This is a genomic window from Cytobacillus sp., from assembly GCF_032154635.1.
In the GTDB taxonomy this organism is placed as follows: domain Bacteria; phylum Bacillota; class Bacilli; order Bacillales; family Cytobacillaceae; genus Cytobacillus.
On sequence record NZ_JALDXW010000015.1, the window covers coordinates 1 to 111,684 of the forward strand.

Sequence of the window (111,684 nt, forward strand, 5' to 3'; positions counted from 1 at the left end):
TAAACAGTTTGTAAATCTTCTTACTTCATATATAAATGGATAATTCTTGTCACTTTAATCTTCTGAAATGAAATATTTTGTTACATAAGCAGATCCAATTAATAAGTTTGCGGGATTGTTAAATGAGGTGACTTCTTTTTTGAATGCCGTATAGGATGCAGTGTTCTCCCAATCTGCATAAGACTTTTCATTTTGCCATAAAGAGAGAATGATGTACGCGTCACCTTTAAGTGGGCGAAGAAATCGGACGGCTGATAATCCACGGTGATTTTCTAAAAGAGTTCTCAAATGATGAAAACGGTGTTCCAATAAAGGTTTGTCTTCTTCAATTACGGGAATCGTATGCATAACGGCAATACCCTTATTTTCGAGCGTTCCAATAGATTCGATCACTTGAAAAGGACGCGGCGTCTTAAATATGGTTGATTGATTAGACTCATGCAATAATAGTGCATTTTCGTTATTTAGCATGAGAAACATAGACTCTCCAGGATGCTTTTCTTTTATCTTAGCTAAAAAATTGAAAGTACCGGTTGTCATGTAAAAATTCATGCGCTTCATCTCCTCACTTGTTTTTTATACTATACGTTTTCATAGCACATTTATTGCCAAAGGGTTAACACCTTATGACAAAATTTCGACATTTTTCTTCGTTGTCTATACAAGTATAGCTGAAAACGATACAGTTAGTATGGATGATTAGGTGTCAAAATTTCAAATATCCTTACGTATATATTAAAATGTTAACCAGACAGTCTTGAAAGGTGGATAATTTAAATGGTCAAAATGATAAATGATACTTTTTTACGAGCGGCTAGAGGGGAAAAGACGGAACATGTGCCTGTATGGTATATGCGTCAAGCAGGACGTTCTCAGCCAGAATATAGAGCAATAAAAGAAAAATACTCTTTATTTGAAATTACTCATCAGCCTGAGCTTTGTGCATATGTGACAAAATTACCTGTTGATCAATATAACAATGATGCGGCCATTCTATATAAAGATATTATGTCTCCACTTCCTGCACTAGGGGTTGAGGTTGAAATTAAATCTGGTGTCGGCCCAGTTATTTCTAATCCTATCCGATCCGTTTCCGATGTTGAAAAGCTTGGTGAAATCAACCCGGAAGAGGATGTACCATATGTACTTGATACGATAAAGCTTCTTACACAAGAGCAGTTGGAAGTGCCGTTAATCGGATTTGCAGGCGCACCATTTACAATTGCAAGCTATATGATCGAAGGCGGTCCTTCGAAGAACTACAATAAAACGAAAGCATTTATGCATGCAGAACCAAAAGCATGGTTTGCTTTAATGGACAAGTTAAGTGATATGACAATTACATATGTAAAATCGCAAATTAATGCGGGCGCAAAAGCTATTCAGATTTTCGATTCATGGGTTGGTGCGTTGAATGTGGAAGATTATCGGCTTTTTATTAAACCAACGATGAACAGAATTTTCTCGGCACTAAGGGAAGAAAATGTACCGTTAATCATGTTTGGCGTGGGTGCAAGCCATCTTGCAATGGAGTGGCATGATCTGCCGCTTGATGTTGTTGGCTTAGATTGGAGGCTGCCAATCAGGGAAGCAAGAGAAAGAGGCATTACAAAGGCAGTTCAAGGAAATCTTGATCCCGCTCTGCTTCTTGCACCATGGGAAGTGATTGAAGCGAAGGCAAAAGAAATTTTAGACCAAGGAATGGAGCGTCCTGGATATATCTTTAATCTTGGACATGGCGTATTCCCAGATGTAAATCCAGAAACATTAAAGCGTTTAACTGCATTTGTACATGAGTATTCAGCTTCAAAATTAAGCAAGTAGGCCTATCAATCATATTAGTTGGATATCTTACGTTTTTTACACAATTAAAGACTAGGACTAGAGATGAACAAGAGGTGGATTAATTATGACAAGAAAAAAGATGGGTTTACTTGTAATGGCGTATGGAACCCCATACAAAGAAGAAGACATTGAGCGCTACTATACGCATATCAGACACGGTAGAAAGCCTACTCCAGAAATGCTTGAAGACTTGCGCGGAAGATATGAAGCAATTGGCGGTATTTCTCCTCTTGCAAAAATCACAATGGATCAAGCGAAAGGCCTTGAATCCTATCTAAATGAAATACAGGATGAATATGAATTTGTTATGTATCTAGGTTTAAAGCATATTGAGCCATTTATCGAGGATGCGGTTAAACAAATGAATGAAGATGGAATTGAAGAGGCAGTGAGCCTTGTTCTAGCCCCTCATTTTTCCACATTTAGCGTGAAATCATATAATGGACGGGCAAAGGAAGAAGCTAAGAAGCTTGGGGGACCAGTCATTCATTCAGTGGAAAGCTGGTATAATGAGCCAAAATTCATTAACTATTGGGCAGATCGTGTAAAATCTACATTTGAAAGTATGACTGTTGAAGAAAGAGAAAAGGCAGTTCTCATCGTTTCGGCACATAGCTTGCCAGAAAAAATTTTACAAATGGGAGACCCGTATCCGCAACAGTTGAAGGAAACAGCAGATATGATTGCAAGTCAGGCCGGAGTACAACACTATGCAGTAGGCTGGCAAAGTGCAGGAAATACGCCAGAACCATGGCTTGGACCAGATGTACAGGATTTAACGAGAGAGCTTTTTGAAAAAAAGGGCTATAAAGCCTTTGTATATACACCAGTTGGTTTTATCTCCGATCACTTAGAAGTGCTGTATGATAATGATTATGAATGTAAAGTCGTTACAGAAGAAATTGGAGCTGCTTATTATCGTCCAGCAATGCCTAATGATCAACCGGAATTTATTGATGCCCTTGCAACGGTCATCCTTAATAAATTAGCCAATAAATGAAACTAATGTAAAGAAGGCGAAGAACTGTGTCGGAAGAACAGAAGAAGGTTATCATTATCGGTGGTGGAATTACAGGTTTAGCAACAGCTTATTATTTGCAAAAAGAAGCACGTGAAAAAGGACTGTCACTTGATGTGAAACTCGTTGAGGCAACACAGCGTCTAGGTGGCAAAATACAAACCGTCGTTAAGGATGGATTTGTTATCGAAAGAGGTCCTGATTCATTTCTTGCCAGAAAGCAAAGTGCCGCTCGTTTAGCGAAAGAGGTTGGGATGGAAAACGAGCTAATCCGAAATACTGCAGGGAAGTCGTTTGTTTTAGCGAGAGAGCGTCTTCATCCGATGCCTGGAGGGTCTATAATGGGGATTCCGACACAGATCGCCCCTTTTATTACAACCGGCTTATTTTCATTTCCAGGTAAAATACGCGCTGCAGCGGATTTTGTTCTCCCGCGGTCAAACGCTAGGAAAGATCAAGCACTTGGTGAGTTTTTCCGGAGGAGATTAGGGGATGAAGTGGTTGAAAACTTAATCGAACCATTGCTATCGGGAATATATGCCGGAGATATCGATCAGTTAAGCTTAATGTCTACATTCCCGCAGTTTTATCAAGTGGAACAAAAATATCGCAGCTTGATTTTGGGGATGAAAAAATCAACGCCATCACAGCCAAAAAGTACTGGCGAGAAAAAAGACAAAGGAATGTTTCTAACGTTTAAGACAGGTCTGCAGTCATTCATAGATGCGATTGAAGAGAAATTGGAGCCGAGCTCTGTTTTGAAAGGGGTTCGGGTTGTAGGGATTGACAAAAATGAGGACGAGTATGAGCTTGAGTTAGAGAATGGAGAGGTGTTAACGGCTGATAGTGTAGTCCTATCTGTCCCGCATCATATTACTCCGTCTCTGTTTAAACACCACCGCCTTTTCGATGCTTTTAAGGAAATGCCTTCCACATCTGTTGCTACAGTTGCTCTTGCCTTTCCTAAAGAGGCGATTGAAAAGGATATTGAAGGAACAGGATTTGTTGTCTCGCGAAATAGTGACTATACCATTACTGCTTGTACATGGACACATAAAAAATGGCCACATGCTGCACCAGATGGAAAGGTTTTGCTGCGCTGCTATGTAGGGAGACCAGGTGATGAAGCGGTAGTCGATGTTACAGATGATGAAATGGTGAACATCGTCTTAAATGATTTAAATAAAACGATGAATATCACGATGGCTCCTGACTTTGCTGTGGTATCTAGATGGAAGGATTCCATGCCGCAATATACAGTGGGTCATAAGGAGCGTATTGACAACGTGATGAACGAGCTGACTGCTGAACTATCTGGTGTTTATGTTGCAGGGAGCTCCTATGATGGCTTAGGGATGCCTGACTGTATTGATCAAGGGGAAAATGCCGTTCAGCAAGTATTATCATTTTTATATAGTAAAAATCCAAAAGCTATCCATGCGTGATAGCTTTTTTAGATTTATTTAAACTTTTTGTTGCATTTAATAAAAACGTATGTTAAATTAATCATTGTACAAAATGACCAAATTACTCATTTAGTCAATTGTTCTTATTTTCAACCTTCAGCGTGAAGACGCTAATGTATTTCTTAAAGAGGTGAGGGAATGGCAATCGATCGAAAGCAACTGATTATTGAGGCGGCTACTAAATCCTTTTCATTATTTGGTTTTAAAGCCACAACGATGGATCAGGTTGCAAAGATTGCGAACGTAGGGAAAGGAACAATATATACCTTTTTTAAAAATAAAGAAGAACTGTTTGATGAAATCATTAGCTCGCTTATCCACGAGATGAAAAGAGCAGCTGATGAAGCAATGGATTCTACCCTTTCTTTTCATGAAAAAGTTCATCGCGGACTATATCAAATCTTGGAATTCCGCTTAAAGCACCAGCTGACAATTAAGCTCTTCCAAGAAGAGAAAGAGATGGGGACTCCTGCTGTAATGGAAGTAATGGTTAAACTAGAGGATGCCATTCTTGGGTATTTGAAGGAGAAAATCATTGCTGCAATTGATAAAGGAGAAATACAAGAATGCAATCCTGAAGTAACAGCATTCATTATGTTGAAACTTTATGTTGCTCTCATTTTCGATTGGGAAAAGCGGAATGAACCATTAGAAAAGGAAGAAATTGCAAAGCTATTTGAACAGTATATCTTTAAAGGATTATCAAACAGATAGTCCTCATTTTTTGGAATATATTGACTAAATGAACAAAACAGTCAGTTTAACAAGGAGGCAACAACATTGAGAGAAAGTCTTTTCAAAAAGGAATTGCTGTCTGTTTTGCGGAATAAAAAGCTTCTTATTCCAATTATTGCAGTTCTATTTATTCCAGTATTATACAGCGGTATGTTCCTTTGGGCGTTTTGGGATCCTTATGATCATTTGGCAGATTTGCCTGTGGCAATTGTCAATGAGGATAAAGGAGCGGATTTTGACGGGAAACAGCTTCAGCTTGGGGATGAACTCGTTGATAAATTAAAGGAAAGCGGAGATTTTAATTTTAAGTTCGTCAACAAAGAGCAAGGATACAAGGATCTTAAAAACCAAAAATATTATATGCTGATTGAAATTCCATCAGAATTTTCATCTAATGCAACAACATTGCTTGATGATCATCCAGAAAAGCTAAAGCTTGTCTATGTTCCAAATGAAAGCTATAATTTTCTTTCTTCGCAAATAGGTGAAACAGCTATTGAAAAAATTAAATCATCTATTTCGGAAAAAATAACGGAAACATATGCAGAAACAATGTTTGATAAAGTGACTGAGCTTGCAGATGGCATGGGGCAAGCAAGTGATGGTGCTTCTAAAATAAATGAAGGAGCAGCCGAACTAAAGGATGGTTCATCACTTATTTATGATAAGCTTTCTTTATTAGCTGATAAATCCATTGAATTCAATAATGGGGTAGGAAAAATTAATAACGGCTCTAAAGAGTTAGTTGCTGGCTCGAAGGTTTTAGCAGATGGACTTGGTCAGCTGCAAGAAGGGCAGAATACATTAAAGTCAGCGTCTGATCAATTGAAAGCAGGTCATGAACAATTGGCAGCAGGAATTCATCAGACAAAAGAAGGCTTAGGAGCAGTTAATGAGAAGCTGCCAGCTGTCGTTACTGGTACTGAGCAGATTGGTGCTGGGGCAAAAACACTATCAACCTCGTTGCAACAATGGCAATCAGAAGCACAAAAAGTAAATGGCGGAATGGCTGTGCTTCAAGAGAAACTGCAAGGACTGATTGGCCAGCTTCCTGAAGATTCACCTCAACGTTTAGAGTTAGAGGGTGCATTGAATCAGCTTAAGACAGGGACAGCTGAACTTGCTGGTGCTGCCGGGCAGCTTGCTAATGGCGGAAATGAAATCGCCGCTAAAATTGGTGAACTGAACAAAGGACAGAAACAGCTTCAGCAAGGGGTAAATGAGCTTGCAAAAGGAAGCGTAAAGCTTGAAAGCGGTGCACAGGAAATTTCAAAAGGGCAAAATGAATTCCAAGCTGGAATGAATACATTTAGCCAAAAGTTCGCTGAAGCGAAAGCAGGGGCGGATAAATTAGCTAATGGTTCGACTGAATTAGCTGGAGGACTTGGACAATTACAAGATGGTTCTGCAGCAATAAAGGATGGTACAGCACAGCTTAAAGATGGTGCCGGAAAAATAGCAGATGGGAATGCAACGTTATATGATGGATCAGAGGAGCTTGCCAGCAAACTTGCTGACGGCGCTGATAAAGCATCATCTGTTAATGCAAATGATGAAACATTTAGCATGATGGCAGGACCAGTTAAAGTGGATAATGAAAAGATTAATAAAGTTCCTAACTATGGAACAGGCTTTGCTCCTTATTTCTTATCACTTGGACTATTTGTAGGCGCACTCTTGCTGTCTATTGTCTTTCCATTACGTGAACCAGCAGGAGTGCCTAAGAACGGATTTAACTGGTTTACAAGTAAATTCCTTATTCTAATGGGAATTGGAATTATTCAAGCATTAATTGCCGTATTGATTATGTTTGTAGGTTTAAAAATCGAAGTGCAAAGTGTACCATTATTTATTCTTTTTGCCATCATTACAAGCCTGACATTCATCACATTGATTCAATTCTTTGTTACAACATTCGGCGATCCAGGACGTTTCATTGCGATCCTCATCTTAATTTTACAATTAACAACAAGTGCAGGTACATTCCCACTTGAGTTAATTCCGAAATTCTTACAGCCAATTAGCACATTCTTGCCAATGACATACACTGTTTCAGGCTTTAAAGCAGTGATTTCAAGCGGTGACTTTAGCTTTATGTGGCATAATGTAGGAATACTAGCGATTTTCATTGTCTTATTTATTGCAGGAACAATCGCTTTCTTTACAGGTATGCACAAAAAACGTTTTGCTGCAGCAGCAGCTGCTGAATAAACGAAAAAACCAGCCGTTTTTGAAGCGGCTGGTTTTTATTTGTCAATATGTTCTAGCTCTAAACACTTTCTGTTTTTTCTTTGTCTAGCTGAAGGCGCCATCGGCTTGTGCAGTCGCCGATAAGCAGACGGCTTCCTCTTTTCATTCTATATATCCGAAACTCCCATACAATGATCACATTGGTTTCCATAGCATTCATGCTGTTCTTCGATAGCTTTCCCACAGTCAACACATTGTTTTGCCGGCAAATTTCTAAAGAAATCTAAAATGTTTTGGATCATTTTGAAAGCCTCCCATTGTTTGTTTTTATTCGAATAGTAAGATTTCTTCTATTGTATTATAACAGTTAGAGTGTGTCAATTGCTGTTTTGATACAAATGGTTGAAAATGAAAAAATAGGCTTATTGATGTATATTAGTAAAGACATCATGTTTTTCAACCCTATTTTTTGGTGAAAATAACGTGGAAGTGGATAGAAGGAGGAGTATGGATGAAGTTTACAGTTGTAGGCTGCTGGGGAGGATATCCGAAAGCAAATGAAGCGAGCTCGGGTTATTTACTTGAATACGAAGGGTTTCGCTTAATGATTGATTTTGGCAGCGGTGTTCTGGCAAAAATGCAAAAAAATATTCAGCCAGAGGAGATCCATGCGGTTATACTTTCTCATTATCATCCTGATCATATTGCAGATATTGGTGTGCTTCAGCATGCCCGCCTTATTCAAGGGTTTTTAGGCAAAAAGACGGAATGCCTCCCGATTTATGGACATAAGAAGGATGAATATGAGTTTTCAAAATTAACTTATAAAGAGATCACCAAGGGGACTGCTTACCAAGGAGATCAAACTTTAAAAATTGGTCCTTTTGCGATACAATTTTTAGAGACGGATCATCCAGTTCCGTGCTATGGAATGAGAATTGAGGCGGGCGGGAAAACCCTTGTCTATACTGCAGATACATCGTACAAAGAAGAATTCATTCCATTTAGCAGCGGAGCGGATTTATTAGTGTGCGAATGTAATTTTTATAAGCATCAGAATGGCAAAAATGCGGGTCATATGACGAGCTATGATGCAGGAACATTAGCACAGAAAGCAAATGTCAAAAAACTTCTGTTAACGCATCTCCCGCATTACGGGAATATTGAGCAATTAAAGGAAGAAGCTGCAGAGATGTATAGTGGGCCCATTGCGCTTGCTGCCTATCAATGGTCTGTTAAATTATAAGGAGTGAATCACCATGCTATTTATCGATAACAAAGGAATTACCGATCCAAGAATAAATTTAGCAATTGAAGAATACGCATTAAAAAATTTAGATATTAACGAGACGTATTTGCTTTTTTACATAAATGAGCCATCTATTATTATTGGAAAAAACCAAAATACAATAGAAGAAATTAATACAGAATATGTAGAAGGCAATGGTATTCACGTTGTCCGCCGTTTATCAGGCGGGGGAGCAGTTTATCATGATTTAGGAAACTTAAATTTTAGCTTCATTACAAAGGACGATGGAGAAAGCTTTCATAATTTCCGTAAGTTTACCGAACCTGTCGTTGATGCATTGAGAAAGCTAGGAGTGAATGCTGAATTAAGTGGCAGGAACGATCTCACTGTTGAAGGAAGAAAAGTCTCAGGGAATGCTCAATTTTCTACAAAGGGCAGAATGTTTAGCCATGGTACGCTTATGTTAGATTCAGAAATTGACAGTGTGGTTTCAGCTTTAAAGGTGAAAAAAGATAAAATTGAGTCGAAAGGGATTAAATCTATTCGTAGCCGTGTAGCGAATATTTCAGAGTTTTTAACTAAAAAAATTACAATCGAAGAATTTCGTTCATTACTGCTTGAAAGTATTTTTGGCGGCAAGGACCAAATTGAGGAGTATGTTCTTACAGACGAGGACTGGAAAAAGATCCACCAGTTATCTGAAGAAAGGTATCAGAATTGGGATTGGAATTACGGAAAATCTCCTAAATTTAATTTGCAGCATTCACACCGTTTCCCAGTGGGCGGCATTGATATTCGACTGGATGTGGATAAAGGCAAAGTGGAAAATTGCAAAATATACGGGGACTTTTTTGGTGTAGGCGATGTAAGTGAAATTGAAAATAAACTAATTGGTGTTCGCTATGAAAAAGCAGAATTAGAAAAAGCACTTGAAGAATTGGATATTAAACACTATTTCGGAAATATTACAAAAGAGGATTTTTTAAATTTAATATACTAAAATTTATGAGAGTGTTCCTTACAGGGAACGCTCTTTTTAATGAGTAAAAATATTGATGTTTTCAAATTAGTTATGTGTACAAACTGTTGCTAATAAAGTTAGTTGATTGGAACGTACCATAAGCGGAAATCAACTCTACCCAACTATATATTTAAATAGCAATAATCTACAATAAAAAGCTAAAACTTTTTACTACCGATGATGCGTCTTTAAAGTGTATACAAATTAATAGCAATAAAGGAGCCTTTTTGCGACATGGGAACGAAAAATAGATTTAATCATGAAGAATTATTTACCAGCTTTATTCGAGAAAACAAAGAAAACTTTTATCGGCTAGCCTATAGCTATGTGAAAAATTCTGAAGATGCTTTAGATATCGTACAAGACTCGATTCATAAAGCAATCGTTTCAATTGATTCCCTTCAGGACTTAAAAACACTAAAAAGCTGGTTTTACAGAATAGTGGTCAATACTTCCTTAGATTTTCTCAGGAAACATAAACGAGTTAGTATTGTGGATGCGGAAACAATGGAATTTATCAGTTCAGGCAGTGAAGACCATTATGAAAATATTGATTTAGAGAGGGCTATGGATCAATTATCCCCTGAATATAAAAGCATTATCGTTTTACGGTTTTTTGAGGATTTGAAAATTGAAGAGGTTGCTGACGTATTGAATGAAAATGTTAATACGATAAAAACACGATTGTATAAAGCATTGAAGCTATTGCGGATCGAATTGAACGATGAAATGATCAAGGGGGCAAACTAGGATGGATAAAAAATTAGAGCAGCTTAAAAAGGAGTATAAAAATATTGAAATACCAGATGAGCTCGATTTCATGGTCGAGAAAGCATTATTAAAAGGAAAGAAGGAAAAGAAAAACGGTTATAAGTGGATCGCCGGGACTGCTGCAGCTGCTGTCATTTTTATCGGAGGCTTGAATATTAGCCCTGCAATGGCAAGCACATTAGCAGAAATGCCGGTCGTTGGCAGTATTGTAAAAGTATTAACTTTCACAGAATATAAAGTAGATAAGGAAAAATACCAAGCAGATATAAAGGTGCCTGCAGTATCAGAGTTAGAGAATGAAGACTTGGCACAAAGTCTGAATGATAAATATTTAAAAGAAGGAAAACAACTATATGATGAATTCATGGCTGATATGAAGGAATTAGAAAATAATGGCGGAGGTCATCTAGGTGTTGACAGCGGCTATGAGGTGAAAACAGATAATGATCAGATCTTATCTATCGGCAGGTATGTTGTAAATACTGTTGGTTCCTCATCAACGATCATGAAATACGATACAATTGATAAAAAAAATCAAGTTTTATTAAGCTTGCCAATGCTATTCAAAGATGATAGCTATGTAAATACTGTTAGTGAAAATATTAAAAAACAAATGCGTGAACAAATGAATGCTGATGAAAATAATATCTACTGGGTATCTAATGCTGGGCTCGAAGATGAAGAACTTACTGAGCTTTTCGAAACCATTAGCAAAGAGCAAAACTTCTATATTAATAATGAAGGAAAGTTAGTAATCTCCTTTGATAAGTATGAAGTGGCTCCAGGATATATGGGAGTTGTTGAGTTTGTCATTCCAACCGAAGTAATTTCGGATATATTAGTAAGCGATGAATATATTCATTAATCATAAAACCGAACGGTGGCATCCGTTCGGTTTTATGATTTTATTCTAGTATAAAAATTTACGATTAAATAATTGTGAATAACTCGAATATTATCACTAAAAACATTTTTACTTGAATACATAACTTTCTTTCAATATAATATATTTAGAAAATTGTTTAAATAAAATGAATGATTATTCATTCATTTACAAGAAAGGGGAAAGGGATATGAATTTAACAAAACGGCTGCATGAAACGGCACGAACAATGGGGAGCAAACCGGCTTACTATTTTATGGACCAATCAAGTACATATGCAGAACTAGACGGAGCAGTGACGAAGTTTGCTTCTGGTCTAGAACAAATAGGGGTGAAAAAAGGGGATCATATTGCATTGTTGTTAGGAAATTCTCCACATTTTGTGATCGGTTTACATGGGGCGCTTCGTCTTGGAGCAACAGTTATACCGATCAACCCGATTTATACACCTGATGAAATTAGCTACATCATTAATAATGGCGATGTAAAGGCAGTCATTGCTCTCGATTTACTTGTACCGTTAGTTGAAAAAATGCATCCGGCTTTGCCGAAAGTCGAGAACTATATCATTTGTGAAACACCTCAGGGGAAGGAATCGGGCGTTGATCCTACCAGTCTCTCAGTATTTCCTAAAATGAAATCGTTTTCACAATTGTCGGCATCCGGCGAGTTAAGCTTTACAGGCCCAGAATTAGACGAAGATGAAGTGGCGCTTATTCTTTATACTTCCGGTACAACAGGAAAGCCAAAAGGTGCCATGCTGACACATAAGAATCTTTACAGCAATGCAAAGGATGTTAGCGATTATCTTCATATGAATGGAAATGATCGTGTCGTAACAACCTTGCCTATGTTCCATGTTTTTTGTTTAACGGTTGCCTTGAATGCCCCGCTAATGAATGGTGCAACGATCATTATCGATCCAAAATTCAGCCCAAAGGAAATGTTCAGGCTTGTCGAGACGTATAAGCCAACTGTATTTGCCGGTGTCCCAACGATGTATAATTTCCTCCTTCAACATGCGCAAAGCTACGGTGGGGACTTAAGCTCGCTCAGACTTTGTATTTCTGGGGGATCAGCGATGCCAATTGCACTGTTAAAAAGCTTTGAACAGACATTTAATGTGTTGATTTCGGAAGGATACGGTCTTTCTGAAGCATCACCTGTTACATGCTTTAACCCGCTGGACAGGCCAAGAAAGGCAGGTTCTATCGGTCAATCGATCGTAAATGTAGAGAATAAAATCGTTAATGAGCTCGGTGATGAAGTGCCTGTTGGCGAAGTCGGAGAATTGATTGTCCGCGGGCCGAATGTGATGAAGGGCTACTATAAAATGCCGGAAGAATCTGCTGCAACCATTAAGGATGGCTGGTTATATACGGGTGATTTAGCGCGAATGGATGAAGACGGCTATTTTTATATCGTTGACAGGAAAAAGGAGCTAATCATAGTTGGCGGATATAATGTGTATCCAAGGGAAGTAGAAGAGGTGCTATATGACCACCCAGATGTTGTTGAGGCGGCTGTAATCGGTGTCCCTGATCCAAATCTTGGTGAAGCTGTTCGATGTTATGTCGTTAAAAAGAATCCAAATTTAACTGAAGAGGAGCTAATAGAGTATTGTACACAGCATTTGGCGAAATATAAGCTTCCTTCTTCCATTGAATTTCTAGAAGAGCTTCCGAAAAATACAACGGGGAAAATTTTGCGAAGAGCATTAAAAACTCAAGTTTTACAATAGGTAGCTAGTCTAATGAAAAACAGGCATGAAATGATCTATGCCTGTTTTTTCTGAATTTTGAAGGAAATCACACTTATTTTCACGAATTGGAAGATGAAGCAAATAATAGGGAGTGGATCAATCTTGAGTTCAATCATTGTTGAATTGAAAAAGCATATTGCAGTTGTTACGATTAATCGCCCGGATGCATTGAATGCTTTTAATTATGAAACTTTATCAGAGCTTCAGGATTCAATCGAGAAATTACGTACGAATCCCGAGGTTCGCATTGTCATTTTTACAGGATCAGGTGAAAAGGCATTCAGTGTAGGCGCCGATTTGAAGGAGCGCAAAACTTTATCAGATGTGGAGGTACGGCGAAATATATACAAGATTGGCGAAGTGTTTTCTCTAATTGACCAGCTTCCTCAGCCAACGATAGCAGCGATAAACGGGTTCGCTTTCGGCGGGGGAATGGAATTAGCTTTATCTTGTGATTTCCGGATTGCTGTTTCAGGTGCGAAGATGGGCCTGACAGAAACAAGCTTAGCGATCATCCCTGGAGCAGGAGGAACCCAAAGACTGCCAAGATTAATTGGTCAAGCAAAAGCGCTTGAATTAATTTTAACAGCAAAACGTTTAAGTGCTGAAGAAGCATTGAATTACGGATTACTAACCAAGGTCGCAGATGAAGAAAACCTAATGGATACATGCTTGGAGCTTGCTGAACAGATGCTAGTGAATGGTCCTTTAGCTCTGCAACAGGCAAAATTTGCAGTCAAGCAAGGAATGAATGCAGACTTGCAGACAGGTTTACAAATTGAAAGAAAAGCATATGAAGTTATTATACCAACAGAGGATCGAATTGAGGCACTCCAAGCCTTTGCAGAAAAAAGAAAGCCGGAATTTAAAGGAAAATAAGTTGCATGAATGATAAAGAGCATGGCTGAATACGCCGTGTTCTTTTTTTGTAAGTTTTAAAAGTTTTTTGAAAATAGTAAAAAATACTTGAATTTCTATCTTCAGTAGTCTTATAATTTAGTCAATAAAAGCATAAAAGCGTTTAAGCATAAAAGGAGTGTTAATAATGATTAAAAAACTAAAAATATTAGCTGCAGCTAGTTTAGTAGGTGTTACGTTATTAAGTGGATGTGGCAATGAAAGTACAGATGGAAATGCTATGGACAGCGAAAAAGGGAAAACATACAAGATTGGCTTAACACAATTTGCAGAACATCCCTCTCTTGATGCGGCAACAGAAGGCTTTAAAAAAGCATTGGAAGATGAAGGGTTTAAAGAGGGAGAAAATGTTGAATACGATTTCCAAAATGCGCAAGGAGACATGAATAACACGCAGACGATTGCGAATAACTTTGTTGGTGATAAGGTTGATTTAATCTTTGCAAATGCAACTCCAAGTGCAGTCAGTGCTTTAAATGCAACAAAGGATATCCCCATTCTTTTCACTTCTGTAACGGATCCGATTGGTGCCGGATTAGTGGAATCCTTAGATAAACCAGGTGATAATATCACAGGGACAACAGACAACCATCCAGATGGGACAGCCAAAACGATTCACTTTATCGTGGAAGAAGCAGGAGCTAAAAATATCGGTGTGATTTCAAATGCAGGCGAGCAAAATTCTGAGGTACAGGTAGAACAGGTAAGATCCCTAGCTGAGGAAAAGGGTGCAACTGTTGTCGCAGCGTCAGTGTCCACTTCTGCAGAGGTGAAACAGGCTGCTGAGTCCTTAGTTGGTCGTGTTGATGCCATTTATGTTCCAACAGATAATACAGTTGTTTCAGCATTAGAATCTGTTATTTCAGTTGCGAATAGTGAGAAGATCCCATTGTTTGTAGGTGAATTGGATTCAATGGAACGTGGCGCCGTTGCTGCCAGTGGATTTAGCTATTATGATCTTGGCTACCAGACAGGAAAAATGGCTGCAGAAATTTTAAAAGGAAATAAAAAGGTATCTGACATTCCTGTTGAGCTTCCTGGAAGTTTGAAACTAGTAGTTAATAGAAATGCAGCTGAATCACAAGGTCTTAAGGTTAAAGAAGAATGGGCAAATACGGCTGAATTTTTTGAAGGTAAATAAATGTAATGATTCGTACACGATAGAAGTAACAAACCTCGCTTTATATATTGCGAATACCCATTTATTTTTGCGAAACAACAGAGAGGATGAGAACAATGCCAACAGCCATTTTTGGTTCGATAGAAGCAGGTGCCATCTATTCATTAATGGCATTAGGCGTCTATCTATCATTCAGAATACTTGATTTCCCTGATCTAACTGTAGATGGGAGCTTTGTTACGGGAGCGGCTGTTGCAGCAGTCCTAATCGTCGGAGGGACAGACCCATTTGTTGCGACGCTTATGGCCGTAATTGCCGGATTTGCAGCAGGCTGCATCACAGGTCTTCTCCATACGAAAGGAAAAATTAATCCGCTTTTATCAGGGATTCTGATGATGATTGCCTTGTATTCTATAAATTTACGGATAATGGGGAAATCCAATGTCCCTCTTCTTGCCGAAGAGACAGTCATAACAAAATTAACAGCATTTTGGAAAAGTCTCGGATTCGATGATGCGCTTCAAGCCATATTTTCAGCGGCTGGATTTCTCCCGAACACATGGGGCATTCTGATTCTAATGCTATTCCTAGCGTTTATCGTAAAAGTGATGATTGATCTATTTTTAAAAACAGAAATCGGTCTTGCGATTCGGGCAACTGGAAATAACGAGACGATGATACGTAGCTTTTCGGCGGATACAGATTTACTGAAGATTATGGGGCTTGGGCTATCCAATGCACTTGTTGCCTTTTCAGGCGCTTTAGTTGCGCAATATAACGGATTCAGTGATGTAGGGATGGGAATCGGTATAATTGTCATTGGTCTGGCTTCAGTTATTATTGGTGAAGCCATTTTCGGAGCAAAAACGATTGTCAGGGCAACATTAGCTGTTATTGGCGGCGCTATTTTGTATCGGATCATCGTTACAGCTGCCCTCCGGATTGAATTTCTAGAAGCGGGAGATATGAAGCTAATTACTGCATTAATTGTTGTGTTTGCCTTAATCATCCCTAAAATTATTGAAAAGCAGAGAGAAAAACAGCGGAAAAAGCGTCGGGCAGTTCAAAAGGCGTTTGAAGGTGGTGAACAGCTTGCTGCAATTAAAACAGATTCATAAAGTCTTTAATGAAGGCACACCAGATGAGAAAATCGCTTTAAAAAATATGGAACTGCACTTAAAGCCTGGTGATTTCATGACCGTAATCGGCAGTAATGGGGCAGGGAAGTCAACACTTATGAACCTGATTTCCGGAAAAATGACTCCAGATTTAGGGGAAGTTATCATTGATGGAAAAGACGTCACGATAGCAAAGGAGCATAAACGGTCTACATTCATTGGGCGCGTCTTTCAGGATCCAATGGCGGGTACCGCACCAGCAATGACAATTGAGGAAAACCTTGCAATTGCATACTCAAGAACAACCTCTCGGGGATTTAAAAAAGGCGTGACGAGATTAAGGAGAAGCTTCTTTCAGGAAAAGCTAGAAACCCTTCATCTCGGTTTGGAAAACCGCCTGCAGGCAAAGGTTGGTTTATTATCAGGCGGAGAAAGACAGGCGCTTTCCTTATTAATGGCAACGTTCACTGAACCGAAAATTCTTCTTCTAGATGAACATACTGCCGCCCTTGATCCTGCTCGTGCCGAACTGATTACTGCTCTAACGAAAGAAATTGTGACGACCTATCAGCTTACCACTCTAATGGTCACTCATAATATGCAGCAGGCATTAGATCTTGGCAACCGCTTAATTATGATGGATAAAGGACAGTTAATTTTCCATGCAAATGAAGAGCAAAAACAGAGTTTAACTGTTGAAAAGCTATTAGCGGAATTCCAACGGATTCGCGGAGAAAAGATGAGCAGTGATAAAGCGGTACTTATCTAACAATCGTTGATTTAACAAATAAGGCATATCACGCGATCTGTGATATGCCTTTATATTATGGATAATACATAACTACCTGAAGCCTGCTGACCTCTGTTCCACTATTTTTATACGTATGAGGCTTGTTTGCTAGGAAGCGAAGCGAGTTGCCTTGTTTGATTTGGATTTTCTGCTCACCGATATGCATGTCGAGTTTGCCGCTCATGACGGTTACGTACTCTTCCACGCCTTCATTATGCTTATCCGAAGTATGCTGACAGTCAGGTTCGATTTCTACGATATATATTTCGAACTTTTTTCGCGGGTCAAATGGGAAAGTGGGGTATACCCGATAATTTCCATTGCTTTCGATAATTGGTGAAATAGACTGTAAATCAACGTGAAGAACTTCTGAAGGCTTTTCACTAATTAAGGAAGAGAATGATACTTGAAGCCCTGTAGCAATTTTCCATAATGTTGTGACGGTCGGATTGGATTCCCCGCGTTCTATTTGGCCAAGCATGGCTTTACTGACTCCTGTAATATCAGCAGCAGTATCCAAACTGAATCCTCTTGTTTTACGAATACTCTTAAGATTGATTCCAATATTTTTTTGAATATTTTCCATTATTTCCTCCAAAAGGGTTGTTTATTATAACGCACGTATGTATAATATAATCATTCGTTCGTATTTTATACTATCCATTATATCTAGTATAGTATATTTTTAAAACGAATTATTAGAAATTTTAATTAAAAAGGCGGTGGCATCATTGGCAGAACTCGCAGTAAATAAGTCTGCATCCGAATTTAGGAAAGGGTTCCAAGCAGGGATTAGCATTGCAATTGGTTATGCTCCGATAGCATTAACGTTTGGGCTGTTAGCTAAAACGACTGGCCTTTCCATTGGAGAAACAGTGCTCATGAGCATGGTTGTTTTTGCCGGTGCTTCTCAATATATCTCATTAAGCTTACTTTCACTAGGAACAGGGATATTTGAAATCATTTTAACTACATTTATCGTAAATATTCGGCATTTTCTCATGTCAACTGCATTGAATGAAAGAAGTGAAGAAGATCATCTTGTTAATAAGGCTATTTATTCTTTCGGGATAACAGATGAAACATTTTCTGTTGCCGCAATGAAGGAAGGAACCGTTACCTCTGGTTATATGCTTGGGTTGAATCTCATTTCATATACGAGCTGGGTTGTTTGTTCAGGCATCGGCTTCTTAATTGGTGCAAGTTTGCCGCAAACCTTGCAGGAAAGTATGTCAGTTGCCCTTTTTGCGATGTTTATTGGCTTACTTGTACCGTCCATGAAAAAAAGCATGAAGGTCGTTTGCCTTGCTGCTCTTGCTGCTTGCTTTAACACGATTTTTACGTTATCAAATACTTTATCATCTGGATGGGCTATTGTTGCTGCTACATTGCTATCTGCCGTAATGGTTGAATTTATTGAAGGACTAAAAAAGAAGCAAAGGGGGAAGGGGTATGAGTAGCGAAATCGTCTGGATGATTCTTGGAATGGGCGCTGTTACCTATATCCCAAGAATGCTCCCTTTTGTCCTTTTTAAAGGGAAGGAGCTTCCTCCGTTTCTTCAAGGGGTATTAAAGAACGTTCCATCAGCTACTTTAGGTGCCTTAATTTTTCCTGGTGTATTGTTTATACAAGAAGATATTTGGTTTGGCATACTTGGCGCTGCTGCTGCATTCCTTGTTGCATATCTAGGAGCAAATGTTATTGTTGTCGTATTGGGAGCAATTGCTGTATTATCTGTATACTCATTTATTATGTAATGCAAAGACCGGTTTTCTATGAAAACCGGTTTTGCTGTGTGAAATTCGTACAAACTATAAGTAAGCGAGTGATTTCAGCAGACAAGTAGTTCTAAATATGTTTTTTTATACTAAACTAAATATTGAAAGGCTGTACAAATTGGGGGGAGTGGAATGGCAAGGAAAATTGGCTTTTACGGAATTCTAGCTTATGTCATATATGGGCTATTTTTTTATTGGTATTTATTTCACTTTGCAGACACAAGTCTGCAGTTTGAGTATGAAGGCACAAGGGCTGATCCTGCTACCTTTTTAAATGGAAGAGAGCTCATGCTAAGTGAGGAATATTCAAAAGTAAGGAATTTATTGTTTTTCCTAGCTACACCGTTTGAATGGCTGTTGTACTTATTTGTCCTGCTCCTTGGGCTAGGGAATGCTTTTAAAAAATGGGCAGGGCAGTCTTCAAAATTTAAGGTTGTCCAGTCCGCTATTTATCTTTTTTGGCTTTCGCTCTTTGCGTTCGCTGCGACAACACCGATCAGCTACATTAGTTATTCTCTTTCGAAAAGCTATAATATTTCAACGCAAAGCTTTAGCAGCTGGTTGAAGGATGAGCTTATCGATTTTTGGGTTAACTTTGGGATGATGCTCATTATTGTCGGTGTTCTTTACTGGCTCATTCATAAAAGCCGAAAAAGGTGGTGGCTTTATGCATGGCTGCTGTCTGTCCCGTTTACATTGTTTATGATGTTTCTTCAGCCCGTTGTTATCGACCCGCTTTACAATGATTTTTATCCATTGAAAAACAAAGAGCTTGAAGCAAAAATTTTAGATCTGGCTGCTAAAGCAAATATTCCTGCCGAGCATGTATTTGAAGTAAATATGGCGGAAAAAACGAATTCTCTTAACGCATATGTAAATGGAATTGGTTCTAATTCGAGAATTGTTCTTTGGGATACAACGTTAAATCGATTGAATGACGATCAAATTTTATTTATTATGGCGCATGAAATGGCCCATTATGTTGAAAAACATATTTACTTCGGCATTGCCGGTTATTTACTCCTATCGCTCATTGGCCTGTATTTAACAGCAAGGATTATGGAATATGTAGTTAGCAAATGGGGGAGGGCCCTTAAGATTCCAGCGGTAAATGACATCCGATCTCTTCCGTTGTTTCTAATGGTTCTTTCCATGCTATTATTTATTTCAAGCCCATTATCTAATTTTGTTTCTCGCTATCAGGAATCCCGTGCAGATAAATATGCGATCGAAATGACGAAGGATACAGATGCAGGGATTGGTACATTCCAAGAATTGACTCGCGCTGGTTTAAGTCAAGTGAACCCGCCGCTGCTCGTGAAAATTTTTCGGTATGGACACCCAACAATGCTCGAACGGATCTCGATGCTTGAAGAATATGAAATAAATCATAAAGCAAGAAAAGCGGAGACGCCTTGATCATCGCCGTACAAACTGAAAAAATAAAACCCCCGTCATCCATGACGGGGGTTTAACGTGATCTGCTAAGTTCCAAAGCGCTTAGTAAGTTCCTGATATTGTTTAGATAGTTGGATAAATGCTCGTTTATTTTCTGTATCAATGGCCTCATCAATTTTTTTCATCAGCTTCATTTTTTCTTTTTTGAGTAAAATTTCCGAAAGCAGCATGTCAATGTAAAGATCTAAGACGAAAGATTCCTTCAGTTTCTTCTTTTTCATGGCACTTTTTTTCATCAGCTCTGTGTATGATTTTTCATTCATGAAAATCACCTCAATGCTTTTTATTAGTATATGGAGTTACATTGATTTATTCAACTTAATTTCGAATTTTTTGAAAATATTTTTAAGGAGATTTTGAACAAATTATTAACATTTAGAAAAAAACGAATTTTTCTACTACAAACCTGATATGATGAAGGCGGAATATTATATAGGGGAGTTGAAGAAATGAATGGCCGAGAAATATCCTCTTTAATTGATGAATATGAAATTAATCCGAATACGATGGTTGTTATGCCACTGGCATACGGATCTAAGATTTATTCGCAAATTTGGGAGCTAGAGGATGAGTTTATTTCACCTTTCAAACCGATTGATATTATTAAAAAAAGCTGTACATTTTTTGGTTCTAGCTATGAAGGCCGCAAAGAAGGAACCCGTCAATTAACTGGAATTACCCACAAAGCACCAATAACTATTGACCCCACAAACTTCATTTATTTTTTTCCAACTACTTCAGCGAATAACTCAAAATGTATATGGATTTCATCCGAGCATATTCTGTCTTACCACCGTGTCGATAGGGGCAATACGGAGGTGAAATTCAAAAATAAACAGTCAAAAATTATTCCGGTCTCTTTCAATTCCTTCAATAATCAGGTTTTAAGAACAGCTCTATTAAGAACAACGCTAATCAGCAGAATTGAGGAATCAGAACGGAAAGCATTATACTTTTATAATGGGACAAGAGGTGCAGGTGCTTCTGAGCGGGCAAGCAACTATCGGATTAGAGGTTTTAAAGGCTAAAAAGGCATATCATCTTATTCGTCCTTTCCCTCGTTAGTCTTTCAGATTCTTTGTGTAGCTGCTCGTATGCCGCTTATATAAATAATAATCCATCAGCTCCTGCACTTTGTTGCGAATACGTGGGTTGAAGTAATTGTGCTGTTCTTCATAACCTTTATAAAGAAATAGGAACATCGTGAAAGCTTCATCCCGCTTCAGCTGCTGTACCTTAAGCTTGTTTTTGCTCATATAAAGTTTGACTGCTGCCAATTCTTTTTGAATAACATTCATTGTTTCCTCAACTAAATTTAAATAAGGCTGCGGGAGTTTAAAAGAGCTCTTATTGATAACAGTCAGATCACGGTTCAAAATCGTGAGCACCATTGGTAAATAAATAGCCTGCTCCAGTATGTTACGATCTTCCTCAGGGATTCTTGTCATTTCCCTTCCTCCTTCATTATTTCCAAAAGCAAAACAAGAACGTTTGTTCTAATTCTACAAATAAACTTTTTTAATTGCAAGAGGCATTCTTTGTCAGATTTTCCTGTATTTCTTCTGTTCAGATAGGCTGTGTTAAAGCAAAATGCTAATTATCCTGCATAGTAGTTATAGCAAAAAAGAACATGCCTGTGGCAAAATCAACTGAAAGGAAACACCTTTTTAGAAAAAGTCCAAAATTTTAAAATAAATAAAAATAAGGCAGGGAAATTAATTCTAGTGTCGAAATAAAAAAGATCATACATAAGGAGGATGACAAATAATGACACAAAAACGGACGATACAAGCGGAAGATCTTTACCAATTAAAATCAGTAGCAGATCCCCAGTTGGCTAGCAATGGAAGGGATTGTGTATTTGTTGAAACAGTGATGCTAGAAGAGGAGAATAAATATTCGTCACATTTATATTACATAAATGTAAATGAAAAATGTAAGCCTGTTCAATGGACATTTGGAGAAAATCGAAACCATTCACCTAGATGGTCTCCTGATGGACAGAAGGTAGCATTTGTATCGGACCGAAGCGGGAAGGGACAAATTTATGTTTTAGATGTAAAGGGCGGGGAAGCCCGACAATTAACAAAATGCCCAAATGGTGCATCAAACCCTGTATGGTCGCCTGATGGGAAAAAAATTGCCTTTAATGTGGCACTAAAAAACGGTGAATCTTTATCATCGTCTAATAAAAGCGAAGAAAAAAAGGATAAAAAGCCTGTTCCGCTTGAAGTGGATAAAATGAAATATAAATCAGATGCCTATGGATTTTGGGGAGGGAAGTACACGCAGGTCGCATTCGTTGATATCCGAACAGAGGAAGTGGGTCTGCTAACATCAGGCGAGTATGACTATCAGCTGCAATCATGGTCGCCTGATGGAAAATATGTGACAGTTACTGCTGATTTAAGTGAGGAAAAGGATCATTCGTTCTTAAATGATGTGTACCTCATTCATGCAGAAACAAAAGAAGCAAGAAAGCTGACCAAGAGTACAGGATCCTTCGGCAGTGCAACATGGTCCCCTAATAGCAAATACATTGGGATGCTAGGACATGAAAGGGACTATAAAAATGCAACACTCTCAAAAATTTGGATTTATGACATGGAAGCGGAAGAGCTTGAGTGCTTAACAAGGGATTCTGATTTATTAATTGGTGATTATGCGATTGGTGATTTCCAGCAGGGTGCAGTCACACCAGGCATTCTTTGGGGGGGGGATAATCACAGCTTTTATTTCTTAGCTACAGATCATGGCAATACCGTTGTATATTATGGAACATTAGAAGGAGAGCTATACCCGGCTTTACTTGATGCTCAGCATGTATATGGACTTTCTACTGGCGGAACAATTGATCGTGCGGTTGTAGCCATAAGCAAGCCATCACACCCAGGAGATTTATTTATCCTGCATGTAACATCTGGTGAATTAGAGCAGCTGACAAACGTTAATGAAGCATTTTTGCAAGAAACCATCCTTGCAGAGGCAGAGCCGATTGAATTTTCCTCTTCAGATCAATGGGACTTACACGGCTGGATGATGAAACCAATTCATTTTAAAGAGGGGGATAAGGTTCCGCTCATTCTTGAAATTCACGGTGGCCCACATGCGATGTACGCGAATACGTACTTTCACGAGTTTCAATGTCTAGCAGCACAGGGTTATGCCGTATTGTACATAAATCCTAGAGGAAGCCATGGGTACGGCCAGCACTTTGTTGATGCAGTGAGAGGTGATTATGGCGGAAAAGACTACGAAGATATTATGGATGCGGTGGATTATGCGATAGAAAACTTTGATTTTATTGATGAGAATCGTTTAGGTGTAACAGGCGGCAGCTATGGCGGCTTTATGACGAACTGGATTATCGGTCATACGAACCGCTTTAAAGCTGCTGTGACACAGCGATCCATTTCAAACTGGATTAGCTTTTACGGCGTAAGTGATATCGGCTATTATTTCACAGATTGGCAAATTAAGAGTAGTTTGAATGATATTGAAACACTCTGGAAGCATTCACCGCTCGCCTATGTGGATAAGATGGAAACACCGCTTCTCATCCTTCATAGTGAAAAGGATTACCGTTGCCCGATCGAACAGGCAGAACAATTATTTATTGCCCTAAAGGACCGTAAAAAAACAGCTAGATTTATCCGATTTCCAGAGGCCAATCATGAGCTTTCAAGAAGCGGAAAACCCAATCTGCGAATCAGCCGCTTAAACTACATTGCAGACTGGTTTAATGAATATTTGAAATAGAAATAATGAAGCTGTCCGATAAGTCCCTAAAGTAAGAAGCGTCATTTGCCTGTTATAATTTTAGTAGTAATCTTTGGATTGCCCATAAAAATCGTCCTTTCGTCCGTAAAATGTTGGTTTGGTCACTTACATTTTACAGGTTGGACGATTTTTTTGTTTTTTTAATGGCTGTGTTAAAGCTGGATGTTGATTATTTTACTTGTTGATTGCAGCGAAAATAAACAGCCGGGTTTAACGCGGCCTAAAAATAAATGAAAAGGTGCTCTCAAAGCCAGTTACTCTCGAAGGCACTTTCGCATATCTTTTCATTCTTCAATTGCAATTATTGGATATTTATGGAGATAATGAGGTATACAAGAAATACCAGTAAACAAAAAGAAACTTTTTTACTAAATAAGTAGTCATATATTGTTGAAGGTTATAAACCTAAAACAGCAGGAAGGAATTTTTAATATGAGAGCTGAAAAATATAAACATAAAAAACCGAAAAGAAAGAAATGGAAGACATTCGTCCTTATTCTTTTTCTATTATTTGCTGGAACACTCGCCTATTCCTATTATCAATTTAAACAAGGCGTTTCAGAATCAAAAAAGAAAGTAGATAGCCAAGCGGTAGAATATGAGTTTAATGGCGATAAAGATCCGTATGGAGGGACAAGCATCCTTCTCTTAGGGAGTGACGCCCGTGGAAAAGGAGGTTCAAGAGCGGATACAATTATGGTGGCACAATATCAACCGAAGAGAGGGACATACAAATTACTGTCTATTATGAGAGATACGTATGTAGATATTCCTGGCCACGGGAAACATAAAATTAATGCAGCCTTTGCCTTAGGTGGGCCAGAGCTAATGAGACAAACCATTAAAGAGAATTTTGATATTGACATTCAATATTACTCTATTATAGATTTTGAAGGTTTTGTACACTTAATCGATGAAGCTTTCCCAAGGGGCGTAGAAATTGAAGTTGAAAAGGCAATGTCAGCAAAAATTGGGGTTCAGCTTGAGCCAGGTTTGCAAAGGCTTGATGGCCAGCATTTGCTTGGATACGTCCGTTTTCGTCATGATGCCATTGGTGATTTTGGCCGGGTTGAACGCCAGCAAAAGACCATGAAAGCTTTGGCTGATCAATTGATAAGCTTTCAAACAGTGGCGAAGCTGCCTAAATTAGTAGGCGTGATGACGCCATTTGTCAATACGAACATGAATACAAAGGATATCCTATATATTGGAAAGGATTTCATTTCAGCGAAGAATCGTGACATTGAAACGATGCGGATTCCAGTAGATGGATCTTATCAAGATAAGAGAATAAGTGGCATCGGTTCTGTTTTATCAGTAGACTTTGAAAAAAATAAACAAGCAATACGTGAATTTTTTACTAAATAAAATTCTTTTTCGGAAAATAGGTGTACAATAAAAGGATAAGAGGCAAGCTGAGATACTAGAAATATAAACTTTACTTATCGTCTAGCTCTATTCAAGGAGATTCTACATGGATTACGAATTATTTAAAGATTGGTTTACACTAGAAAATATTATGGATTTGATAGAAAAATATCGTTCATTTGGTCCGCTGCCGGGGCTCTTGCTTCCAATGGTTGAAGCATTTTTGCCCTTTCTTCCACTCTTTGTATTTGTCATGGCAAATGCAAATGCGTTTGGACTATGGTTCGGATTTTTATTATCATGGATAGGTTCAACGGCAGGTGCCTTTTTAGTCTTTTTGCTCATTCGGAAATATGGGCAAAAAAGAATGCTGCGATTTCTCAAAAGGAGTCCAAAGGTGCAAAAACTGATGGCATGGGTAGAGAGACATGGCTTTGGTCCATTATTTATCCTCTTATGCTTTCCTTTCACTCCCTCTGCCGTTGTAAATATTGTAGCCGGCTTATCGAAAATAAGTATTGCCCAGTATATGCTAGCTGTATTAACGGGAAAAATGGTGATGATTTTTACGATGAGCTTTATCGGTTATGATATTAAGTCACTGATTACACAGCCCGTTCGGACGGCTATCGTAGGAGCAATCATCTTCATTCTTTGGTATGTTGGTAAAAGGATAGAAATAAAAATGAATATAAGTACAAAAAAACGGCGGAATTATGAGAAATAAGAAAGTTGGTGAATGTAAAATTGAAAGAGTCAGTAAAAAATGAAGGCATTGAATGGGTTAAGGCAGTTGGGATTGGATTAATAATACTTGTTTTTGTTCGTACATTTTTCATCTCCAATTATGTTGTAGAAGGGAAATCGATGGAGCCCACACTTGAAAACGGAAATAAGTTAATTGTTAATAAAATCAGCTATCAAATTGGAGAATTGAACCGCTTTGATGTAATTGTTTTTCATCATAATAAAGAAGAAGATTTTGTGAAGAGAATTATTGGGCTTCCTGGCGATAAAGTTGAGTACCGTAATGATGAACTATACATCAATGGGAAAAAGATAGATGAACCTTACCTTGAAAAGCAGCGGGAAAAAGCTTTAGGGAGCAAGTTAACGGGTGACTTTACATTGTCTGAGCTGTGGGGCGAGGAGACTGTACCTGAAGGAAAGCTATTTGTGCTCGGTGATAACCGGCTTGAAAGCTGGGATGGTCGTCACTTTGGCTTTATTTCAATCGACCAAGTAGTAGGAAAGGTCAATTTAAGATACTGGCCAATGGATGAAATGAATATTTCTTTCTAATAGAACAGACAAGGACTCGATTGGAGTCCTTTTTCTATTTTTTATGCTTTTCCATGAAGAGACAAAACACCCAAACAAAAAAGCCTTCGCTTCTATGATAAAATAGAAAATAAATGATATAGACGTAAAGTGGGAGGAAGAGAGGTTAAACTATGTCCGTTCGTGTATTAATTGGACGCTCAGGCAGCGGGAAAACAGAATTCTGCTTGAATGAAATTCGTGATGAATTGCGAACAGCACCTGAGGGCGATCCAATCATTTATTTAGTTCCTGAACAAATGACGTTCCAATCTGAATATAAATTAATTACAACGCCAGAATTAGGCGGAATGATTAGGAGCCAAGTATACTCTTTTACCCGTTTGGCCTGGAGAATTCTTCAAGACACCGGAGGCATGAATCGATACCACTTAAATAGTGTTGGGATCAGCATGCTTATCCGAAAAATAATAGAAGAGAAAAAAGACGAACTAAAGCTATTCCACCGAGCTGCCGATAAAAATGGCTTTGTTCAGCAGATGGAACAAATGATCACAGAGTTTAAGCGTTATTGTATTCAGCCAGAAGAGCTTGCCGAGAGACAGGTGCAATTGTCCTCTGGAGGAAACACAAACAAGGCACTTCAAGATAAATTACATGATCTTAAATTAATCTATCAGTCTTTCGAAGATTCTCTTTTTGGTAAATACGTAGATTCAGAGGATTATTTCCGTTTATTCATAGAGAAAGCAATTGAATCTGATTATTTGAAAAAGGCGGTCGTGTATATAGATGGCTTTCATAGCTTTACTCCGCAAGAATATTTGATCATCGAGCAATTAATGAAGCTTTGTAAAAAAGTAACAATATCGCTTACACTAGACCAGCCATTTACACATACACCTCCACATGATCTTCATTTATTTCGCATGTCAGGAGAAAATTGTCAGACTCTATATGAAATGGCGGTTCGAAATGGCTTAAACGTCAATGAGGTTGTTCTGACAGAGCCAAAGAGATGGACTGACTCCTCTTTGGTACATCTTGAAGCAAATTTTGATATACGCCCTGCAGTTAGTTATCAGGGAGAAACCGCTATTCATATTGGACAGGCAGTGAATCGAAGAGCAGAAATAGAGGGTGTGGCAAGACATATTAATCAGCTGGTTCGGATGAAAGGCTATCGGTATAGAGACGTAGCTATCCTTACAAGGAATGTCCAAGATTATAATGACATGATTGAAACGATCTTTACTGATTACGATATTCCTTTTTTTATAGACCAAAAGCGGACGATGCTAAATCATCCACTAGTAGAGTTTATCCGATCAAGCTTGGAGATTATTAATGGAAATTGGCGGTATGAGCCAATTTTTAGGGCGGTAAAGACGGAGTTATTATTTCCGGTTAAATTAGAAGCAAGTGTGTTACGAGAACAAATGGATCGCTTAGAAAATTATGTTCTTGCCTACGGCATCCAAGGGGACCGATGGACAAAGAAAAGTCGATGGGTCTATCGCAGGATTAGAGGGCTAGAATTTGAAGCAATCGCACAGACAGATAGCGAAAAGAAAGTTGAGCAGGAGCTCAATGATATTCGAGAAATGATTACTTCTCCTTTGTTGAGACTCTCAAAGCGTTTAAAGAAGGCGGAAACCGGTAGGCAATATTGTGAAGCGATCTACCTGCTGTTAGAGGAGTTAGATGTGCCAGCTAAATTAGAAGCATGGCAAGTATATGAGGAAGAGCACGGGAATCTCATTAAAGCCCGAGAACATGGACAGGCATGGAATGCGATCATGGAGCTCCTTGATCAATATGTCGAAATGATTGGAGAGGAAACGGTATCGACAAAAAGATTTGCTGATGTACTTGATGCCGGGATGGAATCCATGCGATTCACTTTAGTTCCTCCTGCTATGGACCAAGTGATGGTTGCTGATTTAGAAAGATCGCGTCTTTCAAATATAAAGGCTGCATTTGTCATTGGTCTGAATGAAGGGGTTCTTCCTGCCAAATTTTCGGAGGAAGGCGTATTTGCTGATGAGGATCGTGAACAGCTTCTGACGATTGGAATGAAAATTGCTTACGGAAGCCGAACAAAGCTGCTGGATGAAGAGTTCCTAGCCTATAAAGCATTTGTAACACCGTCAGAATCGCTATTCATTAGCTATCCACTTGCTAATGAAGAAGGAAAAGCGCTGATTCCATCTTCTTATATAAAACGAATGAACGATATTTTTCCAAATGTAAATCAGCATTTTTATATGGCAGATCCCGCCGAACTTCCGGAATTAGAGCAGCTGTCATACGCTTCAAATAAGAATACAGCTCTTTCTTATTTAACATCTCAATTACAGCTCAAAAAACGAAATTATCCAATCTATGATTTTTGGTGGGACATTTATAATTATTATTTAAAAAACGAGAGTTTGCGAAAAACAGCACTCAAAGTGCTTTCTAGCCTGAATTATGAGAATCGGACGAGCCAGCTGGATGAAAAAATCAGTAAGGAATTATATGGTGATCATATACAGGCTAGTGTATCAAGAATGGAGCTTTTTTCTAGCTGCCCATTCTCACATTATGTCCAGCACGGGCTAAAGTTACGGGAACGTCAGGTTTTCCGTCTTGAGGCGCCAGATATTGGCGATTTATTCCATGCAGCACTAAAATATATTGCTGAAACGGTAATAAAAGATAAACAATCATGGACGGACATAACAAGAGAACAATGTGAAATTCTAGCAAAGGAAGCAGTCGAAATGCTGGCGCCAAAATTGCAGAATGAAATATTGTTAAGCTCAAACCGTCATTTTTATATAAAAAGAAAGCTAGAGAAAATTATCAGCAGGGCCTCATTTATTCTTAGCGAACATGCGAGATCAAGCGGATTTTCACCAATTGGGCTGGAGCTTGGATTTGGTCCAAAAGGGGACCTTCCATCGCTGACATTCCCGCTGAAAAATGGCACGAAGATGGAGCTTGTCGGAAGAATTGACCGTGTGGATAAGGCACAGGATGCTCATGGTACTTTCTTACGGATAATTGATTATAAATCCAGTTCAAAGGATTTAAATATAAATGAAGTTTACTATGGAATTGCCCTTCAAATGCTAACGTATTTGGATATTATTATTGCTCATTCTAAAGACTTAATCGGTGTAGAAGCTGATCCAGCCGGCGTCTTGTATTTTCATGTTCATAATCCGATGATCAGTACATCAAAAATGCTTACCCTTGAGGATATTGAACAGGAAATTTTCAAAAAGTTTAAGATGAACGGGCTCTTGCTTGGCGATGAGAAGGTAATCAAATTGATGGACCAAACACTTGAAAAAGGGGAATCACCGATTATCTCCGCTGGCTTTAATAAGGATGGATCGATTTCTAAGCGATCAAAGATAGCAAGCAAACAAGAATTTGATTATTTGCGGAAGTTTGTCCGCAGCAAATACACGGAAACAGGAAACAGGATTACAAGCGGGCAAGTGGATATTGCTCCTTATAAAATGAAGGAGAAAACACCTTGTACATTTTGTTCCTATAAATCGGTTTGCCAATTTGATGAATCGCTAGAATCAAATGAATATCGTCTGCTAATCCCGCATCAAAAGGATGAATTGATTCACATGATTAAAAAGGAGGTGGATGGACAATGACAAAAATGGTTATCCCGCCTAAACCGGCGGATGCAACATGGACGGACGATCAATGGAAGGCGATTTGTGCCAAAGGACAGGATATTTTAGTTGCTGCGGCGGCAGGATCGGGAAAAACGGCTGTATTGGTCGAAAGAATTATTAATAAAATTCTTTCAGAAGAGGAGCCGATCGATGTTGATGAGCTGCTTGTTGTAACCTTTACAAATGCATCGGCTGCGGAAATGAGGCACAGAATTGGCGAAGCATTAGAAAAAGCGATTGATCAAAATCCAAAATCCGTGCATTTGCGAAAACAATTGAGTCTATTAAATAAAGCTTCTATCTCTACTCTTCACTCCTTCTGTTTAGAATTGATTCGAAAATATTATTATTTAATCGATATGGATCCGGGTTTTCGAATTGCAGATGAAACGGAAGCACAGCTTTTAAGGGATGAAGTACTAGAAGAGCTTTTTGAAGAGGAGTATGGGAGAGAAGGCAATGATGCTTTTTTTGAACTTGTTGATACATTTACAAATGATAGAAGTGATCTAGCACTGCAGGACATTGTCCGTGAACTTTATGATTTTGCAAGAGCCAATCCTATACCTGATCAGTATTTAGATTCGATCGTTCAAATGTATGATGTCGGTGAAACGACAAATATTGAGCAACTGCCATTTGTCCATTCATTATTGAATGATATTGAATTGCAGCTGCAAGGAGCAAAGCAGTTATTAGAACAAGGGCTGGCACTGACGAAGCTTCCAGGTGGTCCTGCTCCAAGAGCTGAGAATTTTATCGATGACCTTCAAATGGTTCAAACGTTAATCGATGCAAAACAAGATTCTTGGGCCACTCTATATGCAGCGATTCAAGCTGCCTCATTTGGCCGCCTAAAAAATTGTAAAGGCGATGAATATGATCCGGAGCTTATCGATCAGGCAAAAAAGCTAAGGGATCAAGCGAAAAAAGTGATCCAGGATATGAAGGACGAGCTTTTCTTGCGGAAACCAGAAAGTTTTATCCGTGATATGGCAGAGATGAAGAAATATATCGAGGGGCTAGTGCTTTTAGTTAAGGCTTTTTCTATCCGTTTTACGCAAGTGAAAGCGGAAAAAGGGCTTGTAGACTTTGCGGATCTTGAACATTACTGTTTAGAAATTCTTTCAATGCGAAATGAAGAAGGCCTAATGATTCCATCAGCTGCTGCAATTGCTTGCAGAGAGCAATTTAAAGAAGTGTTTGTTGATGAATACCAGGATACGAATATGGTACAGGAGGCCATTCTTCAATTGGTAACAAAAGATTTAGAACATGAAGGCAACCTCTTTATGGTAGGCGATGTGAAGCAGTCAATTTATCGTTTTCGGCTGGCAGAACCGAATTTATTTTTAGGAAAGTATACTCGATTTACTCCAACTGGTGAGGAAACAGGTTTAAAAATAGATTTGGCCAGAAATTTTCGAAGCCGCAAAGAGGTGCTTTACGGAACGAATTATATTTTCAAGCAAATTATGGGTACAACTGTTGGGGAAATTGACTATGATGATGCGGCGGAGCTAGTAAAAGGAGCGTCATACCCTGAAGAAGAATCCTTTCCTGTTGAATTGGCTATCATTGATTTGGAGGGAAAAGATGAGGAGGATAGGGAGGAAGCATTAGATCAGGAAGGTTTTGATGCAGCAGACCTTGCTCAATCCCAGCTGGAAGCAAGATACATGGCTTCGAAAATAAAAGAAATTATTGCGGAGAGAAAGGAAGTATACAATCCGAAAACAAAGTCAGGCCGTCCTGTGATGTATCGAGATATTGTTATTTTGCTTCGTTCGATGACATGGGCCCCGCAAATTATGGAGGAATTCAAGCAACAGGGCATACCGGTATACGCCAATCTTTCAACAGGTTATTTTGAGGCAACAGAAGTGTCGATTATGATGTCACTGTTGAAGATTATCGATAACCCTTATCAGGATATCCCGCTAGCTGCTGTTCTCCGGTCTCCTATTGTTGGGCTAACAGAGAGAGAATTAGCACAAATAAGGATTCAAAACAAGAAAGGCTCATTCTATGAAGCATTGACTGCCTTTTGCACGAACAAGCCTTCATTTGAAATGGAAGAAATAGCTGAAAAGATTCGTCCATTTTTTGATCAATTAAAGGAATGGCGTGTGCTTGCAAGGCAAGGGTCTCTTTCTGAGCTTATTTGGCAGCTGTTCAGGGAAACGAAATTTTACGATTTTGTTGGCGGAATGCCTGGAGGAAAGCAAAGACAAGCGAATTTGCGAGCTCTCTATGATCGGGCAAGGCAATATGAGGCAACTTCCTTTAGAGGACTGTTTCGTTTTTTGAGATTCATTGAGCGAATGCGTGATCGTGGAGATGATCTTGGAGCGGCTCGTGCGTTGGGAGAACAAGAGGATGTTGTCCGTTTAATGACTATTCATAGCAGTAAAGGACTAGAATTTCCTTTCGTATTCATTGCTGGACTTGCCCGTAATTTCAATACAATGGATCTGAAGAAAGCTTATATGCTTGACAAGGATTTTGGCTTGGCAGTAAAGTATGTAAACGCTGAGAAAAGAATCTCATTTCCTTCACTTCCTCAGCTAGCATTTAAGAGAAAAAAGAAAATGGAGATGCTGGCGGAAGAAATGCGTGTTTTATATGTTGCTTTAACAAGAGCAAAGGAAAAGTTATATCTCGTTTCCTCCGTGAAGAGCGCGGCGAAGAAATTGAATCAATGGACGAAAATGACCGATCATCGGGAATGGCTTTTAAATGAATATGACCGATCATCAGCAAATAGTTATATTGATTGGATTGGTCCGTCTCTTGTTAGGCATAAGGATTGCCATCTATTAAGATTGGATCCTTCCCCAGCAGGATCGCTTGTTCCTGCAGATATTACTAACCACCCATCAAGCTGGGGGATATCCATTTTGAATACAGAAGAAGCGGCAATAATAAAAGAAGAAGCTCTTATTGAAAAGGAGGATTTGCTCGAAAAAGTTTATGCAGGGGAATTAGTCTCCGTTCAATCTGAATGGAAGGATACAGTGGAGGAGCAGCTTTCATGGAAATACCCAGAAATAGCCGCATCACACTTCCGTTCCAAACAATCTGTATCCGAAGTAAAGAGGCTAAAGGAAATATTTTCTGCCGAAGAGAGCGGGACAGAAGTGATCCGTAAATTCCAAAAGCCGATTTTCAATCGGCCAAGGTTTATGCAGGAAAAGTCATTAACGCCTGCTGAACGGGGAACAGCTATGCATATGGTTATGCAGCATATCGATCTTCGAGAATCGGTCACAGTGGACTCACTTCATGCGAAAATGGATGAAATGGTCCTAAAGGAACTTTTAACAGAAGAACAGCGAGAAGGAATTGATGCTGAGCAAATTATGATGTTTTTTGAAACAGATTTAGGGCATCGACTTGCTAGGGCAAATGTAATTAATCGAGAAATTCCTTTTAGTTTAGCTTTTCCAGCAAGTGAAATGTATCCTGATTGGAAGGGACCAAATGAGCCTGTGTTAATTCAAGGGATTATTGACTGTGTTTTTCAAGATGAGCATGGCCTGGTTCTGCTTGATTATAAAACAGATGGAATTACGGACCGTTTTAAAGGCGGTTTTGCTGAGGCAAAGCCTATACTTGAGGAACGATATCGGGTTCAGATTGAAATGTATGGAAGGGCGCTGGAAAAAATTTTAAAAAGACAAATAAATGAAAAGTATTTGTTCTTCTTTGATGGTGCTCATATAATACGTATGTAATATATTTAAAAACATTTAAAAGACCGGTGTGGAACATTCCTACCAGCCGGTCTTTTTTATCCTTAGTTATTTCCTACTATAGGCTGATCAATAAGGTTTGTATCAAGTACATTGCTTGCATTAAGGCCGTTATTAGTAATTATGAATCCACCCGTATTTGATGCACCTTGGCCAGAAACTACTTTTAAACTGCTCTTCGGAGAGATAAAAGCGGAATCTCCAAATTGGACAACGCCCCCACTAACATTAATAATTTGCACAGGTCCGGTAATAGCTGGCATGGCATTCCATCCTTTTTTACTTTAGTTTTGCAATTTATTTTTTATCGGTATAGTCGGGGAGAAGCTGACGAATATGCTCAACTCTCGCCTCCATTGATATATGGTTAGAGCTGCCGATTTGTAAAATAGAGGAAGCTGACACACCGATGATATCAATATTCTGTACCTTTATAATTGGGCTTAGCTGCTGTGTATGCATCGAGATGTTTGCGGAAATGGGCGAGAAAGGGATTGGGATTTGAAAAGCGGAGTAAGACTTAAAATCAGCTTCATTTCCAAAAAAAGCTTCTGCCTCTCTCTGTACAGCAATGGCTCGGGAGAATCCCTGTATAAAGGTTGAATCTCCAATTTCCAATATGGATGAGAAGGATAAAGTATCAGTTTTAATATTATTAACCACTGAAGTTCGCTGCAGCATGGGGATCACTTCGGTGTCAATGGAACAAAAGGTCCGATAATTAATGACTCTGGGGGTGTATCAAAGACAGAGGCTAGCTGAATGGTTTGTGTATCTCCAACCATTAACAAAGAAGAACTAGCTACACCAATTATTCGAATGCTTCCAACACAAAGGTCTCTGTTATAGACGTGAAAATTCATTCCTTATTCATCCCTTTCACATGTTCGGGCAAGTGGGTAATAAAAGCATGAACACCATTGCGAATTTCAATTTTAAGCTGATTGATTACTCTTTCATTCAAGCTGCTTCGATCCTGTTCATGATTTTGATCTGAGGCAGCATCATACTGTTTAAGATAGTGATCAATTCTGTTTGGCAGCTGTTTTTTAATATCTTCTTTTATGAAAAGGAGATAGGATTCATCTTCAGGAACATGTAAACTCCTTTGTACCTCAGCGACGACATCCGGTAAATCCCTTTCTAAGTACCGATACATTTCATCTTCAATCTCCATTGCTTTTTTCATAAATTTTTGGGGGGAGACCTGCGCAGTCATATTCTGGTTATCAACAACGAAATCATCGATATTGTTTAAATCACTTGGATTTAAACCGATATTTAATGTTCCCTCTAATGTTTCAACCTTGAGCTGATCAAATTTATAATCAATTCTTTCGATGTTTATAGGAGGCCTTTCTTTAAGGGATTTTATTTCTTTCTGCAGTTCATGAACCGATTTTTCTAATTGTTGGATTCTTCTTTCCTGTGTCTCCACAAAAGAATGTAATCCTTGAAGATAAGAATAAAATTCCTGACTCAAATGTACCACCCCATTTTTCTCATTCTTTATATTAATTTTGATCAAATCAAGAAATTATGTCCCCCTAATCCAAAAATTATTCAACAAGCGGTGCCCAGAACCTTGATTTACAGTTAGGTATTAGGGGGTTTGTAAGGGTACAGCTGGTGTAGAAGCTAAATCTCCTGGAATTGGAGGTTTAGCTTCAGGAGCTGGTTCAGTAAAACCGCCAGTGTTATAGAGATAAGAGGAAGGCTTGATTATTCCTGCACTGCCAATCTGCAAAACGGAAGAATTTGAAATTCCTTCGATTCGGATTAAATTAATATGAATGGATTGCTGAATATAATAATTCATGAACATCACCTTTTACATTAAGCATTTAACCATATTCCCTGATCAATATTATCTGAATCATATGTGTTCGTTGTGCTTAAATGATTATATACCTTCAACCCATCTCCTGTATTGAAAGAACCAGCACCTGAAAAGGTTTTTGCAGTAGAAATTGGCATTATTTTATATACATCCCCAATATTAAAAATAGCACTGCTCCCAACAGATATAACTTGTGCAACTCCAACGATAGCTGGCATAATTGACACCCTTCAAATTAAAATGATTGTGCTCCAAAAAACACCCTTCTAAAAATTAAATATCGCTCTTCTTTATCCTATGTGCCTAATAAAAGAATGTGATAATATCGCCCAATAAAAGTTATGTAAATGCTTTTGAAAGGCTAGACAAAAGAAAGATTTATCACCTATGATAAGCTCAATGGCAATATTTTGAAAGCAGGAGGGTACAATGAATCAATCATTACGTTCAATTTCTGAACAGGAAAGAATTACTTCTTTAGATATTATGAGGGGCTTTGCAATTTTAGGGATTTTTCTTGTTAATATGCTAACATTTCACTCCCCGTTCCCGAATTTTGATCCATATGAATGGTGGAGCGGTACTGCAGACAAGGCAATATATACGTTTATTGATATTTTTGTACAGGCGAGTTTTTATACGCTCTTTTCACTATTGTTCGGCTATGGATTAGTGATTATGTGGGAAAGGTCGAAAATCAGAGGGATTTCGTTCGGCTGGATCGGAGTTAGACGATTATTCTTCTTGCTAATAATTGGTATTCTGCATGCATGTTTTATTTGGCACGGGGATATTTTAATCACATATGCAATTATGGGCTCTCTTTTTCTCTTATTTATTCGCATGAAGGGGCGTCATTTAATTATAACGGGGATCTTATTATATATTATTCCTAATCTGCTTTTTTCTCTTTTATTATTTGTTAGCCTACTAGTTGCTCCAGCAGAGGAAATCACATTGTACAACCCAGAACTTGCGGAAAAAGCGATGCAAATTTATCAAAATGGCAGCTTTGCTGAAATTAATATTCAGAGAATCAGTGACTGGTATGAAACAAATAATCTTGAAACCGCACCTTTTATGTTTATTTCTATCTTTCCATTATTTCTAATAGGTGGTGGTGCTGCCAAACTGAAATGGCTGGAAAAGCCGAAAGAACATAAGCGATTTTTAACATGGCTTGCTAGTTTGTCATTGCTAATTGGGATCATTTTCAAGCTCATTCCATACCTCTTGGGTAAGAATTTTGTAACGGAGTACATGCAAGATATTTTTGGGGGACCGCTGCTTGCGATTGGCTATGGACTGACTATTGCATTGGCGATTGAAAAAAAAGCTGTTCATAAGATACTTTTTCCATTATCCTACGTAGGAAAATTATCAATTAGCAACTACCTGTTACAATCTATTCTCTCAACCCTGATCTTCTATAATTATGGGCTTGGCTTGTATGGGAAAGTTTCTGTCGTTACTGGAACAGTGATGGTTGTGATTATTTATATTCTTCAAATCGCAGCCAGCCGCTGGTGGGTTAGTCGTTTTTATTACGGGCCTGTGGAATGGATATGGAGAAGCTTCACCTATTTAAAATGGCCGAAATGGAAGCGGGAAAGTTAAACGATTCATGATAAAATAGTAAGCATAAAGAAATCAATTATCAAAAAGGGGTGCTCATATGAAGTTTGTGACAGCAGAATGGGATGGAGATGTATTTGTTGGGCTAGTTGACGGAGATGCTGCAAGAATTCTGCCGCTAGGCAAAGCAGCAGAAAAAAAAGACGGACGGAATGATATTCCTTCCACAATGCAAGAATGCATTGTCCAGGGAGATTCTTTTATACAAAAAGTTGCATGCCTGCAAGCATGGACAGAGAACGGAGAAGCGGATGAACTATTTATTCCGTTAGATTCTGTTAAACTATTAGCACCTATCCCAAAGCCATCTAAAAATATATTTTGTGTGGGCAAAAATTATGCGGAACATGCGATTGAAATGGGCAGTAAGGACGATATTCCCGAGCATATTATGGTTTTTACAAAGGCACCAACGACAGTAATTGGGCATAATGAAACCGTGCTAAATCATCAGAATATTACTGAACAGTTAGATTATGAGGGAGAATTAGCTATTATTATTGGTAAAAAGGGGCGCGGCATCAGTAAAGAAGAAGCACTCGAATATGTCTTCGGCTATACGATCATTAACGACATTACTGCAAGAGACTTACAGACACGTCACAAGCAATTCTTTATCGGTAAAAGCTTGGATACTACCTGTCCGATGGGTCCATGGATTGTACACGCTTCAAGCGTAAATCATCCGAATAAACTAGATATACAAACAATGGTAAACGGAGAAATAAGGCAAAAATCAAATACAGAAAATTTTATATTTTCAATAGAAGAGATTATCTCCGTTCTCTCACAAGGCATGACGCTTGAGCCTGGAGATATCATTGCAACAGGAACACCAGCAGGAGTAGGGAAGGGCTTTAAACCACCGCGTTTCCTAAAGCCAGGAGATGCGATCGAAATAAAGGTTGAACAGCTAGGAACTTTATATAATAAAATCGAAAATTAAACAGATGCATGATGAAACTTAAATTTATACTTTTTGCTTGCTAATGTGATATGATGTAATCGATTTTAGATAAGGAGGACTTTTAAATGATACATGCACACATAACAACTTGGGCTTTAACGCTCATATTATTCTTTGTTGCTCTTGGGTTACATAAAAGCGGAAAAGCAAGAGGCTTGAAAGTTGTACAAATGATTTTGAGACTTTTCTATTTACTCACAATTGGGACAGGCATTTGGATATTAAGCAGCATTAATATTGATATGATGTACGTAATTAAATCTTTGGTCGGCATTCTAGTGATTGCTATGATCGAAATGATTATTGTTAGGTTAGTAAAAGGGAAGAATACGGCTGTTTATTGGGTTTTATTTATTATTTCTTTTGTCCTTGTTTTATATTTAGGTTTCATTAAGCTTCCATTAACTTTTTAAGAAGATTATAAACATGTTAAAGTTTTTTGAAAAAGCTGTCGAAAAGACAGCTTTTTCGTTTTTTAGCCATCCCAAAACTTCGATATTTATGTTATTTTTAACATAAGAGAATTGTGAAAAAATTAAATTTTAACTATGGTGGTTCTTCCAATGGCTAAAACAATAACTTGTTTATATGAAAATCATGATCAGCTAAATCAATTTATTCAAAATCATGAGCTCTGCGAATATCCTAATCTTCTTGTTCAAGTATTTTCAAGTAATATAGATCAGTCTTTTCTTCTTCAGCTGCATACAGAGATTAAGAGTATACTTCCATTAGCAACAGTAATAGGCTGTACAGGTGCTGGAGAAATTATCGAGGGTCAAATGGTTGAAAGTAAAGCGGTTATTTCTTTTACCATATTTGAAAAAACGGAACTAACATCCGTATTGCTTCATCAGAATGATTATGAGAATAGTTACGAAATGGGGAAGAGTCTCGCCCAGCAGTTATTGGTTTTTGATACGAAAGCGATGCTTATTTTCTCAGCAGGAGAACATGTAGATGCTCAATCCATGTTAAATGGTCTTTATGAGGGAAGCCCAGAATTAATTGTAGCTGGTGGATTGGCAGGAAACAATGGAAGATTAAAGGAATCCTATGCTTTTACAGGGGAAGATGTCACCACTCAAGGGGTAGCGGCGGTTGCTCTACAAAGCGATCAGCTTGTTGCCGAAGCCTACAGAAATTATCAATGGCAGGAAATAGGGAAATCCTTTGCTATTACAAAGGCGAAAGGATCAAATATTTACTCAATCGATCATAAAAAACCAATCCAAGTGTTAAAGCAATATTTAGGGAAAAGCTTTGTTGATGACCTTCCTGATTCAGGAAACGAATTTCCGTTTATTATGAAAGATAAAGGAGAAAAGGTTCCGCTATTTATTTTAGAAATATTAAAAAATGGAGCCATTCGAGTGAATCGAAAAATAAGTGAAGGAGCGGAAATCACCTTTGCCTATCCTGATATCGAGGGAATTGTTGAAAGCTCGCTGCAAAATATGAGACATCTGGCAAAAAAACAAGTAGATACAATATTTGTATATGATTGCATGGCACGGAAACGATTTGCTCCAGATTTTACAGTAAAGGAATTAGGCATGCTTCAAAGCATATCCTCGACTAATGGTTTCTTCGCATATGGCGAATTAACTGGAGGAAAAACAGGAGCACCACAATTATTAGGACATGCATTAACCTATTTAGCCCTATCAGAAAATAGTGGTCAAAAACAGAATAATCATAAGCTCACATTTAAATACACATCCCCAGCATATTTGAAAAACGTTACGGCCCTCACACATTTAATGCAGGCGTCACATAATGATTTTTTTCTTTTAAATGAAAGTTTAAAGGTATCAGAGCAGTACTATGAATCTTTATTTAATACGAACACAGACCTTGTTTTTTCAACGGATATAAATGGCCAAATTAAAAGTGTGAATCCTGCTTTTGAGAAAACCTTTGGATACAGCAGAGCTGAAATTATCGGTAAATCTGCAATGAAACTAATAAATAGCGAAGATGTACCTAGAGTGAGGATGCATTTCTCTAAAGCCTTGAAAGGAAAAGAACAATATTACAATGTGACAATCCAGTCTAATTCTGGAGAAACTAATCTATTTCAAATAAAAAATATTCCAATCATTGTGAATGATGAATGCGTAGGAATATATGGGATTGGCAGGAATATAACTGAACAGAAAAAAATAGAAGATAAGATAACAGAGCTTGCCTACTATGACCATGATACAGGACTCCCTAATCGGGTAAAGTTCACAGAACAGCTGGAGAATATGCTTTCTCGTGCAAAAAGGAAAAAGAGAATGCTTGCGGTTCTTACTATTGATATTGACCGTTTTAAACTCATCAACGACAGCCTCGGGCATTTTGCTGGTGATATGGTTTTAAAGGAACTGGCTTATCGAATTGAAAAAGCACTTCCTGGCGGTTCTTATATTGGTAGATTTGGTGGTGATAAATTTACCGTCGTTTTATCAAAGGATGTAAATGTGGAGGAGGTAATGAAAAACTCCAAAATGATTCTCCAGGAAATTTCTAAACCAGTTGAACATAAAGGTCAGGATTTCTATGTCACTGCCAGTATTGGTGTAAGCTTTTATCCTGAAGATGGGCTAGATGAACATTCACTCTTGAAAAACGCTGACATTGCAACAAATCGGTCTAAAAATCAAGGTGGCAACCGGGTTACATTCTTCTCAAATGAAATGAATGATCAGGCGATCACAAGGCTTGAATTGGAAAGTTATTTAAGAAGGGCTTTGCAAAAAAAGGAATTTTATTTAATGTATCAGCCATTAATTGATTTGGAAACAGGGAAAATATTTGGGAGTGAAGCATTGATTCGCTGGAACCATCCTAAATTAGGGCGTGTTTCTCCAGCGGACTTTATTCCATTGGCTGAAGAAACAGGTTTAATAGAGGAGATTGGCAGCTGGGTGCTCAGAACAGCCTGTAAGCAAAATAAAAAATGGCATCTGCTTGGATATGACCGGATATCGGTATCTGTTAATGTTTCTGCTTTTCAATTCCAGCAGCCTGGATTTTTAAAGGATGTGAAAAGAGCACTAAATGAATCAAGATTAGAGCCCCACTATTTAACTTTGGAATTAACGGAAAGTACCATGCTAAAGAATGTTGATTACAGCATTGAGACGATGAGATCATTGCAAAAGCTTGGTGTAAAGGTATCGATTGATGATTTTGGTACGGGGTATTCTTCGTTAAGTTATTTAAAAGATTTACCGATTAATACACTAAAGATTGACCGATCGTTCATCAATAATCTTCGTGTCAATACGTCAGACATTGCGATTGTTAAAGCCATTATTACAATGGGGCATGGCCTGGCAGTTAAGGTTCTGGCAGAAGGCGTGGAAACGAAGGAACAAATCGATCTTCTGAAAGAATTAAAATGCCACTACGCACAAGGCTTCTACATTCATAAGCCGCTGATGATAACGGATTTTGAAAATGGCTTGAAGGAAACAGAGATACTGAAAAAATAATTAATTGAAAAAAAGGGTCAGCCGAGCTGAGCCCTTTTTCTAATCAGGAGGAAATTTTCTCAATCACCATTCTTTTCCCGCTGTTTAAAGTAAATTCAAACCGATCGTTCGTTTTTTCAAAATAACTAAAATGATGTTGAATATTGCAGATCTGTTCTTGATTATCAAAAACGATAAAGTTCACACCGCTTTTTCTGTCAGATGTGGAAAGAAAATTTAATTGATTGTAGCAATATATACAATCATAAATAGAAAATTTCATGGAATTTAACGTTGTAATAAATTGAAAGAAAGCATCATCGTTTATTTCCTCTAGCAGCTTTTCTAAGGAGAACACGAGAAGTTTACGAATACGAATGGTATCCTTATCTTTTAGAACTAATACCTCATCAGATGAAGAGATCTTTCCTTCTTCATATAGAACACCCTTTTTCCAACGTTTCATTCGGTAAACTTCAACTTCCTGATGGAGGAATTCATCTAATAATGCTGCCTCTTCTGTTTCTTTATCAAAGAACACCCACTGATCATTAATATATTCAACTGTCCCCACAGTAAATGCTCGAGCTTGGTACTCTATCAGTTTTGTACGTTGCTGTCTATTCATAAAAGACCTCCATTTGTATCCTTCACCATTCTTTTTAGACAGTTTCCATTCTTTTTATAACATTTCCGAGATAAATACCTATATTTAACAGATCTCCCTATAGCAGGATATTCTTTTTCCTAATTATCTGATACAAAATGAGAGTAGGCAATTGCATCATCATTTAGAGAAAATGGAGTCTTTGTTTGACGATATGAAGAGAAAAGGCTACTCTTAAAGAGTTGTGATCATCGGTCAAACAAAATAGAAAAAGCTTTGATATTGAAGGAGTTGAAGGAGCGAAAGATGGAAAAAAGAGTGTGGGCTCTCATTCTCATTCCGTTTCTTCTTTTTTACGCCATCCCTACAGGAGCAGCTGAAAAAGAAGATCGTAAATGGCAAGATGAAGCAGTGTATTATGTGATGGTCGATCGTTTTAATAATGGCGACAATAAAAATGATTATGAAGTGAATGTTCAAGATCCTAAAGCTTTTCATGGCGGAGATTTTAAGGGGATTACTGACAAGCTGGATTATATTCAAGATATGGGTTTTACAACCATTCGGCTAAATTCTATTTTTGACAATGAAGAGAACGGCTATCATGGGAAATGGATACAAGACTACTATAAGACCGAAGAACATTATGGTACAATCGATGAATTTAAGCAGCTTGTGAAAGAAGCTCATAAAAGAGACATGAAGGTTATCATCGATTTTGAATGGAACCAGGTTGGACCAAACCATCCTTGGCGAACAGAACCTGCCAAGAAGGATTGGTTTCGAGATGAGAATGGAAATCTTTACTTAAATCAGGATAATCAGGAAGTAAAGAATTATTTAATCGATGCCGCAAAATGGTGGATAAAAGAAGCAAATATTGATGGGTATTATTTAGGCAATGCAGATCTTGTTTCAGAAAGCTTTATAGAAGAGTTCGTTAAAGAAATTAAAGGTTCTACAGATCATTTCTATTTGCTTGGTGAAGTAAAATCAGATGATCCAAAGACCATCGCTTCCTTTCAGAAAATGGGTATTGATGGATTAATTGATTACCCGCTATCTGAAAGTATAAGACCTATTTTTGATCAGGTAGACCATTCATTAAGTGAACTCGTTACAAACAAAGAAAAATTAATGGCAATTTATCCAGAACCGTACTTAATGGGAAGTGTAATGGATACGGATGAAATGATTCGCTTTACTCATAATGCTGTCACGAAAAATCAGCATCCAGGACCAAGGTGGAAGCTTGCTCTCACTTATCTTTATACAACCCCGGGGATCCCCATTGTTTATTATGGCAGTGAAATTGCATTAGAGGGCGGGGAAGGAGAAGCGAATCATAGGCAAATGGATTTTCGAACAGATAAAGAGCTAATTGATTATATCACAAAGCTTGGAGAGCTTCGGGGCAAATATCCAAGCTTAACAAGGGGCTCTTTAGAACTTTTAGCTGAGGAAAATGGATTGTCTGTGTATAAGCGGACATATGAGGGTGAAACAACAGTCATAGCCATTAATAATTCATCTGAATCGCAAAATATAACTGTTCCGAGTAAGTTATTAGAGGAAGATAAAGAATTAAGAGGTCTTCTTTCTGATGATCAAGTTAAGAGCAAAGATAAAGGCTATACTTTATTCTTGGATCGTGAAGAGGCAGAAGTATACATATTAGCGGAAAAGTCAGGATTAAATATGCCATATGTCATTGCAACAATAGTTGTGTATGGCGCATTCTTAACGTTTATTATTCTTGCTTGGAGAAAGTCAAAGAAAAAAAGAGCACAAGAGGAATAAAAGAAGAAAAACACACTTGATTTCACGACTGAAAAATTCAAGTGTGTTTTTGTTTGCAAAAATAAATGTCGGTCTGATAAGAATATGCCCTTATGTAGGAGTAAAATCTGTCATTGAAATGAAGCATCCTGACATTTATATATGCGGTGGGAAGCAGCTGTTCATGAAAGATTTATACGTTAAGAGATCGTCAGCACCTCATATTTTGAGGCAAGATCAATGAAATGAGGCATCCCGCTAATTTTACCAGCGACGAGTTTTTCTTCAATCTTGTAATAATCAACACAAGTTTTGCATGCGAGCACTTCGACACCTTTTGTTTCGAGCTCTTTAAGGTGGACGGAAACAAATGACGAATCTGTTAATGTAAATACTCCACGATTCATGCAAAAAATGGCTGCAGGCAGTTCTTCTCTTTGCTTAAGTAATGTAAAAAACGTTTCAAGCACACCTTCACCAAGTTCTTTATCCCCTTTGCCAAGCTGATCTGAGCTTAAAAGAATTACTTTATTATTCATAATGAGCTCCTTTTTTACCTTATACCTAAGGCAATTTTGGCATATCTAGACATTTTATCTTTAGACCACGGAGGATTCCAGACAATGTTTACTTCTGTTTCTTTTACTTCTGGAATATCTGATAAAGCGCTTTTTACATTGTCAACTATCGTACCCGCAAGCGGACAGCCCATTGAAGTCAATGTCATATCAATCGTTGTTTTTCCTTCTTCATCCATTTTAACATCATAAACTAAACCGAGATTGACAATATCGATGCCAATTTCAGGATCGACAACAAGCTCTAACGCACTCATAATGCTATCCTTTAATTCCTGCTCCATTCTTAACATCTCCTTCTTTTCTATGTTACTGTTATCATAACAAAAAAATTAGTGATAATGAATAAAAGTTGCTTTATACAAATTGTTCAAACCATTTTACTGTTTGCGCCACACCTTCATTACTGACGTTATGTCCTGCCTTTTCATCAATAATAAATTTCAGTTTTTCTGGTGCATCGTGATAAAGGGGTTGTATGGTCTCATAAAAATGATATGTATAATGAAATGGGACGACAGGGTCTTTTTTTCCATGCCAAAAAAGTAACGGGCGATTTTGTAATGTATTCGTTTGCAAGCTTAAATCAAGTTCTCTTAGCTTCCCCATTAAATGATGAATTTCATCTTCTTCAATCGGGATATGTAAGCCATTTTTTTGCATTTCATCTAATTGCCAATGAGCAAATTTTTCATAATAGGGCATGCCCATTAAGCTTACAGCTGCTTTTATCCATGGATATTTTGTGAGTGCCCCTAGTGTGACAATTCCGCCCATTGAAGTGCCGGCAAGACCGATTCGAGAAGAGTCAATCAGCTTCTCCTTTTCAAACGAAGTTTTGAGGATATCAAGTTCTTCGATCGTTTGCAGAACAATGTCCCAAAACCGAAAATTCAAATGATGTCCGGACAAGCCTTCATTTCTTTCTCCATGATAAAGGGCTTCGGGGAGGATGACGCGAAATCCCTTTTTGGCAAGCAAATAAGCATAGTGGAGATTTTTTTCATAGATACTTGTAAATCCATGTACAAATAGGATGAGTGGAAGTTCCTGGTTCCATTTTTGCTGATCTGCAACGTGTAATAGAGGGATATCCTTTATTCTTTTATTCTCAATACTAATCAATTTGAGGCCTCCTAATGTAAAGTGAATCTATCATTTATGTAAAAATAAGTGGAAAAAGTGTATTTAGTAACAAAATTTAAATATATTTGTTAACATAGTGTTTATAGATAAAGTTATTTTTACTATTAAAAATTTCCATCATTCATAAGTGTACCATGTAGACTTTTTTTTTCTCAAACCTTTACACTTAGAATAGAAAAATTCGTATAAAGCAGGTGTTCATATTATGGCAGAAAAACATTTAATTGCATTAGATTTAGATGGAACCTTACTTAAAAATGATAAAACGATCTCAAAGAAGACAAAAGAAGTCATTCAAAAGGCTCGTGAGCAAGGTCATATCGTTATGATTGCAACAGGCAGACCATTCAGATCGAGTGAAATGTACTATAGAGAAATGAATTTAGATACACCTATTGTTAATTTTAATGGTGCATTTATTCACCATCCAAAGGATCCTAACTGGGGCATCTATCATTCACCGCTGGAAGTGAATATTGCGAAAGATATCGTTGAAGCTTGCAGTTCATTCCCATTCCACAATATCATTGCCGAGGTCATTGATGATGTATACATTCATTACCATGATGAAAAGCTGCTTGATATTTTTAGCTTAGGGAATCCAAATATTACAACTGGCGATATTCGAAATTTTTTAAAGGCATCACCAACGAGCATGCTCATTCACACGGATGAAGAACATGTGAAAACAATCCGTGACCATCTTTCTGCCGTCCATGCTGAAGTCATTGACCACCGGAGCTGGGCAGCCCCATTTCATGTGATCGAGATCGTAAAGACTGGATTGAATAAAGCAGTAGGGCTAAAAAGAGCTGCAGACTATTTCCAAATTCCCGCTGAAAGAATCATTGCTTTTGGGGATGAAGACAATGATCTTGAAATGCTTGATTATGCAGGCTTTGGCGTAGCAATGGGGAATGCCATTGAAATAGTAAAAACAACTGCAAATGAATCTACACTAACAAATGAAGAAGATGGTGTTGGCGTTTATTTAAATGAATTATTAAATTTAAAGGTGTTTTAATTAATAAAATAGAATAGCGTCCTTTGAGTTAGGGAATTGTCTAGCTCTGGCGCTTACGCATTTTTCCTTTTTTTTTCAAAATGGTTAAATGATTCCCTTTTTAAACAAGAAGACAATGCATATACTATAAAACGAAGCAGCGGCAGCTGTTTCAACACTTCTTCATTTGGAGGGGATTCGATTGGGTAAACGTACGAAATCGAGGCGCTTTGTACAACAAGGAGTAGATTCTGTTACTAAGCATGCTGAACGTATCCCGTATCACATGACATATGCTGAAGCTGAAGCTGAAAAGTTAAGGAATGTGAAAGAATCTTCTCTTGGAGGAATATAAAATGGGCAATAGGCTGTTTCAAGAGGCAAGACGTTTAATTGACGAAACAAGAAATGTTGAACCTGTTGAGCAGCAACAGCGGATCATTAGTGCTCAAAATGCTTTAAGCTCTGCCTTTGCAAATGCAACTAGAGCAGAGCAGGCGCAGCTTAGTGAGATGCAAAAAGAGCTAGATACATTGAAATAAGCGAAGAAAAGCTGGCATGAAAAGTGTCAGCTTTTCGCCTATTTATGGATTAGTCTAATACAATTGGGGAAATATGGAGTTGTTTTCCTTGGCTATCTTTTTCAAATAAATAGAGAATAACAGTTCCATTTTTAGGCATACTTTCTTTCGGGAGTACAACTTCAAATGAAAATTTCGACCATTTTGATGAAGTGGTGTTCACTTTTTGCCTTTTTTCAGTGATTAATTCATTATGGCCATCTTCAACAATATAGTAGAATTCTTTCTTATTTGAGCGTATTTCCCCCTTAACCTCATATACTCCATTTTTTTCTGATGCTTTAACATGTCTAAACAGTTCATTTTTTATAGGAACATTCTCATTGCTATCTGTATGCAAAGTTTGTATCTGCATAAAACTGAGTACGAAAAAAATGAATAATATGCGCATAGTATCCCTCCAATAAGATTTTTTAATCCTTGCGGAAGAAACCAAAGATACCAACAGTTTGTACAATATTAGTAAAAGCATGCGGATCTACTTCTTAAATTATTCTTCCAAATAAATAATTTATTTCGTGTAATATCGACGATCATCAATTCCCTGCTTTCGTTGAAAAGGACACTTTGTGCTGTTACTGTTGTTATACCTCGAATGAGTCTTCATGAATCATTTTTGGTTTAAGAACATAACTACCGATTCGATTTGGTAAACACCCTAATTATTAGGTCGCTTTAATATAACACCCCAGCTTGATACTCCATATGGAGGAAGAAGCATGGGTTTACAGGGATGTTCTGCCTTATCAATAGCACTCAACTGCTTTGTTAGCCAAAATAATATGGCCATGACGATCCGTATTCTGGTGACCGCTTTCCGTTTGTTAATATGTACTTTTACGATTAAAACTAGGTTACTCATTACGTAGTGTCCTATTAGTAAATTAAATAGTGTAGTATGGCCGATGCAATCTTTAGTTTGAAGCAATGGTCCTATTATTAGATAATGTTTTCTTAACTGAATAACTTCAGTGTCATTTAGGCGATAACGTGCATACTTTATTTTAAATTCTTTATTAGAATGAGGGGGAAGTTATGCCATCCATAATAATTAATTTATATAGCCTTAAAATAAATAGTATTTCAGGAAACGGCTCTGTAACTATTGGCGAAGCTTCACATAATAGCCATACAGCAAAGAGTAAGGTTCAAGGTGTTAATTCATCATATGGTGATATGTCCCCTACTGAAGCTAATTTACAAAATATACTAATTGATCCTGATGTAAACGATATGACAGATATTGGAAACTCCGATAGTACAAATATAGGGGGAATCCCGGGTTTTTAAACTAGAGGGGGCTTGAGGGAGAAATGCCTTATCAGATTAATATCTTCAATATAAAAGTCAATGGAGCAACACAGAATGGTAATATTGATATTGGACCAACTGTTCATAATAGTCACACTGCGAATAGTAAGTTTGTAGGTGCTAATTTTTCTCTAGGAGATTTTTCACCGACTTTCTCACAAATGAACTCAGTCATTATTGATACGGATGTAAGCGATCAAGATCAAATTGCAAATCCTTCCATGCCTATTGCAAACCAATTATAAAATCATTTAGGAGTGGCATAAATGGACATTGAAAAAATAAGAAAATGGATGGAAATAACAAATGAATATAGGAAAAGTGATTTCTGGAGCAGTGTTTTAAACCAGCGACCACCCAAAGATTTTTTTAGTTTTCATGTACCTAAACACGATATTTATCAAAATCAAACGACAGTTTATATTCTTATAGAATTACCTGGTATTCAACCAGACAGATTATTAATAAATTTAATATCAAAAAGTCGGGTTTCAATAAAGACAACTGCGCTTCCTCCTATTTCTAACGAACTGGCAATTAAGCAGGAAAGGTACTATGGAGAAATAGTTTTTGAAATCGATTTACCCGAGCCAACAGAGGTACACTTATTAACATTTCAGTATCAAGATGGGCTTCTTTATATCAGTTATCCAAGACAAATAGAAAATATTAAAGTGAATTTTTAACATATTCCTGATCGTCTGTTGTTTCAAATCAATATAATTAATAATATTCATTAGTCTTAGGTATTTGAGGGAAGTGGAACCAATATCATAGGATTAAGTGGAGAAGGAATAAGAAAGTTTCTTTACTGGTTCGCCATTCCTAGTTGTAATGTACCGCTTAATCCAATCGACTTTAGATTTCGTGACGTTTTTGGAAAGCAGCAAGCTAATTATTCCAATTTTAGTTTTAAGCTCTAACAAACTTATACGACAAGTTTTAAAAAATCGTTTAAATCAAAAGGACATATTTTATGCGTCTATGTTATATAGTATTCTCTTGTGTTACAGTAAAATTCTTTTATTGCCGATTGGGAAACTATCTTCTATTCTTCATCATCGAGTTATCGTAAAAATCCTTAAATCTCTTAAGAGGAAATTGGATAATTTTCTTTATAGCTTCATTTTGTTTCCCCCATTAGCTTTGCAATGCCAGAAATAGAGGATTTTATTATGTTAGTAACATCTTGTTTTGAGGTTACATGGAATTTTGACATATGAGTTTAAAAATGAAGTTAGTTTTCGCAACTTTATATATCTATAATTTTTATTAGTTCTATCCTATTCTTTGATCTGTTTTTTATGTTACCAGCTTCATTCTACAGAAGCTTCAACTCTTACTATATAAAATCGAATGCGTCACAGAAAAAATAGCTAATGGAGCAACTTTTTCTTTAAGACGGTGTAAGAAGTAATAACTTGAACAGTTAAATTAGGCAGACCGCCATTTACATACATGGTTAAGAGCATATTCCCTTGGTTTGGTATATGATTATCTCAAATCACAAGTAATTTTCGTTGTCTTTTTTTTCTAATTTATATACACTTAAAGAATATATATGGTATGGAAAGCAGGTGAATAAGATGTCAGTGAAAATATTGACAGACAGTGCAAGTGATCTGCCGTTAAGCTTTTATGAAGAAAATAATGTTATCCTTCTTCCTCTAAAAGTGCATTTAGATGATACTGAATATGTTGACTTATTAACCATTGATCCGAAAACTGTCTATCAAGCCATTCGTGAGGGAAAGGTTCCAAAGACGTCTCAAGTATCGCCAAAAGTCTTTGAGGAATCATTTACAAAAATGGCTGAAAACGGTGAAGATGGGATATATATCGCATTTTCCTCAGAATTATCAGGAACGTATCAAACAGCAGTCATGATGTTAGATCAGGTTAAAGAAACATACCCAGAATTCAAGTTAACAATTATTGATACTAAATGTGCATCACTTGGATTTGGTCTTATTGTGAAAGAAGCGGCAAGGCTTGCTAATGAAAATAGATCCAAAGAAGAGATCTTACAGGATATTTTATTCCGTTGTCACCATATGGAGCATTTATTTACTGTTCATGATCTTGATTATCTGGCAAAAGGTGGACGTGTGTCGAAAGCATCTGCATTTCTAGGCGGTCTTTTGAACATCAAGCCACTATTAAATGTCGAGGATGGAAAGCTTGTCCCGATCGAAAAGCATCGGGGGAAAAAGAAGCTTCTTCGTCGTATCATTGAAATAATGAGGGAAAGAGGCAAATCATTAGATCAACAAATAATTGGGATCAGCCATGCTGACGATGAAGAAACGGCTTTAGAAATGAAAGAGCTTATTGCCCAAGAATTTAATCCAAAAGAGTTTTATATTAACTCCATTGGCTCAGCAATTGGTTCACATACAGGTTCTGGAACAATCGCAATATTTTTTCTTAATAAAGTGCAATCATAACTATTTTTTAGGCAATCGGATAACGATTGCTTTTTTAATTTCCCACAATTATTTTTACATACTCCTTTTCTATTTACAGACAATAAGATGAGGCAGCCTTTTATAGAAGGCTGCAGTTTAAATTAAAATGGAAGGAGTAGTAGTATTATGCCCCGAACTTCTGATAACGATAAAAAAGCGCAGGATAATAATGCCTTTCGTCATGAAAAAAATATGATGCAAGAAAAAAACCGGAAAGCTGGAAAAAACCAGTATTCAAAAAAGACTAACCATTTATAAATAAACAAGCAAGCGGTCAGTGCCGCTTGCTTGTTTATTGTTCCTCTTTCTTATATGTCCATCCATCTTCTTGATAAATCTGACCTTCTTTCATTAAACGTCCGAGTGCACGTTTAAATGAAGCTTTGCTCATTTGAAAGCGTTCCTGTATATCCTCTGGCGTGCTTTTATCACCATAAGGCATGGAGCCGTTGCGTAGTGCTAGATAATTTAATATAGCTTCTGAATCCTGATCGAGCGCTTCATGCTTCCGTGGCGCTAATGACACATTGATTGTTCCATCCTCTTTCACATCTATAATCCTGCCCTCTACTTTTTCACCAAGACGAGGCTCTGTTTTTCGCTGAGATTCATGAATAAATCCTTTGAATCCTTCAGCCGTATAAATCCAGCTTCCCACTTTTGCAGTTCGATAAATATGTCCATGAATATTTTTGTTGAAGTCTTGTCTAGTAGCCTTAATTGCTATCCCATCAATGATTGGGTCTGTTGCTAATTTCACATATATACGCTCATTTCTATTTACTCTTAGCGTAATATATAGCATATCGCCTTCTTTCGGCCAGACTGATTGATGCACAGGAAGGTCTTCTTCTCCAAGCAGCATATCCTTCTTTATTCCGATGTTAATAAAAATGCCAATTCCAGGCTTAACATCACTAACTTGGGCCCAGCCATACGTTTCTGTTGTAATGTCAGGGAGTGTTGTCGTAGCTGCCACTCTTCCTCTTGAATCCGTATAAAGAAAAACCTCTACCTCTTGGCCTTCTTCTAATTCCATTTCCGTATCGTTTCTGTGTAAAAGAACATCTTCATCGCCATTTGATAAAAAGTAGCCAAACTCAGCCAGTCTTTCTACCTTTAATTTTACAGTCCGTCCAATATAATCGCTAATTGCCATTTATAGCACTCCTTTGTTTTTCTATCATATATTTAACGTTTCGAAAGTTTCACCTTAAGTTGTATGAACTGCTATATTTTACTATAATTAAGGAACAAAGTGAAACCTCTTTAGTAAAGAGGGGAGTTTTTAAGGAGGAAGCTATGTCGAAAGAAAGTTCATTTGATATTGTATCCAAAGTTGACTTTTCAGAAGTAACAAATGCAATTAATATTGCAATGAAAGAAATTCAAACCCGTTATGACTTCAAAGGCAGTAAGAGTACGATCTCCCTTGATAAGGAAGAGCTTGTGTTAATCTCTGATGATGAATTTAAGCTAGAGCAGCTTAAGGATGTCCTTTTTAGTAAAATGATTAAAAGAGGAATTCCTGTTAAAAATCTGGATTATGGCAAGCTTGAGGGAGCATCAGGTGGTACGGTCCGTCAAAGAGCCAAAATTGCTCAAGGAATTGATAAAGATAATGCGAAGAAAATAAATATGCTCATTAAAAATAGCGGTTTAAAAGTCAAAAGCCAAGTACAAGATGATCAGGTCCGTGTAACGGGCAAAAACCGGGATGATTTGCAAAAGATTATAGCTGCAGTGAAAGAAGCTGACCTGACCGTTGATGTACAATTTGTGAATTATCGATAAATAAGTAGGAGGCAGCCCGATATTTTGGGCTGTTTTCTCTTTGTAACTTTATAGTGGCATTTCGTAGTGCTTGTAGGTATAATTATCTAGGAAAGTTGCACCATTGAATGCCATTAGGAGAGGATCTTATATGCTGGATAAAATTAAATTTAGAAGTATTCGTTTAAAAATGATTGGAGTAATTGTAATTGCTTCAATTATTAGTACACCGCTTTCTTCAAAGTTAAATGAGTATGTAATGGAACTTGGTGATGTACATAAAAGCTTTGGTATTTATATCAACACGGTAATTAACCTTATTATTGCAACGATAATTGTTGCAATATTTACTCGATGGATTATTATTAAACCTCTTCAAACTTTACTGGAAGCCACGAAAAAAGTAGCAGAGGGCGATCTAAATGTTGCAGTTGATTTTTCTAAACGCGTAGATGATGAAATAAGTCAGCTGTCTGTTGGGTTTCAACAAATGACAGATCATCTGAAAACAGTTGTAAGGAAACTAAATGATACGTCAGATAGAATAACAGTGTCAGTTAGTCAATTATCTGCGAACTCTGAAAATACGGCTCTTGTCTCTGAGCAAATTTCTGCTGCCATTCAAGGTGTTGCTGCAGGATCTGAGGAACAAAATGCTGGAATGGAAAAAATTGCGGCCGCTATGGATGTTGTAAGCAATGAGATAGATGATATTTCCCGTAATACAGAAATTATTAGCAATCAATCCAGAATGAATACAGCAGTTGCACAAGAAGGGGAAAAGACTGTTGACAGAACGGTAAGACAAATGAACCTTATTCAAGACTCTGTCACACAATCAGATCATTCCATTCAAATGCTCCAAGCACAGACAAAAGAAATAGGTCAATTTTTAACAGTCATTACAGATATCGCGAACCAAACGAATTTATTGGCATTGAATGCTGCAATTGAGGCTGCGCGTGCAGGGGAAGCAGGAAAAGGCTTTGCCGTAGTAGCTGAAGAGGTCCGCAAGCTTGCTGAGCAGTCAAATGAATCTGCCCAACAGATTGCAGTGCTCGTAAATGAGATTCAAAAGCAAACAGGTGATTCAGTTGCAACGATGAAGAATGTGATTGGAGATGTTCAGGAAGGAATGATTATGACCAACGAAACAAAAGATCTTTTCAATCGAATCTCTCAATCAATGGCTGAGATGAATAGCCAAATGGAAAAAATCCTTACTGGCGGGAAAATGATTTCAGGAAGTGCTGGGGAAGTTACTGCTGCCGTTTCAGCTGTCAGTTCTATTGCAAACCTCAACAGTCAAAATTCAATGAGTGTTTCTGCAGCTTCTCAGGAGCAGCTTGCTTCTATTGATGAAGTGGCAAGTTCAACGAAGGAATTAGAGGAAGTGGCAGCAGATCTTCAAAAACTAACACATATTTTTAAAATTTAATAAGCTGTATATAAAAGAGAAAACACACTGGATTCTATCACAGTGTGTTTTCTTGTATTTGCCATGGATTACGTATAAAATGCGATTCTCGTCTATTAATATTTTGTCAATGTGAGATTCTTCACTTATTTATTTGAAATGCTACTCTATAATTTGGATATAGTGAAATTCTATTGATAAATAAAATCCGACATTTTCTCATAACAAGAAAATAAATGAGGGTGTTGAAGGAGGATTTTTTTACATGGCTTTTAATCGTGATTTTAACCAGGATCCATTTATAGTGATTTGGGAATTAACGAGAGCTTGCCAGTTGAAATGCTTACATTGCCGTGCCGAAGCTCAATATAGAAGAGACCCGCGTGAATTATCATTTGAAGAGGGGAAAAAATTAATTGACCAAATTTATGAACTGAATAATCCCATGCTTGTATTTACTGGCGGAGATCCTTTAATGAGAGAGGATGTCTTTGACATTGCAGAATATGCTGTCAAGAAAGGTGTCCGTGTTTCGATGACACCGAGTGCAACTCCTAATGTAACAAAAGAAGCCATTGAGAAGGCCAAGGAAGTAGGATTGTCTCGGTGGGCATTTAGTTTGGATGGTCCCAATGCTGCAGTTCATGATCATTTTCGTGGAACTGCAGGCTCATTTGATTTAACGATGGAACGGATTAAATATTTGCATGAACTTGAAATACCTATCCAGATCAACACGGTTATCTCCAGATATAATATTGATTATTTAGATGAGATGGCTAAAGTTGTTGAAGAATTAAAATGTGTGCTATGGAGTGTCTTTTTCCTTGTACCAACAGGTAGAGGACAGGAATCGGATATGATATCTCCTGTTGAACATGAAAAAGTATTTACATGGCTGTATAAGCTAAGCAAGAAGGTGCCATTCGACATTAAAACAACTGCCGCACAGCATTATCGCCGTGTTGTTATCCAGCAAAAAATGCGCGAGGCTAAAGAGCAAAGAGATGAAATACAATATTTAGATGCATTGACAAAGCAAGGCCTAACAGGCTCAATTGATGGCCTTGGGAGAGCACCAAAAGGTGTAAATGACGGGAATGGCTTCGTTTTTATATCCCATGTAGGTGATGTATATCCGAGTGGTTTATTGCCTGTTAAAGCAGGGAATGTTAGAGACCAATCACTTGGGGACATTTATCGAGAATCTCCTATCTTTAAAGATTTGCGGAATCCTGATAAATATAAAGGGAAATGCGGAGTTTGTGAATTTAGATATGTATGCGGAGGTTCGAGATCACGAGCTTATGCAATGACTGGGGATTATATGGAAAGTGAACCGTTCTGCGTCTATATTCCTAAAGCATTAAGAAAGAAAGCTTCAACTAAATAGAATAATTACATAATCAGTCTATTACCAAAAAGTGCAGTCTTGCTCTAAGGCTGCATTTTCTTTTACCTTATAGCTAAGTTTATCGTTTAATAGCAGCCTTTGATATATACGCGAATGTTTTTTTGAATAATGTAATCAAAGGAGTATTATGCACAAATGTAACAAATCGAATCAGATTAAAAATGGAACTTTTAATACTATGAGAATAATGACAACATCATGACATTTTCAATATGTTATTAACATATAGGTAGTTATATGGTGTAATGAGGAGTATACATGATCTAATCAATAGTTGTACGCAGAGTAAATGTGAGATTGTGTACAGTTTCTCTAAGGAACGTATGATAGAATAGGCATTAAAGAGAGATCACTCTTAATCAGGAGTTGATAAAATGGAAAAAATAATTATTAAAGATCAATTAAATAGACCGTTAAGAGATTTACGAATTTCAGTAATAGACCGCTGTAATTTTCGCTGTACCTACTGTATGCCTGCTGAAAAGTTTGGCCCTGATTTTGCTTTTTTACCAAAAAGTGAATTATTAACTTATGAAGAAATTGAGCGTCTGGCAAAAATATTTGTCAGCCTAGGAGTTGAAAAAATCCGGCTTACAGGCGGAGAGCCATTGCTTAGAAAGGATTTACCAACGTTAGTTAAGAAGCTTTCGGAGATTGAAGGCTTAAAAGATATCGGGTTAACGACAAATGGGGTCTTGCTGCCAAAGTTTGCAAAAGAGTTAAAAGAAGCTGGTCTTTTACGTGTGAATATCAGCTTAGATACACTTAATAGTGAGCTTTTTGGACAGATAAATGGCAGGGGAGTCGGAGTTGACGTCATTCTTGAAGGAATTAAAGCTGCACAGGATGCAGGTCTTGGTGTGAAAATCAATATGGTTGTGAAAAAGGGCCTAAATGATTCAGAAATTGTTCCGATGGCAAAGTTCTGCAAGGAGCAAGGACTGCAGCTTCGTTTTATCGAATATATGGACGTTGGCAGCACAAATGGCTGGAAAATGGATGATGTAGTGACAAAAAAGGAAATCTATGAAATGCTGAAAGAACATTATCTCTTAGAACCAGTAGATCCTGCGTATTTTGGAGAAGTAGCCAAACGGTATCGTTATGAAGGTACAAATGTCGATGTTGGCTTTATTCCATCGGTGTCCGAGTCTTTTTGCTCAAGCTGCACTCGTTCAAGGCTTTCAGCAAATGGACAGATCTTTACATGTTTATTTAATGGGGAAGGGCATGATATTAAAGAGTTCATGCGTAAAGATGTGACAGATAAGGAGATAGCCGATCGCATTACATTGATTTGGAGTGGAAGAAAGGATCGCTATTCCGATGAGCGCACAGAAGAAAGTGTAAAAACGAGAAAGAAAATCGAAATGTCTTACATCGGAGGATAAAAATCCCCCCTGTTTTAATGAACAGGGGGATTTTATCGTTATTTTAAACCCCTCAAGCCAGGAAGAATGCCTTTGGCGTTAAAGAATAGTCTGGCGCAAGCGTCCTATCGCCTACCAACCTTCACCCCCCTCCCTACGAAAAGTCGAGGCCCTTCTGCATTTGAATGGCGATGATCAAGGCGTTTAGCCAATATATCTTGGGAATAAAATATTATTCTCTAAGTGAACATGCATGAATGTAAAGCCTTCTAACGCTTCAAGACGTTTGTATACTAGCGTGTAGGTTCCACATGCATCAAGCGGTAGTTCGTAATCTGAAGTAACTTCTCTCAATTGTCTTAATATTTCTCCTACATGATCATGTTCTTTTTCGAGCTCTGTAATATAATCAACAATTTCTTGTCTATTTTCAAGGGACGGTTCTTCTAATTTTTTGAGCATGGGGAAGACAACTTCTTCTTCTTTTGCTGTATGTTCAATCATTTCTTTTTTAAACTCATAGAACAATTCATAGACCTTTAATAGTTCTGGGTGGCTGTCACCATGAACCTTTGAAACTTTTGTGACATAGGGACTTAATTGTGCAAGCTCATCAAGAGTTGTCGCATGGTAGTGTTCGCTAATATGTTTAATAATGTTCTCAGAACTGCTTTCTGTCCAAACAGTCATGTCGTCTTTATTATGTTCTTCTTTTATATAAACCTCTTGCAAATCTGATATTAATTTGTCCATATCTACCGAAAGGTCAGCAGCAGCTTTATTTAATGGAATGTTCCCCCCACAGCAAAAATCTATCCGATAACGTTTAAATACATCGCTTGTCTTTGGTTGCTCATTTACAATATCCTTAACTAATGTGGTTTCAGTAATAGTCAATGCCATCTTATATATCCTCCTTAGTAGATCATTTCTTTTATTCATAATAAGCATAACGGATCATAAACTTTGAATGGGTGACCCGTATCACACTTCAACCTCTTTTTTTTAAAAAAGGTAAAAGAGGATTGTGAGGTTTGTCATGTTGAATACGATGCTGTACATATATAATATAAGGATAGATAAGCGTGATTTTTTGAGGAGCTGATAGGAATGATAGAGAGAAGAACACCCATCCCGGTTGGAGAGGCAGTTAAGCGGATTATGAATCACGAATGGAGCGGAAAAACAGAAAATGTCTCGATACAGGAAAGCTATGGAAGATATTTATCTGAAGACTTAAGAGCGACGAGTGATGTTCCTCATTTTGATCGGGCACCATATGATGGCTTTGCAGTCAGAACAATCGATACAAAGGATGCATCCCAAACGAATCCGGTGGAATTTGAAGTGGTTGATCATATCGGTGCAGGAATGGTAACCACGAAAACAGTCGGTGCTTTCCAAGCAATAAGAATCATGACAGGGGCACAAATGCCGAAAGAATGTGATGCAGTTGTCATGCTAGAGTTGGCAAAAGCATATGAAAAAGATGGAAAGAACTTTATGTCTATTAAGCGTACATATAAACCTGGCGACAACGTCTCTTTTAAAGGTGAAGATGCAAGAAAAGGGGACGTGCTAATAAAAAAAGGAACAAAGATTAATCCCGGAATTCAAGCAATTCTTGCTACCTTTGGCTACGCACAGGTTCCTGTAGCAAAAAAGCCAATTGTTGGATTATATGCAACAGGTACCGAGCTGTTGGATGTACACGATCCATTAGCGCCAGGGAAAATAAGGAATAGCAACTCATATATGATTGCTGCACAAATCGAAAGAACAGGTGCACAGGTACATTATTTTGGGCAACTCCCTGATGAATTTGAAACTTGCTATGAAGCGGTAAGAAGCGCACTCGGAAAAGTAGATATGCTTATAACTACTGGCGGTGTATCCGTTGGTGATTTTGATTACTTGCCTGCTATTTATGAAAAATTGAAAGCGGAAGTGCTATTTAATAAAGTAGCCATGCGTCCAGGCAGTGTAACAACTGTAGCGCAGTTGGAAGGGAAGCTTTTATTTGGTCTATCAGGAAATCCGTCGGCTTGTTATGTTGGATTTGAATTATTTGCAAGACCCATCATTAGGCGAATGCTGTTTGCTGAAAAGCCGCACCTTCGAAAAGAAAAAGCGATTCTCGATGTTGATTTTCTAAAAGCAAATCCTTTTACCCGGTTTGTTAGAAGTGCAGTAACTGTCTCAGACGGAAAGCTAATTGCTTCACCGAGCGGCCTCGATAAATCGAATATCGTTATGAGTCTTGCTGGGGCAAATTCATTAATGATCTTGCCTGGAGGAACGAGAGGCTTTGAGGCAGGGTCAGAAGTAGAGGTCCTTTTGCTTGAGGACTTCGATGGAAGCGAGTGGCCATGGTAAGGAAACCAATTATTCTTCAAATTGTCGGTTTTCAAAACAGCGGCAAAACAACTGTTGTTAACAAGCTTATTCAACGTCTTGCTGCTGAAAATTTCAAAGTAGCTACAATTAAGCATCATGGGCATGGTGGAAAGCCGGATATAGTGAAAGGAAAAGATTCCAGTCAGCATATCTCCTCGGGTGCCCACGCATCCTTAATTGAAGGGGACGGACGAATGTTGCTTCAAGCAGAAAAAAACAGCTGGTCTTTATGCGAGCAAATAACTATTCTTGAAATTTTACAGTCAGATATCATTCTTATTGAAGGACATAAAAAGGAAGATTATCCTAAAATAGTTTTAGTAAGAAAGGAAGATGACCTTACCCAATTAGCAAAATTAAAGAATATTCAAGCTGTATTATTTTGGAATGAAGATTGTTTGGTATTGAAAAGCCGTTTATACCCAGTCCCTTTTTTCAGTATAAACGATTATTTGGGTTATGAATGGATATACAATTATCTGATAAATGAGATGAAATAGCTGTTGATTTTTGTCGAAAAACCGTCACAATATGACGGTTTTTTCTGTGATGATCTTCACTTTTTTACCTTATAGATTTAGATATAGTAGGGGTAGCATGCTATGAGGGGGGATAATCATGAAGATTTGTTTACCAAAACAGCATGGTGCTTGGGCAATGTTAATTATCCCATTTTGGCTCGGGGTTGCCGCTTCTAAATTTATGTGGGCACATATTGCGTTTTTTATTGGCTGGTTATTTTTATATTTAGCTACATATCCGATGCTATTATTATTCAAAAAGAAAAAAATGCAGTATTACACGAAGTGGACAATCATCTACCTTGTTCCAGCAATCTTATTGCTGTTCATTCCGCTTTTTATTCAGCCATCCATTATTATATTTGGTTTAATGATGATTCCATTTTTTATTTTAAATGCTTATTTTTCATCGAAAAATCGTGAACGAGCATTTATAAATGATATTAGTGCGATCTGCGTATTTGCTATTGCTGGTTTAGCGAGCAGCTATTTGCCTGACGCGGAAATTAATTCTTTATCAATAATTGTATTTCTTACATCCGTTTTATTTTTCACGGGTTGTACCTTTTTTGTAAAAACAATGATACGTGAGAAGAAAAATCCAACTTATAAATGGCTCTCATGGGGATTTCATCTAGCTGTTCCTATCATATGGATTTTGTTAGGGGAATGGTTAATTGCTATTGCCTTCATTCCGAGTTTAATTAGAGCATTTGTCTTCTATGGCAAAGGAATGACAATGAAAAATTTAGGCATTCTAGAAATTATAAATTCTGCCTTCTTCTTTATCATTATGATCATTGTTGTTGTTTAATCACAATAAAGAAGCTGCATCTCAACATATGGAGATGCAGCTTTTGTTATTCTATATTGCAAATATTAACTGGGCAATTTTCACAATCAATGGCGTTTTTTAAATGGGATAGATCATGAATGGTTATCATCCCTTTTTTAATTGAAAGTACTTCATTTTTGCGGAGTTCGCTTAACATTCGATTGACAACTTCTCGAGAGGTTCCACAAAAATTTGCAAGCTCTTGGTTTGTTAAAGGGGTATTAATCATCATGCCCTTTTCGGTTTCAATTCCATAGCTATTTGTTAGCCGGATTAAGGTAGAGTATAAAGCTCCTTTTTTTCCATGGAGGACAAGATCCCGAAATTTTGTTTGTGTCTTTCGATATTGGAGGCTTATCCATTTCATTAATTCAAGTGCAAGGGAATGATCTTGATTGAGCTTTTCTTCAAGCTCCTCCTTATTAATGATGGCTACCACACCGCTCTCCACTACTTTTGCATTTAGCATATATTTAGGTGATGGGCAGAAAAGTGATAATTCCCCAATTAAATCTCCTTCAGAGCACATTCTTAATGTAAGCTCACGGCCATCAGGTACAATCTTGCTTATTTGAATTAAACCGCTTTGAACGATGTAAAGTTCATTAGCAGTCATTCCCTCTTGGTATAGAAAGGATCCCTTTTCAACCTTTTTGTTATGATGTGAGGCTTGTAGTAGCACATTTAATTTCTCGGAAATTTCAATATTTGATTGCATGTATTACCTCCTCTTTCGGTAATGCATCCATTGTATATAAGTTAATACTACTATTATATTGTAAAGATTAAAAACTTCAAGAAAAAACAGTTGATTTTCCATTCTTAACTTTCTATAATAAGAGAAATATAAAATTTATAAATATTTAATAAAATGAGTAAATATACAAAAGGGTGAAGGGGAAATCATGAAAGTCTCGATCATTGGAACGACCGGATATGGGGGAGTTGAATTACTGCGAATCTTGCACCAGCATCCTACATTTAAGATTCAATCCATCCATTCTACGAAAGCTGAAATACCAATCTGGGAGGAATATCCGCATCTTTATCATTTATTAGATAAAAAGTTGGAGCCGATTGATTCTGAACAAATAGCCAATCAATCAGATATTGTTTTTCTTGCTACTCCATCAGGCATATCTGGGCAATTAGCAAGTAAGTTTGTTAACAAGAACATAAAAGTTATCGATCTATCGGGGGATTTACGATTGCCTGCTAAAGAATATAAAGCTTGGTATAAACATGAGCCAGTACATGAAAGTTTGAAATCACAAGCGGTATATGGATTATCCGAATGGAATAGGAAAACGATAAAAAATTCAAGTTTAATTGCCAATCCAGGCTGTTATCCGACTGCATCACTATTAGGTTTAGGACCCGTTGTAAAAGCAGATTTGATTGATCCAGCAAGCATCGTAATCGACGCGAAGTCAGGTGTCTCGGGTGCAGGAAAATCTCTTTCGAGAAATACAAGCTTGTCTGAAGCGAATGAGAACTTCAGAGTGTATAAAGTAAATGAACATCAGCATACACCAGAAATTGAACAACAGCTCCTTGAATGGAATAGAGACATTCAGCCAATTACCTTCACGACACATCTTTTGCCTATCACACGAGGGATTATGACAACAACCTATGTTCAATTAAAGGAAGAGCAAAAAACTAGCCAATTGCTAGAGCTATATAAAGAAATTTACCATCAGCATCCATTTGTCCGCATTCGGCCGGAAAATACTTTCCCCTCAATTAAAGAAGTAGCAGGTTCTAATTATTGTGATATTGGCCTGCATGCAGACGGCCGGACTGGAAGGCTGACAATTATTGCTGTCATTGATAATTTGATGAAGGGGGCAGCGGGGCAGGCTGTCCAAAATGCGAATATAATGAGTGGATTGGAAGAAATAACGGGGCTTGATTTTGTCCCGATGTATCCATAAGGAGGAAAAATCATGTATACTTTGTCTCACTCTCCAATGATAAAAGAAGTCGCTGGAGGGAGTATTATCACACCAAAGGGGTATCAAACTTCCGGTGTACACGCAGGCCTAAGATATTCAAAGAAGGATGTTGGTGTGATTATAAGTAACGTGCCTGCAAATTGCGCGGCTGTCTATACAATGAGCAAGTTCCAAGCAGCACCGCTTAAGGTCACTCAGGAAAGTATTGCAAAAGAACAAAAGCTTCAAGCTGTAATAGTGAACAGTGCGTGTGCGAATGCATGTACAGGTGAACAAGGCATGCGTGATGCTTTTCAAATGAGACAATGGACAGCAGAGAGGTTTAATCTTCAGCCACAACATGTGGCAGTTGCTTCAACAGGTGTGATTGGAGAGTTTCTGCCAATGGAGAAAATTCAAATGGGCATCCAATTGCTTGAACCTGGTAAAGAAGATGAACATGCAGCGGATTTTCAAACAGCCATTCTAACAACTGACTTAGTCATGAAAAGCTGTTGCTTTTCAACAGAAATTGACGGCAAGACCGTTTCTATGGGCGGGGCGGCCAAGGGCTCTGGGATGATTCATCCAAATATGGCAACAATGCTTGCGTTTATCACGACAGATGCACAAATTGAGAGCAATTATCTTCAAATGGCACTTAAGGAAATAACAAATACAACCTTTAATCAAATTACGGTGGATGGGGACACATCGACGAACGATATGGTGCTTGTAATGGCAAATGGGGAAAGTGGAACCGATTCATTAACTCCTGCGCATGCAGATTGGGATCATTTTGTCCAACTACTTGCAAAAAGCTGTGAAAGCCTGGCTAAGCAAATTGCTAAAGACGGTGAAGGAGCGACGAAATTAATCGAGGTCGAAGTGAATGGAGCAATGAATGAGGATGAAGCAAGAATGGCAGCTAAGCAGATTGTTGGGTCTAATCTTGTAAAAACAGCGATATATGGAGAAGATGCAAACTGGGGGAGAATCATTGGTGCAATTGGGCAAAGTGATGCAAAGGTAAATCCAGATACAGTTGATATATCAATTGGCCCAATAACAATGTTGAAAAATAGTGAACCACAACCATTTTCCGAAGAGGAAGCAGCTATTTATTTGCAAAATGATAAAATTCAAATTTTCGTTGATCTTCATCAGGGGAGTGGAAGCGGAAAAGCCTGGGGTTGTGACTTGTCCTATGACTACGTGAAAATCAATGCAAGCTATCGGACTTAGGGAGGAATAGGCGTGAAAACAGTTTTAATCAAATGCGGTGGTAGTATCATTGATGAATTATCACCTGCATTTTTTAATAGTTTAAAAGAATTGGAGAACGCAGGGTATCATCTTCTCTTTGTACATGGCGGGGGTCCTGATATAAATGAACTTCTTAATCTTTTTCAAATCCCCCATGAGTTTAATAACGGGCTTAGGAAAACGTCAGCCAAAGCGATGGAGATTGTCGAAATGGTCTTGGCAGGAAAAACCAATCGTACCCTTGCAGCAAAGCTTACATCTCACGGTTTTAATGCATTTGGCGTAAATGGAAGCGATGGCGGTTTCTTGCAAGCTGATTTCATTGATCAAGATAGGCTAGGTTTTGTCGGTGATATTATAAATGTAAAAACAGATGTAATTTCCATGCTGCTAAATGAGAAATATACACCAGTCATTACCCCTATTGCGTCAACAGCTAGTGGAGTAAAACTGAATATTAATGCTGATTTTGCAGCAGCAGCGATTGCAAATAAGCTCCATGTTGAGCATTGTATTTTTGTAACGGATGTGCAAGGAATTATCATTAATGGAAAGCTTGTTCCGCAACTAAGTAAGGAAGAAATCGAGTCGTATATTCATACCGGCTTGATAACGGGTGGAATGATTCCAAAAGTTCGTTCAGCTGTTGATGTAATTGAAAAAGGGCTGAAAAGTGTGAGAATTGTGTCTGGAAAAGAGGTATTTTTCAACCAATCACAATGGATTGGCACAGAAATTATTGCAAAAGAGGGGATCTTGCGATGAGTTATTTATTTCCCACTTATACCCGCTGGGAAGTAGAGCCTGATCAGGCGGAAGGAAGCGTAATCATCGATAAGGATGGCAAAAGATATTTGGATTTTACTTCAGGAATTGGTGTTTGCAATTTAGGGCATCGACCAGCAATTGTACAGGAGGCAATTACTAGACAGCTTAACCGTTACTGGCATGTTTCTAATCTTTTCATTCAGGAAGAACAAGAACAGGCTGCCATGCGATTAGCAGATAGTGCAAAGATGGACTGTGTATTTTTTGCTAATAGTGGTGCAGAGGCGAATGAAGCAGCCATCAAGCTTGCTCGAAAAGCAACTGGCAGAAAAAAAATCATTACTTTTGAAAATTCATTTCACGGTCGAACTTTTGCGACCATGTCTGCAACTGGTCAGGACAAAATTAAAACGGGATATGGTCCGATGCTTGAAACGTTTGTTTACCTTCCTTTTAATGATATCGAGGCGTTAAAAAATGAAGTAGATGATAAAACAGCTGCGGTGATGCTTGAGGTCGTTCAAGGGGAAGGTGGCATTCATCTTGCTGAGCATGCCTTTTTAAATGTGGTTAGTCAACTTTGTGAAGAAAAAGGGGCACTTCTTATTATTGATGAAATTCAAACAGGGATTGGCCGGACAGGGAAACCCTTTGCCTTTCAACATTTTCAACTATCACCTGATATTATCACTGCTGCAAAAGGGTTAGGCAGCGGGATGCCGATTGGAGCTGTAATTGGAAAAAAGAAGCTCGCTCACTTTTTTGGACCGGGAAGCCACGGGTCAACTTTTGGGGGCAATCCTTTAGCGATTGCAGCCGCAACAGCTACGATGGAGGTCATTTTTCAAGCAAAATTTTTAGAAGAAGTAGAGAAAAAAAGTGAATACCTATTTGAGCGAATTTGTAAGGAACTGATAGGAATTCCTGACATAATAGATAGTCGACAATTAGGATTGATGATTGGGTTCGAAACATCGATCGATCTGCCTATTTTATTAAAGGAATTAAGAAATCATGGGTTACTGACACTTCCAGCAGGAACAAATGTGCTAAGGCTTTTGCCGCCATTAACGGTAACCAAAGCTGAAATAGATGAAGCGATAGACATTTTACAATCGGTAATAAAAAAACATTCAAAAACAGCCGTATAGGCTGAAATTTTTTCTTGCGAATGTATAAAAATTAATTTTAACAAATAAATATGCATGAATGAGAGGTGGAAAAATGGAAGGATATTTACACTTGAGAAATAAACATTGCTTCGCCGGACAATGGTTGACAGCTGCCCCTAATCAGCAGATTGAAGGGGAAATTGTATTTTTTACTGGAATGACTGGTTACCAAGAGGTATTGACAGATCCTTCATATAAAGACCAGATTATTGTTTTTACGTATCCTCTCATTGGAAACTATGGCATAAATGAGCATGATTTCGAGAGTAGGAAACCGCATGTGGCAGGTGTTGTCGTTTATGAAGCAACGAATCATCCCTCCCACTATCAATCTATGTATTCCCTTAAAGATTATTTGCAAAAATGGAATATTCCGTTATTGGGTCATGTTGATACGAGAGCAATTGTTAAAACAATCAGAAAGGAAGGCACGATGCCAGCAATAATGTCTAGGAACAAATCGAGCATATGGAGTGATTTCGAAGTGTTCAAAGATGAAACGGTTACGAAGGTATCAGCAAGTACAAATGGTTACTATGGAGATGGCGAACCACATATTGTTCTTGTTGATTACGGTTCAAAGAAATCAATCATCCATTCTTTCTTAAAAAGAAACTGTCGAGTGACGACCGTGCCATATCATACGACATTTGAAGATATAGAAAAACTAAAGCCAAATGGAATTGTTCTTTCCAATGGTCCAGGCGATCCTAAAGCGTTAACTAGTATTTTGCCAAATATTAAAAAGCTGCTTGAACATTATCCAACTTTAGGAATATGCCTCGGTCATCAGTTGGCAGTTCTAGCTTTAGGGGGAGACACAAAAAAGCTTTCCTTTGGTCATAGAGGGGCAAATCATCCGGTAGCTGATTTGAAATATGGCAAGGTGTTTATGTCCTCTCAGAATCACAGCTATGTTGTCGATGAAGAAAGTCTTTTAAAAACCGGATTAGAAATACGTTTTATTAATCTTCATGATCAATCGGTTGAAGGACTTATTCATAAAATGTTGCCGATTCAAACTGTGCAATTTCATCCGGAAGCACACCCAGGACCTGCAGATGGTCAATATATTTTTGATGAATTCATGAATATGATAAAAGCGAAAGATGATAGGAGCGTTATTGCATATGCCTAAAGATACAAGCATTCAGTCAATCCTTGTCATTGGATCAGGCCCCATCGTGATAGGGCAAGCGGCAGAATTTGATTATGCCGGGACGCAGGGATGCGCAGCGCTGAAAGAAGAAGGCTATAAAGTCATTCTTGTTAATAATAATCCAGCAACAATTATGTCAGATAAGGCTTTTGCTGATCGCATTTACTTTGAGCCATTAACTGTTGATAGTTTAGAGAAAATCATCGAAAAGGAACGTCCGGATGGAATCCTTGTCACTTTAGGCGGGCAAACAGGGCTAAATTTAGCTTTTCAGCTAAGCGAATCAGGAATCTTGGATCATTTTGAAGTGAAGCTTTTAGGAAGCAGCATAGAATCGATAAAAAAAGGCGAAGACAGGGATGCTTTCAGAAAGCTTATGAGAGAACTAGATGAACCAGTTCCTGAAAGTACGATTGTTCATGAACTAGCGGAAGCCATTCAATTTGCAGAGACAATTGGATTTCCAATTATTGTTCGTCCTGCCTATACGCTTGGGGGAACAGGTGGCGGCATTGCCCATAGTCTCCCTGAGTTAAAATCACTAGTAAAAGGTGGTTTGAATGAAAGTGCAATCAACCAATGCTTGATTGAAAAAAGTATTGCAGGATATAAGGAAATAGAGTATGAGGTTATGCGAGATTCGATGAATACGTGTATTGCGATTTGCAATATGGAAAATATCGATCCGGTTGGCATTCATACGGGTGATTCAATGGTTGTTGCTCCTTCACAAACGCTAACAGATGAGGAATATCAGATGCTTCGAACAGCATCATTAAAAATTGTTTCTGCTCTTGGCATCATTGGCGGATGTAATATTCAATTTGCCTTAGATCCGCATAGTAAAAATTATTATTTAATCGAAGTGAATCCAAGGGTAAGCCGTTCTTCCGCCCTTGCCTCTAAAGCTACTGGCTATCCAATTGCTAGAATGGCTGCAAAGCTGGCAGTAGGTTATACATTATCAGAAATGATAAATCCAGTAACAGGAGATACCTTTGCAAGTTTTGAGCCTGCTCTCGACTATGTCATTGTGAAGCTTCCCAAATGGGCATTTGATAAATTCCCGGCGGCTGACCGAAAACTAGGAACACAAATGAAGGCAACGGGAGAGGTGATGGGAATTGATCGGAACCTTGAACGTGCCCTTTTAAAAGCAGTCCACTCCTTGGAAGGGAAAGGATTTGATTTAAAGGATCCATCCTTTGAAGTAGCAGAGACTGCACAATTAGAAAAAACACTAAAAGAGCAAACAGATGAAAGGTTTTTTATTGTAATGGAGCTTCTTCGCCGGGGGATATCCGTGGAAACCTTGCATGACATAACAAAAATTGATTATTATTTCTTACACTCCTTTTTAGAACTAGTGAAATTAGAGAAACAGATAACGGCTCTTTCATTCGATACTGCAACAAAAGAACAAATTCATTATTTTAAGGAAAAGGGATTTAGCGATCAATTTTTAGCGAAAGAATGGGATGTCACGGAAAATGAAATTCGTAATAAACGCAAAATGCTTGGTATCCTGCCAGTATATAAAATGGTAGATACTTGTGCAGCGGAATTCGAAGCGCAATCCAATTACTTTTATTCCAGCTATTTTGGCGAAAATGAACGAGTGAAAAGTAATAAAAGGAAAGTATTAATCATTGGCAGCGGACCAATTCGCATCGGGCAAGGAATCGAGTTTGATTATTGCTCTGTCCAGGGCGTGCTTGCTATAAAGGAAGAAAATATAGAAACGATTATGATTAATAACAATCCTGAAACAGTGAGCACAGATTTTACGATTGCCGATCGCCTCTATTTTGAACCGCTTTTTCTTGAGGATATCCTAAATGTAATTGAGGCGGAAGGAATAAAGGAAGTGATCGTTCAATTAGGCGGTCAGACAGCACTTAATCTTGCAGAGAAACTAGAAGAATACGGATTGATATTACTTGGCACAGATTCGAGAACAATTGATCGACTAGAAGATCGGAAGCTATTTTATCAGCTATTGGACAATTTGGATATTCCCCATATTGATGGAGAGGTTGTTTATACGAAAAATGAGCTGTATTCAGCTATTCAAAAACTGGGTTATCCGATTTTAATCCGTCCTTCGTTTGTCATTGGGGGGAAAGGGATGGAGATCATCAGATGCCAGAAGGAGTTTAAAGCCTATTTGCAGAAAAAAAATATTCCCTACCCAATCCTTGTAGATAAATTCTATCAAGGGATTGAGGCAGAATTTGATTTAGCAGCCGATGGCAATCATATTTGCGTACCCGCTATCATGGAACATATTGAAAAAACAGGCATTCATTCAGGGGATAGTATGTCCATTCTTCCTCCAAAAAATCTCTCAAATGATGCTCAGAAAAAAATGATTGCTTATGGAAAGGCAATTGTTCAAAAACTCCAATACAAAGGTCTAATGAATATCCAATTTATTATTAATGGGGATGAAGTCTTCGTTCTGGAGGTGAATCCTCGTGCAAGCAGAACCATTCCGATTGTAAGTAAAGTGACAGGTATTCCACTTGTGCAAATAGCGACAAAAGTATTGCTCGGGAAATATCAATTGTCGAATGATGAAATCACTGTTTATCAGAAACATCCATTTATATGTGTGAAATATCCCGTTTTTTCAAACTATGCATTAAAAGGTCTTGATGCAAAAGTAGGACCAGAAATGAAATCGACTGGAGAAGGAATTGCCATAGCTTCAACGTATGAAGAAGCGGTTAAGAAGGCATTTTTAAATGGCTGGTTGAAAAAAGAGGATAGAATGCAAATTGTCATTTCTGACCAAACAATCAATAGGAAACTGGATGATCTTGCTAATGCAGCAGGAGTAGAGCTTGTTATAACAAAGGAATTAACAAAAAAAGCCGTTGCTCTGTACAGCACAAACGATTCAATAGAGGACAAAAAACTGAGAGAGGAGGCTGTGAAAAATAGGGTTTTTACTTTTACAGAAAAAGAAACGCTTGAAGCATTTTTAGAAGGATGGATGGTTGAAGATTGGAGTGTCCAATCGATTGAGGATTGGCTCGGGGAAGGGACGGAAAATTCAAAATTGAAGGAAGTGCATATACAATGATCTCGATGCAAGCAGCCGAAAAGCTACTTAACATAAAGGGGAAACACTGCTTAACATTAGCTGATTTCTCATCAGATGAAATTAAAGGGATAGTAACAAAAGCGCAAAAAATGAAAAATGCATCTTATATAGGTGAAGACCCCAAACCGTTACAGGGAAAAATATTAGGAATGATTTTTGAAAAGTCATCCACACGTACAAGAGTTTCTTTTGAGGCAGGGATGCTGCAGCTTGGTGGTCATGCGTTATATTTGAACAGCAATGACCTACAGCTTGGGAGAGGAGAAACAATTGCTGATACGGCGAAGGTACTCTCTCAGTATGTAGATGCAATCATGATTCGTACCTTTTCCCATCAAACGATTGAAGAGCTTAGCTTTCATGTAACCATCCCTGTCATTAATGGTTTGACCGATCTCTATCATCCCTGTCAGGCGTTAGCAGATTTATTAACAATCCAAGAGAAAAAGGGATCACTTACAGGGCAGAAGCTATGCTATATAGGGGATGGCAATAATGTCGCACATTCACTCATGATTGCCTCTGCAAAGGTAGGAATGGATATAACAATAGCCAGTCCAGCAGGATACGAGCCAAATGCAGCTATTACTAAAATGGCAATGGAATTTGCTGAGACAAGTGGAGCAAAAATAGAGATAACGAATGAACCTTATAAAGCCGTAAGAGGAGCGGATGCTATTTACACAGATGTATGGACGAGTATGGGGCAGGAGGAAGAAAATGAACAGAGGAAAACAGTGTTTTCAAACTTTCAAGTGAATGAGGAACTAGTTCAGCATGGTAAGGAAGATTTCGTTTTTCTTCACTGTTTACCTGCCCATCGAGGTGAAGAAGTATCGGCAGCAATAATAGACGGTCCTCACTCAGCAGTTTTTCAGCAAGCAGGAAATCGTCTTCATGTTCAAAAAGCTTTGCTTTCGGAGATTCTATAAAGAAAAGGCCTTCTCTGAAGAGAGGGCCTTAAAGGTTTTATTAAGACAAAAAGAAGACTAACGGACCTACAATAAAGCAATAAATTGCGAAATACTTTAAATTTCCTTTTGCCATAATATTCATAAACCACTTTAATGAAAAATAAGAGGCAATTAATGAAGCGAAAAATGCAATTGTGTACGGCAATGCAAGGGTTGCTAAATTTTCATCACGAAGGATGTCGCTAAAACCTAATATCATGCCGCCGACACTTACTGGAATATATAAAAGAAATGAAAACCTCAAGGCAGTTTCTTGTTTCATTCCAAGAGCCATAGCAGCAACAATCGTTGCACCCGAACGGCTGATTCCTGGTATTAAAGCAACGGCCTGAGAAAAACCAACGATGATGGCATCTCTATATGAAAGGTCAGCATCATTCTTTCTCCCTCTTAAATTACGGATAAGCCATAAAGCAAGACCAGTAACAAGAAGTGTAATACCTACAGTTTTTATACTGGCTAAATGTTCATCAATGAAATCTTCAAATAATACGCCAATCACACCTGCAGGGATCGTACCAATGATTAGGTAAATGATGAAACGGAAATCACTTTCTACACTTTTCTCCTTAGTTGCCACAAAACGAAGTCCATTTCGAATCAGCTTCAAAATATCTTCTCGATAAATAAGCAACACAGCAAATAAAGAAGCCGTATTGACTAATAAGGCAAAGCTCATTCCTTCTATTTTTAACCCAAAAAAGTATTCAGCAATTTCTAAATGGCCGCTTGATGAAATGGGAATTGGTTCAGTTATGCCTTGAAATAGACCAAGAAATAAATATTTCAGCAGTTCGAAAAAATCTTCCACTTTTATGTATCCTCCAATAAAAAAAGTCTTATACCATCCTCATTTAACTATAAAGAGATAGCAACTGTAAAGGAAAATACTAAAATTTACTAATTGAAAGTGAAAAAATATTTGCTTATGAGAAGATCATCATTGGAAATAATATAACAGATTCTAGAAATCAAAGGAGGTATTTGTCATGGGACAAAATCGCCAATTCAAAGCGGGACAGAAAGCACCCAATAATGGGGTATATATTGAGGTTGGAGAGACTGGAAGCAATGTTAATAATCCGCAAATGCTAAAATTAAGAGCAGGAGATAGATTCCCAGAAAACTCCAATCACAACCGTGTGTGGACTTATCAAAGAAAGCCGTAATCAAGAAAAGCGGAAGCGCCTTGTTTAGCGCCGTAGGGTCTGAAAAAAGATTAACTGTGCTAAAGAATTCACAAGAAAATAGGTTTTTAATAGAGCCATCCCTTGTGGATGGCTTTATATATGGATTATAATAAAAACAAAGGTCAAAAAAGGTCAAAAGGAGGACATCATGGATTTAAATCGTATGACAGAGCGGATGCAAGAAGGAATCATGTCAGCACAGGCAATGGCTATTCGTGAACAGCATCAAGAAGTAGATGAGGTTCATCTGTTTTTGGCTCTTCTCAAACAAGAAAATAGTCTAATGGTTTCATTCCTTAAAAGGGCAGAGGTCTCCGTTGAAAAAATAATCAAGGAGCTCGAATATCTTCTAAGTAAAAAACCGCAAGTTTCAGGCAGCGGTATTGAGCACGGCAAGGTATACATTACTACTAATCTGCAGCGTCTGTTAGCTAATGCAGAGTCCGAAATGAAAAAATTAGAAGATGATTTTATTTCGGTAGAGCACCTGCTTTTAGCATCTGCCTCTCCAGGGCAATCGGAGTTTGGAACGGTATTAAAAAATGCCGGTACTGACAGAAACAAACTTGAACATTCGATAAATGAAATAAGGGGGAATCAAAAAGTGACATCCCAAAATCCAGAAGCAACTTATGATGCTTTAAAGAAATATGGTAGAGACCTTGTAGCAGAAGTAAAGGCAGGAAAACTAGATCCGGTCATTGGAAGAGATAGTGAAATAAGAAATGTCATTCGAATTTTATCAAGAAAAACGAAAAACAATCCTGTTCTAATTGGGGAGCCTGGAGTAGGGAAAACAGCAATCGTTGAAGGCTTGGCTCAAAGAATCGTACGTAAGGATGTACCTGAAGGCTTAAAAAATAAAACAATCTTTTCACTTGATATGAGTGCCTTAATTGCTGGTGCGAAATTCAGGGGAGAATTTGAAGAACGACTAAAGGCAGTTTTGAACGAAATTAAGAAAAGTGAAGGCAGTATTCTGCTATTTATCGATGAAATCCATACGATCGTCGGTGCAGGAAAAACAGAAGGGGCTATGGATGCAGGCAATATGTTGAAGCCGATGCTAGCAAGAGGGGAGCTGCACTGTATTGGAGCGACAACCCTTGATGAGCATCGGAAATATATTGAAAAGGATCCAGCACTCGAACGGCGCTTTCAGCAGGTGCTTGTCCAAGAACCGAATGTGGAGGATTCGATTTCAATTTTAAGAGGGTTGAAGGAACGCTATGAGGTGCACCACGGGGTCAATATTCATGATCGTGCACTTGTAGCTGCCGTCACCTTATCAGACAGGTATATTTCAGATCGATTCCTTCCAGATAAGGCCATTGATCTAGTGGATGAGGCATGTGCAATGATCCGTACGGAAATTGATTCTATGCCTTCTGAATTAGATGAGGTGACTCGACGTGTCATGCAGCTTGAAATTGAAGAAGCTGCATTAAGAAAAGAACAGGATGAGGCAAGTAAAGTAAGGCTAGTATCCTTACAAAAGGAATTAGCCGAAATGAAGGACAGAGCACATTCTATGAAAGCCAAATGGGAGCTGGAGAAAGAAGGACTACAACGGGTTCAGCAGAAAAGAGAAATGCTCGAAAAATTACGGCATGAACTTCAGGATGCTGAAAATAATTATGATCTAAACAAGGCTGCAGAGCTTCGCCACGGAAAAATCCCAGAGCTGGAAAAAGAATTGAAAAAGCTAGAGATAGAAGTTAATAACAGTGAAGGGGAAAGATTATTAAGAGAAGAGGTAACAGAAGAGGAAATTGCCGGTATTGTTGCAAGGTGGACAGGGATTCCAGTTGCTAAGCTTGTTGAAGGGGAACGGGAAAAACTGCTTCGGCTTGAAAACATTTTACGGGACAGGGTCGTCGGACAGGATGAAGCTGTCTCCCTTGTTTCTGATGCTGTACTCCGTGCTAGAGCAGGAATTAAGGATCCGAATCGTCCAATCGGTTCATTTATTTTCCTTGGACCTACAGGTGTTGGGAAAACAGAGCTAGCAAAGGCGCTCGCACAATCATTGTTTGATAGTGAAGAACAAATGATACGAATCGATATGTCTGAGTATATGGAAAAGCATGCCGTTTCAAGATTAATTGGTGCGCCTCCAGGGTATGTAGGATATGAAGAGGGTGGACAGCTGACAGAAACGGTAAGAAGAAAGCCATACTCTGTCATTTTGCTTGATGAAATAGAAAAAGCGCACCCAGAAGTCTTTAATATCCTTCTGCAAATGCTTGATGACGGAAGAATTACAGATTCTCAAGGCAGGACTGTAGATTTTAAAAATACAGTAATCATTATGACTTCGAATATTGGTTCACAGTTTTTACTTGAACGCGTTGATGGGAAAATGGATTCCCTTATTAATGAAGAAACTCGGAATAAAGTAATGAGCACCCTTAGAGGACATTTCCGTCCAGAGTTTTTAAATCGGGTGGATGAAATTACATTATTTAAACCATTGGCACTGACAGAAATTAAAGCAATCGTTTCCAAACTAATTAAAGAGCTTCAGGAAAGATTATCAGATCAGCATATTCAGCTTAGTATAAACGAAGAGGCGAAAGAATATATTGCAGAAAACGGTTTTGATCCTGTTTATGGTGCAAGGCCATTAAAACGTTTTATACAGCGAAATGTGGAAACCTTATTAGCTAAAAAAATTATTGCAGGTGAAATCTTAGATCATAGTCAAGTTACAATTTTAATTGAGAATGATGAAATTTCATTGAAGCTTGGGTAAATAAAAAAGTCATCCTGACTATTGGCAGGATGACTAATTTTTAATGAATCGCTTCCTTTTCATTTGGCCCCTCAGGAATAATAGAAGCAACGATGAAAATTAAAATTGTCGCAGCTACTGCAAGAATGGAGCCTGTTTTCAAGTCGAAAGCAGTACCGATCATGGAACTAACAACATAGTTGATCATTTGCACAAGAAGAAATGTCCAGAAAAAAGTCCAAAAGAATCTCAATGTATTCACCTCTTACATTTTAAAATCCCTTTTCATATTACCATAAGCTGATTAATTAATAAATGTTAATATGCCGATTACTTCGAAACAATGGCAAAATTAAGGAACAATTTTCATTTAAATATATTTGACTATAAAACATGGGCAAACCCCCTATCATTTTTTGTGAGGGGTCATACATTATTAGGAACGATCGAAGTAAAGGAGATATTAAAATGGAAAGCCGAAACTTTCAACTGGATACCGAATGGAATATGATTCATTATCCCGAAAAGCCTAGTGGTTTCGGTATCCTTGTTATTGGAGATGAAAGAAACTTTGTTGACGCGGAAAGCAGTTTTTGGACACAGAATGAAGGGAAGTCAGCATTATTAAAGAAATTAAAAGATGAAGGATACACCATTTTTTATTCAAATCTTTACGGAAAGAACTGGGGAAATGATAAAGCAGTGAATCTTGCAAGAAGATTATATGAGCATATAATCCGTACAGAGATTATCAATGGGAAAATTCATATACTAGCTGAAGGGATGGGTGCATTAATCGCTCTTAGACTAATGAATGAAATGGGTCCCAGACAAATCCGAACATGCGTATTAATTAATCCAATTGTTTCTCTTCACCATCATTTAGAGCTAGAAAAAGAACATAAATTTTTTTATAAGAAATTATTAAAGGAACTCTCCGATTCATTTGATGCTGAAATGATGCAAGTAGAAGCAAAAATTATGCAGACAAACACAAATGCTTTATTAGAAAACGATCCAATCCCTTTAAAGGTGATTCAAATATTATCTGATCGTCGTGCCTATAAACAAGCAAACCTGTTAAAAAGTCTTACTATTAACTGGAGAGAAAAGGAACTGCCGTTTTCCATCTGCTATATCCTACCCGAAAAAAGACGAGCAATTGACGGTCAAATCGTTAATTTCTTTAAAAAGAATGAAAGATTATTATAATCCTTGCCTATTTTAGATAAATGGAAATAATTAATAGTTTATTAGCATAGGATACAATAAGAGAACGGGGAGGCTTGGGAATGGACAGGGCGGTAATAATAGGGATATACGAAAGTTTAGGATTTCACTTTTGTACCTCCTTATTAGAGGAGGGATATGAGGTAACAGGGATTCATTATAGCGATATGGACGAGGAACTTGTTGAGCAAAAGCGAATGGAAATAGGCAGAAATGCTAATTTTCAAGAAGTACTTCAGAAGGAATGGCTGCCTTCCGCTGAGATTCAAGAGCAAACATTAATTATCATTGATTTCGACTTTTTCTACCTGCGTCATTCTAGCCAAGCTATAGAAATAAGTAAATACCTTCAGCAGTTTTATGTTCAAAATGAAAAAAAAATAAGGGATACACAGTCAAAGGTAGTTTGCCTTCTCCCTATAGAAGATAATGAATCACCCAATGATCTATTCAGCCGAATGATTCAAAATGTGGAGGCTAATGATGATGATTATCTTTATTTTTCTAGAGAACTGAATATAGAAGAAGAGTCTATAAAAGACCTATTAGAATGCGGATTCTAGCTGAGTAATGGAAAAAACACTTTTCAATTCTTATCGGTTAAGGGTAGAATAAAAATAGTCGGGTATTTTTCAGGATAGAGAGAAAGAGGGAAATATGGATGTGGCTATTACAGAGGGGCGGAGTAATGGAAGATGCATAAAATGATAATGCGCTTTGGAATGATCTTTTTATGCCTTCTTTTATTAGCCTCTTGTGGACAAGCAATGACTACGGGAAATCTTAAGAAAGCTGGCTTGTTAGTCCCTGATACGATTAATGACCAAGTTTGGGGAACAAAAGGCTATAAAGGAATGCTAAAGATTCAATCCCATCATAATATAGAAGTTTACTATAAAGAAGGCATGAACTCCCAAATGGTTGTGGAACGTGCAGTTAAAGAGTTTGACCAAAAAGGGGTCAATATAATATTTGGTCATGGGAATGAGTATTCGGAGTACTTTAACAACATTTCGGACAAATATCCGCATATCCATTTTGTGAGTTTTAATGGTGATGCTAAAAATTCTAACACAACAAGCTTAAATTTCGAAGCTTATGCGATGGGATTTTTCGGAGGAATGATTGCCGGGCATATGACAAAAACGGATACAATTGGAATAATTGCGGCCTATGAGTGGCAACCTGAAATTGAAGGCTTCTATGAAGGAGCAAATTATGAAAATGATAATGTTAAAGTAATTATTGAATATGTTGGCAACTGGGATGATGGCACGCAAGCTTTTCAAAGCTTAGATAGAATTTTTGCCAAGAATGCAGATGTTGTATACCCTGCAGGAGATGGATATAATGTCCCGGTCATTGAAAAGGTGAAAGAAAAAGGACATTACGCAATTGGATATATTTCAGATCAGTCCGACCTTGGCGAATCAGCCGTATTAACTAGTACGGTTCAGCATGTTGATGTACTATATGAATTAGTTGCCGAGAGGTTCAATGAAGGGAAGCTGAAATCAGGAAACCTTTCTTTTGACTTTAAAGATGACGTGATCACATTAGGTAAATTCAGCCCAAATGTAGACAAAGATTATATTAATTTAATTAACAAAGCAATTGAAAAGTATAAAAAAACAGGAAAACTGCCTAATGAATAATCTTAGGGACACAGGGACAGGATCCTCGTCCCAAACAACTATTGGAGGAACAGTCAATGCAATCGACAGATAAAACATTAGAATTTATGCAAATAGCAATGAAATACATACCAGAAGCAAAGCAGCAATTAGATGAAGCAGGGATCGAACTTTCATTAGAAATGATTCAGCCATTTATGAGCTTATTTACAAAGGTTATGAATGAAGCATATGAAATGGGAAAAGCAGACGCGTATAAAGAAAAAGAAATGGAATAAATAAGAAACCGGCTCTAAAAAAGAAGCCGGTTTTTTTATTAGATAAGAAGGAATAATTTTTACATTAGAAAATGGTCTAGCGCAAGTGACCTCCTTAGTTTATACGGCGATGGCCAGGCTGTTTGCTTAAAGCTTATGACTTTTTTAGAAGTTTAGTAATTATTGGAGTGGCCTTTTTGTATAAGGGTTTTAATTGATCGGCAGAATCGATAAGAATCTCAATATTATTAATAAGTTCCCCTAAGTTAATTCTATTCAGAATAGCTAGAGCACTACTATCATGATTCTTTTCCTGTATTTCATTCTCTCTAACTCCAAAAAGCCAATCTCTTTCACTTTTTCTTTTTCCATCATGATCGAATTCTCGAGACTCATCCTCCTCAACAACATTATTTATATCATCCTGTTTTTCTTTGTATCTGCTATTTCCGAACATAAAGCTTGTAAGCGGATCTGTTTTTGGATCCAAATGCTTCATGTTATCATCACTCATATCCCCTCTACCTCCATTATATTTGTGTATATTAGTGTATGCTTAGTTAATGCAAGCGTATAGTTAGATGTCTCTAGTACTTTTAGGAGAACTAAATTAAATCTTGATTAATGACGTATAAATTTGATAAAATTAGTACCAAGTCATAATAATTGATAATAAAATATATGGAACAAAATGATGAATAAAAGTGAACGGTTTAAAAAGGAGTGTGGGATGGATGAATGCAGGAATTATTGGAATTGGAAGGTGTCTTCCAGAAAAAATACTGACAAATGCAGACCTTGAAAAAATGGTAGATACATCGGATGAATGGATTAGAACGAGAACTGGCATTGAGGAAAGAAGAATTGCGGATGATGACACAGATACATCTGATCTTGCTTATGAGGCTGCAAAAAATGCGATTGCTCATGCAAATATCCCTGCAGAAGAAATTGGAATGATTATCGTAGCAACAGTTACTCCTGACCGGCCTTTTCCATCTGTTGCAACGATGCTTCAGGAAAGACTAGGAGCGGTAAATGCAGCAGCAATGGATGTAAGTGCTGCATGTGCCGGCTTTATGTATGGTATGATAACAGCAAAACAATTTATTGAAAGTGGATCATATAAGTATATTTTAGTAGTAGGTGTTGAAAAACTTTCAAAAATTACCGATTGGGAAGACAGGAATACAGCAGTCTTATTTGGTGATGGTGCCGGGGCAGTTGTTCTTGGTTCCGTTTCAGAAGGAAGAGGGATTTTGTCATTTGATCTAGGAGCAGATGGGTCTGGCGGCAAGCATTTATATCAAGAGGATTATATTGTTATGAATGGGCGTGAGGTTTTCAAGTTTGCTGTAAGGCAAATGGGAGAAAGCAGTGTGAAAGTATTGGAGAAAGCTGGTCTTTCCAAAACAGACGTTGATTTGCTTATCCCTCATCAAGCAAATATTCGTATTATGGAGGCATCCAGACAACGGCTTGAATTGCCTGAAGAGAAGATGTCAAAGACTGTTCATAAATATGGAAATACTTCATCCGCTTCGATCCCGATTGCTTTAGCAGAAGAATTGGAAGCAGGAAGAGTGAAAGATGATGATTTAATTGTTATGGTTGGCTTTGGTGGAGGTTTAACTTGGGGAGCCATTGCACTTCGCTGGGGACGATAAAATTTTATAGCTTTTCATACATTTTTGTAAGAAGAACATTTTTTATGTAAAGGAGATTCGAAAAAATGGATAAAAAAAGAGTTGTTGTTACAGGAATTGGCGCTGTGACACCACTTGGGAATGATGTAGATACCACTTGGAAAAACATATTGGCAGGTGTATCTGGAGTGGGGCCATTAACAAGGGTTAACGCGGATGAATATCCTGCTAAGGTTGCTGCTGAGGTAAAAGATTTCAATATTGAGGATTTCATCGAAAAGAAGGATGCTCGAAAGATGGATCGCTTCACTCATTATGCGATTGCCGCTTCCTTGATGGCGGTTAAAGACGCGAATTTGTCCATCAATGATGAAAATGCACATCGAGTGGGGGTATGGATTGGATCTGGCATTGGCGGAATGGAAACATTTGAAAACCAATTCGAAACGTTTCTGAACCGTGGCTATAGAAGAGTTAGTCCGTTCTTTGTTCCAATGATGATTCCAGATATGGCAACCGGTCAAGTATCGATTACTTTAGGAGCCAAAGGATTTAATTCCTGTACTGTAACTGCTTGTGCGACAGGAACGAACTCAATTGGTGATGCTTTTAAGGTCATTCAGCGGGGGGATGCGGTTGCGATGATTACTGGCGGTGCAGAAGCACCAATTACAAGAATGTCAGTAGCAGGCTTCTGTGCAAATACTGCACTTTCTACTAACCCTGATCCAAAGACGGCAAGCCGTCCATTTGATAAAAATCGTGATGGGTTTGTTATCGGTGAGGGAGCCGGAATTGTCGTACTAGAAGAATTAGAGCATGCATTGGCACGAGGAGCCCATATTTATGCTGAAATTGTCGGCTATGGCGCGACTGGTGACGCCTATCATATTACTGCCCCTGCACCAGCTGGAGAAGGTGGAGCAAGAGCGATGAAAATGGCAATTGAAGATGGTGGGTTAAAACCCGAAGAGATCGATTATATAAATGCTCATGGTACAAGCACTGATTATAATGATAAATTCGAAACTTTGGCGATTAAAGAAGTATTTGGTGAACATGCCTATAAGTTGGCAGTAAGCTCAACAAAATCGATGACTGGGCACCTACTTGGTGCAGCTGGCGGAATTGAAGCTATTTTTGCTATCAAAGCAATGGAGGATGGCATACTGCCTCCTACAATTAACTATGAAACACCAGACCCAGAGTGTGACTTAGATTATGTGCCGAACAAATCAAGGAAGAAAGAAATTAAAGCAGTTATAAGCAACTCCTTAGGTTTCGGCGGACATAACGCAACAATTGCTTTTAAAAAATATGAATAATTAAAAAGGCCAAATCACATCGATTTGGCCTTTTTTAGTGTTTTGCAGTAACTATGGAGAATTCATGTTCTCATAAAAAAGGGGAATTTAGTAAACACGGTACCCAAAATAACATAAGCTATATAATAGCGGATATTCTGAAAAATGGCAGGTGAAAACTTTGGGGTAGTTAGAACGGATAAATGGCTGGAAAAGAACTTTGATGATCCAGTGAAAATTTGCCAAGCGTTTATGGAAAGTTTTGGAGAAGAGAAACCGGCTAATATTTATAATTACTTATTGGGCTTTGGTATGTATAGACCGAATCGGCGGACATATGAGGATTATAAAAAATTAATAGAGTTAAAATGCTGGGAAAATGTCGAAAGAATTTTTCGGAAATATAGAAGGGAATGGAACGGGCCGAATGTTCGGGTCTATATCTTTCCGGCTGCAGGAAGTAAAAGTATATTTTATAGGGGAAGGCGAGAAAAATCAGGTGTGGCATTCACGGATAAGCTGTTCCTTTTCATTCCCCCAATAGAAGATGAAAAAGAAATTGAAGCACTGATTGTTCATGAATATCACCATACCTGCAGATTAATCAAGCAGAAAAAGCATGTAAAGGATTTTACTTTATTAGATTCAATTGTGTTGGAAGGACTTGCTGAACATGCAGTAGCTGCCTATTGTGGCGAAAGCTATCGTGCAAAATGGTGTGATTATTATACTAGAAAAGAAATCATCATGTATTGGAAGAAATTTTTACAAAAGAATTTAGACGTAAAAAAACATGAAAAGTTACATGATGAAATTCTCTTTGGCCATAATGGATATCCAAATATGATTGGATATGCAGTTGGGTGTGAGATGATAAACTTGTATAACGAAAAGTATAAACTAGCAGCAAAAGACACATTTACCTTGGATTCTACCCTTTTTTTAACAGTAATGAAACAAGTAAATAATTAATGATCAAGCCAATTAAACCTACTCTATGGCTTGATTTTTTTTGATAAAAAATAGGATTGGAGTCAGATAATAGACTATTCGAATTAACTGGATAATTTATAAAAACGTGAATATTTTAAAAAATTCTTGTATTCGTAATCTTTCTGTAATATTATACTATTAAATAATACTGAAATTCCAATTTGGCGAATATATTGAAATTCTTTACAAATATAGTTTCATATAATTGCTAAATAGCTTCATAAGACATGAATGGCAGCAAACAAATGAAGCAGTAATTTATTTTTGATGGACGGAGGGCATTATGGCAGCATTATTGGAACTTAAAAACTTAAAAACTCACTTTAAGAGAAAGAAAGTAACAATTCCGGCCGTTGATGGTGTTGATTTAAAAATACATAAAGGTGAAACAGTTGCACTTGTTGGCGAATCTGGTTCAGGTAAAAGTATTACCTCTCTATCTATCATGAGGTTAATTCCGAGCCCGCCTGGTGAAATCGTTGATGGGGAAATTCTTTTTAACGGTCAGGATTTAGCAAGACTTTCTGATAACGATATGTGTAAAATCCGCGGAAACGATATTTCGATGATTTTCCAAGAACCAATGACATCACTTAATCCTGTATTGACAGTAGGAGAGCAAATTATTGAAGTTCTAATGTATCATCAAAAAATGACAAAGAGTGCAGCGAGACAGAAAGCAATCGAGATGCTAGAAATGGTAGGTTTTTCTCGTGCAAAAGCACTTATTGATGATTATCCGCACCGTTTATCAGGTGGGATGAGGCAGAGAGTCATGATTGCCATTGCAATGAGCTGCAATCCAAAGCTACTTATTGCTGATGAGCCGACAACAGCATTAGACGTAACAATTCAAGCGCAGATACTTGATTTAATGAAAGAACTAAGTAAAAAATATGACACTTCAATTCTTCTGATTACCCATGATCTGGGTGTTGTTTCAGAAGTGGCTGATCGTGTGGTTGTTATGTATTGTGGTCAGGTAGTGGAAGAAGCTTCGGTGGATGATTTATTTGAGGAGCCCTTGCACCCTTATACAATAGGTTTGATGGGTTCTATTCCATCACTGGACGCGGATTTAGATCGACTTTATTCTATTGAAGGAACGGTTCCTCCACCAGAGCATTTTCCATCTGGATGTAGATTTTCACCGCGCTGTCCACATGCGTTTGATCGATGCAGGAGTGAGGCGCCTGCACTTAGGAAAATTGGATCTCGGTCAGTTCGCTGCTTTTTACATGATGATAAGGAGGCAACGAAATGAACGGAACAGCACCTGAACTAATCAAACAGCCAAATAATAATGACTCAGAATATATATTAGAAGTTAAGGATTTAAAAAAACATTTTCCTATTAAAGCAGGATTTTTACAGCGTACGGTTGGATCAATTAAAGCTGTAGATGGTCTAACATTTAACGTGAGGAAGGGGGAGACAATCGGTTTAGTAGGTGAATCGGGCTGTGGGAAATCGACAGCCGGAAGAACGCTTATTCGATTGTACGAACCAACGAGCGGGGAAATCCTTTTTAAAGGGAAGAATGTTTCAAACATGAGTGAGGGGGAACTTCGCCGAACTGTACGGAAAAATATTCAAATGGTGTTTCAGGATCCTTATGCATCACTAAATCCAAGAAAAACATTGAAATCAATCCTCAGCGAACCAATGATAACTCATAATTTATATAGTCAAAAGGAAAGAAAAGAAAAGTTAGATGAACTATTGGAAAAAGTTGGTTTCAACCCATTGTTTATTAACCGCTATCCCCATGAATTTTCGGGAGGACAAAGACAGAGGATTGGGATCGCACGGGCACTTGCATTAAATCCAGACATGATAATTGCAGATGAGCCTGTTTCAGCTCTCGATGTATCGATTCAGGCACAAATCATTAATTTGATGGAAGACCTGCAAGAGCAATTAGGGTTAACATATGTATTTATCTCGCATGACTTAAGTGTTGTAAAACACATCAGTGATAGAGTTGGCGTGATGTATCTAGGGAAAATCATGGAACTTGCAAACAAAACGGATTTATATGATGAGCCTCTCCATCCATATACACAGGCCCTCATGTCAGCAGTTCCAGTTCCAAAAAAGAAAGGGGTTCAGACAAGGGAAAGAATCATCCTAAAGGGTGATTTGCCAAGCCCAGCGAACCCGCCTCAAGGATGTGTATTCCATACACGCTGCCCTGCGGCAACTCCAATGTGTAGTGAGCAGATACCTGATTTCAAAGAGATTAAGAAGGATCACTTCGTTGCTTGTCACTTATATTAATCATTTTAAGATCATGGTAATTTTCTATTCGTTAACTTCGGAATATTCAAATATTTAATAATGGCTATTAAATGACTTGAGACCTTTTTAGGGGGCAAGCATTTAGTATATAAAACCTTTGAAGGGGGGCGGTATACTACAGTCGTTCTCTTAATAGGATTTTGAAACAAAAATAATAAACCCAGGGGGGAAATGAATGAAAAAGTCGGCATGGTTATTAATTAGCTTAATGCTAGTATTATCAATGTTCCTTGCTGCATGTTCAGGCGGTCAGAAAACAAATGAACCTGCGAAAGAAACAGAAAAAGAGGAAACTCCGTCAGCTGAAGAGGCAGCGAATGATGAGCCACAAGTTGGAGGAGACCTGATTGTTGGATCAACAGGTTCACCAACAATGTTCAATCCACTATATTCAAATGATGCTTCTAGCTCAGATATTGAAGATATGATTTTCGATAGTTTAATGGGTAATGACTTAGAATTCAACCCAGTAACAGATGGCGGATTAGCAGAAACATTTGAAGCGTCTCCGGATGGATTAACATTTACAATTAAAATTGTAGAAAATGCAAAGTTCCATGATGGTGAGCCCCTAGATGCAGATGATGTTGTATTTACATACAACATTCCGTTAAGCCCTGATTATGATGGGATACGGAAATCTTATTTTGAAAATATTGAAAAAGTAGAAAAAATTGATCAGTATACAGTTAAATTTACTTTAAAACAAGTGGATGCACAGTTCCCAGTTGTTAGCCTTGGTTTTGGCATCCTGCCTGAACATATTTTAAAAGATGTTCCGGTTGCTGAGATGGGTGAACACGAATTTAACACAAAAACACCAATCGGTTCTGGCCCATTCAAGTTTGAAGAGTGGAAAGATGGGGAATACGTAAAGGTTGTAGCCAATGATGATTACTGGGATGGCCGTCCATATCTTGATTCTGTAACATACAAAATTGTACCAGATGCGAATGCTGTCATTGCTCAATTACAGGCTGGAGACATCCATTACTTTGCAGGTATCCCACAGCCTGACGTACCAACGGTTGAAAGCTTTGCAGATGCTGCAAACCTTCGTTTAGAATCTGGTTTGGCCCTTTCTTATTCGTTCCTAGGCTTTAACCAGCGCGATCCGAAATTCCAAGACAAGTCAGTTCGTCAAGCCATTACTCATGCAATTGACCGTAAAGCCATTGTTGATAACGTAATGGCAGGACTTGGTGAAGTAGCACATGTACCTGAAAGTCCACTAAGCTGGGCGTATAATCCTGATGTACCAAAGTTTGAATACGATGTAGAAAAAGCGAAGAAAATGTTAGCAGATGCTGGCTGGAAGCCAGGTGCTGACGGCATTCTTGAAAAAGACGGAGAAAGATTCTCTGTTGAAGTAAAAACTAACCAAGGAAACAAAGTACGTGAAGATATTGTTGTCATTCTTCAACAGCAACTAAAAGAAGTCGGGATCGAAATTATCCCACAAATCGTAGAATTTAGCGCATTAATTGCAGATATCGATCCAGGAGTATGGAATTTTGAAGGGATTGTACTTGGCTGGAGCTTAGGTGTTGACCCAGATCCAAGCGGCATTTTCCATACGAAAGAAATTGAAAAAGGTCTAAACTTTACTGGTTACTCAAATCCAGAAATTGATGTTTTAATGGATGCACAGCTTCAAGAGCTAGACAAAGAAAAGCGTAAGGAAATGATTGGAAAGATTCAAGCAGCACTTGCTGAAGATCAGCCATATACATTCCTTTACTATCCAGAAGAATTCCGTGCACTTCCTAAGAACCTACAAGGCTTTGAATTCCATGCGAAAAATCAATATTACAAAATTAGCAAATGGTGGTTAAAGTCCGAATAATAAGGGACTAAATAAAAAAAAGTAAGGGATTGTTTACCCTTCCCTTACTTTTTTATTAAAAATCGAAAATTCTACTGGTTAGTTTTGATAGCCAAGTATTTGAATAAAATGAATAAATTGAGAGGGAGAATAGGCGATGGTCTCATACATTTTTCGGCGAACATTAATGGCTATTCCCTTGTTATTAGGAATTACCATCTTATCCTTTGTGATTATAAAGGCAGCACCTGGTGGACCCGTTTCCATGTTAATGGATCCTACTTTGAAACCATCAGATCGAGAGAAGTTTGAAGAGAAATATGGGTTGAATGATCCTGTACATATTCAATATTTCAAATGGCTCGGCAATATGGTGAAGGGTGATTTTGGCAACTCTTTAATTAAGCGTGGGGTTCCTGTTAGCGAGCTTATTATGAACAGACTACCAAATACTTTATTACTAATGTTAGTATCCACCTTCCTTGCAGCGATAATTGCCATTCCTTTTGGAATATATTCTGCGATGCGACCCTATTCCAAACTCGATTATACAGTAACGGTGGGGTCATTTTTAGGAGTAGCAACACCGAATTTTTGGTTTGGGTTAATGCTAATCATGTTTTTTTCAGTCAATCTTGGCTGGTTCCCGACAGGCGGAGTAGCAACTCTAAATGCGCCGTTTAGTATTTGGGATCGAATTCATCATCTAATCCTTCCCGCAATCGTTTTGGCATTAGCTGATATGGCAGCATTAACTCGATACACAAGGTCATCAATGCTAGATGTGTTAAAGCAGGATTATATCCGTACGGCAATGTCAAAAGGTTTTAAAGAGAAGAAGGTCGTTCTGAAGCATGGTTTAAGAAATGGAATGATTCCGATTGTAACCCTATTTGGACTAATGCTTCCTTCATTTATTGGTGGCGCGGCAATCACTGAAAAAATATTTTCTTGGCCGGGTATTGGTTCACTATTCATTGACTCTGCTTTCCAAAGGGATTATCCAGTTATAATGGCACTTACAGTAGTTTCAGCCATTTTTGTTGTAATTGGAAATTTATTAGCTGATATTTTGTACGCGATATTTGATCCGCGTATTGAATATTAAGGAGGGGTTATTCATGGCACAAAGCAATATAGAAATTTCTCAAGAAGAATTGCAACTCAACCCCAATTTAAAAGAAAAGCCAGATACATTAACTAGAATATTTTTTAGAAAGTTTTTCAAGAACAAGCTTGCAGTTACTGGATCAGTTATTTTGTTTATAATCATTATTTCAGCTGTGTTTGCTCCATTAATTGCGCCTTATAGCTTTGAACAACAGAATCTAATTGACAAGCTCAAGCCGCCTAGCAGTGAATATTGGTTAGGAACCGATCGATATGGAAGGGATATTTTTACTCGACTGCTATACGGTGGACAAATTTCATTGCTTGTAGGATTTGCTTCCGTTGTGGGTGCGTTAATTATTGGTGTTAGTGTTGGTGCACTAGCAGGATATTACGGGGGCATTATTGATGCAATGCTTATGAGATTTGTGGATATTGTTATTTCAATTCCTAGCTTCTTCTTACTAATTACTGTTGTTACAATCTTCAAACCAAGTGTTGGAAATCTAATCCTTATCTTTGCGTTAACAACCTGGACAAACACTGCCCGTTTAGTTAGGGGAGAATTCTTAACACTAAGATCAAGAGAATTTGTCCTTGCATCAAAAACCATTGGGACGAAGGCTTACAAAATTATTTTCAGTCACATTCTTCCGAATGCGATGGGGCCAATCATTGTATCTGCAACTTTACTAATAGGAAATGTAATTTTAGCGGAAGCAGCTTTAAGTTATTTTGGATTGGGGATTCAACCGCCAACACCAAGTTGGGGAAATATGCTTTATGATGCACAAAATTATACAGTTATGTTATCCGCACCATGGTATCCATTTTTTCCAGGATTGCTCATACTATTAACGGTTCTTTCTTTCAACTTCATTGGTGATGGCCTTCGTGATGCATTAGATCCTAAATCGATCGATTAAAAGAAAATGAAAAAGCCTCCTGAAACAAATCATGGAGGCTTTTTTCTTTTGTTCACTAATAAAGAAAACAAGTCAATATCCATTTTCTAATTTAGGAATAATTTTACTTCTGTCTGCCCATACTTAATGACAAATAGTTTGTTGAAGTGGGGGTTATAAGATGTTGTATCTTCATGATGTTTGGGTGAACTGGTTTGAAGGTGAAGAAAACGGCTACAATGTTTGCCACTTTCATGAATGGCGTAAAGATGATGGAGTAGAACTACTTGATCAAGTGCCATTATTAAAAATTGATCCCATTTTATTTAATTATATTGAAAATGATTTGTCAGAGCTGCCTCAACAACTTTTAGATGACATTTATCAAAAAGCCTACTTACGTAAAAATCATGAACGTGTTCAACTGGAATATTGTTTTGTAGTCTCTGATGGTGAAGAAATATTAGCTGTTGATACGATAGGATATAATATTCCAATCCGCAAAAGCAGGTTGATTCCCAGGCAGGAACAGCTTGCCTATGAAATGCTTGAAAATCATGAGGCAATTTCTTATTCCTTCAATGACAATCGAGCATTAAAAGACTTTCACATTCTCTCCCCTTCCCCGGAGCTTATGAGTGGATTGACAAGAAAAGAAAGACAGTTAAAACAATTAATGTTTATGGCGCTTGATCAGTTGTATTCCTCAAAAAATGTTGCTGAAGTACGTTATTGGTATACGGAGTGGAGTCCAGAATGTTATTCTGAAATTCAACAAATGGACTTTGAGGAGGCTTGGTTACATTTATTTGAACAAAGTAAGTACGGATGGACAAGCAAGCATGAACAATTTTGTGAAAACCTAATAAAAGGACAGCCGTTTTTTGAGAAGCTATGGGAAATGGAACATGGACCGAAAGTAAATTAAAAGGAGCTACAGTTAGCTCCTTTTTACTTTTATCTTCTTTTTCTCCCTAACCCCATTGCATTTTCCATTTTTTTCAGCATTTTATTTGCGACCGCCTGTGCTTTTTCAGCCCCTCGGTCAAGGATTTCATCAAGCTCTCTTGATTGCATTAGCTCTGTATATTTTTCTTGGATTGGCTTAATTTCATTTATAACCACTTCTGCTAAATCAGCTTTAAAATCTCCATACCCTTTACCTACATACATCTTTTCAATTTCACTGATCTCTTTTCCTGAGAAAATTGAATAAATAGAAAGAAGATTAGAAACTCCTGGTTTATTTTCTTTATCGTATTTGACAATGCCTTCCGAATCGGTAACGGCACTTTTAATTTTTTTCTCAATTTGTTTTAGATCATCCAGCAGCCGAATCGATGCTTTCGTATTTGGATCAGATTTGCTCATTTTCTTTGTAGGTTCTTGCAGGGACATGATCCGAGCACCTACTTTTGGAATGCGGACATCAGGAATTGTAAAAATATCATTATATTTTTTATTAAATCTTTCTGCTAAATCACGTGTTAATTCGATATGCTGCTTTTGATCTTCGCCAACAGGCACGAGATCTGTACTATATAACAAAATATCTGCAACCATTAATGGCGGATATGTTAAAAGAGCTGCTGAAACAGCATCTTTGCCGGCAGATTTATCTTTAAACTGAGTCATTCTTTCTAGCTCACCGATATACGAAATGCATTGCATCATCCATCCCGCTTGAGCATGGGCAGGGACCTCGGATTGAATGAAAAGGGTTGCCTTTTCAGGATCAATCCCAACTGCTAAATAAAGTGCAGCAAGGCTGCGAATATTTTTTCTCAATTCTAATTTGTCCTGCGGAACGGTGATTGCATGCTGGTCGACAATACAAAAATAACAATTATATTCATTTTGTAATTCAACGAATTGCTTTAAGGCACCAATATAATTACCAAGTGTAATCGTTCCGCTTGGCTGGATGCCAGAAAAAATAGTTTTCATGATTTTTCCTCCTTATCATTGGCAATGATTAAAAATGTATAATCGAATATTGGGTATAACGGGATTATTTCTACATATAAGATGAACAAGATATAAAGAAAATAAACACAAAAAAGACCATTCATCCCCCAAAAATAGGGACGAATGGTCCGCGTTGCCACCCTAATTACTCATAAATCTGAGCCACTCTGTACCATGTTATGATATACATGGAATCCTCTGTAACGTGAGGGAACGTCTTTAACGAAGGCTCAAAAGTCCATTCGATTTACTTGGTTACTTGTTTGCACCAACCACAAGTTCTCTTGAAACCAAAAATAAATGTACTACTCTTTATCATTGCCATTGCTTTTATTATATTAAATGTAATATTATAGTAAATGGGTATCAAAATCAAGATTTTCATCAAAAAATATCACAAAAATCGATCGTTTTTTTATAAATTATTATTCGGAAATATGCAAAAAAACTCGAATAATGACGAATCTAAAAAATTTTTTTGGTCTGTCAAACACTTATTAAATAAGTATTTTTAGAAAAACGGGATTGCTAGATTGATATATAACAGATAAAACCTACTTGCAATAAATTTTTAAACTATTTATAATAAACCTAACAAACGAATTCTTTACGAAATTGTTACAAATTTTACGAAAATATAACATGTCGAAAATTAAGGAATTTATTATAGTAGAATAAGAGTAAGGAACCAACAAGTTCTATGATGTTTTCAAAATATTCTTACTAACTTGATAGATTGGACTTGCTTTTTGAATTACTAGCAGATAGTCTGCTATATTTTTTCACTCTGAATTTACAGACTATTTAAGTAATATACCTGGAGCGTACAGTTGTATTTCGTAGAAAAAAGTTGTAGAGAACGTTTGGGTAAATATATATAGGGGGTTTCATCCGTGAAGAAAAGACTATCGATCTTTTTTAGTATGTTGCTAGTTCTTAGCATGTTCCTTGCGGCTTGTGGCGGCAAAGACAATGCGGACGGCGGCGAAAAGGGCGGCGACAAAGATTCTGGTAAATCTAATGTTCCGCAAGAATTAAGTGTTAATATCAACACTGAACCACCTTCTTTACACCCAGGATTAGCGAAAGATGCTACTTCCGGTACGGTTCTTCGTCAAACATTCGAAGGATTAACACGTATTGGTGAAGATGGACAACCTCATGAAGCAGCAGCAGAAAAAATTGACATTTCCGATGACCAAACAGTTTACACGTTCACTCTACGTGATGCTACATGGTCAAATGGTGACCCTGTAACTGCAAAAGATTTTGAATATGCTTGGAAATGGGCTTTAGATCCTAACAACCAATCTGAGTATGCATATCAGCTGTACTATATTAAAGGTGCAGAAGAAGCAAACCTTAACGGTGGATCACTTGATGATGTAGGTGTTGTTGCAAAAGATGACAAAACATTAGAAGTTACATTAGCAAATCCAACGCCATTCTTCTTAGAATTAACAGCATTCTATACTTACTTACCAATCAACAGCAAAATTGCTGAAGCAAACCCTGATTGGGCTAATGATGCTGGCGAAGATTATACGTCTAACGGTCCTTTCGTTATGACTGAATGGTCTCACAGCGACAAGATTCTTCTTGAAAAGAATGAAAAATATTGGGATGCAGACACTGTTAAATTAACCAATATTGAAATGATTATGATTAACGATCCAAACACTGAATTATCTATGTTTGATAATGGCGAGCTTGATTGGGCTGGATCTCCAACTGGTGCACTGCCAACAGATGCAATGCAGGCGCTTAAAGATGAAGGTCGCTTAGTTACTAAATCAATTGCTGGTATCTACAACTATAAGTTCAATACAACTGAAGGTCCAACAGCTAACGTAAATATTCGTAAAGCTTTGGCACATGCCATCAACCGTCAAGAATTAATTGACAACATTTTACAAGGTGAGCAACTACCGGCTATGGGTATCGTACCACCGACAATGTTCCCTGAAAATGAAAAGGGTTATTTCCCTGATAATGATGTTGAAACTGCAAAAGAATTTTTACAAAAAGGTTTAGAAGAGCTTGGCTACAAGGATCCTTCTGAACTTCCAGCTATCGTGCTGTCTTACAACACTTCTGAAGCACATCAAAAGATTGCTCAAGCAATCCAAGATATGTGGAAGAATAACCTTGGTATTGAAGTAACTCTTGAAAACCAAGAGTGGGCTGTTTACCTGGATAAAGTACATTCATTAGATTATCAAGTAGCTCGTATGGGCTGGTTAGGTGACTTTAATGATGCAATTAACTTCCTAGAAATGTACCGTGACGCTAAAGGCGGCAACAACGATACAGGTTGGGAAAGCAAAGAATTCCAAGAGTTACTTGCTAAATCTGCAACTGAAGGCGATCATGACGCTCGTCAACAAATGTTAAAAGATGCTGAAGCAGTATTCATGGAAGATATGCCAGTATTGCCTATCTACTTCTATACAAACAACTGGGTTCAAGCTGATAACTTAAAGGGTGTAGTTGTTTCTGGTCTTGGTGATGTTCAATACAAATGGGCACATTTTGAATAAAAATAGCTAATAAACGAAAGGTATATGGGATACTAATGACCCGTATACCTTCGTTTCGGCTTTAGAGAAACTGTCTAGCTATGAGCAGCAGCGGCTACTTTGCATAAGCTAATTCCTTTCCAAAGGAAAGTACACCTTTTGTAAGGAATTGACTTATGCATGTTGCTAATGTTGATGCTCAATGCTTTTCGTATTAAATTGGAGGTGTTTGACAATGGCCAAATATATTGGAAAGCGCTTACTGTACATGCTCATCTCATTATGGCTGATCATTACAGCTACGTTTTTCTTCATGCGCATTGCACCGGGAAACCCATTTACATCTGAGAAACAGCTGCCTCCCGAAATTGAAGCGAATCTAAATGCTCACTATGGCTTAGACAAGCCTTGGTACGCTCAATACGGGGATTATTTATTAAAGGTAGTTAAATGGGATTTTGGTCCATCATTTAAGTACAAAAGCCAAACGGTTAATGATTTAATTAGTGAAGGATTTCCAGTATCATTCATTCTTGGTATGGAAGCAATCTTTCTAGCAGTTGCAATTGGTCTTATATTAGGGATTATTGCTGCATTAAAGCATAATAAATGGCAGGATTACACGGCAATGATAATTGCGGTGGCGGGTATATCCGTTCCATCCTTTATTATGGCAACCTTTTTACAATACTTTCTTGCGATTAAAATGGGGGTATTCCCAGTAGCACGATTTGAAACATTTATGCATACCGTTCTGCCAGCTCTGGCATTAGCTTCAACACCGATGGCATTTATTGCACGATTAACCCGTTCAAGCATGCTAGAAGTAATGAGCAATGATTATATTAAAACAGCGAAGGCGAAAGGTCTTAGCCGAGGGGTTATTACTGTAAAGCATGCGATTCGTAACGCGCTTTTACCTGTTGTAACCTATATGGGACCGTTAACCGCAGGGATTTTAACGGGAAGCTTCGTTATTGAAAGAATCTTTGGTATCCCTGGCTTGGGTGCTCACTTTGTAACAAGTATTACTAACCGTGATTATACGGTTATTATGGGTGTGACAGTGTTCTATAGTATTATATTGCTCGCATCGATTCTCCTTGTTGATATAGCGTATGGAATTATCGACCCGCGCATCAAACTTGCTGGTGGGAAGAAAGGAGAGTAAATTATGCAGATTTCGAAAGATAAATTTCAACTAGTTGGCACAAAAGTTTCTGAAGCTGAGAAGATTTCCAAACCAAGTCTTTCGTTCTGGAAAGACGTATTTATCCGATTCCGAAAAAACAAGCTTGCTATGTTCGGATTGATATTATTAGGAATATTAATCTTTATGGCAATCTTTGGACCATATATGACTGAATATGATTATCGAACAAATGATTTAACAAATAAAAACCAAGCACCATCTTCTGAACATTGGTTTGGTACTGATGACCTTGGGCGTGACGTTTTTGCACGTACATGGGAAGGTGCAAGAATCTCGATCTTTATCGGGGTTGCTGCGGCATTGATTGACTTATTCATCGGTGTATTATGGGGAGGTATTTCCGGCTATAAAGGCGGACGTACTGACGAAATGATGATGCGTTTTGCGGACGTACTGTATGGAGTTCCTTACCTTCTATTAGTTATCCTATTAATGGTCGTACTTGGTCAAGGATTAGGAACAATGATTCTTGCTATGACGATTACCGGCTGGATCAACATGGCCCGGATTGTCCGTGGGCAAGTATTATCATTAAAGAGTCAAGAATATGTACTAGCAGCAAAAACACTAGGTGCAAATACGAGCCGTATAATGGCCAAACATTTAATTCCAAACTCGATGGCACCAATTCTTGTTACAATGACATTAACAATTCCAAATGCGATCTTCACAGAAGCATTCTTAAGTTTCATCGGGCTAGGTTTAACACCTCCTCTTGCCAGCTGGGGAACAATGGCAAATGATGGGCTGCCTGCAATCCGATATTATCCATGGCGTCTATTTTTCCCTGCTATCTTTATCAGTTTAACGATTTTTGCGTTTAATGTTGTTGGAGATGGCTTACGTGACGCACTAGACCCAAGACTTCGCAAATAATTTGTAATGCGAAAGGCGGCTTGCTTTATCGAGGAAGGCGCACGACGAATGCCACGTCTAGTGGCAACGTCTGCAGGACCCACTTTTTGTGGGCTATATACTTTAGGTGAACCTGGAATGAAGATGTTTTGCAGCCTTCTTGACAGATTGACTTAAGACCTCGAGACCCCTAGACGCCGTAGCTAGACAAGGGAGTGAGAATATGGAAAAGATACTTGAGGTAAAAGATTTAGAAGTCTCATTCCAAACGTATGGAGGATCAGTAAAAGCGGTTCGTGGTGTAAGCTTTGACCTTCATAAAGGAGAGACACTTGCCATTGTTGGTGAATCAGGGTCTGGAAAGAGCGTGACCTCCCAGACAATTATGAAATTAATACCAATGCCGCCTGGCAAAATTACAGGTGGTCAAATTCTCTTTAATGGAGACGATATTGTTCCTAAAACAGAAAAACAAATGGAAAAAATCCGCGGAAAAGAAATTAGCATGATCTTCCAAGATCCTATGACTTCTTTGAATCCAACAATGAAAATAGGAACGCAGATTATGGAAGGCTTAATAAAGCATCAAAATATGTCTAAACAAGCAGCGAAAACACGTGCAGTGGAACTGCTGAACCTTGTTGGGATACCAATGCCTGAAAGACGTGTTAATCAATACCCGCATGAATTTTCGGGCGGGATGAGACAGCGTGCAATGATTGCGATTGCGCTTGCAGCAAATCCTAAGCTATTAATTGCCGATGAACCAACAACTGCATTGGATGTTACGATTCAAGCACAAATACTGGATTTAATGAAGGATCTTCAAAGCAAGATGGATACATCGATTATCTTCATTACCCATGACCTTGGTGTCGTTGCAAACGTTGCCGACCGTGTAGCGGTTATGTATGCTGGCCAAATTGTTGAAATGGGTACGGTTGATGAGATTTTCTATGATCCTCGTCATCCTTACACATGGGGATTATTAGCCTCCATGCCTAGTTTAGATAATGATAATAAGGCAGATCTTGCAGCGATTCCTGGTACACCGCCAGATTTAACAAATCCTCCGAAGGGTGATGCGTTTGCAGCAAGAAATCAATATGCTCTAGCAATTGATTTTGAAGAAGAACCGCCTATGTACCAAATCTCTGAAACTCATTTTGCAAAAACATGGCTTCTTCATCCAGATGCACCAAAGGTTGAGCCACCAGATGCTGTGAAGAAGCGGATGCGTCAATTATCCTCTACATTTGATCAAGCGGTCATTGTGAAGGAGGGAAAATAATCATGGCTGAAAAATTAGTAGAAATTAAGAATTTAAAACAGCATTTCAATGTTGGAAAAGGAAATATGGTAAAAGCCGTTGATGGAATTACTTTTGATATTTATAAAGGTGAAACACTTGGTCTTGTAGGTGAGTCAGGATGCGGAAAATCTACAACTGGCCGTACGATTATTCGCCTTTATGATGCAACGGATGGGCAAGTTCTTTTCAATGGTGAAGACGTACATGGAAAGAAATCAGCGAAGGAACTGAAAAAGTTTAACCGTAAAATGCAAATGATCTTCCAAGATCCTTATGCATCTCTAAATCCGAGAATGACGGTTGCTGATATCATTGCTGAGGGCATTGATATTCATGGACTGGCAAAAGATAGAAAAGATCGAATGGGAAAGGTATATGAGCTGTTAGAAACAGTTGGTTTAAATAAGGAACATGCCAACCGCTATCCGCATGAGTTTTCAGGCGGTCAAAGACAGCGTATTGGGATTGCGCGTGCACTCGCTGTTGACCCAGATTTTATCATTGCTGATGAGCCAATCTCAGCACTTGACGTTTCCATTCAGGCACAAGTAGTAAACTTGATGAAAAAGCTTCAGCGTGAAAAGGGTTTAACATATTTATTCATTGCCCATGACCTTTCAATGGTTAAGTATATAAGTGATCGTATTGGTGTTATGTATTTCGGAAAGTTAGTCGAGCTGGCTACTGCTGAAGATTTATATAACAATCCAATGCACCCATATACACAGTCATTATTATCTGCAATTCCGCTTCCAGATCCAGACACAGAACGCACACGTAAACGTGTATCATATGATCCGAAAGTTCATAATTATAGTGACAGTGAACAACTTGAAATGCGCGAAATTGTACCAGGTCATTATGTTTATTGTTCTGAGAAAGAAGCCCAAGCCTATAAAGCGCAATATGTAAAATAAAAGAAACGATCTCTTAAATGAGATCGTTTTATTTTTGAAGAAAAGAGATGCTTACTGACGTTAGCATCTCCAAGAATTTTATTTCTTTTTTCCACCGACTAGCTTCCAGCCAGACTGTATTTTTATCGATTGATCAACAAATACAGACCCCTTTTTACCGCTGAAGAGCTTCTCACCAATTCCGTTAGTTAGAACACCTAGTGTAGCCGTGAATCCAATAATAAGTAGAGCAACAACTGCTAAATCGAATATGTATCCTCCCATGATAAACCCCCATCATTCTATTTTACAGCAAGACTCTGGACTAAGATTGTATAACCTCTATTCTTATTGTAGTAGAAGTTCTCAAGTATTTAAAGGGAAAAAATAGTGAATCACCTATTTGATTATGAATTTTTCGTATGTTAAATTATTAAGATGTAATTTACTTGCAGAATAGGAGGGAACACACTTGAATTGGTATGAAAAGCTGAATCAATATTTTCCTGTAGAGGAAATGAAATCAAAAGAGCATATGGAGACACTTTTAAAGGAACGTTCTGACATGTATCATAAGGATGAAGGACCGTTTCATGTGCTCATGTATGCGGAACTTGATAATTTTGTATTCATCGACTATTTATATGTTTCTAAAGAGTCCCGTGGGCAGGGATTGGGGCATAAGCTAATAGATAAACTCAAGAAAAAGCAAAAACCAATTATTTTGGAAGTAGAGCCAGTTGATTATGAGGATACAGATACGGAAAAAAGGCTGCGCTTTTACAAAAGGGAAGGGTTTGAACATGCAAGTTCTATTGGGTACAGAAGACGTTCACTCGCTACAAATGAAATCAATGAAATGGAAATTCTATATTGGGCACCTAATAATGAAAGTGAAGAACTAGTCTTTAGTGCCATGCAAAAAACATATGAAATGATCCATACGTATCGTGATTCTTATTTTTATGGAGAATCCTATCAGCCTGTGGATGAAGTGCTGACTTTCGATGATGACAAAAATACAAATAATAATATATTAGATGAAATCTAAGCTTCTTTCACAGCTATTCAATTGAATAGCTGTGATTTCATTTTTTTACTGTATTTAAGAAAGAAAAAAATTTATAAAAAAAATGAAACTTTTCATCTCTTCATTCGTCTTATATTATAGGTTTACAAAATGAACATTTGATTCATTATAATGGGACAGCTTCTCGCTAATTGAAAAACATATACCAAATTCGATGGATTTAGTGTATAATACTTAATATAAATTACTAATTTAAAGTAATTTTAATTTAAGATTAGCTCGTATGTTCATTAATAAACAAACCAAATTCTATATATTGCGATTTTAAATGTCAATAATAAAGGAGTGAAATTGTAAAATGGTCACATTATACACTTCACCAAGTTGTACATCTTGCAGAAAAGCAAAATCATGGCTGGAAGAGCATGATATCCCTTATAAAGAAAGAAATATTTTTTCGGAACCACTTTCAATCGAGGAAATTAAAGAAATTCTCCGTATGACTGAAGATGGAACAGATGAAATCATTTCAACACGTTCAAAAATATTTCAAAAACTTGATGTAAACTTAGAGGCAATGCCACTGCAAAATCTTTTTGAGTTAATCAAGGAAAATCCAGGTTTGCTTCGTCGACCAATTATTCTCGATGAAAAACGATTGCAGGTTGGATATAATGAGGATGAAATTAGACGATTCCTTCCAAGAAAAGTTCGTACTTTCCAGCTTCGTGAAGCACAGCGCTTAGTTAATTAATCATAATATGACTTCGCATAATCTAGAAAGATTGTTAATCCTTTTGTAATAAGGAGTACTTTCTTTTCAGCATAAAATAGGCCTTCTTTCTGCGGATGGAAGGTCTTTTTATATTATATAAGCTGTTAAGTTTGTGAAAGGGCTGAAACTTTGATAAAATACAAGAAATTATATGGGCATTTAATGGTTTTTATAAAGTTGTGACATTTTCATTCCCTTTATGCTCTTTTTATCATAAAATAAATGTACAAGGTGCAATATCAATTACCTTCATTGATAAAGGGATAACTGTATATAGGTATGAGAATTACACAAACGTATATATGGGGGAATATTCCCTTCAAATGCTTCTCCTTAAATAGAGGCAGTAATAATTTCCAGAAGGGAGAGTTGCAATATGGAAATCGAACGTATTAACGATCATACAGTCAAATTTTATATTTCATACGTTGATATAGAAGAAAGAGGCTTTGAACGCGATGAGATATGGTATAATCGTGAACGAAGCGAAGAGCTTTTCTGGGAAATGATGGATGAAGTTCATCAGGAAGAAGAATTTTCTGTTGAAGGTCCGCTGTGGATTCAAGTTCAAGCATTGGATAAAGGCTTAGAAATTTTAGTTACAAAGGCGCAGCTATCTAAGGATGGCCAAAAATTAGAGCTCCCGGTACCTGAAGAAAAGTTCAATCATCTCCCAGTAGATGAGCGTATTGAAGATCTTCTGGACCAGCATTTTAACCCGAATGCTGAAGAAAGTGAATTAGACTACGAAGAGAACTTAGACTTTCTTCTAACGTTTGCCGACTTTGAGGATCTAATCTCCCTTTCCAAACGTGGAGGACTAGATGATATTCCTACAAAATTATACTCTTTCAAAGACAAATATTATTTATTTGTTGAATTCCCTGAAGAGGAATTTGAAGAGGAAGATATTGATAATTTATTATCCATTCTATTGGAATATGGTCTTGAAACCCAGAAAACGATTCATTTAATTGAAGAGTACGGGAAACTCATCATGGGTGAAAATGTTTTTGAACAAATAAGAAAGTATTTTTAAATAGAAAAGCCGATTTCAACTATGAAATCGGGTTTTTTTACGAAATTAGAGAAAAAATGAATTGTTGATAGTAGGTGCAAAGGTGAAAAATACTGTAAGAATAGGCTTATTTATCAGCCTTTTAGTTGGATTTATTTTTATATATGAATACTATGTAGATCCAGCAGGCGGATATTTAGGGTATATTAGTTTATTAACGTCGATGTCAGTTATTTTTATAGCTTTCGTCATCTTCCTTGAAAATCGCCATCCGTCTCAAACATTAACCTGGTTAGTTGTTTTAGGCAGTTTTCCTTTAGTTGGATTTATCTTTTATCTATTATTTGGACGAAATTATAAAAAAGAGAAGATGTTTAGACGGAAATATATTCTTGATAAGCAGGCATTTTTACGATTTGAAGGGGAAAATGATCCTGTTAATGAAGAGAAAATCAAGCAAATGGCAGATCATCAGCGGAAATTGTTTTATCTAGCACAGAACTTAGGTCATAGTCCGATTTCATTCGCAACCCAAACAAAAGTGCTTACAAATGGGGATGAAACGTTTAAAGAAATATTGACGTCCTTAAAGGAAGCGACACATCATATCCATTTGGAATACTATATCGTCCGCCATGATGAAATTGGCCAAGAAATTAAAGAAATTCTCATCCAAAAAGCAAAGGAAGGGATAAAGGTAAGATTCCTATTTGATGCCGTCGGGTCATGGCAATTATCGAAAAAATATATTGCAGAGCTTAGGCAAGCTGGAGTCGAGATCATTCCATTTGGCCCTGTTCGATTGCCCTTCCTAAATAGTAAGATTAATTTCCGTAATCATCGTAAAATTATCGTGATTGATGGGAGTAAAGGCTTCGTTGGGGGGCTGAATATTGGGGACGAATATTTAGGGCGTGTTGAGAGTTTTGGTTTCTGGCGAGACACCCATATGATGTTGAAAGGGGAAGCTGTCAGAAGTCTGCAGTTAATTTTTCTGCAAGATTGGTATTATATGACGAATCAAAATATATTATCTGCCGACTATTTATCACCTGTACTTGAAGAAAATATTCATGGCGGAGTTCAATTAATTGCGGGTGGTCCAGACAATGAATGGAGTGTCATCAAGAACATCTTTTTTTCCATGATAACATCCGCTGAAAAATCAGTGTGGATTGCCTCTCCATATTTTATCCCTGATGAAGACATATCATCTGCTTTAAAGGTAGCTGCTCTAAGTGGAATTGATGTTCGCTTGCTAATGCCTCAAAGGCCGGATAAGAAAATTGTATTCTATGCCTCAAGATCATATTTTCCAGAGCTGCTAGAGGCCGGTGTGAAAATATATGAGTATAAAAAAGGCTTTATGCATAGCAAAATTGTCATCGTCGATGAGGAATTGGCATCCATTGGTACATCGAATATGGATATGAGAAGTTTTCATTTAAACTTTGAGGTAAATGCGTTCTTATATCGAACAAGAAGTACCCAAAAGCTTGTAAAAGAATATATCAACGACCTCAAAAATTCAAGAAAAATTGATATTAGCAAATTTAAGAAAAGACATATTGGGTATCGTATGATTGAATCAACCTCAAGATTGTTATCTCCGTTTTTATAGAAACTAGTCCTGATTAGACTAGTTTTTTTTATATTTAAAAGGTATTTGTCATTTCCTGACGAAATATTGAAGTAATAAATGAAAGGAGATGATATTTTGCTTGTTTCAAAAATGAGAAATGGCGAATGGGTCAGCCTCGCCGAGGGCCAAAACCAAGAAATGTTAAAGAAATTAAGAAGAAAGGAGCTTTTCTTTTGCCCGGAATGTGGCGAAGAGGTGATTTTAAAAATCGGTTCAAAAAGAATTTCCCATTTTGCTCATAAAGCAGGTAGTGTATGTGCTGACAGCTATGAGAGAGAATCTGACTACCATTTAAGAGGGAAAATTCTTTTGTATAAATGGTTGAATTCACTTGGTTTGAAGCCGATTCTTGAACCTTACTATCGAGAGATTTCACAACGGCCAGATATCAGTTTTATTTATAAAGGGATCCATTTTGCCTTTGAATACCAATGTTCAGTTATTCCAGAAGAATTATTTATGAAAAGGACAAACAATTATTTTCAAGCCAATATTACCCCGATCTGGATCATGGCAGGGAAAAATATAAAACGAAAAGGAAGTAGTAAAGCAGCATTATCTAGTTTCGATTATTTATTTCTCTCTAAATCTTCCTCAAAGCACTGGCATATTCCTTCCTTCTGTCCTATTACAAACACCTTCATCACCTTACATTCCATTCTTCCTGTTACTGTAAAAAATGTCATTTCGAAATATTCGATGGTCCCTATTGAAAAGGCACAATTAACTGATTTATTGAATCCAAGTTGGAAACACCCAGTAAATCTAAAAGACTGGCAGAACGAGATTAAAAAGGAAAAAAATATGAGCTCCCTATATGGAACCCCCCAGAATAAATTTCTCCAGGATTTATACCAGCATTCCCTCATTCCATCCCTTTTACCACCTGAAATCGGCCTGCCTGTTTCCAGTGCACCTTTTATTGAAACATCTGTCCTGAAATGGCAAAGCTATTTATTAATCGATGTTTTTCACCATCAGCGACCATTTTCAATGGAAGAAATTGTTCATGCTTTTAGAAAAAGACTGCAAAAAGGAGATGTTAAAATTAGAAGACTTCCTTTAGTAATAGAAGGGAATGGATTAGCTGCGGTTAAAGAGTATATTCAGCTGCTGGTTAAAGTAAATTATTTAAAGAAGGTTGACCAAAATATTTTTCAGTTAGTAAGGAAGCATAATGCTGAGAATTATGCGGAGCAGGAAAAGATGGTGAAGGATTTTTATCATAAATATGGAAAAATAATTTGCAATAGCTTAAATAAGGTACAATAATGGAAAGCTCCTTTTTTGAGTACAATAGAGGGAGGTAAATTTCGATCAAAAGGAGGATTTTGTACGCAAGGATAGAAATAAACATATAAGAATTTTTTTCGTATGACGAAATGTTGATTGGAGGAATAAGAAAAATGACTAACGAAGCAGCAGTTAAAAAACTTCCGAATAGAAGTGACATCCCTGTAGAGGATACGTGGAGACTGGAAGATATTTTTGCTAGTGATGAAACATGGGATAAGGAATATAAAGATGTAGAAGCACTGGTCCCAGAAGCAAGCAAATATCAAGGCAAGCTTGGTGAAAGTGCAGATAAATTGTATGAGGCCCTACAGTATCAGGATCACTTACTGGAACGTCTCTCAAAGCTTTATACATATGCACATATGCGCTATGACCAGGATACAACGAACTCCTTTTATCAAGGGATGGATGACCGAATTAAAGGGTTATATTCACAAGCGGCAAGCAGTCTTGCTTATATTGTTCCAGAGCTGCTTGCTGTGGATGAAGAGAAAATTAATACCTTCTTAAAGGAAAAGGGAGAACTGCAAGTTTACAAGCATTCTTTAGAAGAAATTAACCTGCAGCGTCCACATGTTTTATCTGCGGAGGCAGAAAGCTTGCTTGCTCAAGCTTCAGAAGTATTCGGAGCATCAAGCAATACGTTTGGCATGCTAAATAATGCGGACCTCGAGTTCCCATCTATTAAGGATGAGAATGGGGAAGAAGTGGAGATTACTCATGGACGTTACATCCGCTTTCTGGAAAGTGATGATCAGCGTGTAAGACATGATGCATTTAAAGCGGTTTATGACACATATGGCAAGTTCCGTAATACATTTGCAAGTACTTTAAGCGGAAATGTGAAAACCAATAATTTTAATGCAAAAGTAAGAAATTATGATTCTGCACGTCATGCCGCACTTGCAGCTAATAATATTCCTGAGTCTGTATATGATAATCTTGTAAAAACAGTGAACGATAACCTCCACTTATTGCACCGTTATGTGAAGCTGCGCAAAAAGGTGCTTGGATTAGAAGAGCTTCATATGTACGACCTTTACACACCTCTTGTAAAAGATGTGAAAATGGAAGTCAAGTATGATGAAGCAAAGGATTTGATTTTAAAAGGATTGACACCTTTAGGGGAAGACTATCTAAATGTACTTAAAGAGGGCTTTGATAATCGCTGGGTTGACGTCCATGAAAATAAAGGGAAGCGAAGCGGTGCCTATTCATCTGGAACATATGGGACAAATCCATATATTTTGATGAACTGGCAAGACAATGTGAACAATCTGTTTACACTGGCACATGAATTTGGTCATTCGGTTCATAGTTATTATACGAGGAAATCACAGCCATACCCGTATGGAAACTATTCCATTTTTGTTGCAGAGGTTGCTTCTACTTGTAATGAATCGCTTCTAAATGATTACTTGCTAAAGACAATCGATGATGAGAAGAAGCGCTTATTCCTGCTAAATCATTATCTGGAAGGCTTTAGAGGAACAGTATTCCGCCAAACTATGTTTGCCGAATTCGAGCATCTCATTCATCAGAAGGTACAAAATAATGAAGCGTTAACCGCTGAATCATTAACTAAGGAATATTATGAGCTGAATAAGAAGTATTTTGGAGAAGAGGATCTTATAATTGATGAGGAAATCGGCTTAGAATGGTCTCGAATTCCGCATTTCTATTACAATTATTATGTTTATCAATACGCTACTGGCTTTAGTGCAGCGACTGCATTAAGCAAACAAATTTTAGAAGAAGGAAATCCTGCAGTTGAGCGATATATTGAGTTCCTAAAGGCGGGAAGTTCTGATTACCCAATTGAAGTATTAAAGAAAGCGGGCGTAGACATGACAAGCTCAAAACCAATCGAGGATGCTTGTAAAGTGTTTGAGGAAAAATTAACTGAAATGGAAAATCTGCTTAGTTAATTGGAGGAAAGGAGAACGGGTATTAGTCCCGTTCTCCTTTCCTGTTAAAATCCTTTAAATTTTTTTCGATCATTCATAAAGGTAATAAAAATAAACACAGATAAAAAAAGAATTGGCGAGCTAATATAAATTGGAAATATTTTCATAAGGCCGAGAATATTTAATACAAAGGAGAAAAGGATAAAGAGAATCATCATAGCCATCGTCAGCCTTTTCATTTTCATTTGCATTCTTCCTCCCCAAATCGAAGTGTCCTGTTTATGAATTGTATGCGCTTGTCCATGATTTATGCGATGGATATGACAATCTTGTGAAAAAACACACAAACTTATTGTCGATAAATCGTTTAAGTGCTATATTAATGACATGAAGTTGATCACAAACAAACATTAACCCCTTGTTTGGGCCGTGAAAAATTTCTCCCATCCCCTTTGTTCGATAAAAACAGGAAAAAGACCATGCTGACGAAGAGCATGGTCTTTTTCTGAATGTAATAATATAAGTTCGTTTTATAAGTCAGGGTTGATTTAATTCATTATACTTCCAAAACATTCCGTATTTAACGGGAATTTGTTCAACTATTTGCTTCAATTGCAGCTTCTTCATTTCTTTTTCTACTTCATTAACGGTTAGATTATAGACTACTGCAATTTCTTGTGATGCAACAAATTTAAAATATTGTAAAAAGACTTCTAATGGCGGTAGAACAGACCGCTCAGGCTTCTTCATTAACATTTCCTCTAAGATTTGTTCATACACTTCATAAGGGTAATTACCGGTAATCTTAATTCCTTCTTCTTCAATATGTTCATTAAAGAAGACAAGTGTTGGGATTTCCTGAACCTCCATTTCGGAAGTGATTTTTAAATCACATTGGAGGGCTTTTGCAGCACTTTCAGAATGAACATCTGAAATGAATTCATCAACATCAAGTCCAACCGTTTTCGCACACTTTGTTAAAATGTCTAGGCTAGAAACATTTTGTTTTTCTAAAAATAAAACCTCTTGCAGTTTTCGTAAGAAACGGATACCGGCTCTTCTCCCTTGAAGCTCCGCAGCTTTTATGGCAATGGAGGCAAGATGCGGAGAGGAAATAGGATTCTCCAGCCAAAGATTGCCATCACATGACATTCCTGAACGACTGGCAGTTTTTTCCCAAAACTCAGCCATGTTTTCATAGTTTTGCTTTCTGGCTATATTAAGCGTTGCTAACCTCCCGCTTAATACATGTTTAATGGAAAAATACCGGCCGTATTCAATCATTAGTTTTTTTATAATTGGTTCAAGTGCCCAGCACTCTGGACAAAGAGGATCAATGAACATGTACAATTCAAGCGGCTTCTTCTCACTGCCATGACAATGAGGAGATGACGACTTTGATTTGAATGAATCTTGATTGTTCACAAGTTCTCACCTTTCATCATATCATTTTCAGATGTATTAACCATATGCTGTGCAGTTAAAAAGAGTCGTGCATAAAAGTCCTCTCTTACAGGTCCATAAAGTTCTACTTCATCCATAGCATCGTTCATGCATGATAACCAAGCTTTCGCCCTCGTTTCAGTTATTTCAAAGGGCATGTGTCTAGCACGGAGCATAGGATGTCCATGTTCAGATGTATATAAAGGGGGACCACCCAAATATTGGGTTAAAAATTGTTTTTGTTTTCTAGCTGTTTCTGTAAGATCATTTGGGAAAATAGGAATAAGATCAGGATGTTGCCCAACGCGTTTATAAAAAGCCTCAACAAGCTGGTGAAGCTTATCCGCACCGATTGAATCGAAAGGTGTATTCATTTTCTCGACCATACTAATACTCCTTTTTATGGAATGGAAAGCATTCCATACATCGTTGAATTACCCTTATTCTATCAATGAGTGCTTTATATCTCAAATAAATAGCTTACAATGGCAAATTCTCACAAATGAACGGGCAGTAGACCTCCCATTAAATGTGCAGAAAGAACAAAAAAGTATAAGAATGCATTTTTTAATAAGTATGTTTGTCTTGGCTTTTCTTTACAGACAAAAACCGTCCATTCATTAGACGGTTTTAGGGCTTTGGTTATGCCAGAAAGTTAGATTTAATTTTTTGCACATAATTTTGAGTTTCTTTAAATGGAGGAATTCCCCCATATTTGTCAACATTCCCTGGACCGGCATTGTAGGCAGCCAAGGCTAATTCAATATTTTCATTATACTTATTTAACATTTGCCGCAAATACTTGGCACCACCGAATACATTTTCCTGTGGATCAAATACATTTTTGACACCTAACCCTCTTGCAGTTTCGGGCATTAATTGCATAAGGCCAGATGCACCTGCATAACTAACAGCATTCGGATTAAAGTTTGATTCCTGCTTAATGACTGAATGCAGCAGTTTTTCTGGAATATTATATAGCGATGCTGCCTTTTCAATAATTTCATTAAAGTTCTTATTCGTTCCAGAAAACTTTGTAAGATGAACAGGCGGTAATGCTGTACCTGCTGTTGGAGTAACAGGTGTATTCAAATAGGATTGCAAGGATGAAACTGTTCCTTGCTCATTATTAGATGAATCAACTGAACTAAGGCTTGCTTCAGATAAAAATTCTGTAAGAAGATCTTGAAACATTGTATTTGTATCAGGCCCAGTTTGGGAATTGCCAAAGCCCTTCAATGCTTGTAGTTCAAGCATTACTTTCAATTGCTCGACATTCATAAAATACTTTCTCCTTTAATCAATCGTTATGCTGCATATACTTTTCATTATAAAAGCGTTTAATTTTGTTTTCTGTTTTTCTTACAGGGATTTCTAATTGTGCCAGCAAAGAAGCAAACTTCTTCTGGCCGTCTATTCTATTGCTTACTTCATATTCTAACTCAAAATCTTCTATATTTAAATAGAAACTATTGTCTAAAACAACCAGTCCTTTTTCATATTCCACTTCAGCTCGTTTTGTTGTTAATGAACCAAAATATTGAATCCTGTTTGGATTGATATTCATTTCTTTAATGAGGCGTTTAATCGTCTCATCCATGATCTTCCCAGTTTTAAACATGATTTCTGCAGTGTATGGATCAAGTGTTTCATTTGTTTCTAGGAGAGCATCCTGATATGGCTGTTTTAATGTTAGTTCATATTTCCCTTCTTTTTTTCGGATACGGAGGGCTGAACCTTGTTCTTTTAAGGCAAAATCAGATGTATCAAAATAATGATTTTCCTGTGTGAAAAAATCCATTTCACTTAATTTAAAATGGTTGACTAGCCTTTCAAATTCTTGTTTGGTAAGTAAGTTTTTGAATTCAATTTCAATATTTTGAGACAAAGAACATTCATCCTTTCAATCAGTCATCATCTTATTATCGCTTTCTTCTCATTTATCAGCAATTTTTTTTAGATTATTTCTCGCCGTGTGATAGAATAATAAAAGAGTTTGGAGGTAGGTAAAATGAAAAAGAAAATAAAAATAATGAATGTTGAATGGAATAAAAATGAGGAATTGCTACTGAGAGTTGAAGAAGGAACTTCGATTTCGGCAATGAAGCCGATGGGCCAAATGCTTGTTGATTCAGATCATTTGTCTTTTATATATGTTGTAGATATGCAAGATGATTATACATACATCTCCATCCCAGAGGGAACATGGCCTGAGTTAAAAAAAGCGCTTGATCAGCATGCAGATGTATACATAAGTGACCAAAAGGAACGTTTGCTTCTTACTGAATTTCACGAGGAATTGAGCTACTTGATCGAGAATATTAAAGGTAATAGCAATTATGGGGAAAGAATGGTTGAAAAAGTAGAAGCACTTTTTTTATAAATTTATAGATCATCCACCCGAGCCTATTTTTTCAGGCTATCTGACATAAACATAAAATGGATAAGGTGGTGTTATACATATGAAAAGTTGGGATGAATTTTTAAGCCCGTATAAACAAGCAGTGGAGGAATTGAAAATAAAGCTAAAAGGGATGAGAAAGCAGTATGAGCAAACATCGTCTCATTCACCAATCGAATTTGTGACTGGCAGGGTAAAACCAATTGCTAGTATTTTAGATAAAGCAAATCAAAAAGGGATTCCTTTAGATAAACTGGAAACTGAAATGCAGGATATTGCGGGCTTACGAATGATGTGCCAGTTTGTTGATGATATTAAGCGTGTTGTCGAACTGCTTAGAAATCGAAATGACTTTGAAATCGTCGAAGAAAGAGATTACATATCTCATAAAAAGGTGAGTGGTTATCGCTCCTATCATGTTGTTATCCGGTATCCAGTTCAAACCATCCATGGGGAAAAGAAAATTCTTGCTGAAATTCAGATTCGGACACTAGCTATGAATTTCTGGGCGACTATCGAGCATTCTTTAAATTACAAATATAAAGGACAGTTCCCAGAGGATATTCAAATGAGGCTGCAGCGTGCAGCGGAAGCGGCTTTCAGGCTTGATGAGGAAATGTCTCTCATTCGCGGAGAAATTCAAGATGCGCAGGCATTTTTTACGAAGAAAAAGGAACAACAGGAAAATACATAAAGAAGTCATTCGCATTTCTAATATGGAGGAGCATGATACGAATGAAATTTGCTATTACGTCGAAAGGTGATACAAAATCGAATACGCTCATGCATAAAATGAAAACGTATTTAATAGATTTTGATCTGATATATGATGAAGAGAAGCCAGATATCGTTATCTCAGTAGGCGGAGATGGCACACTGCTGTATGCATTTCACCGCTACACAGGACGTCTTGACAAGACCGCTTTTGTTGGGGTACATACAGGTCATTTAGGCTTTTATGCGGATTGGGTTCCAGAGGAAATTGAAAAGCTTGTGATTGCAATCGCCAAAACACCTTTTCAAGTGATCGAATATCCACTGGTTGAAGTCATTATTCGTTATCAGCATGGAGGCAGAGAAACACGGTTTCTTGGATTGAATGAAGCCACTGTAAAGGCTGTTGATGCGACTCTCGTTATGGACGTGGACATTCGCGGTCAGCACTTTGAACGTTTTAGAGGGGATGGACTATGTGTGTCAACTCCTTCAGGAAGCACCGCCTATAATAAAGCACTTGGCGGTGCGATTCTGCATCCTTCAATATCGGCCATCCAGCTGGCAGAAATGGCATCTATTAATAATAAGGTTTTCCGGACAGTCGGATCTCCGCTCGTCCTCCCGGCACATCATACATGCACGTTGAAACCAGTTAATGCACCGGACTTTTTAATTGCTGTTGACCATTTAACCATGCTGCATAAAGATGTGAAGTCCATCCAATTTAGAGTGGCAGATGAGAAAATCCGCTTCGCACGCTTCCGGCCATTTCCATTCTGGAAAAGGGTCCATGACTCCTTTGTTGCAGACTAAAAGAAAGCGGAGGCGGCTTGTTTAAGGGCGACAAGTGATAAGATGAGCTGCTATGAGGTATGTTATGACAAGATTTCAATTACAATGGCAAGTAACTGAGCGTGAAGCCAATAAAATCATTAAGGATTTTTTAAAAGAAAAGCAAATCTCAAAAGCCGCATTAACAGATATAAAGTTTAATGGCGGTTTTATTTCAGTAAATGGAATGGAACAAACGGTTAGGTATTTACTCAAGCAGGGGGATATGCTCACCATCGGCTTTCCTTTCGAATATCCTAGCGAAGGTATGAAAGGGGAGTGGATTCCGTTACATATCTTATATGAGGATGATTTTATACTTGTTGTGAATAAACCTGCAGGTATGAGCACGATCCCATCAAGAGAACATCCTATTGGAAGCTTGGCCAATGCTTTAATTGGACACTACGAAAAAAAAGGTTTGAAGGCAACCGCTCATATTGTTACAAGACTGGATCGTGATACATCTGGAATTGTGCTCATCGCAAAACATCGACATGTCCATCATCTATTAAGTGAGCAGCAAAAGGCTAAAGGTGTAAAAAGGGTGTATGAAGCATTTGCAGAAGGCGTTTTTTCAAATCGGATTGGTGTAATCGATCAGCCAATTGCACGTAAGAAGGACAGTATTATCGAACGTGAAGTCAGCCCGGATGGACAAGTTGCTCGTACTCAATATGAAGTGATTGCTTGTTATCAGTCATTTTCACATCTAAAACTGCAATTAGAAACAGGCCGTACACATCAAATACGTGTTCACCTATCTTATTTAGGTCATCCGTTATTAGGGGATGATTTATATGGTGGAAAAATCAACTTAATGAATAGGCAAGCTCTTCATTGTTGTGAGCTAAGTTTTTATCATCCATTTTTGGATAAACATTTAACCTTCCAGCAGGAGCTGCCTGAGGATATGAGGAAGCTAATTTGAAAAAAGCCGGGACCCCGGCTTTTTTGTTTTATTATAAGTTGAACGCCTATTGGTTTAATACAATAGTTAAGAACCTAGAAAAGTAAAAAACAGAAAAAGTGGTCACGTTAAATGATTTCAGAACCCAAAAAAGTAAAAAAAACGGAAAAAATAAGGATCGTAAAATGATTTTGGAACCCGAAAAAGATAAATTCTGGAAAAATAGGGTTCATAAATTGATTTTGGAACTTTAAAAAGTTAAATAATGGAAAAATCGGGTTCATAAAATATTTTCGACTCAAGAATATCCGGGATCACGAAATTTTTTATGGATTCAT

The 111,684-nt window shown here is 37.6% G+C and carries 111 protein-coding genes, 1 pseudogene and 1 other annotated feature; of the genes and pseudogenes, 81 read left to right on the top strand and 31 right to left on the bottom strand.

Features of this window, described 5'->3' with window-relative positions:
- Positions 1–54: 54 nt before the first annotated feature.
- Positions 55–552 carry an antibiotic biosynthesis monooxygenase family protein gene (locus RUH74_RS12125; protein WP_313800574.1) on the bottom strand — a complete coding sequence of 166 codons (498 nt, stop codon included), beginning with the start codon at positions 550–552 and terminating at the stop codon, positions 55–57.
- Positions 553–777: 225 nt separating this feature from the next.
- On the opposite strand from RUH74_RS12125, the gene hemE reads away from it, so the two are divergent.
- From hemE to RUH74_RS12150, 5 genes are all read left to right on the top strand, one after another.
- On the top strand, positions 778–1,824 hold the full coding sequence (hemE, locus tag RUH74_RS12130; RefSeq protein WP_313800575.1) for a uroporphyrinogen decarboxylase: 1,047 nt from the start codon (positions 778–780) through the stop codon (positions 1,822–1,824).
- Between the two features lie 85 nt (positions 1,825–1,909).
- A complete protein-coding gene (gene hemH, locus RUH74_RS12135) occupies positions 1,910–2,845 on the top strand; it encodes a ferrochelatase (RefSeq protein ID WP_313800576.1) in 936 nt (311 codons plus the stop codon).
- A 26-nt stretch (positions 2,846–2,871) separates the two neighbouring features.
- A complete protein-coding gene (gene hemY / locus RUH74_RS12140) occupies positions 2,872–4,308 on the top strand; it encodes a protoporphyrinogen oxidase (RefSeq protein ID WP_313800577.1) in 1,437 nt (478 codons plus the stop codon).
- A gap of 159 nt (positions 4,309–4,467) precedes the next feature.
- A complete protein-coding gene (locus tag RUH74_RS12145) occupies positions 4,468–5,043 on the top strand; it encodes a TetR/AcrR family transcriptional regulator (protein ID WP_313800578.1) in 576 nt (191 codons plus the stop codon).
- Positions 5,044–5,109: 66 nt separating this feature from the next.
- Positions 5,110–7,275, top strand: coding sequence for a YhgE/Pip family protein (locus RUH74_RS12150; RefSeq protein WP_313800579.1), 2,166 nt, complete (start codon positions 5,110–5,112; stop codon positions 7,273–7,275).
- A 146-nt stretch (positions 7,276–7,421) separates the two neighbouring features.
- On the opposite strand, the gene yhfH is transcribed toward RUH74_RS12150, so the two are convergent.
- Positions 7,422–7,556 (bottom strand): protein YhfH, encoded by a 135-nt coding sequence (gene yhfH / locus RUH74_RS12155; RefSeq protein ID WP_313800580.1) that lies wholly within the window; start codon positions 7,554–7,556, stop codon positions 7,422–7,424.
- 209 nt (positions 7,557–7,765) lie between these two features.
- On the opposite strand from yhfH, the gene RUH74_RS12160 reads away from it, so the two are divergent.
- The 9 genes from RUH74_RS12160 to RUH74_RS12200 all read left to right on the top strand — a co-directional run bounded on the left by RUH74_RS12160 (position 7,766) and on the right by RUH74_RS12200 (position 16,865).
- Entirely contained in the window at positions 7,766–8,500 is a 735-nt protein-coding gene (locus RUH74_RS12160) for an MBL fold metallo-hydrolase (RefSeq protein ID WP_313800581.1), read from the top strand.
- Positions 8,501–8,513: 13 nt separating this feature from the next.
- Entirely contained in the window at positions 8,514–9,503 is a 990-nt protein-coding gene (lplA, locus tag RUH74_RS12165) for a lipoate--protein ligase (RefSeq protein WP_313800582.1), read from the top strand.
- A 255-nt stretch (positions 9,504–9,758) separates the two neighbouring features.
- The gene (locus tag RUH74_RS12170) at positions 9,759–10,274 is read left to right on the top strand and encodes an RNA polymerase sigma factor SigV (RefSeq protein ID WP_313800583.1); all 516 of its coding nucleotides are present in this window, start codon (positions 9,759–9,761) and stop codon (positions 10,272–10,274) included.
- A 1-nt stretch (position 10,275) separates the two neighbouring features.
- The gene (gene rsiV, locus RUH74_RS12175; RefSeq protein ID WP_313800584.1) at positions 10,276–11,160 is read left to right on the top strand and encodes an anti-sigma-V factor RsiV; all 885 of its coding nucleotides are present in this window, start codon (positions 10,276–10,278) and stop codon (positions 11,158–11,160) included.
- Positions 11,161–11,368: 208 nt separating this feature from the next.
- Positions 11,369–12,919, top strand: coding sequence for a fatty acid--CoA ligase family protein (locus RUH74_RS12180; protein WP_313800585.1), 1,551 nt, complete (start codon positions 11,369–11,371; stop codon positions 12,917–12,919).
- A 123-nt stretch (positions 12,920–13,042) separates the two neighbouring features.
- Positions 13,043–13,819 carry an enoyl-CoA hydratase-related protein gene (locus RUH74_RS12185; protein WP_313800586.1) on the top strand — a complete coding sequence of 259 codons (777 nt, stop codon included), beginning with the start codon at positions 13,043–13,045 and terminating at the stop codon, positions 13,817–13,819.
- 166 nt (positions 13,820–13,985) lie between these two features.
- A complete protein-coding gene (locus RUH74_RS12190) occupies positions 13,986–14,999 on the top strand; it encodes an ABC transporter substrate-binding protein (protein ID WP_313800587.1) in 1,014 nt (337 codons plus the stop codon).
- A gap of 95 nt (positions 15,000–15,094) precedes the next feature.
- Positions 15,095–16,096: an ABC transporter permease gene (locus RUH74_RS12195; protein WP_313800588.1), complete on the top strand. Its 1,002-nt coding sequence runs from the start codon at positions 15,095–15,097 to the stop codon at positions 16,094–16,096.
- Positions 16,071–16,865, top strand: coding sequence for an ABC transporter ATP-binding protein (locus tag RUH74_RS12200; protein WP_313800589.1), 795 nt, complete (start codon positions 16,071–16,073; stop codon positions 16,863–16,865). The genes RUH74_RS12195 and RUH74_RS12200 overlap by 26 nt, the downstream gene beginning before the upstream one ends.
- Before the next feature lie 55 nt (positions 16,866–16,920).
- Here the strand turns inward: RUH74_RS12200 and RUH74_RS12205 are convergent, their stop codons facing one another.
- Entirely contained in the window at positions 16,921–17,472 is a 552-nt protein-coding gene (locus RUH74_RS12205) for a helix-turn-helix domain-containing protein (RefSeq protein WP_313800590.1), read from the bottom strand.
- A gap of 145 nt (positions 17,473–17,617) precedes the next feature.
- On the opposite strand from RUH74_RS12205, the gene RUH74_RS12210 reads away from it, so the two are divergent.
- The 3 genes from RUH74_RS12210 (at position 17,618) to RUH74_RS12220 (ending at position 20,084) form a co-directional block, all read left to right on the top strand.
- Positions 17,618–18,346, top strand: a complete 729-nt coding sequence (locus RUH74_RS12210) for an AzlC family ABC transporter permease (RefSeq protein ID WP_313800591.1) — start codon at positions 17,618–17,620, stop codon at positions 18,344–18,346.
- On the top strand, positions 18,339–18,644 hold the full coding sequence (locus RUH74_RS12215) for an AzlD domain-containing protein (RefSeq protein WP_053475189.1): 306 nt from the start codon (positions 18,339–18,341) through the stop codon (positions 18,642–18,644). Before RUH74_RS12210 ends, RUH74_RS12215 begins: the two co-directional genes overlap by 8 nt.
- A gap of 153 nt (positions 18,645–18,797) precedes the next feature.
- Entirely contained in the window at positions 18,798–20,084 is a 1,287-nt protein-coding gene (locus tag RUH74_RS12220; protein ID WP_313800592.1) for a M48 family metallopeptidase, read from the top strand.
- Positions 20,085–20,149: 65 nt separating this feature from the next.
- Here the strand turns inward: RUH74_RS12220 and RUH74_RS12225 are convergent, their stop codons facing one another.
- A complete protein-coding gene (locus tag RUH74_RS12225) occupies positions 20,150–20,386 on the bottom strand; it encodes an IDEAL domain-containing protein (RefSeq protein ID WP_313800593.1) in 237 nt (78 codons plus the stop codon).
- Positions 20,387–20,572: 186 nt separating this feature from the next.
- Between RUH74_RS12225 and RUH74_RS12230 the strand changes: the two genes are divergently transcribed.
- A complete protein-coding gene (locus tag RUH74_RS12230) occupies positions 20,573–21,151 on the top strand; it encodes a competence protein ComK (RefSeq protein ID WP_313800594.1) in 579 nt (192 codons plus the stop codon).
- 33 nt (positions 21,152–21,184) lie between these two features.
- On the opposite strand, the gene RUH74_RS12235 is transcribed toward RUH74_RS12230, so the two are convergent.
- Positions 21,185–21,571 (bottom strand): YhjD family protein, encoded by a 387-nt coding sequence (locus RUH74_RS12235; protein WP_313800595.1) that lies wholly within the window; start codon positions 21,569–21,571, stop codon positions 21,185–21,187.
- Between the two features lie 319 nt (positions 21,572–21,890).
- Here RUH74_RS12235 and RUH74_RS12240 point away from each other — a divergent pair, with 319 nt between their 5' ends.
- The 6 genes from RUH74_RS12240 to addA all read left to right on the top strand — a co-directional run bounded on the left by RUH74_RS12240 (position 21,891) and on the right by addA (position 33,975).
- Positions 21,891–23,882 (top strand): S9 family peptidase, encoded by a 1,992-nt coding sequence (locus RUH74_RS12240; RefSeq protein WP_313800596.1) that lies wholly within the window; start codon positions 21,891–21,893, stop codon positions 23,880–23,882.
- A 453-nt stretch (positions 23,883–24,335) separates the two neighbouring features.
- A complete protein-coding gene (locus RUH74_RS12245) occupies positions 24,336–25,271 on the top strand; it encodes an LCP family protein (RefSeq protein ID WP_313800597.1) in 936 nt (311 codons plus the stop codon).
- Between the two features lie 106 nt (positions 25,272–25,377).
- Positions 25,378–25,998 carry a TVP38/TMEM64 family protein gene (locus tag RUH74_RS12250; protein WP_313800598.1) on the top strand — a complete coding sequence of 207 codons (621 nt, stop codon included), beginning with the start codon at positions 25,378–25,380 and terminating at the stop codon, positions 25,996–25,998.
- A gap of 20 nt (positions 25,999–26,018) precedes the next feature.
- Positions 26,019–26,573: a signal peptidase I gene (gene lepB / locus RUH74_RS12255; protein ID WP_313800599.1), complete on the top strand. Its 555-nt coding sequence runs from the start codon at positions 26,019–26,021 to the stop codon at positions 26,571–26,573.
- Between the two features lie 152 nt (positions 26,574–26,725).
- A complete protein-coding gene (gene addB, locus RUH74_RS12260) occupies positions 26,726–30,214 on the top strand; it encodes a helicase-exonuclease AddAB subunit AddB (protein WP_396230020.1) in 3,489 nt (1,162 codons plus the stop codon).
- On the top strand, positions 30,211–33,975 hold the full coding sequence (addA, locus tag RUH74_RS12265) for a helicase-exonuclease AddAB subunit AddA (protein ID WP_396230022.1): 3,765 nt from the start codon (positions 30,211–30,213) through the stop codon (positions 33,973–33,975). Before addB ends, addA begins: the two co-directional genes overlap by 4 nt.
- Positions 33,976–34,037: 62 nt before the next feature.
- Here the strand turns inward: addA and RUH74_RS12270 are convergent, their stop codons facing one another.
- The 6 genes from RUH74_RS12270 to RUH74_RS12295 all read right to left on the bottom strand — a co-directional run bounded on the left by RUH74_RS12270 (position 34,038) and on the right by RUH74_RS12295 (position 36,051).
- Positions 34,038–34,256, bottom strand: coding sequence for a spore germination protein (locus tag RUH74_RS12270; protein ID WP_313800600.1), 219 nt, complete (start codon positions 34,254–34,256; stop codon positions 34,038–34,040).
- A gap of 34 nt (positions 34,257–34,290) precedes the next feature.
- A complete protein-coding gene (locus RUH74_RS12275; protein WP_313800601.1) occupies positions 34,291–34,674 on the bottom strand; it encodes a spore germination protein GerPE in 384 nt (127 codons plus the stop codon).
- A 5-nt stretch (positions 34,675–34,679) separates the two neighbouring features.
- On the bottom strand, positions 34,680–34,856 hold the full coding sequence (locus tag RUH74_RS12280) for a spore gernimation protein GerPD (RefSeq protein ID WP_313800602.1): 177 nt from the start codon (positions 34,854–34,856) through the stop codon (positions 34,680–34,682).
- Positions 34,853–35,476, bottom strand: a complete 624-nt coding sequence (gene gerPC, locus RUH74_RS12285) for a spore germination protein GerPC (RefSeq protein ID WP_313800603.1) — start codon at positions 35,474–35,476, stop codon at positions 34,853–34,855. The genes RUH74_RS12280 and gerPC overlap by 4 nt, the downstream gene beginning before the upstream one ends.
- A gap of 120 nt (positions 35,477–35,596) precedes the next feature.
- Positions 35,597–35,812 (bottom strand): spore germination protein GerPB, encoded by a 216-nt coding sequence (locus tag RUH74_RS12290; RefSeq protein ID WP_313800604.1) that lies wholly within the window; start codon positions 35,810–35,812, stop codon positions 35,597–35,599.
- A 17-nt stretch (positions 35,813–35,829) separates the two neighbouring features.
- Positions 35,830–36,051 (bottom strand): spore germination protein, encoded by a 222-nt coding sequence (locus RUH74_RS12295; protein WP_313800605.1) that lies wholly within the window; start codon positions 36,049–36,051, stop codon positions 35,830–35,832.
- 211 nt (positions 36,052–36,262) lie between these two features.
- On the opposite strand from RUH74_RS12295, the gene RUH74_RS12300 reads away from it, so the two are divergent.
- From RUH74_RS12300 to RUH74_RS12315, 4 genes are all read left to right on the top strand, one after another.
- Complete coding sequence (locus RUH74_RS12300; protein WP_313800606.1) at positions 36,263–37,450, top strand: DUF418 domain-containing protein; 1,188 nt, start codon at positions 36,263–36,265, stop codon at positions 37,448–37,450.
- 58 nt (positions 37,451–37,508) lie between these two features.
- A complete protein-coding gene (locus tag RUH74_RS12305) occupies positions 37,509–38,414 on the top strand; it encodes a fumarylacetoacetate hydrolase family protein (protein WP_313800607.1) in 906 nt (301 codons plus the stop codon).
- 86 nt (positions 38,415–38,500) lie between these two features.
- Positions 38,501–38,848: a YisL family protein gene (locus tag RUH74_RS12310; RefSeq protein WP_313800608.1), complete on the top strand. Its 348-nt coding sequence runs from the start codon at positions 38,501–38,503 to the stop codon at positions 38,846–38,848.
- A gap of 150 nt (positions 38,849–38,998) precedes the next feature.
- A complete protein-coding gene (locus RUH74_RS12315; RefSeq protein WP_313800609.1) occupies positions 38,999–41,920 on the top strand; it encodes a bifunctional diguanylate cyclase/phosphodiesterase in 2,922 nt (973 codons plus the stop codon).
- Between the two features lie 43 nt (positions 41,921–41,963).
- Here RUH74_RS12315 and RUH74_RS12320 read toward each other — a convergent pair whose 3' ends face one another.
- Positions 41,964–42,527: a DUF2777 domain-containing protein gene (locus RUH74_RS12320; protein ID WP_313800610.1), complete on the bottom strand. Its 564-nt coding sequence runs from the start codon at positions 42,525–42,527 to the stop codon at positions 41,964–41,966.
- A 285-nt stretch (positions 42,528–42,812) separates the two neighbouring features.
- On the opposite strand from RUH74_RS12320, the gene RUH74_RS12325 reads away from it, so the two are divergent.
- Positions 42,813–44,306: an alpha-amylase family glycosyl hydrolase gene (locus RUH74_RS12325; protein WP_313800611.1), complete on the top strand. Its 1,494-nt coding sequence runs from the start codon at positions 42,813–42,815 to the stop codon at positions 44,304–44,306.
- Between the two features lie 179 nt (positions 44,307–44,485).
- On the opposite strand, the gene RUH74_RS12330 is transcribed toward RUH74_RS12325, so the two are convergent.
- The 3 genes from RUH74_RS12330 to RUH74_RS12340 all read right to left on the bottom strand — a co-directional run bounded on the left by RUH74_RS12330 (position 44,486) and on the right by RUH74_RS12340 (position 45,988).
- Positions 44,486–44,824 carry a DsrE family protein gene (locus tag RUH74_RS12330; RefSeq protein WP_313800612.1) on the bottom strand — a complete coding sequence of 113 codons (339 nt, stop codon included), beginning with the start codon at positions 44,822–44,824 and terminating at the stop codon, positions 44,486–44,488.
- 14 nt (positions 44,825–44,838) lie between these two features.
- Positions 44,839–45,147 carry a metal-sulfur cluster assembly factor gene (locus RUH74_RS12335; RefSeq protein ID WP_313800613.1) on the bottom strand — a complete coding sequence of 103 codons (309 nt, stop codon included), beginning with the start codon at positions 45,145–45,147 and terminating at the stop codon, positions 44,839–44,841.
- A 73-nt stretch (positions 45,148–45,220) separates the two neighbouring features.
- The gene (locus RUH74_RS12340; RefSeq protein ID WP_313800614.1) at positions 45,221–45,988 is read right to left on the bottom strand and encodes an alpha/beta fold hydrolase; all 768 of its coding nucleotides are present in this window, start codon (positions 45,986–45,988) and stop codon (positions 45,221–45,223) included.
- A 226-nt stretch (positions 45,989–46,214) separates the two neighbouring features.
- On the opposite strand from RUH74_RS12340, the gene RUH74_RS12345 reads away from it, so the two are divergent.
- From RUH74_RS12345 to RUH74_RS12355, 3 genes are all read left to right on the top strand, one after another.
- A complete protein-coding gene (locus tag RUH74_RS12345) occupies positions 46,215–47,033 on the top strand; it encodes a Cof-type HAD-IIB family hydrolase (RefSeq protein ID WP_313800615.1) in 819 nt (272 codons plus the stop codon).
- Between the two features lie 181 nt (positions 47,034–47,214).
- Entirely contained in the window at positions 47,215–47,367 is a 153-nt protein-coding gene (locus tag RUH74_RS12350; RefSeq protein ID WP_313800616.1) for a hypothetical protein, read from the top strand.
- 1 nt (position 47,368) lies between these two features.
- Complete coding sequence (locus RUH74_RS12355; RefSeq protein WP_313800617.1) at positions 47,369–47,554, top strand: DUF3813 domain-containing protein; 186 nt, start codon at positions 47,369–47,371, stop codon at positions 47,552–47,554.
- Between the two features lie 49 nt (positions 47,555–47,603).
- Here RUH74_RS12355 and RUH74_RS12360 read toward each other — a convergent pair whose 3' ends face one another.
- The 3 genes and pseudogenes from RUH74_RS12360 to RUH74_RS12370 all read right to left on the bottom strand — a co-directional run bounded on the left by RUH74_RS12360 (position 47,604) and on the right by RUH74_RS12370 (position 48,455).
- Entirely contained in the window at positions 47,604–47,984 is a 381-nt protein-coding gene (locus RUH74_RS12360; protein ID WP_313800618.1) for a Gmad2 immunoglobulin-like domain-containing protein, read from the bottom strand.
- A 22-nt stretch (positions 47,985–48,006) separates the two neighbouring features.
- Positions 48,007–48,196, bottom strand: a pseudogene (locus tag RUH74_RS12365) (DUF2179 domain-containing protein); the annotation flags it as partial.
- Positions 48,197–48,251: 55 nt separating this feature from the next.
- Complete coding sequence (locus RUH74_RS12370) at positions 48,252–48,455, bottom strand: hypothetical protein (protein WP_313800619.1); 204 nt, start codon at positions 48,453–48,455, stop codon at positions 48,252–48,254.
- A 173-nt stretch (positions 48,456–48,628) separates the two neighbouring features.
- On the opposite strand from RUH74_RS12370, the gene RUH74_RS12375 reads away from it, so the two are divergent.
- The 5 genes from RUH74_RS12375 to RUH74_RS12395 all read left to right on the top strand — a co-directional run bounded on the left by RUH74_RS12375 (position 48,629) and on the right by RUH74_RS12395 (position 51,630).
- Positions 48,629–48,883 (top strand): spore germination protein, encoded by a 255-nt coding sequence (locus RUH74_RS12375; protein ID WP_313800620.1) that lies wholly within the window; start codon positions 48,629–48,631, stop codon positions 48,881–48,883.
- Between the two features lie 23 nt (positions 48,884–48,906).
- Positions 48,907–49,149, top strand: a complete 243-nt coding sequence (locus tag RUH74_RS12380) for a spore germination protein (RefSeq protein ID WP_313800621.1) — start codon at positions 48,907–48,909, stop codon at positions 49,147–49,149.
- Positions 49,150–49,170: 21 nt separating this feature from the next.
- On the top strand, positions 49,171–49,590 hold the full coding sequence (locus RUH74_RS12385) for an Hsp20/alpha crystallin family protein (protein WP_313800622.1): 420 nt from the start codon (positions 49,171–49,173) through the stop codon (positions 49,588–49,590).
- Positions 49,591–50,490: 900 nt separating this feature from the next.
- Positions 50,491–51,351, top strand: a complete 861-nt coding sequence (locus RUH74_RS12390; protein WP_313800623.1) for a DegV family protein — start codon at positions 50,491–50,493, stop codon at positions 51,349–51,351.
- Positions 51,352–51,498: 147 nt separating this feature from the next.
- Positions 51,499–51,630 carry a DUF3941 domain-containing protein gene (locus tag RUH74_RS12395; protein ID WP_313800624.1) on the top strand — a complete coding sequence of 44 codons (132 nt, stop codon included), beginning with the start codon at positions 51,499–51,501 and terminating at the stop codon, positions 51,628–51,630.
- A gap of 34 nt (positions 51,631–51,664) precedes the next feature.
- On the opposite strand, the gene RUH74_RS12400 is transcribed toward RUH74_RS12395, so the two are convergent.
- Positions 51,665–52,531, bottom strand: a complete 867-nt coding sequence (locus RUH74_RS12400; protein ID WP_313800625.1) for a CvfB family protein — start codon at positions 52,529–52,531, stop codon at positions 51,665–51,667.
- Positions 52,532–52,674: 143 nt separating this feature from the next.
- Between RUH74_RS12400 and RUH74_RS12405 the strand changes: the two genes are divergently transcribed.
- The 4 genes from RUH74_RS12405 to moaA all read left to right on the top strand — a co-directional run bounded on the left by RUH74_RS12405 (position 52,675) and on the right by moaA (position 57,367).
- The gene (locus RUH74_RS12405) at positions 52,675–53,166 is read left to right on the top strand and encodes a YajQ family cyclic di-GMP-binding protein (protein WP_313800626.1); all 492 of its coding nucleotides are present in this window, start codon (positions 52,675–52,677) and stop codon (positions 53,164–53,166) included.
- A gap of 130 nt (positions 53,167–53,296) precedes the next feature.
- Positions 53,297–54,583 (top strand): methyl-accepting chemotaxis protein, encoded by a 1,287-nt coding sequence (locus RUH74_RS12410; RefSeq protein ID WP_313800627.1) that lies wholly within the window; start codon positions 53,297–53,299, stop codon positions 54,581–54,583.
- Between the two features lie 244 nt (positions 54,584–54,827).
- Positions 54,828–55,955: a TIGR04053 family radical SAM/SPASM domain-containing protein gene (locus tag RUH74_RS12415; RefSeq protein WP_313800629.1), complete on the top strand. Its 1,128-nt coding sequence runs from the start codon at positions 54,828–54,830 to the stop codon at positions 55,953–55,955.
- A 395-nt stretch (positions 55,956–56,350) separates the two neighbouring features.
- Entirely contained in the window at positions 56,351–57,367 is a 1,017-nt protein-coding gene (gene moaA / locus RUH74_RS12420; RefSeq protein WP_313800630.1) for a GTP 3',8-cyclase MoaA, read from the top strand.
- 183 nt (positions 57,368–57,550) lie between these two features.
- Here moaA and ric read toward each other — a convergent pair whose 3' ends face one another.
- Positions 57,551–58,249, bottom strand: coding sequence for an iron-sulfur cluster repair di-iron protein (gene ric / locus RUH74_RS12425; RefSeq protein ID WP_313800631.1), 699 nt, complete (start codon positions 58,247–58,249; stop codon positions 57,551–57,553).
- A gap of 207 nt (positions 58,250–58,456) precedes the next feature.
- On the opposite strand from ric, the gene RUH74_RS12430 reads away from it, so the two are divergent.
- The 3 genes from RUH74_RS12430 (at position 58,457) to RUH74_RS12440 (ending at position 61,078) form a co-directional block, all read left to right on the top strand.
- Positions 58,457–59,722 carry a molybdopterin molybdotransferase MoeA gene (locus RUH74_RS12430; protein ID WP_313800632.1) on the top strand — a complete coding sequence of 422 codons (1,266 nt, stop codon included), beginning with the start codon at positions 58,457–58,459 and terminating at the stop codon, positions 59,720–59,722.
- Positions 59,716–60,243 carry a molybdopterin-guanine dinucleotide biosynthesis protein B gene (gene mobB, locus RUH74_RS12435; protein ID WP_313800633.1) on the top strand — a complete coding sequence of 176 codons (528 nt, stop codon included), beginning with the start codon at positions 59,716–59,718 and terminating at the stop codon, positions 60,241–60,243. Before RUH74_RS12430 ends, mobB begins: the two co-directional genes overlap by 7 nt.
- 118 nt (positions 60,244–60,361) lie before the next feature.
- Positions 60,362–61,078: a YwiC-like family protein gene (locus RUH74_RS12440; RefSeq protein WP_313800634.1), complete on the top strand. Its 717-nt coding sequence runs from the start codon at positions 60,362–60,364 to the stop codon at positions 61,076–61,078.
- A 46-nt stretch (positions 61,079–61,124) separates the two neighbouring features.
- Here RUH74_RS12440 and RUH74_RS12445 read toward each other — a convergent pair whose 3' ends face one another.
- Complete coding sequence (locus RUH74_RS12445; protein ID WP_313800635.1) at positions 61,125–61,817, bottom strand: Crp/Fnr family transcriptional regulator; 693 nt, start codon at positions 61,815–61,817, stop codon at positions 61,125–61,127.
- 187 nt (positions 61,818–62,004) lie between these two features.
- Between RUH74_RS12445 and argC the strand changes: the two genes are divergently transcribed.
- From argC to argF, 7 genes are all read left to right on the top strand, one after another.
- Positions 62,005–63,036 (top strand): N-acetyl-gamma-glutamyl-phosphate reductase, encoded by a 1,032-nt coding sequence (gene argC / locus RUH74_RS12450; protein WP_313800636.1) that lies wholly within the window; start codon positions 62,005–62,007, stop codon positions 63,034–63,036.
- A gap of 12 nt (positions 63,037–63,048) precedes the next feature.
- The gene (argJ, locus tag RUH74_RS12455) at positions 63,049–64,281 is read left to right on the top strand and encodes a bifunctional ornithine acetyltransferase/N-acetylglutamate synthase (RefSeq protein ID WP_313800637.1); all 1,233 of its coding nucleotides are present in this window, start codon (positions 63,049–63,051) and stop codon (positions 64,279–64,281) included.
- Positions 64,282–64,293: 12 nt separating this feature from the next.
- Positions 64,294–65,067, top strand: a complete 774-nt coding sequence (argB, locus tag RUH74_RS12460; RefSeq protein WP_313800638.1) for an acetylglutamate kinase — start codon at positions 64,294–64,296, stop codon at positions 65,065–65,067.
- Positions 65,064–66,221 (top strand): acetylornithine transaminase, encoded by a 1,158-nt coding sequence (locus tag RUH74_RS12465; RefSeq protein WP_313800639.1) that lies wholly within the window; start codon positions 65,064–65,066, stop codon positions 66,219–66,221. Before argB ends, RUH74_RS12465 begins: the two co-directional genes overlap by 4 nt.
- A gap of 73 nt (positions 66,222–66,294) precedes the next feature.
- Complete coding sequence (locus tag RUH74_RS12470; RefSeq protein ID WP_313800640.1) at positions 66,295–67,380, top strand: carbamoyl phosphate synthase small subunit; 1,086 nt, start codon at positions 66,295–66,297, stop codon at positions 67,378–67,380.
- Positions 67,373–70,489, top strand: a complete 3,117-nt coding sequence (locus RUH74_RS12475; protein ID WP_313800641.1) for a carbamoyl-phosphate synthase (glutamine-hydrolyzing) large subunit — start codon at positions 67,373–67,375, stop codon at positions 70,487–70,489. The genes RUH74_RS12470 and RUH74_RS12475 overlap by 8 nt, the downstream gene beginning before the upstream one ends.
- Positions 70,486–71,442, top strand: coding sequence for an ornithine carbamoyltransferase (gene argF / locus RUH74_RS12480; protein ID WP_313800642.1), 957 nt, complete (start codon positions 70,486–70,488; stop codon positions 71,440–71,442). Before RUH74_RS12475 ends, argF begins: the two co-directional genes overlap by 4 nt.
- Positions 71,443–71,482: 40 nt before the next feature.
- Here argF and RUH74_RS12485 read toward each other — a convergent pair whose 3' ends face one another.
- Complete coding sequence (locus RUH74_RS12485) at positions 71,483–72,295, bottom strand: undecaprenyl-diphosphate phosphatase (RefSeq protein ID WP_313800643.1); 813 nt, start codon at positions 72,293–72,295, stop codon at positions 71,483–71,485.
- A 178-nt stretch (positions 72,296–72,473) separates the two neighbouring features.
- Here RUH74_RS12485 and RUH74_RS12490 point away from each other — a divergent pair, with 178 nt between their 5' ends.
- Both RUH74_RS12490 and clpB read left to right on the top strand, forming a co-directional pair.
- A complete protein-coding gene (locus tag RUH74_RS12490; RefSeq protein ID WP_057763843.1) occupies positions 72,474–72,653 on the top strand; it encodes a YjzC family protein in 180 nt (59 codons plus the stop codon).
- Positions 72,654–72,822: 169 nt separating this feature from the next.
- Positions 72,823–75,429, top strand: coding sequence for an ATP-dependent chaperone ClpB (gene clpB / locus RUH74_RS12495; RefSeq protein ID WP_313800644.1), 2,607 nt, complete (start codon positions 72,823–72,825; stop codon positions 75,427–75,429).
- Between the two features lie 40 nt (positions 75,430–75,469).
- Here clpB and RUH74_RS12500 read toward each other — a convergent pair whose 3' ends face one another.
- Entirely contained in the window at positions 75,470–75,661 is a 192-nt protein-coding gene (locus tag RUH74_RS12500; RefSeq protein ID WP_313800645.1) for a DUF2929 family protein, read from the bottom strand.
- 215 nt (positions 75,662–75,876) lie between these two features.
- Between RUH74_RS12500 and RUH74_RS12505 the strand changes: the two genes are divergently transcribed.
- From RUH74_RS12505 to RUH74_RS12520, 4 genes are all read left to right on the top strand, one after another.
- Positions 75,877–76,620, top strand: a complete 744-nt coding sequence (locus RUH74_RS12505; protein ID WP_313800646.1) for a lipase family protein — start codon at positions 75,877–75,879, stop codon at positions 76,618–76,620.
- Between the two features lie 80 nt (positions 76,621–76,700).
- Positions 76,701–77,201 (top strand): hypothetical protein, encoded by a 501-nt coding sequence (locus tag RUH74_RS12510; RefSeq protein WP_313800647.1) that lies wholly within the window; start codon positions 76,701–76,703, stop codon positions 77,199–77,201.
- 132 nt (positions 77,202–77,333) lie between these two features.
- Positions 77,334–78,293 carry a BMP family ABC transporter substrate-binding protein gene (locus tag RUH74_RS12515; protein WP_313800648.1) on the top strand — a complete coding sequence of 320 codons (960 nt, stop codon included), beginning with the start codon at positions 77,334–77,336 and terminating at the stop codon, positions 78,291–78,293.
- 56 nt (positions 78,294–78,349) lie between these two features.
- Positions 78,350–78,550 carry a ComZ family protein gene (locus RUH74_RS12520; protein ID WP_313800649.1) on the top strand — a complete coding sequence of 67 codons (201 nt, stop codon included), beginning with the start codon at positions 78,350–78,352 and terminating at the stop codon, positions 78,548–78,550.
- Between the two features lie 133 nt (positions 78,551–78,683).
- Here the strand turns inward: RUH74_RS12520 and RUH74_RS12525 are convergent, their stop codons facing one another.
- On the bottom strand, positions 78,684–79,043 hold the full coding sequence (locus RUH74_RS12525; protein ID WP_313800650.1) for a hypothetical protein: 360 nt from the start codon (positions 79,041–79,043) through the stop codon (positions 78,684–78,686).
- 220 nt (positions 79,044–79,263) lie between these two features.
- Between RUH74_RS12525 and RUH74_RS12530 the strand changes: the two genes are divergently transcribed.
- The 9 genes from RUH74_RS12530 (at position 79,264) to RUH74_RS12570 (ending at position 89,541) form a co-directional block, all read left to right on the top strand.
- Positions 79,264–80,196 carry a beta-ketoacyl-ACP synthase III gene (locus RUH74_RS12530; RefSeq protein ID WP_313800651.1) on the top strand — a complete coding sequence of 311 codons (933 nt, stop codon included), beginning with the start codon at positions 79,264–79,266 and terminating at the stop codon, positions 80,194–80,196.
- A gap of 65 nt (positions 80,197–80,261) precedes the next feature.
- Positions 80,262–81,500: a beta-ketoacyl-ACP synthase II gene (gene fabF, locus RUH74_RS12535; protein ID WP_313800652.1), complete on the top strand. Its 1,239-nt coding sequence runs from the start codon at positions 80,262–80,264 to the stop codon at positions 81,498–81,500.
- A gap of 144 nt (positions 81,501–81,644) precedes the next feature.
- Entirely contained in the window at positions 81,645–82,451 is an 807-nt protein-coding gene (locus RUH74_RS12540) for a DUF2268 domain-containing putative Zn-dependent protease (protein ID WP_313800653.1), read from the top strand.
- Positions 82,452–82,755: 304 nt separating this feature from the next.
- Positions 82,756–83,736 (top strand): ABC transporter ATP-binding protein, encoded by a 981-nt coding sequence (locus RUH74_RS12545; protein ID WP_313800654.1) that lies wholly within the window; start codon positions 82,756–82,758, stop codon positions 83,734–83,736.
- A complete protein-coding gene (locus RUH74_RS12550; protein ID WP_313800655.1) occupies positions 83,733–84,752 on the top strand; it encodes an ABC transporter ATP-binding protein in 1,020 nt (339 codons plus the stop codon). Before RUH74_RS12545 ends, RUH74_RS12550 begins: the two co-directional genes overlap by 4 nt.
- Positions 84,753–84,948: 196 nt before the next feature.
- Complete coding sequence (locus RUH74_RS12555; protein WP_313800656.1) at positions 84,949–86,619, top strand: peptide-binding protein; 1,671 nt, start codon at positions 84,949–84,951, stop codon at positions 86,617–86,619.
- A gap of 136 nt (positions 86,620–86,755) precedes the next feature.
- A complete protein-coding gene (locus RUH74_RS12560) occupies positions 86,756–87,706 on the top strand; it encodes an ABC transporter permease (protein ID WP_313800657.1) in 951 nt (316 codons plus the stop codon).
- A 13-nt stretch (positions 87,707–87,719) separates the two neighbouring features.
- The gene (gene opp4C, locus RUH74_RS12565) at positions 87,720–88,634 is read left to right on the top strand and encodes an oligopeptide ABC transporter permease (protein WP_313800658.1); all 915 of its coding nucleotides are present in this window, start codon (positions 87,720–87,722) and stop codon (positions 88,632–88,634) included.
- A 160-nt stretch (positions 88,635–88,794) separates the two neighbouring features.
- On the top strand, positions 88,795–89,541 hold the full coding sequence (locus tag RUH74_RS12570) for a YjbA family protein (RefSeq protein ID WP_313800659.1): 747 nt from the start codon (positions 88,795–88,797) through the stop codon (positions 89,539–89,541).
- 29 nt (positions 89,542–89,570) lie between these two features.
- On the opposite strand, the gene trpS is transcribed toward RUH74_RS12570, so the two are convergent.
- Positions 89,571–90,560, bottom strand: coding sequence for a tryptophan--tRNA ligase (gene trpS / locus RUH74_RS12575; protein WP_313800660.1), 990 nt, complete (start codon positions 90,558–90,560; stop codon positions 89,571–89,573).
- Between the two features lie 133 nt (positions 90,561–90,693).
- Positions 90,694–90,909: a binding site (T-box leader), on the bottom strand.
- Between the two features lie 565 nt (positions 90,910–91,474).
- Between trpS and RUH74_RS12580 the strand changes: the two genes are divergently transcribed.
- The 5 genes from RUH74_RS12580 to RUH74_RS12600 all read left to right on the top strand — a co-directional run bounded on the left by RUH74_RS12580 (position 91,475) and on the right by RUH74_RS12600 (position 97,397).
- The gene (locus RUH74_RS12580) at positions 91,475–93,121 is read left to right on the top strand and encodes a peptide ABC transporter substrate-binding protein (protein WP_313800661.1); all 1,647 of its coding nucleotides are present in this window, start codon (positions 91,475–91,477) and stop codon (positions 93,119–93,121) included.
- Positions 93,122–93,335: 214 nt separating this feature from the next.
- On the top strand, positions 93,336–94,271 hold the full coding sequence (locus RUH74_RS12585) for an ABC transporter permease (protein ID WP_313800662.1): 936 nt from the start codon (positions 93,336–93,338) through the stop codon (positions 94,269–94,271).
- The gene (locus tag RUH74_RS12590) at positions 94,272–95,189 is read left to right on the top strand and encodes an ABC transporter permease (RefSeq protein ID WP_396230026.1); all 918 of its coding nucleotides are present in this window, start codon (positions 94,272–94,274) and stop codon (positions 95,187–95,189) included.
- 202 nt (positions 95,190–95,391) lie between these two features.
- Positions 95,392–96,459, top strand: coding sequence for an ABC transporter ATP-binding protein (locus tag RUH74_RS12595; protein ID WP_313800664.1), 1,068 nt, complete (start codon positions 95,392–95,394; stop codon positions 96,457–96,459).
- A 2-nt stretch (positions 96,460–96,461) separates the two neighbouring features.
- Complete coding sequence (locus tag RUH74_RS12600) at positions 96,462–97,397, top strand: ABC transporter ATP-binding protein (RefSeq protein WP_313800665.1); 936 nt, start codon at positions 96,462–96,464, stop codon at positions 97,395–97,397.
- Positions 97,398–97,475: 78 nt separating this feature from the next.
- Here RUH74_RS12600 and RUH74_RS12605 read toward each other — a convergent pair whose 3' ends face one another.
- Positions 97,476–97,661 (bottom strand): hypothetical protein, encoded by a 186-nt coding sequence (locus RUH74_RS12605; RefSeq protein WP_313800666.1) that lies wholly within the window; start codon positions 97,659–97,661, stop codon positions 97,476–97,478.
- A gap of 187 nt (positions 97,662–97,848) precedes the next feature.
- Here RUH74_RS12605 and RUH74_RS12610 point away from each other — a divergent pair, with 187 nt between their 5' ends.
- From RUH74_RS12610 to pepF, 6 genes are all read left to right on the top strand, one after another.
- Positions 97,849–98,427, top strand: coding sequence for a GNAT family N-acetyltransferase (locus tag RUH74_RS12610; protein WP_313800667.1), 579 nt, complete (start codon positions 97,849–97,851; stop codon positions 98,425–98,427).
- Between the two features lie 337 nt (positions 98,428–98,764).
- Positions 98,765–99,160, top strand: coding sequence for a transcriptional regulator SpxA (spxA, locus tag RUH74_RS12615; RefSeq protein ID WP_053475258.1), 396 nt, complete (start codon positions 98,765–98,767; stop codon positions 99,158–99,160).
- 397 nt (positions 99,161–99,557) lie between these two features.
- A complete protein-coding gene (gene mecA / locus RUH74_RS12620; RefSeq protein ID WP_313800668.1) occupies positions 99,558–100,220 on the top strand; it encodes an adaptor protein MecA in 663 nt (220 codons plus the stop codon).
- Between the two features lie 82 nt (positions 100,221–100,302).
- Positions 100,303–101,820 carry a cardiolipin synthase gene (gene cls, locus RUH74_RS12625; RefSeq protein ID WP_313800669.1) on the top strand — a complete coding sequence of 506 codons (1,518 nt, stop codon included), beginning with the start codon at positions 100,303–100,305 and terminating at the stop codon, positions 101,818–101,820.
- 96 nt (positions 101,821–101,916) lie between these two features.
- Positions 101,917–103,113, top strand: a complete 1,197-nt coding sequence (locus RUH74_RS12630; RefSeq protein WP_313800670.1) for a competence protein CoiA — start codon at positions 101,917–101,919, stop codon at positions 103,111–103,113.
- A 134-nt stretch (positions 103,114–103,247) separates the two neighbouring features.
- The gene (pepF, locus tag RUH74_RS12635) at positions 103,248–105,065 is read left to right on the top strand and encodes an oligoendopeptidase F (protein ID WP_313800671.1); all 1,818 of its coding nucleotides are present in this window, start codon (positions 103,248–103,250) and stop codon (positions 105,063–105,065) included.
- 44 nt (positions 105,066–105,109) lie between these two features.
- On the opposite strand, the gene RUH74_RS12640 is transcribed toward pepF, so the two are convergent.
- The 5 genes from RUH74_RS12640 to RUH74_RS12660 all read right to left on the bottom strand — a co-directional run bounded on the left by RUH74_RS12640 (position 105,110) and on the right by RUH74_RS12660 (position 108,375).
- Positions 105,110–105,295, bottom strand: coding sequence for a hypothetical protein (locus RUH74_RS12640; protein ID WP_396230025.1), 186 nt, complete (start codon positions 105,293–105,295; stop codon positions 105,110–105,112).
- Positions 105,296–105,581: 286 nt separating this feature from the next.
- Positions 105,582–106,469 carry a ClpXP adapter SpxH family protein gene (locus RUH74_RS12645; RefSeq protein ID WP_313800672.1) on the bottom strand — a complete coding sequence of 296 codons (888 nt, stop codon included), beginning with the start codon at positions 106,467–106,469 and terminating at the stop codon, positions 105,582–105,584.
- Positions 106,466–106,873 (bottom strand): globin domain-containing protein, encoded by a 408-nt coding sequence (locus tag RUH74_RS12650; RefSeq protein ID WP_313800673.1) that lies wholly within the window; start codon positions 106,871–106,873, stop codon positions 106,466–106,468. Before RUH74_RS12650 ends, RUH74_RS12645 begins: the two co-directional genes overlap by 4 nt.
- Positions 106,874–107,129: 256 nt before the next feature.
- A complete protein-coding gene (locus RUH74_RS12655; RefSeq protein WP_313800674.1) occupies positions 107,130–107,768 on the bottom strand; it encodes a lytic transglycosylase domain-containing protein in 639 nt (212 codons plus the stop codon).
- Positions 107,769–107,787: 19 nt separating this feature from the next.
- The gene (locus RUH74_RS12660; RefSeq protein ID WP_313800675.1) at positions 107,788–108,375 is read right to left on the bottom strand and encodes a CYTH domain-containing protein; all 588 of its coding nucleotides are present in this window, start codon (positions 108,373–108,375) and stop codon (positions 107,788–107,790) included.
- 123 nt (positions 108,376–108,498) lie between these two features.
- Between RUH74_RS12660 and RUH74_RS12665 the strand changes: the two genes are divergently transcribed.
- The 4 genes from RUH74_RS12665 (at position 108,499) to RUH74_RS12680 (ending at position 111,367) form a co-directional block, all read left to right on the top strand.
- Complete coding sequence (locus RUH74_RS12665) at positions 108,499–108,870, top strand: UPF0738 family protein (protein WP_313800676.1); 372 nt, start codon at positions 108,499–108,501, stop codon at positions 108,868–108,870.
- A 79-nt stretch (positions 108,871–108,949) separates the two neighbouring features.
- The gene (yjbM, locus tag RUH74_RS12670; RefSeq protein ID WP_313800677.1) at positions 108,950–109,582 is read left to right on the top strand and encodes a GTP diphosphokinase; all 633 of its coding nucleotides are present in this window, start codon (positions 108,950–108,952) and stop codon (positions 109,580–109,582) included.
- 41 nt (positions 109,583–109,623) lie between these two features.
- The gene (locus tag RUH74_RS12675) at positions 109,624–110,418 is read left to right on the top strand and encodes an NAD kinase (protein ID WP_313800678.1); all 795 of its coding nucleotides are present in this window, start codon (positions 109,624–109,626) and stop codon (positions 110,416–110,418) included.
- A 64-nt stretch (positions 110,419–110,482) separates the two neighbouring features.
- Positions 110,483–111,367, top strand: coding sequence for an RluA family pseudouridine synthase (locus tag RUH74_RS12680; protein WP_313800679.1), 885 nt, complete (start codon positions 110,483–110,485; stop codon positions 111,365–111,367).
- The last annotated feature ends 317 nt before the right edge of the window (positions 111,368–111,684 follow it).

What these genes read in the sequence shown, in the direction of transcription:
- RUH74_RS12250 (WP_313800598.1), top strand. Translation starts at nt 25,378, where the DNA reads ATGGATTACGAATTATTTAAAGATTGGTTTACACTAGAAAATATTATG.
- RUH74_RS12190 (WP_313800587.1), top strand. Translation starts at nt 13,986, where the DNA reads ATGATTAAAAAACTAAAAATATTAGCTGCAGCTAGTTTAGTAGGTGTT.
- RUH74_RS12650 (WP_313800673.1), bottom strand. Translation starts at nt 106,873, where the DNA reads ATGGTCGAGAAAATGAATACACCTTTCGATTCAATCGGTGCGGATAAG.
- pepF (WP_313800671.1), top strand. Translation starts at nt 103,248, where the DNA reads ATGACTAACGAAGCAGCAGTTAAAAAACTTCCGAATAGAAGTGACATC.
- RUH74_RS12490 (WP_057763843.1), top strand. Translation starts at nt 72,474, where the DNA reads ATGGGACAAAATCGCCAATTCAAAGCGGGACAGAAAGCACCCAATAAT.
- RUH74_RS12205 (WP_313800590.1), bottom strand. Translation starts at nt 17,472, where the DNA reads ATGGAAAATATTCAAAAAAATATTGGAATCAATCTTAAGAGTATTCGT.
- RUH74_RS12310 (WP_313800608.1), top strand. Translation starts at nt 38,501, where the DNA reads ATGATACATGCACACATAACAACTTGGGCTTTAACGCTCATATTATTC.
- RUH74_RS12505 (WP_313800646.1), top strand. Translation starts at nt 75,877, where the DNA reads ATGGAAAGCCGAAACTTTCAACTGGATACCGAATGGAATATGATTCAT.
- RUH74_RS12555 (WP_313800656.1), top strand. Translation starts at nt 84,949, where the DNA reads ATGAAAAAGTCGGCATGGTTATTAATTAGCTTAATGCTAGTATTATCA.
- RUH74_RS12380 (WP_313800621.1), top strand. Translation starts at nt 48,907, where the DNA reads ATGCCTTATCAGATTAATATCTTCAATATAAAAGTCAATGGAGCAACA.
- RUH74_RS12530 (WP_313800651.1), top strand. Translation starts at nt 79,264, where the DNA reads ATGAATGCAGGAATTATTGGAATTGGAAGGTGTCTTCCAGAAAAAATA.
- RUH74_RS12180 (WP_313800585.1), top strand. Translation starts at nt 11,369, where the DNA reads ATGAATTTAACAAAACGGCTGCATGAAACGGCACGAACAATGGGGAGC.
- RUH74_RS12270 (WP_313800600.1), bottom strand. Translation starts at nt 34,256, where the DNA reads ATGCCAGCTATTACCGGACCTGTGCAAATTATTAATGTTAGTGGGGGC.
- ric (WP_313800631.1), bottom strand. Translation starts at nt 58,249, where the DNA reads ATGGCATTGACTATTACTGAAACCACATTAGTTAAGGATATTGTAAAT.
- hemE (WP_313800575.1), top strand. Translation starts at nt 778, where the DNA reads ATGGTCAAAATGATAAATGATACTTTTTTACGAGCGGCTAGAGGGGAA.
- RUH74_RS12560 (WP_313800657.1), top strand. Translation starts at nt 86,756, where the DNA reads ATGGTCTCATACATTTTTCGGCGAACATTAATGGCTATTCCCTTGTTA.
- RUH74_RS12640 (WP_396230025.1), bottom strand. Translation starts at nt 105,295, where the DNA reads ATGCAAATGAAAATGAAAAGGCTGACGATGGCTATGATGATTCTCTTT.
- RUH74_RS12385 (WP_313800622.1), top strand. Translation starts at nt 49,171, where the DNA reads ATGGACATTGAAAAAATAAGAAAATGGATGGAAATAACAAATGAATAT.
- RUH74_RS12515 (WP_313800648.1), top strand. Translation starts at nt 77,334, where the DNA reads ATGCATAAAATGATAATGCGCTTTGGAATGATCTTTTTATGCCTTCTT.
- trpS (WP_313800660.1), bottom strand. Translation starts at nt 90,560, where the DNA reads ATGAAAACTATTTTTTCTGGCATCCAGCCAAGCGGAACGATTACACTT.
- addA (WP_396230022.1), top strand. Translation starts at nt 30,211, where the DNA reads ATGACAAAAATGGTTATCCCGCCTAAACCGGCGGATGCAACATGGACG.
- RUH74_RS12465 (WP_313800639.1), top strand. Translation starts at nt 65,064, where the DNA reads ATGAGTTATTTATTTCCCACTTATACCCGCTGGGAAGTAGAGCCTGAT.
- RUH74_RS12415 (WP_313800629.1), top strand. Translation starts at nt 54,828, where the DNA reads ATGGCTTTTAATCGTGATTTTAACCAGGATCCATTTATAGTGATTTGG.
- yhfH (WP_313800580.1), bottom strand. Translation starts at nt 7,556, where the DNA reads ATGATCCAAAACATTTTAGATTTCTTTAGAAATTTGCCGGCAAAACAA.
- RUH74_RS12520 (WP_313800649.1), top strand. Translation starts at nt 78,350, where the DNA reads ATGCAATCGACAGATAAAACATTAGAATTTATGCAAATAGCAATGAAA.
- RUH74_RS12675 (WP_313800678.1), top strand. Translation starts at nt 109,624, where the DNA reads ATGAAATTTGCTATTACGTCGAAAGGTGATACAAAATCGAATACGCTC.
- RUH74_RS12655 (WP_313800674.1), bottom strand. Translation starts at nt 107,768, where the DNA reads ATGAATGTCGAGCAATTGAAAGTAATGCTTGAACTACAAGCATTGAAG.
- hemH (WP_313800576.1), top strand. Translation starts at nt 1,910, where the DNA reads ATGACAAGAAAAAAGATGGGTTTACTTGTAATGGCGTATGGAACCCCA.
- RUH74_RS12220 (WP_313800592.1), top strand. Translation starts at nt 18,798, where the DNA reads ATGGCAAGGAAAATTGGCTTTTACGGAATTCTAGCTTATGTCATATAT.
- clpB (WP_313800644.1), top strand. Translation starts at nt 72,823, where the DNA reads ATGGATTTAAATCGTATGACAGAGCGGATGCAAGAAGGAATCATGTCA.
- RUH74_RS12330 (WP_313800612.1), bottom strand. Translation starts at nt 44,824, where the DNA reads ATGAATAATAAAGTAATTCTTTTAAGCTCAGATCAGCTTGGCAAAGGG.
- RUH74_RS12145 (WP_313800578.1), top strand. Translation starts at nt 4,468, where the DNA reads ATGGCAATCGATCGAAAGCAACTGATTATTGAGGCGGCTACTAAATCC.
- RUH74_RS12360 (WP_313800618.1), bottom strand. Translation starts at nt 47,984, where the DNA reads ATGCGCATATTATTCATTTTTTTCGTACTCAGTTTTATGCAGATACAA.
- RUH74_RS12540 (WP_313800653.1), top strand. Translation starts at nt 81,645, where the DNA reads ATGGCAGGTGAAAACTTTGGGGTAGTTAGAACGGATAAATGGCTGGAA.
- RUH74_RS12665 (WP_313800676.1), top strand. Translation starts at nt 108,499, where the DNA reads ATGAAAAAGAAAATAAAAATAATGAATGTTGAATGGAATAAAAATGAG.
- RUH74_RS12280 (WP_313800602.1), bottom strand. Translation starts at nt 34,856, where the DNA reads ATGAATTTTCACGTCTATAACAGAGACCTTTGTGTTGGAAGCATTCGA.
- RUH74_RS12300 (WP_313800606.1), top strand. Translation starts at nt 36,263, where the DNA reads ATGAATCAATCATTACGTTCAATTTCTGAACAGGAAAGAATTACTTCT.
- RUH74_RS12680 (WP_313800679.1), top strand. Translation starts at nt 110,483, where the DNA reads ATGACAAGATTTCAATTACAATGGCAAGTAACTGAGCGTGAAGCCAAT.
- RUH74_RS12170 (WP_313800583.1), top strand. Translation starts at nt 9,759, where the DNA reads ATGGGAACGAAAAATAGATTTAATCATGAAGAATTATTTACCAGCTTT.
- RUH74_RS12400 (WP_313800625.1), bottom strand. Translation starts at nt 52,531, where the DNA reads ATGGCAATTAGCGATTATATTGGACGGACTGTAAAATTAAAGGTAGAA.
- argJ (WP_313800637.1), top strand. Translation starts at nt 63,049, where the DNA reads ATGTATACTTTGTCTCACTCTCCAATGATAAAAGAAGTCGCTGGAGGG.
- mobB (WP_313800633.1), top strand. Translation starts at nt 59,716, where the DNA reads ATGGTAAGGAAACCAATTATTCTTCAAATTGTCGGTTTTCAAAACAGC.
- RUH74_RS12320 (WP_313800610.1), bottom strand. Translation starts at nt 42,527, where the DNA reads ATGAATAGACAGCAACGTACAAAACTGATAGAGTACCAAGCTCGAGCA.
- opp4C (WP_313800658.1), top strand. Translation starts at nt 87,720, where the DNA reads ATGGCACAAAGCAATATAGAAATTTCTCAAGAAGAATTGCAACTCAAC.
- RUH74_RS12510 (WP_313800647.1), top strand. Translation starts at nt 76,701, where the DNA reads ATGGACAGGGCGGTAATAATAGGGATATACGAAAGTTTAGGATTTCAC.
- RUH74_RS12235 (WP_313800595.1), bottom strand. Translation starts at nt 21,571, where the DNA reads ATGACAAGAATCCCTGAGGAAGATCGTAACATACTGGAGCAGGCTATT.
- RUH74_RS12160 (WP_313800581.1), top strand. Translation starts at nt 7,766, where the DNA reads ATGAAGTTTACAGTTGTAGGCTGCTGGGGAGGATATCCGAAAGCAAAT.
- RUH74_RS12275 (WP_313800601.1), bottom strand. Translation starts at nt 34,674, where the DNA reads ATGCTGCAGCGAACTTCAGTGGTTAATAATATTAAAACTGATACTTTA.
- RUH74_RS12225 (WP_313800593.1), bottom strand. Translation starts at nt 20,386, where the DNA reads ATGAATGAAAAATCATACACAGAGCTGATGAAAAAAAGTGCCATGAAA.
- RUH74_RS12125 (WP_313800574.1), bottom strand. Translation starts at nt 552, where the DNA reads ATGAATTTTTACATGACAACCGGTACTTTCAATTTTTTAGCTAAGATA.
- addB (WP_396230020.1), top strand. Translation starts at nt 26,726, where the DNA reads ATGTCCGTTCGTGTATTAATTGGACGCTCAGGCAGCGGGAAAACAGAA.
- RUH74_RS12215 (WP_053475189.1), top strand. Translation starts at nt 18,339, where the DNA reads ATGAGTAGCGAAATCGTCTGGATGATTCTTGGAATGGGCGCTGTTACC.
- RUH74_RS12440 (WP_313800634.1), top strand. Translation starts at nt 60,362, where the DNA reads ATGAAGATTTGTTTACCAAAACAGCATGGTGCTTGGGCAATGTTAATT.
- RUH74_RS12335 (WP_313800613.1), bottom strand. Translation starts at nt 45,147, where the DNA reads ATGGAGCAGGAATTAAAGGATAGCATTATGAGTGCGTTAGAGCTTGTT.
- RUH74_RS12605 (WP_313800666.1), bottom strand. Translation starts at nt 97,661, where the DNA reads ATGGGAGGATACATATTCGATTTAGCAGTTGTTGCTCTACTTATTATT.
- RUH74_RS12525 (WP_313800650.1), bottom strand. Translation starts at nt 79,043, where the DNA reads ATGAGTGATGATAACATGAAGCATTTGGATCCAAAAACAGATCCGCTT.
- RUH74_RS12600 (WP_313800665.1), top strand. Translation starts at nt 96,462, where the DNA reads ATGGCTGAAAAATTAGTAGAAATTAAGAATTTAAAACAGCATTTCAAT.
- RUH74_RS12390 (WP_313800623.1), top strand. Translation starts at nt 50,491, where the DNA reads ATGTCAGTGAAAATATTGACAGACAGTGCAAGTGATCTGCCGTTAAGC.
- RUH74_RS12290 (WP_313800604.1), bottom strand. Translation starts at nt 35,812, where the DNA reads ATGAATTATTATATTCAGCAATCCATTCATATTAATTTAATCCGAATC.
- RUH74_RS12570 (WP_313800659.1), top strand. Translation starts at nt 88,795, where the DNA reads ATGTTGTATCTTCATGATGTTTGGGTGAACTGGTTTGAAGGTGAAGAA.
- spxA (WP_053475258.1), top strand. Translation starts at nt 98,765, where the DNA reads ATGGTCACATTATACACTTCACCAAGTTGTACATCTTGCAGAAAAGCA.
- RUH74_RS12470 (WP_313800640.1), top strand. Translation starts at nt 66,295, where the DNA reads ATGGAAGGATATTTACACTTGAGAAATAAACATTGCTTCGCCGGACAA.
- RUH74_RS12345 (WP_313800615.1), top strand. Translation starts at nt 46,215, where the DNA reads ATGGCAGAAAAACATTTAATTGCATTAGATTTAGATGGAACCTTACTT.
- rsiV (WP_313800584.1), top strand. Translation starts at nt 10,276, where the DNA reads ATGGATAAAAAATTAGAGCAGCTTAAAAAGGAGTATAAAAATATTGAA.
- yjbM (WP_313800677.1), top strand. Translation starts at nt 108,950, where the DNA reads ATGAAAAGTTGGGATGAATTTTTAAGCCCGTATAAACAAGCAGTGGAG.
- RUH74_RS12305 (WP_313800607.1), top strand. Translation starts at nt 37,509, where the DNA reads ATGAAGTTTGTGACAGCAGAATGGGATGGAGATGTATTTGTTGGGCTA.
- RUH74_RS12315 (WP_313800609.1), top strand. Translation starts at nt 38,999, where the DNA reads ATGGCTAAAACAATAACTTGTTTATATGAAAATCATGATCAGCTAAAT.
- RUH74_RS12545 (WP_313800654.1), top strand. Translation starts at nt 82,756, where the DNA reads ATGGCAGCATTATTGGAACTTAAAAACTTAAAAACTCACTTTAAGAGA.
- RUH74_RS12325 (WP_313800611.1), top strand. Translation starts at nt 42,813, where the DNA reads ATGGAAAAAAGAGTGTGGGCTCTCATTCTCATTCCGTTTCTTCTTTTT.
- lplA (WP_313800582.1), top strand. Translation starts at nt 8,514, where the DNA reads ATGCTATTTATCGATAACAAAGGAATTACCGATCCAAGAATAAATTTA.
- mecA (WP_313800668.1), top strand. Translation starts at nt 99,558, where the DNA reads ATGGAAATCGAACGTATTAACGATCATACAGTCAAATTTTATATTTCA.
- RUH74_RS12370 (WP_313800619.1), bottom strand. Translation starts at nt 48,455, where the DNA reads ATGAGTAACCTAGTTTTAATCGTAAAAGTACATATTAACAAACGGAAA.
- RUH74_RS12230 (WP_313800594.1), top strand. Translation starts at nt 20,573, where the DNA reads ATGAATGGCCGAGAAATATCCTCTTTAATTGATGAATATGAAATTAAT.
- RUH74_RS12585 (WP_313800662.1), top strand. Translation starts at nt 93,336, where the DNA reads ATGGCCAAATATATTGGAAAGCGCTTACTGTACATGCTCATCTCATTA.
- RUH74_RS12355 (WP_313800617.1), top strand. Translation starts at nt 47,369, where the DNA reads ATGGGCAATAGGCTGTTTCAAGAGGCAAGACGTTTAATTGACGAAACA.
- RUH74_RS12375 (WP_313800620.1), top strand. Translation starts at nt 48,629, where the DNA reads ATGCCATCCATAATAATTAATTTATATAGCCTTAAAATAAATAGTATT.
- fabF (WP_313800652.1), top strand. Translation starts at nt 80,262, where the DNA reads ATGGATAAAAAAAGAGTTGTTGTTACAGGAATTGGCGCTGTGACACCA.
- RUH74_RS12550 (WP_313800655.1), top strand. Translation starts at nt 83,733, where the DNA reads ATGAACGGAACAGCACCTGAACTAATCAAACAGCCAAATAATAATGAC.
- moaA (WP_313800630.1), top strand. Translation starts at nt 56,351, where the DNA reads ATGGAAAAAATAATTATTAAAGATCAATTAAATAGACCGTTAAGAGAT.
- RUH74_RS12430 (WP_313800632.1), top strand. Translation starts at nt 58,457, where the DNA reads ATGATAGAGAGAAGAACACCCATCCCGGTTGGAGAGGCAGTTAAGCGG.
- RUH74_RS12595 (WP_313800664.1), top strand. Translation starts at nt 95,392, where the DNA reads ATGGAAAAGATACTTGAGGTAAAAGATTTAGAAGTCTCATTCCAAACG.
- RUH74_RS12405 (WP_313800626.1), top strand. Translation starts at nt 52,675, where the DNA reads ATGTCGAAAGAAAGTTCATTTGATATTGTATCCAAAGTTGACTTTTCA.
- RUH74_RS12240 (WP_313800596.1), top strand. Translation starts at nt 21,891, where the DNA reads ATGACACAAAAACGGACGATACAAGCGGAAGATCTTTACCAATTAAAA.
- RUH74_RS12445 (WP_313800635.1), bottom strand. Translation starts at nt 61,817, where the DNA reads ATGCAATCAAATATTGAAATTTCCGAGAAATTAAATGTGCTACTACAA.
- RUH74_RS12295 (WP_313800605.1), bottom strand. Translation starts at nt 36,051, where the DNA reads ATGCCAGCTATCGTTGGAGTTGCACAAGTTATATCTGTTGGGAGCAGT.
- RUH74_RS12475 (WP_313800641.1), top strand. Translation starts at nt 67,373, where the DNA reads ATGCCTAAAGATACAAGCATTCAGTCAATCCTTGTCATTGGATCAGGC.
- RUH74_RS12410 (WP_313800627.1), top strand. Translation starts at nt 53,297, where the DNA reads ATGCTGGATAAAATTAAATTTAGAAGTATTCGTTTAAAAATGATTGGA.
- argC (WP_313800636.1), top strand. Translation starts at nt 62,005, where the DNA reads ATGAAAGTCTCGATCATTGGAACGACCGGATATGGGGGAGTTGAATTA.
- argF (WP_313800642.1), top strand. Translation starts at nt 70,486, where the DNA reads ATGATCTCGATGCAAGCAGCCGAAAAGCTACTTAACATAAAGGGGAAA.
- RUH74_RS12245 (WP_313800597.1), top strand. Translation starts at nt 24,336, where the DNA reads ATGAGAGCTGAAAAATATAAACATAAAAAACCGAAAAGAAAGAAATGG.
- RUH74_RS12195 (WP_313800588.1), top strand. Translation starts at nt 15,095, where the DNA reads ATGCCAACAGCCATTTTTGGTTCGATAGAAGCAGGTGCCATCTATTCA.
- RUH74_RS12395 (WP_313800624.1), top strand. Translation starts at nt 51,499, where the DNA reads ATGCCCCGAACTTCTGATAACGATAAAAAAGCGCAGGATAATAATGCC.